The sequence below is a fragment of the Kistimonas ophiarachnellae genome (assembly GCF_057552235.1).
This window is the reverse complement of the sequence record NZ_BAAJPA010000008.1, coordinates 1-115,343: the sequence shown is the minus strand read 5'-3', so window position 1 is coordinate 115,343 and position 115,343 is coordinate 1. Positions and strand designations below refer to the sequence as shown.

Below are 115,343 nucleotides of genomic sequence, written 5' to 3'. Positions count from 1 at the left end.
CAGCTCATTGGGCATAGCGATTGTGAACACGTATTTTTCCAGGGTACAGCAAGCCGAATGGCATAGCCTCGGAGGTGCACTGTCTCCAGACAACGTCACCCTGCAACACTATGCAGCCCAGGCACACACATCCCTGGTCAACCCCGACTTCATGGCCAGCATCGCCCAAATGCTCCACCAGCAGTCATCGTTGCTGGCCTTTGTCTACACCTTTGGTTTCATCATGTTCACCTATCTGATACTGATACCACTGGTGCTGATGTTCCGGAAAAAAGCGGTAGCGCCTGCAACACAGGGCGTTTCATAATCATGGACAATGGCAATACGTTCGACCCTTCGTTTTACCTGCATTGCCTTTTTTGCCTATCTCGCCGGGTACTGCTTCACCGGGTTATGGCATGAACACACCACCATGACAGGAGGGCTCTGGGCCGTGACCTTTGGCATCGCGTCTGGCGTACTGGTTTCCCGGCTGCTGGATAAGGTGAACCACCACTTCGAACAATAAAAAGAGGAAAATCACACTGAAACAAGAAGGACTAACGCACCAAAATCATTAAATAATTCGACAAAACATCGAGAACAACATTTTTTACAACAAACAAGAAAAGAAATAACGCCTTTTTTCTGGTTTAAAACCCTTTTTCAGAGGTTTTTCCCGACAACCTTTCAAAAAAGTGACATAGATCAAAACTACAAGCATTCATCGCATTGTAGGGTGTCGGTCAGCTAACTGCCCTGTGTCCCTGTCCAGAAACACTCGCGCCTGTTATTGCTCCCTTTTCGTCACATGTCTGGAGTCTTATGTCTCAGTCGACCAATGTCTTACGACAGCCTAAACCGTTTTACATGATTTTCTTCCTGGAGCTCTGGGAACGATTTGGTTACTACGGCCTTCAGGCGCTGCTTGCCGTCTATTTCGTCAAACAGCTTGGTATGGACGACACCACCTCCTTCACGACCTTCGGCGCCTTCAGCGCGCTGGTCTTTGGTCTCGTAGCAATCGGTGGTTTCATTGGTGACCGGGTGATCGGCACCAAGCGCACCATGGTGCTCGGCGCACTGGTTCTGGCCAGCGGCTACCTGCTGATGGGACTGGCGGATCATGACCATCACCTGGTCTACCTGGCGTTAGGCTGTATTGCAGTCGGTAACGGCCTGTTCAAGGCTAACCCGTCCAGCCTGCTGTCCAAGTGCTATGAAGAAGGCGACAAGCGTCTGGATGGTGCATTTACCATGTATTACATGGCTATCAACATCGGCTCCTTCATCTCCATGGTTCTGGTGCCTGAACTGACCGATCGCTTTGGCTGGAGTGTCGGCTTCTACACCTGCACCCTGGGCATGATTCTGTCCGTTGGCAGCTACTGGTTCCTGCGCAGCTGGGTTAACGGCATTGGTTCTGCACCTGACCTTGCCCCTGTGGATATGAAGAAAATGGTTATGGTGCTGGCGGGTACCCTCGCAGCGATTTTCCTCAGCGCCTGGATGCTGCAGAACCTGACGGTCGCCCACATTCTGCTGGCTGCCGTCAGCAGCCTGGTGGTTATGATTTTCCTGAAAGAGATCATTGCCAGCAAAGGCACTGAACAGAAAAAGATGATCGCGGCATTGATCATGATGCTCCAGGCGGTGGTCTTCTTCGTGCTCTATATGCAGATGCCGACCTCGCTGAACTTCTTCGCCATCAATAACGTCGAACACAACATCCTGGGCATTGCCATCAACCCGGTCACGTTCCAGTCCCTGAACCCGTTCTGGATCATGCTGGCCAGCCCGGTACTGGCTTATCTCTACAACCGGATGGGTAACAGCGGCCGTGATCTCTCCATGCCCATGAAGTTTGCGATTGGCATGACCCTGTGCGCCACCAGCTTCCTGATTCTGCCGCTGGGCGCCCAGTTCGCCAACGCCATGGGCATCGTTTCTTCCGGCTGGATTATCGCCAGCTATTTCTTCCAGGCGATCGGTGAACTGCTGATCAGCGGCCTGGGACTGGCCATGGTGGCCCAGCTGGTTCCCCAGCGTTTGACCGGCTTCATCATGGGCGCCTGGTTCCTGACCTCTGCGGCAGCCTCTGTCATCGGCGGCTTTATCGCCTCAATGACCACGGTACCGAGCAGCAATGGGGCGGTGGATGCCCTGCAGACACTGCCGGTTTACTCCAAGGTCTTTATGGAGATCGGTCTGGCTGCCGCCGTTATGGCCGGTCTGATGCTGCTGACTGCACCGCTGCTGGCCCGCATGATCAACGGCGATGAAACCGTGACAGAACAAGCGGCGACTGCCCACTGATACGCATTCAGATAGACGAAAAAAAGCCCCGATGGATCGGGGCTTTTTTTACAGGCTTAACCTGCCATCAAGCGGCCTCTTCTTCCAGCCAGAACACCGGGTTAGGCAAAACAGACAACACTGCATCCAGGTCTTTGACCGCAATCGCCACCGTCATTTCAGGCAGTCCCGGTGTAAACATGATCTCTTTACAGGCCTTCAGGCGGGGATCCACCACCATGACAATGTCAGCATCCTGCCCAAAAGGGCACACGGCGCCGGGCAGACAGCCGGTCACTTCCTGCATGGTTTCCGGACTGCAGACAGACGGACGACTATCCAACAGCTGTCGAACAGCTTTGCTATCCAGACGTGCATCCCGGTGGGTCAGGTAAATGCAGTAGCGGCCGTCTTTCAAATGCAGAAACAGGCTTTTGGTCGGTTCGGCCGTCCAGCCCAACTCTGCAGCAATCCTGGCATCGGTTTCGAAATCCAGAATGGGTTCATGCTCCCAACGCTGCCAGTTGATACCCGCTTCATTCAACTGGGATACCGTTCTCTGGTAAACCTGTTCCAACCGTTCACGCATTACATCACTACCCGTTTCAACAATGAAAAAGCGATAACCCACATCATCAGCCAGATGACACCGTCAATCCAGCGCCGGACTTCTGGCCGGCCGAGTATCGGCGACAATTTTGCCGCCCCGATGGAAAGGGCGAAAAACCAGGTAAACGACGCCATCATGGTTCCTGCCGCGAAGGTGACACGATCACCGCCCTCAAACTGTCCGCCAATACCGCCCAATATCATTACGGTATCAAGGTAGACGTGGGGATTGAGCAAAGTCACCGCCAGCGTACCGGCAATCACTGCCCGACGGCTCGTACCGGTCACCTGTGCTTCTGCCACCTCATCCGCCGCACGGAACGCACTTTTCAGGGACAGAAAACCGTACCAGAACAGGAAAGCAGCGCCACCACAGGAAACAACCAGCAACAGGGTTGGATGGCTGGCAAACAGGGCACCGCCACCAAACACGCCCAGCGCAATCAGGAGAATATCGCAGATAGCGCAGACCGATGCCGTCAGCAGGTGGTGCTGTCGTCGAATCCCCTGGTTCAGCACATAAGCATTCTGCGCCCCAATGGGGATAATCATGGTGGCTCCCAGGCCAAAGCCCTGGAGTAGTGGCCAGACAGATAACATGGTCGGAGCTCTTTCCCCCGGAAGGTTCAGTCAAACAATCTGTGCATCATGCCAGCAAACTGAAAAAGTCCGCATAACATAAAGTGATAGTAAACCTAACCAGGATATTAGAATATTTAATCATTTTTATGTTTGATTAAATATTCTAATGAAACATCTGGACTATAAACTGGTTGCCGCCCTGGATGCCGTGATCAGCACGGGCAACTTTGAAACGGCTGCACAATCCTTACACATTACCCAGTCAGCGGTATCCCAACGAATCCGGGAACTGGAAAAACGCCTGGCCAAGCCCCTGCTTATTCGCAGCCAGCCCCCTGTACCGACAGAAACTGGCCATAAGCTGTTAGGGCTCTACCGGCGGGTTCAGTTGCTGGAACAGGATGTCCTGCCGGAGCTTTGCGATGATGCAGAAAATCCACCGCATCAGAAGCTAAGTCTTGCCGCCAACGCTGACAGCGTTGCCAGCTGGTTAATTCCTGCCCTGGCGCCGACACTCAACGCACACCAGACGACCCTTGACCTGGTCATCACTGATGAATCCCGCACACTGGATCTGCTGCGCAAGGGCGAAGTGATCGGCGCCATCAGCCTGGACAGCCAAAGCCTGCCGGGCTGCACCTGTGATTTACTCGGAAGAATGGACTACCGCTGCGTCGCAACACCGGCGTTCATTGCGCGCCATTTTCCCCGGGGGATCACCCAGGATGGACTGAAAAATGCCCCCGCCGCCATTTATGATCACCACGACACCCTGCATCAGGACTTCTTCCGGCAACACTTTGCGTTTGATGACCACCAAATGCCAAGCCATACGGCACGTTCATCGGAAGCTTTTATCAAGCTGGCCTGTGAGGGTTTGGCGTACTGCCTGATACCCGACCTTATGATTCGCCCCGAACTTGAAGCCGGCATCCTGACGGATGTGACACCGGGATTAACTGTCAACCGCCACCTCTACTGGCATCGCTGGGCACTGGAAACGGAATTACTGAAAGCCGTCAGTCGCGACCTCGTTCGATACGCCAACGAGGCGCTGGCTTGAACTTATTTTTTCATCGGGGCAGGGCTGAATACCGGGTCATTGAAGGCTTCAAAGTGGGGATCAGCCCAGATGTCGTCTTCGTGCACGGCATCAATAATTTCTTCGGGCTGCTCAATGGACAGTTCCTGACTGGCCAGTTCTACGGCAGGTTGCTGTTCTGGTTTATCGGTAGGTTTGTCGTCATCCATGACGGTTCGCTCTCCCTGTGATTCGGCCTGTCAGCAACAGGCACGTTACGCAAGACGTCAAGAAGAACTATCGGAATTATCGATCGCAGCTTGAAGGCCTATCTTTGATCAATAAACGCAAGGCACCCAATTTAATCCATAAATACCGATAAAATGGCAACCATTCCACAAACGGTACAAAGTCCAAGCACACAGTGCCGCAACAGCGTCTGGCTGAAACGGTGAGAAACATAGCTGGCAGTAACCACACCCAGGATAGCGGCAGGCACCATCATCAGGGATAACTGCAACTGTTCCCTACTGAAATACCCGTTCGCAAACAGAATCACCAGCGACACAATACTGCTGATGACAAAGTAACCGGACAGGTTGGCCCGCATGCTGTCGGCACTTTCATGCTGCATGACCAGCGCCATGGGCGGCCCACCAATAGCGGTGGCCGTTCCCATCACACCAGAGAGAAAACCCGCCGTGCAGAGGGTGACCGGTGTGGCCGAAATATGAATGCGACTCAGGCTGGCGAGCACCGCCAGCAATACCATGCTGCCTAAAAACAGGGTCAATACGTCACCGGATACCACAGTCAGCAGGTATCCGCCCAGCAGGGAACCGGGGATACGCCCAGCAATTGCACTGCCCAAACCTTTCAGAGAAATCGTGCGACGGTAACGAAACAGATTAATGGCAGCGACGGCAAGCGCCATCATGATCACAGGCCCCGGCACCAGCGCAGGATTCAACCAATAGAGCACGGGGGCTGACACAATCGCCAACCCGAAACCCAGGGCGCCCTGGATAAAAGCACCACAAAAAATCACCATGGCGTACAGCACCATGGAGAGCGAGAGCACGGCCACTGCAAGACTCCAAACACAACCAGGAATCCGCGCAGTTGACTCTTATGACTAAAAATAATCAATAAATAATTTTACGGAATATATACCCTGTTTCTGCGCTATTGCTGTACGTCAACGATGCCGGTCTGCAACCTGAATCAAGGGCATGGCACAACAGAAATTTACCGCGCCCTACGCCATTTCAACCGACAGGCTGGCCATTAGAATCTCTCCTGTTTGTCAGCCCGCACAAGGCGCAAACGACGAACATCACCGGCCTGACACTTGATGATTCAGGACACTATTCAATCCACCAGTTATCCAGCCAAAGAGGTGCGCGCGTGCTTTTTGCTGAAGACGGGAATGTTACCAGGGCGTTTGAGGAGAGCATTCTCCGCTCCATCGCCGAACGGGAAGCCAAGATCTGCGAAACCTGAGACTATGACCATGTCATGTCGCTCCCGTGGGGAGTCAAGGAAACCGTAGATTCTGATCACGCTGATGATGTCAGCGCCTTTATTGCCACTGCTGAAGAGTCCGACATCACCGTCGGCGAGCGCAAAGCGAAACTGCTGAAGTTTGGCTTGAAACAGGTCAAGGACAAGCACCTGCTGATTTATCGTTACCAGTTACACTGAGCACGATGAACACAAAGGCAGGCTATTACCAGCCTGCCATACGCTTAAATCCTGACTTATCCACGCGGATTACCGTGACAGTAACAGTTCACCTCAGCCCCTGAGCGAGTATAATCGCGCACCACACTGTTCATACCACCGGTCGCGAGGATCCATGTCAGATTTTATCCGGGAAGTCGGCAAACGCCGTACCTTCGCCATCATCTCCCACCCTGATGCGGGTAAGACCACCATTACCGAAAAGCTGCTGCTGTTCGGGAACGCCATCCAGATGGCGGGGACGGTCAAGGGTCGCAAAAGTGGTCGGATGGCGACGTCTGACTGGATGAAAATGGAGCAGGAACGGGGCATCTCCATCACCACCTCCGTGATGCAGTTCCCCTACCGCGAACAGATGGTCAACCTGCTGGATACGCCCGGACACGAAGACTTCTCCGAGGATACCTACCGGACCCTGACGGCCGTGGACTCCGTATTGATGGTGATCGACGGCGCCAAGGGTGTCGAGGACCGGACTATCAAGCTGATGGATGTCTGCCGTCTGCGTGACACGCCCATCTTCAGCTTTATCAACAAGATGGACCGGGAAGTCCGTGACCATATCGAGGTCATGGATGAAATCGAATCCATCCTGAAAATTCAGTGTGCGCCCATCACCTGGCCCATCGGCATGGGTAAACGCTTTAAAGGTGTTTATAACCTTTATACCGATACCATCCATGTGTTCACACCCGGCCAGGGCCACCGCATTCCGGATGATATCCGCATCCAGGGGCTGGACTCTGCCGAAGCGCGCGATTTCCTCGGTGAAATGCACGAGGAACTGGTCGATGAAATCGAACTGGTGCGCGGCGCCAGCCACGAGTTTGATCTGGAAGAATACCAGGCAGGCCGAATGACGCCTGTTTTCTTCGGAACCGCTTTGGCTAACTTTGGCGTGCGTGAAATGCTGGACGATTTTGTGCGCTGGGCACCGGCACCGATCGCCCGCCAGACTGACAGCCGTACCGTAGAACCGACCGAAGACACGTTCACCGGCTTCGTGTTCAAGATCCAGGCGAATATGGATCCGCGCCACCGCGACCGGATTGCCTTCCTGCGTATCTGTTCCGGCAAGTACACCCGTAACATGAAGATGCGTCACGCACGGATCGGTAAGGATGTGAAGATTGCTGACGCCGTAACCTTCCTGGCTGGCGACCGTTCTCACGTGGAAGAGGCACTGTCCGGTGACATCATCGGTCTGCACAACCACGGCACCATCCAGATCGGCGACACCTTCACCGAAGGCGAAATGATGCGCTTCACCGGCATCCCACACTTCGCCCCGGAACTGTTCAAGCGGGTTCGCCTGAAAGACCCGCTGAAACTGAAGCAGCTGCAAAAAGGTCTGCAGCAGTTGTCAGAAGAAGGTGCCACCCAGCTGTTCATGCCGCTGAACAACAACGACCTGATCCTCGGCGCCGTTGGTGTACTGCAGTTTGATGTGGTGCGTCAGCGCCTGAAAGACGAATACAAGGTCGACTGCATCTACGAACCGGTGAACGTGTTCACCGCCCGCTGGGTACACTGTGATGACGCCCGTAAGCTGGAAGAATTCCGCCGCAAGTGCAGCGAGAACCTGGCAGAAGACGGCGGTGGTTACCTGACCTACCTGGCCACCACCCGCGTTAACCTCAGCCTGACCGAGGAGCGCTGGCCAGAAATCGAATTCCGCGCGACCCGCGAGCACTGAGTTCATACCCTGTCCGCCGGAATAACCGACCCTCGTTATTCCGGCACACCCCAAGAGCCATGACACACCGATGACTGTGCAGCAAACTGAAACCCTGGCCGGCCTCGAGATTGCCTGCCGTTTTCTCTACACCGCCTTCCACCGTGCACCGGAACCGGGTTTTCTCCATCCACTGGTTGCCGACCGCCTGCTGGCCCACTGGCCGGTGGAGGATGACAATCCGCGCGTTCAATCCGGCCTTGAAGCGATGCAGCAGTTTCTGGATGAGCATGCTGACAATCCCATGTCATTGCTGAAGCAGGATTACAATGCCTTGTTCATCGGCCCGAACGCCTTGCTGGCCGCGCCCTGGTCATCGGTTTACCTGACCGAAGAGCAGCTCACCCTGACAGAGCCCGCCATGGCGGTTAGAGAGTTCTACCGTCAGTACGGCATTGCCATTGATACCGGTGAAAACGAGCCGGACGATCATATCGGTCTGCAGTTTGCGTTTATCGCCCACCTGCTCGGTGAAGCGCTGCAAGCTGTGGACAACGAACAACCGGAACAACCCTGGCTCTGCGCCACGGCAGAATTCCTGACCAACCATGTATTGATCTGGACCGGTCGTCTTTTTGAACTGATCCGTGAAAATGCGACCACCGACTTCTATCGCGGGCTGGCTGATCTCGCGGAAGGTTCACTGCAGCAGCTGGCGAACCTGACGGGTGCTGAATACCTGATCGTCAGGCTGTACCGATGAGCCAGGAAGAGCTCGCTTCACCGTCGCGGCGGGCGTTTTTCCGCCGCTTCGCGCTGAAGGAAGAACCACCGGTAGAGATTCCTGAAAGCGATTACCCACGCCCGCCCTGGGCGCGGGGTAACCGGGAATTCCTTGCACTTTGTGATAACTGCCATAAGTGTATTGATGCCTGCCCTGAACGCATTATTCAGGCATCAGACGAACCGCATGCCGCACTACACGGCAAGCCTGTACTGAATATTGACCACGGCTACTGTACATTCTGCAACCAATGTGTCGATGCCTGCCCGTCCGGCGCCCTTGACCAGGCACATGGCACAGCCAGTGTTCCCATGAAACCGACATTCTCTGGCCGCTGCCAGGTGCTTGTGGGTATGGCTTGCGATCTCTGTGTAGAAGCCTGTACTCAGCAGGCAATAAAGACAGACAGCGCGAATACGCCCGTTATTGATACCGGCCAATGCACTGGTTGTGGTGCCTGTGCGTTCAGTTGTTATTCAAAGGCATTGACCATGGTCATTCAGTAAGCTGGAAATATCGATAAATATGACAACACCGTAACCGGTTTATTCTCAAAGCTTTTTCCTGCGAGACAAGACCAGAGACAGTACTCACCCCATCCAGAAAAACCTGAAGGATAATAGTCAGCTTTGCTGTTTCAAACCCACACAGGACAACAAGAAACGGCAGTATCAGTATGTCAGGGCGAGGCTGCCGACATCATTCGACGGGGTAAAGGAATACCATGACGTTCGAGTTGGCAAAAACAGCGCAGGTGGATGCCAACTTTTACGGCTTGAGATCATGCTCCTTTGGTTCAGGGAGGTTTTCATCCAAGAGTTTTTGCATATACCAACAACCCTTATGATTTAACCACCAGCAAATTGCACCATCCTGCGTTTTTTGAGAATGTATTACGCCTGCAGGTGAACGATGCAAGGGCTTTGGCGAAGAAAACTCCCTGAGACTAATATTAAAATCCAATCTATCACTTCTGGAATCGGTGGCCCAGTGATACCGTTTAGAAACAGAATTATAAGCCTTAGGGTATTGACCAGGTACTGTATCACTTGTCAACCAAGCACCCTCTTCATTTTTAAATAAGAAAACCTTGGAATTGCAACCTTTTTTTGCTGTCTTTACGGCAACAGTAAAAGCATTTGACCCTACCTGTTTTATAGCTTTATTACGCTTGCTGGATTTTTCGTCCAGATCCATACCCTCTAACAATCTTACCCATTCATCCTTATCTTCATCATAAAACATGACATTTACATTGTTTTCTGTGTCTTTCCCTATATAAACCCGCTCATCCAAGAATAACTCAACGTATGTTAAATGTACTGGCAGATTTACTTTCCTCCATCCTTTACTTAGTGCATCTTCGTGATTTGATTTCCTGCTGTAAACAACAAAACCATCCGGTTCAAACTCATCCGTTTCCTCATTATACTTTAATGGCTCAAGACTATAACCATCCAATGAAAATTGCCGAGCACCATCACAAAAGATAGAACTTTCTTTTTCCCATGCTCTCCATGTTCCTTTATCAGAATCAGAGACAAACACTTGAGAACTTCCCCGGTTCCCCTGTAGTGGACCAACGAGAAGCATGCCATTGCCTTGCGGTGAAAAAAGCCATTGAGTTTTTTTTCCTAAACGTCCAGGAGGGTATAACATTGGCTTTTCCATTAGTGACTTGCAAATATTCTGGCCCAAGGAATAAACCTGTATCATCCCTTTAGAGGTTTCTTCTTCCGGTCTGGATCTGTCCCCGTCTTTGGTAACAAGCAGCAATTGTTTATCAGGAGAAATTCTAACGGAAGAGCCCTCCCCAAAATCCAGACAAACATTTTGAAAGATCTGTTCTTTGTCATTCTGACCCAGACTCTCAATGATGACACATCCTCCACCGTCATTACTTTTAACATATACCCTTATATTCATTGTTTCCCATTCATCAATACGCCTATCACTACAATCTTTCAGAAGATTTAGTAAAAACGCCCTGTCAATGCTGACGGGAAGATCTCTTGTTCTTAATTCTGCAGAACTCATAGGACACCAACCCTTATCCCCCCTGATGTATTCAGAATGAGTCTGGCGAATTTCACCAGGCTGACCATCCCCTCTATCATCCGCAACATCTAAAAATATGACTCTGGAATCGCTGGAAAAATAGCAATTCTTTATCTTAGTGTGATCAACATCCACAAGTTCAAATGACGTCCATTTATCTCCTTCCCTGCTATAGAAACGTGTTTTTTGTTGGCTTCTTTCGTCTTGTCCCATACGGGGACAGGCAATGCAGAGCAGTTTTTTGTCGGGGGATAATCGAATAAAGGATATTCCGTCAAAGCTAAGACGAATATGATCAACCGTATCATCCTGAAATCTTTCACCCATAATTATTTCGAAACCATCATTCGTTTCTATATAAATTTTTTGTTTTACTTCAGTAGCATCACTGGACAGAATCTTGTTAATCAAAGCAAAATCCAGTCCAACAGGGAGCTCGGATAAACTGCGTACATCGAGTTTTTTCACAGGAATCCATTCATCATTTTTTGAACGTGCCAAAAACACCTTATCCATATGTTGAGCATCCATTCCTGCAGGATATTGAATCATCATGGCCTGAGAGTCATGAGTAAAATGACATGCATCGACAGTATCTATATCTCCCCCATCAGCATTTTTCAGAAAAACTGCTTTCGGATCACCTTCCGTCAGCGTATCAACCCATGCAGCTGGGTGAGAAAAAACCACGTAGCGACCATCAGGGCTTGACCAGCTTCTTATTGCTGCTTTCAACAATTCTTCTTTTTCTATTCCTGTAGCACACAGCAAATAGATTTGTTTATATAGCAATGTATTATCACGTAACATTTTCTGGAATTTTAAAGCTATATTTTTACTGTGCTCATCTTTGGCTAAGTGACGACTTGCAAATACATCATAATGTACCGATTTTCCTTTAAGGGAGTCTCTGATTTCTTTTGACTCAACTCTCCTGAACGTATCAAGAAAGCAGTGACTGACCATACTTAGCTGCCTGCGCTGTCTTATTGGCAAACAGCGCATAACGTTTTCTAAAAAATTTCCGGGAAGACTCTCAATTGCAACTTCTCGACCAAAAACACTTTGCTCTTTCTCAGCCCCCTCTACCGGACTGTCTGTTGCCAGATCGACTCCTTGTTTATTTATATTTTTCGCGCTTCCTGAAACTGACTGCGCCATCCCCCCCTCCTTACTACAACAATTGATTCATATCATTAATTAAGCGCGAGTAGCTATTGAACAACATCTCAAACAATAACTACCAGGGCACTTTAAAGTAAACTATCACCATCTATGTCACATTACTTCGCAATTAGTTCCTTAAAAAGTATTCAACACACTTAAATTTGTTATTATATATAACAATCAACCCTTTATTATAAAAACTAGAATCATGAACCATGATCTGTTGATCGATTAGCACCCCTGCGTTTTGAGTGATTCATTACAATTAAACTTAGGAAGTCCGCGAATCCATCCGTATGGAAGCGATGCAGAAGTGGCAGGATGGTGCTTTTGCCAGGCATCTCGCAGAACAATACGGGGTTAATGAATCTGCGAGGTTCCCATTGAAAATCACACTACTACATTTTCTTATCTGTAGAGATATCTATGATTTGAGTTCTTTGGCTTTCTGAATAAATTGACTAACGTCATCAGGATTACCGTATAGTACATAAAGCAAAGCGGACACCTCATCATACCTACCCATCTCTGCAATAGCCTTTTTATAAAGAGCATACCGATAATCGTTCTCTGCATCCAACCGTCCTGAACCACTTACCTCTTTCGCTATAGCCTCCCGCAATGCCATTTGACTTGCATGGATCATTAGCCTTAATAAACTATCTTCGTGACCCTCTTCAAAAGCTCGTGTTTCTACTTCGCCCAACGCAAAATAGCCAGCTTCTTTCAATAACTCTTTCACATTTGAATAATAATAACTTCTAAAATCTTCTTTGCTCATGTTGACAAATCGATTCAGCGCCTCTCTTTTAACACCATTGGCAACACATAACATTTTCACATGAATCAACACTTGAGAAACAAGGTCGCGGTATGAATCAGTATCCTGTACCATATCCCTATCAAAACAATTTCGACTCGAAAGAAGTTCAATCAATTCATCATGATAGTGATAAAGCAAATTATTGATTTGCTCATCAGTTAATGATGTGAAAATTTGACATATATCACCACTAAAATAAGTTCGGGTTGCATTTAAGATTTTTTGAAACTCTTCTTCGCATATACGTTTATTTCTCAGCACAAGGAGCGCTAAAGCCATCGCTTTATGGTTTTTTTCGGCTGGACGATTGTAAACGTGAGATCGAGCACGGCCTAAATCTGGCAAGACAAAACAACCATCGTCATGACTTTCACTGTACCTAAGGTTTTCCGGGATAATATTTTCATGGTCTCCACGTTCATTGTTAAATGCCAGCAAATCTTGCGCCAGCCTTACAGCCTTGTTTGCAAATTCCGTATTTGACATTTCCGCGAGCGTATCCGCACTGTCGCTGGCAAGTTCTCCACTTGTACCGATAATAATTCCTGAGGCCTTAGCAGGCGTTCCTGTATCTGTCAGCTCTGAGTGAACCGGCATTCCTGTGTCTGTCTGCACTGAGTTAGCAGGTATTCCTGTGCCTGTCAGCGTGCTCTTGCGTGAAGGGGGAACTTCTGTCGTATTCCTCAACCCCAGTGACCGGCAAAAATATCTGTTCTCGTACTCAGGATGTTGCTGTAAGAGATTTCTGGCAACCTCGATATTGATACGATAACAGCAAATGCCGCCCGCAATAAAAGCACCCATGGCACGGATTACTTTGGAAACCGGATTCCTCTTTTTGTCGCTGCTTAGAGCCCAACTGTAGGATGCGGCTGTCAAGGGAATAAAACTCGACATAAAATCTAATTCCTTAATAAAAAACTCATCTTGAAAACGTACAGGCAACAGCAAAAAAGTCATCTCATCTTTTACCGCTACAACCTGCAACACCGGGGCTTCACAGATGAGTAAATTCAAACCGAAAGACTACTATTTACAGGACAATGCTTATCCCGTGAGAATCAGAGTCTTAACATTGGCTTCAGCCTGAACAGTGTTTTCACCTTATACTTAAGCAATACATCCTGATTGCTTATTCATATGACAATATATTGGTCATTAGGTTTCATCCTGACAGCATGCTAGTGCTATTCGCATGAGAAAAAACGTTCAGGCAGGTCCTCTATGGGATATTGCCATTCTTACCCTTCACGGATAATGACGCCCTCATATCCCTGGTCAATGTAATTGACGGATGCCTCTGCAAGACCCCTTCTCTTTAGAACAGCCCTTTTATGCTTGCCGGAGAGACTCACCCGTTTCATCAACGACCTGAAATTGGTGGTATTAATAACGAAAGATAATAACCAGCTACAGGCTCCAACCGTAGTGAAACAAACGAAAGTGCCCCGAGGTATCACAGGATCATACCCCCCTTCCATCAAGTTTCGTCAACGGCATCCACACAGAACAAATACAAAACCTTACCGTGCGTTTTTGCTGCAGATCAAAATTCCCTGACTTTCTTACGGGTATGATGTGCAGTGGAATGAACTGATATCCGCCCCTTTGCTACAACAAATCACTGCGGACATTCCTGATTGACCTGAAACCTTCTGAAAAGCCCGTTCTTCCCTGAGAGCAATCCATAGACTGCATGAAGAATTTACTGGACAAGGTGCTTCTGTCCCCCTTGAAGCGCCGTAATTTTATGAAATGGGGCGCCGCTGCCGGCAGCGCTGCCATTGTCGCGGGCAACAGCCTGCCGCTGCGTGCGCTGGCCAACACACCAGAGACCACTCCCGCGGAAAAACGCGAAGCGGTGCGTTCCGTCTGGTCTGCCTGCACGGTGAACTGCGGTTCCCGTTGCGCCCTGCGCCACCAGGTCAAGGACGGTGTCATTGTCGCGACCCATACCGACAACACCGGTGACGACGAATACGGCAACCACCAGGTACGTGCCTGCCTGCGCGGCCGCTCCTTCCGCCGCCGGGTATACAACCCGGATCGCCTGAAGTACCCCATGAAGCGGGTCGGCAACCGCGGCGAAGGCAAGTTCGAGCGCATCAGCTGGGATGAAGCGTTTGACACCATCGCTGACAACCTCAAGCGCATCAAGCAGCAGTATGGCAACGAAGCCATCTACCTGAACTACTGCACCGGTACGCTGGGTGGCACCGTCTCCAAATCCTGGCCCCCGGCGGCGACACCTATCGCTCGCCTGATGAACTGCTGGGGCGGTTACCTGAACCACTTTGGCGATTACAGTACCGCACAGATTACCGTTGGCCTGCCCTACCTGTTCGGTGGCAGCTGGGTCGGCAGCAACTGCTCGTCTGACATTGTTAATACCAAACTGATCGTCAATTTCGGCAACAACCCGGCGGAAACCCGCATGAGCGGCGGCGGTGTTGTTTACCAGATGACCGAAGCCCGCGCCCGCAGCAATGCCCGGATGATCACTTTCGATCCGCGCATGACTGACTCAGTGCTGAGCGGCAATGATGAGTGGGTACCCCTGCGCCCCGGTACTGACGCCGCCCTGGTAGCCGGTATGGCCTGGGTCATGATCACCGAAAACCTGGTGGACAAGGCGTTCATCGACCGTTACACCATCGGTTATGACGAAGACAGTCTGCCAGCATCTGCACCGAAGGGTTCCTCTTGGGTATCCTACATCCTCGGCAATGGCCCGGATGGCACGGCCAAGACCCCGGCATGGGCTGCGCGCATCACTGCAGTGCCCGAGAAAACCATCATTCGCCTGGCCCGCGAAATCGCCAGCACCAAACCCTGTAACGTGATGCAGGGCTGGGGTGTTCAGCGCACCACCAACGGCGAACAGGCGAGCCGCGCCATCTGCATGCTGGCAATCATGACCGGCAACGTCGGCATTCCCGGCGGTGGTACCGGTGCCCGTGAAGGCAGCTGGGGCATTCCGTTCGCCAGCTTCCCGACCCTGAGCAACCCGGTTACCACGTCCATCCCCATGTTCCTGTGGACCGACGCCATCCATCGTCACGACGAGATGACCGCCCTGACCGACGGCATCCGTGGCGCCGACCGTCTGAAGGCGCCGATCAAGTTCATCTGGAACTACGCCGGCAACTGCATCATCAACCAGCACGCCGACACCAACCGCACCCACGAAATCCTGCAGGATGACACGAAGTGCGAAATGATCGTGGTCATCGAAAACCATATGACCGCCAGCGCCCGTTATGCAGATATCCTGCTGCCCGACCTAACTGCAGCGGAACAGCCGGACTTCTCCACCAACGGCAGCTGCGGCAACATGGGTTACGCCATTTTCTGTGACACCGCCGTCGAGCCACTGCACGAGTGCCGCTCGGTCTACGACATGTGTACCGGTGTCGCCAAACGTCTGGGCGTGGAAGCGCAGTACACTGAAGGTCGTGACCAGGAAGCCTGGCTGCGCTTTATCTATGCCGAGTCCCGGAAGATCAACCCGGAACTGCCGGACTTCGACACCTTCCGTCAAATGGGTATCGTCAAGCAGACCAACCCGGGCGAACCGCACGTCGAGTACCGTGCGTTCCGCGAGAACCCGGAAGCCAATCCGCTGGCGACTCCGTCCGGAAAGATCGAGATCTACTCCGAACAGCTGGCCCAGATTGCGGCAACCTGGACTCTGAAAGAGGGCGACACCATCCGACCACTGCCGGAATACGTCTCGTCCTGGGAAGGCCACGAAGCGCCTCACAGCAAGCAGTACCCGCTGCAGATGTTCGGCTACCACTACAAGGCACGCACCCACTCCACCTACGGCAACGTAGACGTATTGCGTGACGCCAACCGTCAGGAAGTCTGGATCAACCCCATCGACGCCCAGGCACGCGGCATTAACGACGGTGACATGCTGAAAGTCTGGAACGACCGCGGTGAAATCCGTGTGGCCGCCAAGGTCACCGAGCGGATCATGCCCGGCGTTGTCGCCATGGGCCAGGGCAGCTGGTACGCCCCGGACCGCAACGGCATCGACCGTGGCGCCTGTATGAACACCCTGACGACCCAACGTCCTTCACCGCTGGCCAAGGGCAACCCCCAGCATTCCAATCTGGTGGAAATTGCCAAGGCCTGACGGAGAACTGAACCATGACCCAATACGGATTCTATATCGATACCACCCGGTGTACCGGGTGCAAAACCTGTGAGCTGTCGTGCAAGGACGACAACGACCTGGATATCGGGGTGAACTGGCGTCGTATTTATGAATACGGCGGCGGCAGCTGGGTACAGAACGAAGACGGCACCTGGAACCAGGACGTGTTCGCCTACCACGTATCCATCAGCTGTAACCACTGCGACCAGCCCGCCTGCACCAAGGCCTGCCCCACCGGCGCCATGCACAAGCGGGAACAGGATGGCCTGGTGGCCGTGAATGCCGAGGTATGTGTCGGCTGTCGTTACTGTGAAATGGCCTGCCCGTACGGTGCACCCCAGTTCGATCCCGAGAAGAAGCTGATGACCAAGTGCGATGGCTGCTTCGACCGTGTGGAACAGGGTCTGCAGCCGATCTGTGTCGGTTCCTGCCCGCTGCGTGCGCTGGAGTTTGGCCCCATTGACGAGCTGCGTGCCAAGTACGGCGACCGTGCCGACATCGCGCCGCTGCCGGATTCCGGCATGACCAGACCGAACCTGGTCATCAAGGCCAACCGCCACGCACGCCCGACCGGTGACACCACCGGCCGCATCCTGAATGTCCGGGAGGTGTAACCATGCACGAATTATCCCTGGTTTTCTTCACCGTCCTGGCACAGTGCGCGGTCGGTATCTTCCTGGTGCTGGGCTGTCTGCAGTTCGCCAGCTTTGGTCAGCGTGACCGCCTGCAACTGCTGAGCCGGCTGCAGATCGCCTCGCTGGTAATCCTCGGTGTCGCCGGCCTGGCCGCGGGTACTCACCTGGGTCAGCCGCTGCGTGCATTCAATGTCATCTTCGGCCTGGAACACCTGTCGCCGCTGAGCGCTGAGATCCTGACTACCAGCCTGTTTGGCGGTGCCGCGTTCACCTTTATCGCCGCCACCCTGCTGAACATCCTGCCTGCTCTTCACCGTTTGGTGTTGCTGGGCGCCATGGCGCTGGGTATTGCCCTGCTGCTGGCGATTGCCAACGTCTACACCCTGGCCACCGTGCCCACCTGGAACACCGACTGGACCGTCTTCCAGTTTGTGATGCCTGCAGTGGTACTGGGTGTGATGGGTGCAGCGGTACTGGTCCGCAGCCAGTCTGACCGGATGGGCCTGTTTGCACGTCATGCTGACAAGGCACTGTCCACCATCGGACTGATTGCCCTGGCGGTGATTGCCACTGGCTTTGTGCTTTACCTGTTCTGGCTGGGTCAGCTGTCCACAGCGATCGACCCGTTCATGGTGAAGGACTACCATCACAGCCTGCTGGCCGCCCGCTTTGGTCTGCTGTTCCTGGGCGTCAGCCTGTGGATCGTGCCGGCCATGCGTGGTTCCAACACCTGCGTTCGCCTGCCTGCTGTTGGCTTCGTGCTGGTATTGGCCAGTGAACTGATGGGTCGTATCTTCTTCTACGACCTGCATATGTTCAGCACAGGACTGTAATTGCTCGACAACCTCCGGCTTCGCCGGAGGTTTATATCACACACTAAAAACTGTGATAGAAAGACACGCGTTTATGCATACAGCCGCCCGAGAATCACGACTCTTTTGATCAAACAAAAAGAACTATCACTAACAAAAATTGTCTTAATTAAACACAATCCTTAAAACATCCAATACAAACTATCGCAATTTGGAACAAGGGAAGGTAAAAAACATGCCTGCCAGAAATATAAGCAATAGAACCCAGCATTCCGCCGCAGGAAAACATCAGCACAGCTGTCACAACGAGGCAGTAAAATCCCGAACAAGAAAAATAAAAACTGGCAAAAAGAGTCTGACCCCCTATAAAAAACGGAAAATAGCCACAGCAAACATATCAAAAGCAACAGATCTAGATGCATTGATTGTCCTTATATTATTTAGCATCCTTGAACACATAGGCTTTTTTTATCTATTCCCGGGAAGTAAAGAATACTTAATTTCAGAGCCGCTGATCTGGGGAGGCAAGGAAAGAAAAACAAAAGACATCCAAAAAGGCATGATGGCGTTATGGAACTCCTTCAACACACCTGATTCCGTTTATATTCTCATATATCCAAACCCCGGACACGGCCATGGGCAGCATGCTGCCCTTGTGCTTGGTTCAACCCGGAACGAATCTGTAGAGAACGCTAAAAACTATGTCAGCTGGACCTATGAAAAGGGTTATCCAATCTATTGCAAGCGTGCAAAATCCTCATTCAAACAAGAATATAACAATCACGGCGAACCGGAAGTTATTGAAATTAAAGGGCTCAACATCAAAAAAGCAAAAAGAAAATGGAAACAACTTAAAAGAGAATCAAAGCACTACAAGCTATTCACTCGCAACTGTACACATGCCGCACTCTCAGTCCTTGGAGAAGGCATTAAAAATCCGAAACTATCCAAGGCTGTCAGAAAAAAACAAAAATGCTGGCTACTCACGCCAAGGGACATGCGAAAACAAGCGTACTATTTAAAAAAACACAGAAAAAAAATAAATACCTCCCTATCCATAAAAAACCATTATGGGCGATCACAAACCATAGAAATAAGTAAACCTTTAGCTATGCGAAAGCTGGCGATGGCTTTATAACCAGCAGACTACCATACAATCCACACACTTATCTCTATGACATTCTGGAAACATTATGAATTAAGCAAAAAAAAACAAAGTTTGAATGCTACGAAATAAACCCTGCCAGCCCGAATTCATTTAAACGATATACATAAAAGTTCAAGCAATGGATACAGTGAGAAAGCGTCAGCCATATCACTCTGAACGCTGAAAATAAACAAGAAAGAGCTGCTAATGAACATTATTGCCTGAGTGACCAGCTTTGCCAGCAGACCGGGGAAGGCATAAAAACACCTCATCGATTACTATATCCTGTTGGCCGCTGATTTTTTACACTTAGCTGTACGCACCACTGCATACCATGAATGACATGCCAGACACACCCTCCGTAATCCCCCAGCGCAACACCACGGCTATTTTGCTTGCCGGTGGCCAGTCACAGCGCATGGGAAGCAACAAGGTCCACCTGACGATTCACCACCAGCCACTTTGGCAATACATGGTGACCATGCTCAATGAAGCCAATTTCAAGAAGGTTATCGTCAGCGGACCTCAAGGTATTCCTGACACGATCCCGGGCAAGGGGCCACTCAGCGGCTTGCACGCTTGCCTGCAACATACCCGGGAGGAGGCAGTGATGTTACTGCCTGTGGATATGCCACTGCTGACGCCGGCACTCCTGACCAATCTCTCGATGGAGGGCCATGATCGAAAAACGCCACTCCATTACGAAGATTACCAGCTACCTCTGTACCTGCCTGTCACCCAGGCACTACGGAATTATACCGAAGCAGTTGTCCACGAGGACGACAAACGGCATTATTCACTCCGACGACTGATCGCCCACCTGCACGGATCCACCATCCCCGTTCCGGACGACCAGGACTGGCGGTTCCGTAACGCCAACACCCCTGACGAGTGGCAGCGCTGCCTGGCAGATGTCTGAGCCATGACATGGGTAACCATCCTCCACCATTGCGTGTCATGTACTGGATAAAAGACAGCATGAATTGTTATCAATAACAGGAATGTCTGGCATTACGGGTAACCCGTTTGAACATTACGGATTACAGCCAATCCAAGCAACCAAATAGTAGTCATTAGACGTGAAACAGGCAGTAAATCTTTAGGAGATTAACAGGCATGGATAAAATGACATTGCACCCAACGCCCATGCAAAAGTTGCAACCTACCACTGCAAAAGAAAATACAAAAATGCACAATCAAATTCGTGCATTTTTCCGGGTGATGATAGGCAAACACGATAGTGGTGTAAGATACCTGCAAAAAATATTGACACATTACCCGCCCGAAAAAAAACTGAAAAACATGAGCATCTTCATTGTCGACGATGAGGCAATAAATCATCTAAAGAAAACCGTGACTGATGGCATTAAAAAACATAACCTCTACGATGAACTTTTGGCTTGTGGCGCAAGATTTATTCATACTGAAGATATTCACCAATTTCTGGCAGAAAAGTATCCCATTGATTATTTAGACAAGGCTATAAAACTCATCCAGCAAATCCATTTTGCGTCATCAGAGGCATTTGATTTCTCTATAACCAGAGCGCATCTCTATAAATTATTCTGTCATTACTTTGCCTTCTCCAGATATCCCGAGCTGCAGTCTGTGGCGGCAATTGATATTGATACATTTGCCCCTCTATTCCCTCCAGCCTGCAATAAACCTACTCAAAAAATACCAGCTCCGACAAGCCTCAATGGTTTCATCACCAATCGCGAAGACATAAGGTTAAATTCAGCAATCTTTGATTTCGAATTTATCTCAGAACTTTTTTCCTTTAATAAAAAACAGACAAATACAAAAAACTGGAAACCTATCTCTATGTATTCCGGCTTTACAATTAATTATTGCCATATAGAGACAAACTCCAAAGAAGCGGCTAAAACACTTGCAGACAACCTAATAAAAAAACTAAAAAACACAATCACTCTACAATGTTGGACTACTAACAATCTCATTATTTTTGACAGGTTTGATTTTTACCCACTAAATACCTTATTAAAGATGTTGAATGATGAGACACGAGAAATATGTTATGCATTCACTGAGGAAAACAGCCCAGATAATGGCTATGTAACCCAATGTGCAAACAGTTTAGCTGAAGTTCAGAATCGCATCCTGATTCCATATGTAGCGAACACTGCACTGGCCAATCATTTGCTTTCACATTTTTTGCCAGTCCTCAAGAAACTTCCTGTTCAGTTGTGTATTGCTGATAAATCATACAGGCGAATTTACCCCGAGCTTTATAAGCATGAAACGCTCTCCATAACCGACTGCAAATACCAGGCATTCGTTGATAAAACACGTCTGTACTTCGAATGGTGTCATCACTTGTTCGGGTTCCTCTTATTTCGCAAGGACATAAAAAAACTCGCCCCTTTATTCAGTGATCCGATGAAAGACTGGGGTGTGAAGGCAACCGATGCCCAATTCGACGCGAGGGATAAACCGTATCCTGGTTCCAAGGTTTGGCCAACGCTCACAAAGGAACATGCCCCTTTAATACTGAAGTCTAACTTTACTGTCATTACTTCATTGTTTGATCCTGCAAAAAACCCTTGGGGGGATGCACAAAAACCAAAACCTGCGCCGAAAAAAAACATACCAAAAACCAAATCGGCACATAAAGGCAAGCCTGATCATCTCGCTGTACCATCAAAGGAAAACAAGCAGACTCCGTTGGCATCGGAAGAAACCGCACTGGCAGTATACACTACTCCGGACCTATCAGGCTTTCAGCTGGCACTATACGATTGTTGTATCGGCGCGTGCTATGGCTTCCTGGATGACATATGGTATCGAACGCCATTTACTGAGTTTTTTTTACCTTCATTGGGGTACAGCAGCATCACGGGTTACACCTTCGGAAATGAAATTGGCTTAGCACTGGGCGCAGGATCACAGGTTATCGCACACGCTGTATTGCCCAGATTATCTGAGGGAAAGATAAAAACGACTGTCAAAAGCTGTCTGCCGTTTTCTTTCTTTGCTAAATCGATATATGATCGTGAAATCCAAAGATTTATCCTCAATGCTGGCTGTTATCAATTAAGCCGATTGGCCTTCAGGAAACTCATACCTGCCGGAATCGAAAAGTCTGCGCTTGGAGAGATCGTCGATTTATGCCGCTTTATCTTTTCCCCCTATGACCAGCGAAGCAGGAACCTGGCGAAGGTTAAGCTGCAACAAGACAAAATGAATTAGCATTGGATTAGGTACAAGCCATGATGACATCATCACCATAAACCGGTTACATACTGGCATGTATCGTTGATCTGACGGATACGCCTGTCAGACAGACGGGGAAAGGCGGCCGGTTCATGAATTGCCCGGATTCGTGTCACGCCGGTTGTCCGAAAGGGCGACAAACGGCATTATTCACTCCGACGACTGATCGCCCATCTGCACGGATCCAACATCCCCGTTCCGGACGACCAGGACTGGCGGTTCCGTAACGCCAACACCCCTGACGAGTGGCAGCGCTGCCTGGCAGATGTCTGACCGCATTGACACTACAGACAAGATCACACCATGGCACACAAACAGACTACTGACTTTGTTCCCCTGAATATTGCCGTCCTGACCGTTTCCGATACCCGTACCGAAGCAGACGACACTTCCGGTCAGCTGCTGGTCGACAAACTAACCGGCGCTGGTCACCTGCTGGCAGATAAAGTTATCGTCAAGGACGATCGCTACCAGATTCGTGAAGTGGTGTCCCGCTGGATTGCATCTAACAACATTCAGGTGGCCCTGATCACTGGCGGTACCGGTTTTGCCGGTCGTGATGGCACACCGGAAGCCGTACTGCCCCTGTTTGATAAAATCGTCGATGGTTATGGCGAGCTGTTCCGCCAGATTTCCTATGAGCAGATCAAAACCTCAACCATCCAGTCCCGTGCGGTAGCCGGTCTGGCCAACGGCACCGTGATCTTCACCATGCCCGGCTCCCCCAATGGCTGCAAAACCGCCTGGGAAGGTGTGATTGCCGACCAGCTCGACAGCCGCCATCGTCCCTGCAATTTTGTTGAGCAGCTCAAGAAGCCTGCCGAGGTCAAAGCATGAGCACTCTGACGCATTTGAATGCCCAGGGTGAAGCTCACATGGTCGATGTCGGCGAAAAAGCCGATACCCGCCGTGAAGCCCGTGCCGAAGGCTATATTCACCTGCAGCCCGAAACTCTGCGCTTGGTCAATGAGCAGGGGTTGAAGAAAGGTGACGTCCTCTCAGTTGCCCGTATTGCCGGCATCCAGGGTGCCAAGCAGTGTGGAAACCTTATTCCTCTTTGCCACCCGTTGATGCTGACCCATATCTCGGTGGACTTCGAGCTGCAGCCTGAAGCCAACCGTATCCGGGTAGAATCCTGCTGTCGCCTGTCTGGCAAGACCGGTGTTGAAATGGAAGCACTGACTGCGGTTTCCGTCGCAACCCTCACCTTGTTCGACATGTGCAAGGCCGTCGACAAGACCATGCGCATTGAGGGCATCCGGGTACTGGAAAAATCCGGCGGCCGTAGCGGACACTTTGTGGCAGACGACAGTGAACAGCAGGCAGACCAACCATGATCAAGGTGCTTTTCTTTGCCGGTTACCGTGAGCGTCTCGGTTGTGATGCACTGGAACTCAACACCGACGCCACCACCATTGCCGCCCTCAAGGCGCAACTGGCGGAACGGGGGGAACTCTGGCGAGCGCTCCTGCAAGACCGCAAGACCCATACCGCCATTAACCAGTCTATCGTGACCGACCCGGCCGCCGAGATTCACCCCGGCGATGAAGTGGCTTTCTTCCCGCCCGTGACCGGCGGCTGAGTCACGTAACACAACGGAATCACACCATGCCCGACTACCAGCGCCATATCGCCGTACAGACAGACGACTTCGACCTGGCCCATGAATACCAGTGCCTGCGCGCTTACAGCGGCACCGGGGCCATCGTCACCTTCTGCGGGCTGGTGCGCGATATGAACGACGGGAAAGATGTCACCGGCTTGTTCCTGGAACACTATCCCGGCATGACCGAGAAAACCCTCGAGACGATTGCCGATGAAGCAGCGGAGCGCTGGCCGTTACAGGCTGTACGGGTGATCCACCGGGTTGGCCAGATGGCATTGTGTGACCAGATTGTCTTTGTCGGCGTCGCCAGTGCCCACCGGGGAGCCGCCTTTGACGCCTGCGAATTCATCATGGATTTCCTGAAATCCCGTGCGCCCTTCTGGAAACGGGAGCAAACGACGCAAGGCGAACACTGGGTGGAAGCCCGCACCTCAGACCAGGACGCCCTGGAGCGCTGGACATGAAGATAAGCCGACTCGGCGTTGTCCTGTGTTTTCTGCTTCTGACACCGTTCGCCAGCTTCGCAGGTGAACTCAATGTGGCGGTTGCCGCCAACTTCCGGCCGGTGCTGGGCGCACTGGCTGACCGGTTTCAGGCTGAAACAGGCAACACAATAAAGCTGTCGTCTGCCTCCACCGGTGTCCTGTATAACCAGATCACCTACGGCGCCCCCTTCGATGTGTTTCTGTCTGCCGACGCACGCCGTCCGATAATGCTTGAAGAACAGGCTCTGACAGAACCGGGCTCACGCATACCTTACGCCTATGGCCGACTGGTGCTGTGGCACCGTGACAAGGCGCCGGTGAATCTGCCCGCGCTCAGAACATGGCAGGATCATATCGCCGTTGCCAACCCCGTGACTGCCCCCTATGGCAAAGCGGCTGATGACGTATTGAGACACCTGCAGCTACTGGACCAAAAGCGACCGCAGCTAATTACCGGCGCCAATATCCTGCAAGCCTATCAGTACGTTACCAGTGGCAATGTGGCGCTGGGCTTTGTGGCCTATGCCCAGCTGGTAACGGACGGCATCGATAAAGGCATCTATTTTGTGCCGGAAGAGTTGTACGAGCCACTCAGGCAGGAAGCCGTCATCCTGAAGGCCAGCCGACAGAAAACGCTGGCCAACGCATTCCTCGCCTGGTTGCAATCACCGGATGTTCAGCACTTCATTCATGAACAGGGTTACTACCCGGCTCGCCCGGTAGAAACACGACAACAAGACAATAGCGCGTAACAGGGATAAGCCTTTCAATGGAACCACTGGTGACAGCCGTACTGCTGACCCTGAAGCTGGCATTAGTGACGACAGTGCTGTTGTTGCTGATTGGCATCCCGCTGGCCTGGTGGCTGTCACGCCTGACCAGTGGCTGGAAACCCCTGGTTGAGGCCGTGGTCGCCCTTCCGCTGGTTCTGCCTCCTACCGTATTGGGCTTCTACCTGCTTCTGGCTTTTGCGCCACACAGCGGACTTGGCCAGGCCTGGCAACAACTGACCGGCAACCGGCTGGCCTTCAGTTTTTCTGCACTGGTCATCGGCTCGGTGATTTATTCCCTGCCCTTTGTCGTACAACCATTGCAGCGGGCCTTTGAGCGTATTCCCGTTAATCTGTTGGAAGCCGCCACTATCATGGGCGCCAGTCCTGCAGACCGGTTTCTTTCTGTCGTCCTGCCACTGAGTCGTAGCAGTATTGTGACTGCCGCCTGTATGGGGTTTGCCCATACCATCGGTGAATTTGGCGTGGTGCTGATGATAGGTGGCAATATTCCCGGCGAAACCCGGGTCATTTCCATTGCGCTGTATGACCTGGTGGAAAGCCAGCAATATGTCCAGGCGCATTGGCTGGCCGGTGGGCTGCTGATCATGTCGCTGTTGTTACTGACACTGGTTCAGTTTTCCCACAGGATTTCTTCCCGAGGGGAGGTTGCCAAGGCATGACGCTGACCGTCGACATCCAGTTACACCGCCCGGCGTTCGAGCTGGCAGTCACCCATACCTTTCCGCTGAACGGCATTACTGCCATTATGGGACCTTCCGGCTGTGGCAAGACCACACTACTGCGAACCATTGCTGGCCTGGAGAAGCCGGATAACGGTTCAATCCGGATGGGTGACTCGGTCTGGTATGAAGACGCAAAGCACTGCATGCCACCTCAACACCGCCGACTCGGTTATGTGTTTCAGGAAACCAGCCTGTTTCCTCACCTGAGCGTGGCTGCCAATCTCAACTATGCCCGGAAGCGCGCGCACCGAAAAAACGACACAATCAGCCTTGACCATGTCATTGACTGGTGTGGCATTGCCTCCCTGTTAACCCGAAAACCCGATCAGTTGTCCGGCGGCCAACGACAGCGGGTCGCTATTGCCCGGGCGATTTTGTCATCACCGGACCTGCTGCTGATGGATGAACCCCTGGCATCTCTGGACAGGTCCGCCAAGCGGGAGCTGCTACCCTACATCCGCACCATCTATCATCATTTTTCGATTCCGATCATCGTGGTCAGTCACTCACAGGAAGAAGTTGCCCGGCTGGCTGATGACACCGTGCTGATGGACAATGGCAGGATTATCGCCAAAGGCCAGACAACTGAACTTTTCACTCGACTGGATAATGCGCTTGCCGACGAAGATGCACTGGCGGTCCTGGAAGCCACAGTCGCAGGACTGGAGCCCGATTACCCGGTCACTCACCTGCAGGCAGATGGCCAGCAGATCACCGTTTCTCACCTGACTGCCGTGCGAGGTACCACAACCCGTTTACTGGTACCGGCATCGGAAGTGAGTATCATGCGGGAATCCGTGGCTGACTGCAGTATCCAGAACCGGCTGCTGACCCGCATTGACGGCATCAAGCCGGCGGGCGACAGCCACATACTGCTGCGCCTGACCCTTGAACAGCAGGCGCTGCTGGCCCTGATTACCCGGCAATCCTTTAGCCGGATGGCGCTGAAACAGGGAGAGTCGGTGTACGCCTGTTTCAAAGCAGCCGGCCTGCAGGTACTGAATCCGTGAATATGCTTTGCTTAACCTCTTTTTCCGGTAAGGAGCCCCTTGATGTCTGACTGTTGCAGTGCACCCGGCCTGATGGCTGTGGAGGAAGGTCTGGATCGCATGCGCCAGGTGATTCGCCCTGTTAACACGCAGGAAACGGTTTCACTGCCAGAGGCGCTGGACAGGGTGCTGGCGATTGATATCGTCTCCCCGCTCAATGTGCCACCCTGTGACAATTCCGCCATGGACGGTTATGCCCTTCGGGCGGCAGACCTTTCAGCCGGAACACCATTACAGGTTGCCGGTAAATCCTTTGCGGGCCATCCCTTTGCCGGTGAATGCCCTGATGGTCACTGCATCCGGATCATGACCGGGGCGAGTATTCCCGCCGGTACCGATACCGTCATCATGCAGGAACAAACCGAGCAAACTGATACCGGCATTCGTTTCCTGACTGATAGCCTGCCCGGTAACAATATCCGGAGAGCCGGTGAAGATATCCGTGAAGGACATACCGTATTATCTGCTGGTCGTCGCCTGCGCCCCCAGGATATCGGCCTGCTGGCGTCGCTGGGCATTGCCCGGGTCAAGGTTCTGCGTAAACTGAAAGTCGCTATCTTTTCTACCGGCGATGAATTGCGTCAGCCCGGCGAAACCCTGAATCCCGGCGACATTTACGACAGCAATCGTCATACCGTTCACGCCCTGCTGCAGCGACTGGGCGTGGAAGTGCTGGACCTGGGTTGTATCCCGGACGACTGTGACCTGCTGCGCGAAGCCTTTCTGACGACCGACCGGGAAGCCGATGCGGTGATCACGTCCGGTGGCGTCTCCGTCGGCGAAGCGGATTACACCAAAACCATTCTGGATGAACTGGGCAAAACCGAATTCTGGAAACTGGCCATTAAGCCGGGCAAACCCTTTGCCTTCGGCACCCTGCCCAACAGCCTGTTCTTTGGCCTGCCTGGCAATCCCGTTTCAGCCACTGTCACCTTCGACCTGCTCGTCGCCCCTATGCTGCAAGTCATGATGGGCGCAGACGTTTCAGTCACCCGACAGCTCCGGGCCCGCAGCAGGGAAACGCTGAAAAAGCGTGCAGGGCGCCGGGAATACCTGCGGGGTATTCTGCATACTGGCAATGATGGTGTTGCGGAAGTCTCAACAACAGGACGTCAGGGGTCAGGCATACTGACGTCCATGAGCCAGGCTGACTGTTACATTATTTTCCCGGAAGATCAGACCCTGGTTGAAAAGCATGCATGGGTTAGCGTGCAATTGTTTGACGCCCCCCTGTGTTAGACACATTGGCACATTTCAGTTATTGATATCGCTGTCTGCCGATAACACCACAATAGCGCCGTTATAGATACCGACGATCCACGGACAAAAACCCGTCAGGTTGTCTATAACGGCTATTTGATACACTTGGCCCGCCTCCCACTCGCATGCACTCACAATGAACCTTGATATACCCCGAAATTGTTCCCAGATGGGTATTAGACCGCATAACGGATTGGCTAAAAATTCTTAGATATCAGAGGCCATAGACAAGGTGGGGGTGAGACTAAGAATTAAAATACACCTTGCCAACGATAACGACGAATTTAAACTTAAGCCAGTTTATTTAAAGCCTCGAAAAGCCTAACCATGTTGTTATTATTTCCGGACCTTTTACACTCAGACGTACTGCACACCTGAACTAACGAGTAGCAAAGTAGAACTAAAAAACAGTGAGTTAATAACTACCGCAAGAAACACTAACACGGCTGTTATAAAACCAAACGCGCCAAAACAAGGGTCAACAAGAAAGAAACTTCACAACCCAACAAGTGTCTAAATCCAAACATAAACGATTCATTTGACAATCAGGAAATCAATAACAGAAGACAATCTATGAATAAAATTAATTTCTCCATTCCGGCCGCCTGCTGCTACAGCTTGCACAAAAACACTGAATCCTGCTTTCTCATAAAAGCATGCAAGGTCGTGGGGGCTTTTTTCTGTGCCTTATTCTGTTGCTACACGGTCAAAATTGCTGACGCGAAGGCAGTAATAAACCGTGAAAATTGTACCCAGGCATACTTTGCGCGAGAACTTAAAGCGTTTGAAGATCGAAAAATAGAATCAACGACACCAGTGGAAAACTTACTCCCATCACCCAATACTCTCAACGGCGAAACCTCTACCTATGATACAGAATGTCCATCTGAATATGAACCTGCAGTTGAACCAGAACCAGAACCAGAACCAGAGCCAGAGCCAGAACCAGAACCAGAACCAGAACCAGAACTTACCCCCAAATCTAAATCTAAAAACAAAGATTATAAGCCCGATGTTTGCTCCATTTGTTTAGAGGATGGCACAGAAGGTATAAAAATAAAGACTTCTTGCGGGCATATTTTTGATCGCACTTGCATACTAACTGCTATGAATATAAATAGAAGATGCCCCAATTGCAGAAGCGAAATAAAAAAATATGAAGAATTTACTTATGATAAAGATTTGGCGCCGACTAATATAACTGAAATAAGTCTAGATCAGAATAGAACTGATTCAATTTCTTTTCTTTTAAACAATATTTTATTGAATCCAATTCATAGTCTTTTCAACATAAGGAATCATATTAACGTTGAAGAGCCAGAAGAGCCAGAAGTGTCGGAAGTGTCGGAAGTGTCGGAAGTGTCGGAAGTGTCGGAAGTGCCGGAAGTGCCGGAAGTGCCGGAAGTGCCGGAAGAGTCAGAAGAGCTAGGGAATTACATGAGCGATGAGGCATTTGAGAGATTTATGGCAAGGCCTTCAAATAGAAATAGATTTACATGATTCAATAACCTTGATGATTAAGCAGATCCCCAAGATGCATTTTATTGATCAACATGCAATTGTCATCAACATCCGTACACTGTGCGTACCATAGACAGCCTGATTCCAACGCGTTTAGATAATCATCCATCACTGATGTTGCCGACTGGCATTCCACCATCCTTCCACTCTCATTAAGTACAAGCACAAAGCGACAGAACAGCGGATACCATTCGGGCCAATGCATCGCGTATGCTGTTGCTTTTATCCATAAGGAAGTTCAGCATAATCCGTCAGCGACACACGTCATTATCGTGTCCATATCTCTCATCTACGAGGTCATCTGATACTGTTATGACACCAGGGCTCATCAACTGCTTACGCCAACTGATCGCCCTTCCCTCGATCAGCTCCACCCGTCCGGAACTGGACCAGGGCAACCGTGCAGTTATAGATACACTGGCACAATGGTTCAGCGCACTGGGCTTCGCCTGTGATATCCAGCCTCTTCCCGGTCAACCCGGCAAGGCCAACCTGATTGCCACGCTGGGCAGCGGTCCCGGCGGTCTGGTACTCGCCGGGCATACCGATACAGTGCCCTGTGATGAGTCACTCTGGCGCAGCAATCCCTTCACGCTGACTGAAGCGGATAACCGTCTTTACGGCCTCGGCGTGTGCGATATGAAAGGTTTTTTCCCGCTGATCCTTGAAGCCATTCAGGACCTGGAAGCCAGTCAGCTCCAGCAACCACTGATCGTCCTGGCCACCGCCGATGAAGAATCCTCCATGAACGGTGCCCGGGCGCTGGCGGCCGAAGGGAAACCCAGGGCTCGTTATGCGGTCATCGGTGAACCAACAGGCCTGCAGCCGCTGCACATGCACAAGGGCATCATGATGGAACGGCTGACCATTACCGGACAATCCGGCCATTCCAGCGATCCCTCCCTGGGCCGCAATGCCATGGAAGCGATGAACCAGGTCATTAACCGTATCCTTGTGCTTCGGTCAGAGTTTGAGCAGCGGTACAACAACCCGGCCTTTACCGTTCCGATACCGACACTGAACCTTGGCTGTATCCACGGCGGCGATAATCCCAACCGGATCTGCGGCCACTGCGAACTGGAGTTTGATGTCCGCATGCTGCCGGGCATGAACCCGGAGGACATCCGCCGGGAAATTCTCAACTGTGCGTCACTGGTCGCCAAAGACCGTGGTGTCACTGTGACGCTGGAGCCCCTGGCGGAGAGCATTGATGCGTTCATGACACCGGTGACCTCAGACCTGGTCAAGACCTGTGAACAACTCACCGGTTACAGCGCAACTACGGCTGCGTTCGCCACGGAAGCACCGTTCCTCTCCGGTTTGGGGATGGAAACCGTCGTCCTCGGCCCCGGCGATATCGCCCAGGCGCACCAGCCGGATGAGTACCTGGCACTTGACAGAATTACACCGACGATTGATCTTCTCAAAAAGCTAATTACACGTTATTGCCTGTAACCGGCACAGCAGACTATATCCGGACAACGGAACCCGGGCAGAACAAACGATAGAAAACAGGGCGCACCCGTGGACACCTCAACCAGCGACTACGTGAAGATCTTCCGGCAATCGTCACCGTACATCCACGCCCACCGGGGCAAGACGTTCGTGATCATGCTCAGTGGCGAGACGCTTGCGGATACGCACTTTGCCAATATCGTCAATGATATTGCCCTGCTCAGCAGCCTGGGGGTGCGACTGGTGCTGGTCCACGGGGCCCGTCCGCAGATCAACCAGCGTGTGATGGAACGCGGACTCAACTGCCGTTTCCAGGGCAACCAGCGTATCACCAGCAAGTCGGTGCTGGAGTGCGTCAAGGAAGCGGTAGGCAGCCTGCGGGTAAAGATTGAATCCCAGTTTTCCATGGGGCTGATCAATTCACCCATGCACGGCTCACGCATCCGGGTTGTCAGCGGCAACTTTGTTACGGCCCGCCCCCTGGGTGTCGTCGACGGCATTGATTTCCAGCATACCGGTGAAGTGCGCCGTATCGACCAGAAAGCCATTGTGCAGCAACTGGACCAGGGTAACGTTGTGCTCCTCTCCTGTCTGGGTTACTCCGCGACCGGTGAGGTGTTCAACCTGCCCGTGGAAAACGTAGCCACCAGCACTGCCGCCCGTTTGAGTGCAGAAAAACTGATCATGTTCAGCAACCAGCCCGGCATCCTCGACCATGACGGCCGGATACTCCGGACCATGCGCCCGTCCATGGCCCGTGAATGGCTGGACGTCATGACGGACCAGGAAGGCATACGGTTATTGTCCGCTGCCGTGGATGCCTGTAACGCTGGTGTCAACCGCAGCCATATTGTCAGCCATGCCGTTGACGGCTCACTGCTGCAGGAACTGTTTACCCGTGAGGGGGACGGCACCCTGGTTACCCGCGACATGGATGCCTATGAGCACCTGCGACCGGCCACCATCAATGATATCGGCGGCATCATCGAACTGATCCGCCCACTGGAGGAAAAAGGCGTACTGGTGCGCCGTTCCCGCAAGGCGCTGGAGCGGGAGATTGGTTGTTTCACCGTCGCGGTACGGGACGGGATGATTATCGGTTGCGCCTCCCTGCTACCCTTTGCCACGTCCACTGCGGCCGAGCTGGCCTGTGTCGTGGTTCATCCGGACTACCGCAATGGCAACCGCGGGGATATCCTGCTGGAACAAATTGAACAACAGGCTGTCCAACAAGGTATTACGCATCTTTATGTGTTGACCACACGGACGGCTCACTGGTTTATCGAACGCGGTTTCACCCCGGCGCCTCTCAGCGAACTGCCAGAAGAAAAACGCGCCCTGTACAACAAGGATCGGAAATCCAAGGTTTTTGTTAAACCCGTCGCCATCACCAGTGAGGTTGCCATCGCCCAAGCGGAGTAACAGGTTGTTATGGTTGTGATCCGGCGTCTCGCCACCCGTTTTTTGATGTGCCTGCTGCTGGCCGTGGCAGGACAGGGCTATGCCACTGAACAAACCGACAGCGCCCTGCCGATTTTCCGCCTCAACGACAACCAGTGGTTTGAACTCTCCATTACCACGCAGTCACGCCCCGAAACCGCCTTTGACATTGAAGATGAACAAAACCGCGAACGAATGAAGGATCGTCAGGAAAACGAGAAAGGCCACGACAATGTCTTTCCGGATGAGCTGGAGTTCATGAACGAATTACGCCTGCGCTACCAGTTCCGATTCAAGTAATACCACTCGTTTTTTCCAAATCCTCTTCTGCCTGAACCTGTTTAGTCTCTGTCGACTGATCTGAGGCTTCATCGTCAGCGACGTATGTTCTACCAACCCCTTGTGTGACAAGGGGGGAGAGGAAATTGTGAATGGGTCAATATGAGGCGGTCGCCCTTTTTTTAAGCTTACGCCGACGTTCCACACCATTTAAAAAATCTGTATCAGACAACTGTTCTTCAAGTGCAGAAATACACTCATCCCAGTTTAATAGTTTCGCTTCATTGTAACGCCCATAGGGTATAATTTTCGCACTGACTTTAGGGAAGCAATAAAGCAACAGGTTGAATTCAAACAAATCAAAATTAACATCACCACTCTCATCTTTAACCTGATCGAAGTAATTGCTCAGGCCTTTACCAATTGTCATTTCTTTTAGAAAAGGATCTTCCAAGGCCCTGTCACCGAAGGCTATCCCTGTCACAATTGACCAGGCTTTCTGCGCATTCCTCAATGGAACGCCTTTGCAATCCCCCTGAAACGGATTGGCTGCTGTTTCACTCAACCCTGTATCTATCAGAGACAGCTCATTTTCGGCAGTAACAATCAAATTCCTGCTTAAATCATTATGCACAAAGCCCAGCTCATCAGACGCCACTTTCATTTTTTTAGCGAAGTTCAATAACATGCGCGCATACATGCTATCTGAGTTAATTTTCCCATCTTCCACCATATCATCAAGGCTACTATGGTTAACATAATCGGATAGAATATAGGAGTATGTTTTCGTCTCATCGAGTTTAAAACCGCACCCGCAAAGGGGTTTAAGACTCTTTCCTTTCATTGTGCCATGTTGATAAACAGCAGGTAATAAATCTTGCATTTGTGAGGATACTTCTTCTTGAATCCGCCCTTCGTTACCACAAAAATTTTCCACTATATCTTCATTATGCTCAATTAATTTAAGGACTACCTCATTCCCGTTATGATCCCTCAGTAAGTGGACAGTAGCACCAGATGCTCCTGGCGATAATGCCTTAATATACGTAAAATCCCGAAAAACATTATGCTTAGACTCGCAGTCATCCTCAGTTGACCGGTTATATTCCGCTGATGTTCGCTGTGTATTTTGGCCAACGTAATTCACAGGTTGATGCACTTTCCTGACCCGTCGATCGTAAATGCATTTACCCACATAGCAGGCGAGTCCAATTCCACTAACACTTACAAAAGCACCACCTAAAACAGGGATAGCAATACAAATAATCGCACCGGCAACGATTCCAACAACCGATAATAAGGGAACAACAACCCGACACGCTCGACGCCATGAGGATGGCTTGCCAGAGAGTGCACCTGTTGCATTATTCGCTATGGCATTTGACTGAACATTCAACAATCCCGTTTCTCTCACAGCTCCTCCCTGACTGACTGACTTGAATCCGAATTCATCAAAACAGGCTAACTCATTTTAATACCAAAAACCTTTATGCAAAGGTCTATTAAACAAATGGATAGTTTAGATTTAATACCTCTAAGAGTTTTCGATATTGATATCAACTTTTTAAAGCGATAAACATATTATTCTGCAATCAGGGTCATAAGCAAAAAAAATCACTAACAATATGGTACAACTTTTGTCTAACCTGATAAATTTCGACTGACATTTCATAAAAACAATACACGCACAAAAATACGCATTTTAACAAAACGCTCCACCGAAATAATTAAATAGAATAGCCTGAAGCATTTCCAGCAGTGATTTGTTTGGCCAGATCGATTTAACAGATGATTTTCAGATTAACAGGACATAGTTAATCAATGACAGGGACCATGGAACTGGCTATTCGGCAATTTGGATGGACCGGAGCCGCCGGTCAAACCGTGATTTTTGCTGAATACCCACATGATGCATGAGCCCTACCGAGCCATATAGCTGGATCTCCAGCTCATGCATCAACATCTTATAGCGCAACAGGCCGGTTGCCGTTTTTACCAGGTAATCGTGGTACGCCGGCGAGTCACGATCCGTCGGTGGCATGAGCGTCGCGTGTTCTGACAACGTATCCAGTACCCTGTTCAGGCGTTTCACCGTTTTCACATATTTGGGTCCCAGGTGTTTTGCCTGTCGCCGGATGGCCTGCCAGTCTTCAATGGACAGGGTGTTATCCCTGGTTTCCTCATCGTCCCAGCGCCCTGCGTTGATCCGACCCTGAACCGCACTGCTGCGTTTTTCATTTCGCTTGTTATTGATGTAGTGAGTGACGTTTTCCACCACATAAAGCAATACAAACACCCCTGTCCATAGCGGCGTAATAACCGGTTTAATCAGATCAATGCCGGGGCGGGTTCCCTGCACCAGGTGATTTCCAAGGACTTCAAGCACCTGGGCAATCATTCGGTAAGGCTTAACTCGCCCCCAGGCGTAACTGAATACCAGCTTACAGCCCAATACGGTCACCTTGACCACCTTGCGACGGGTTTTATTGGACGACACGTTCACGCCATCACGGGATGGCTGACGCCCAATGATCGCCTTACCGATACCTTCGCGAATCATACGGGAACTGGGGTTGCCCGGCTCCTCCGGCACGATGGTCTGGATCCATCTGAGGCAGTCTTCCCCGGGCAGATACCAGCGCCCTTTTACCGAGGAATGATTGGCCGCTTCATTGAAAACGGCATCCATCTTGTCATCTGACAATCCCCGGAAAGGCTCCCACAGGGGTTTGAACAGCCGTTCAAATTCAGTGTTGAGTGCGGAGACTTTCTGCACGCCGGCGACCACCATTTTGTCGTAATCCCGGGCGGCCTGGCCAAAGTGAGCGCCATGCTGGCTCGCCAGGGTATGCAGTTTCTGAAAACGAATACTGTCTTTCACACTGTCACCAGCACTGCTTTCTAACCGGGACAGGTTTTCAGAGAGACTTTTCATATCCAGTAACAGGTTGGTCATACGAGTAAGGCCCCGCTCTCGTGACAGGTATTCCGTCCCTTCCAGCAGGCGCTCAATATTGCGATGCGTTTCCTGGTCTCCAGGGTTATCCAGTGTGGCAATATCCTTGACCTCACGGGTATCCACAGACGATGTGCCATCCGCAGGCATACGGTGAGCGATGTCAGTTTCAACCTGTCGCACCTTGTTTCTGCTGAACCGCATCCTGGCCGCGACAATCGATGCCTGAATACCGAGCTGAATCAGTTTGAAGATCGTCCGGCTCCCCAGGTAAATAGCGATGCCAATCCCTCCAGTCGTAATACCGGTAATGACCGCAACCGTGAAGACTCCAGCCGCTTCAAGCCCGATCACCCGCTTATTGCGTTGGGCCCACAAATGAATGCGATGGGCAAAATCGCGGGTAAATTTCAGGAATCTGTGATGCTCTACCTGGTAACGGATTAGCCAGAGATCTTCGCTGTCACACTGGTACCGTGGCTGAGGTGCCGGCAGACGCGGTCGGGCGACCGACGCTCCAACCCCGGCAGCAGACGCCACCTCCCCTGCCATCTCACGCTGCCACAAACCCATTTGCAGCAGCCGGTTTTTCAACGCCATGACATGTTCCAGCGTGATATCCGCGTCGCGGGTAATGTTCACTGCCGGGCTGGCAAGGATCCCCTCCAGCACGCTACGTGCTTCGTCTTCCGGCATACCGGTCCGTTTGACCATGCCATCCAGAAAGTGGGGAATGAAGACCCGTTGCAGGAACCCTTTCGGAAAGGGTTTATCCAGAGCAATAAATTCGTACGCCAGGCGGGTGCAGGAGCCGTTCACCAGCGCATCAATACGATCCACCATGGCTTTGTCGATCACCTGCCCGGTGGACTCCAGCTCCCCCTTCCCGCTCCACTGGCAGGCACCGGCTGCAACGAAGGCGCAGGCAAGTCTGAAATGTTCAGGTTTGTCCAGGTCTATCTCACCCGGAGATTGAATACCTTCGACACCGCCAACGGCTGGATACTCATGCGTGAGGAATGACGCATAGGCATTGAACAAATTGCGACCCACATCCTGGCGTCTGCGCCTGAATAACCGGGAAAACCAGGTCAATGTATTACCCCTGGCCACCTTCCGATCTTTCAGGCGACGGGGCTGCCGGGCTTTTTTCCGGATGGCGCGTTCAGACAGGGCAATATCAACCTGGCGGGACGGGAAATCGACATGCTTCAGGGTGGCATTTTTCTGACATAGCTGGTCCCACGCTTTCTGGTTGAAAACCTGCGAAAACCGGACTGGACGGATACCATTGATGGACCGCATAACCGCTGACTGTCCCTGATGCCCCTGCTCCCGCCATCGCGCCATTCATCCTGAATGACCAGAACGGCAAGAACCTGAAGAAAAACCGTGTTATCCAGAAAAGTATAAGCGTTGGGCTGCCCGACTCTGCCTGAACCGGACGTTCAGCCAGAGTCGATTAAGGAAGGAAGTAATCGCGTGAACAGTTATCGCAAAAAGGATTAAGCGGAGCGGTCCAGCACCAGGTAGCTGTAGGACAGCGCATCCTCGTCATCGACAACACGGTCTTCCCGCAGGGTTTCCTGCCATTCGGCGGAATCCAGCTCCGGGAAAAAAGCGTCGCCGTCAAAGCTGCGGTGGACGCGGGTCAGGTAGAGGCGTTCTGCTCTTGGCAGCGCTTCACGGTAGATCTGCTCACCGCCGATGATCATCAGTTCCTCACAACCGTTGATCAGCGCCACATCTTCCGCCAGCGAGATGGCTTCATCCAGGCTGTACACCACGGAAATGCCTTCCCGCTGATACTCGCGGTCACGGGTGATCACGATGTTGGTGCGCCCCGGCAATGGCTTGCGCAGGGAATCAAACGTCTTGCGCCCCATGATGACCGGTTTGCCCATGGTGACCGCCTTGAAATAACGGAGGTCACCCGGCAGGTACCAGGGCAGCTTGTTGTTAATGCCGATGGCGTTGTTCTCCGCCACCGCGGCAATCATGGCCAGTTTCATTGGATGGTTTCCCCCAGGAAAATCACTGCCACATCAGGGCTGGTATACGCCTACATTATCATGTCCGGCGTCGCGCAGGTGCATGGCATGCAACTGGCTCATAACGCCTTTTTCGCAATAGAGCAGGTAATGGTTGTTGCGATCCAGTTCCGGGAAACGGGTCGCCAGCTGGTAGAACGGAAGGGTCAATACTTCATGGCCGGGCAGCGTGAAGGGTTTGATCTCTTCTTCGGTCGGGTGGCGGATATCAATGATGACTTCGTTCTTGCCGACTTCGTTGACCACTTCCACCTGCTCACGGGTCAGGTCATCGGCGATGATGTCGTGCACTGACACACTGCGACGGTTCTGCACCGCGGCATCAATCACCGAGAAATCAAATTTGGTTTCTTCGTGGACAATACGTTCCGGCTTGGCGCAGGTGGTCGGATTTTTGGAAATCACCGCGCAGTATTCAGGAATATTCTTGGCAAATTCCTCGGTACCGATACGCGCGGCAATATTAATAATGTCCTGCTTGTCCATGGCGATCAGCGGACGCAGTACCAGCATGTCGGTAACGGAATCAATCACTGCCAGGTTATGCAATGTCTGGCTGGACACCTGGGCAATCGCTTCACCGGTCACCAGCGCCTGGATATCCATTTCCTTGGCGACAGCGGACGCGGCACGCAGCATCATCCGCTTGAGCACCACCCCCATCTGGGAGTTATCAACATTGGTCAGAATCTCTTCCACCACGCCTTCAAAGGGAATGGTAATAAACCGTACCCGGTGCGACGCGCTGTACTTGCTCCAGAGGTAGAAAGCCACCTCTTTCACCGCCAGCTCATGGGCATGGCCGCCAAGATTAAAAAAGCAGAAATGGGTGTTCATGCCGCGGCGCGCAGTCAGGAAGCTGGAAACGGTGGAATCAAACCCGCCGGAGATCAGCGACAACACCGGCTCCTGGGTGCCCATCGGGTAACCACCCAGACCATCCAGACGACGCTGCACCATAAAGTAGCGATCATTCTTGATTTCCAGCTCAACGCGCACGTCCGGATGCTTCAGCTTGACGCCCGCCGATTCGACACGCTCCAGCAACCCGGCGCCGAGAAACCGTTCCACATCAATCGAGGTAAAGTCATGCTTGCCGGAACGGTGCACCCGCACGGCAAAGGTTTTGCCCGCCAGCGCGCCGGACCAGGCCGCCACGGTTTTCTCAAGGATGTCGTCAAAATCCGTCAGCGGGTATTCAGCCACTTCCAGCACCTGGTGAATACCGGAGATGCAGCAGAGGCGTTCCGCCAGCAGGTCGATATCCTGCCGGTCAGTCAGCTGGGTTTCCACATGAATGACATCCCAGGTGCCCGTCGCCGTCACCTGTTCATCCAGTGGTTTACAGACCGTACGGATATTACGGCGCAACTGTTTTACAAACCGTTTGCGGACCGGTGAACTTTTAATGGTGATTTCGGGGAACAGTTTGACAATAAACTTCATCAGGGAGTCTTCAGTATTGAGTGCGCGTTTTCGGTGCCTGTGAAAACAGCATCGGCAAGGGAACAGGGAATGGAAAAAGACGATGCATGGTAACTAACCCCCGCATAGTAAATACCCCCGCTGAAATTTTCCAGCTTTCAGACATTTCGGGGTTCGATTAAAGGGTGTAGACTGACTTCCGCTTGCCAGCGTAACGGTTTTCCCTTATGCCCATGCCCCGCTTCGGGTCACGCAGGGGGCGGAAAAACAGATCGCGCACCGGTTCAGGTCGCAACAATAAAAAGATGCACCGTTTTGGATCACGCAGCACTAACAAAACGCCCGGGAACCACTGGTGCACCCTTTGAAGACACGGACTGAACGGCAAACACCAAACTGGCACACGCCTTGCTAAAGCCAGTGCGAGACTGGTTCGCACCCGTGTACCAACAGGAACGAACAGACGCATACCGCTCGAGACCCGATCCGGACACTAGCGGTCGAGATAACCCCGGAGGAATAAGAATGTCTGCCAAGACCACTGCCCTGATCAAGGAAAATGACGTCAAGTGGGTTGACCTGCGCTTTACCGACAGCCGTGGTAAAGAACAGCACGTCTCCATGCCCACCAGCGAGATTGACAGCGAGTTTTTCGAAGTCGGCAAGATGTTTGACGGTTCATCCATCGCCGGCTGGAAAGGTATCAACGAGTCCGACATGATCCTGATGCCGGACGACGACAGCGCCGTGATCGACCCCTTCACCGAGGAACCGACCCTGAACCTGCGCTGCGACATCGTTGAGCCCGCCACCATGCAGGGTTATGAGCGTGATCCACGTTCTGTCGCCCGTCGTGCGGAAGAGTACCTGAAGTCCACCGGCGTGGCCGACACCGCCTTCTTCGGTCCCGAGCCCGAGTTCTTCGTATTCGACGACGTGAAGTGGAACATCGACATTTCCGGCGCTTCCTACGAAGTGAACTCTGAAGAAGCGGCCTGGTCCTCCAACAAGCAGTTTGAAAGCGGCAACATCGGCCACCGTCCGAAGATCAAGGGCGGTTACTTCCCGGTTCCTCCGGTTGATTCCCTGCACGACCTCCGTGCCGCCATGTGCCAGGCCATGGAAGCCATGGGCGTAGGCGTTGAAGTGCACCACCACGAAGTCGGCACCGCCGGCCAGTGCGAGATCGGCACCCGCTTCAACACCCTGGTGCGCAAGGCAGACGAAGTGCAGATCCTCAAGTACTGTGTCCACAACGTGGCCCACGCCTACGGCAAGACCGCAACCTTCATGCCCAAGCCCCTGGTTGGCGACAACGGCAGCGGCATGCACGTGCACATGTCCCTGAGCAAGGACGGCAACAACCTGTTCGCCGGTGACGGCTATGCCGGCCTGAGCGAGACTGCCCTGTACTACATCGGCGGTGTCATCAAGCACGCCAGGGCCCTGAACGCCTTCACCAACGCCTCCACCAACGCGTACAAGCGTCTGGTACCCGGCTTCGAAGCCCCGGTTATGCTGGCCTACTCTGCCCGTAACCGTTCTGCGTCCATCCGGATTCCTTACGTGAACAGCCCGAAGGCGCGTCGTATCGAGGTGCGTTTCCCTGACCCGACTGCCAACCCTTACCTGGCCTTCGCCGCCCTGATGATGGCCGGCCTGGACGGGATCAAGAACAAGCTGCACCCCGGCGATGCCGCAGACAAGGACCTGTACGACCTGCCGCCGGAAGAAGCCGCCGAGATCCCGACCGTTGCCGCCAGCTTCGAAGAAGCCCTGGACGCGCTGGATGCGGATCGCGCCTTCCTGACCGAAGGTGGCGTCTTCACTGACGACATGATCGATGGTTACATCGATCTGAAGCGTGAAGAGTGCATCACTGTGGCGCAGACCACGCACCCGGCTGAGTTTGACCTGTACTACAGCGTGTAAGCGCACCGTAGACAGAGAAAGCTAACGAAAGAAAGGGCCCTGAACGGGGCCCTTTTTATTGGTTTGGGTTCATTCGTTGCAAGCTAGCAGAAAACCGATATTGAATTCATACGCTGTCTGAATGAGCACCTGGCGCTTGAGGCAAACAAAGAAAAGCGGGGGTTGGCTGCCTTTCTGGAAATGGGAGCACAGCAGGAACTAACTCTCCCTAAAATCATTAAACTGAAATGCCGCCAGTTAATTACCCGTATTCGTTAAGAGAAATATCACAGTGCTCGTATATAATCTGAACCTATCCATTCACTAGAAATAATTCAGAATAATAAAATGTAAGAATGAATAATAACTATTATTCACAATACTAAAGAATGATTATTTTGATGGCTGCCCCTCTCTTTCAGGGGCATATTATGATGCGTTCACTAGAACCAAAATGCTCCAATAGTGCATGCAAGAATAATCAAATATACATAGGTAGAGATTGGGTCTTCTGTGAAGAAGGTCATTTTATCATCTTTGGCTTTCATGTTTCCTCCTGTTAACTGCCCCCATCATATCGACTTACAAAACAATGACGCCTTACGTGAATACACGTAAATCCCCATAAAGATACGTAGATACCCGCGACCAGCCCTGATAGACATGCTCGCACTTTTCGGAAAAAGAAAAATCCGGCGCTTGACCGAGTTTCTTTAAGAGATAGAGAAAAGGCCCCCCACATCGCAGGTCTACCTTTCTCCAGCCTCTGACTATTCAGAGTTGGAGAAAGCAAGACCTGTCCCCACAAATGCCTGACGGATCCCCCCTGCTATTGCTGCATAGCACGCTGTTTGCCTCTTGCTTTCCTCTGTGACAAGGATCACGGAATCAACAGGTCTCCCACATCACTCGCCCCTCTGTTCATGTACACCTGCGATGGCATCAAGTCTGGGTTACCTGGATACGCAAACTTCTCCCATGCCAGCTAGACTCCTCTAACTGACTGAGCAACAGTGATAATCAGGTAAAGTAAAATGATCAGGAGCAAATAATGTTCATTGCAAAGCAAGTCATTCAGCATGCTTTATTCTCAATGATCACAGGATTCTTATGTCTGACTCTTTACTCTTATATTCAACGCTCGTTTTTACAAGACGAGACAATATGAAAGTGACTTTGATGGGGCGTAAGAAAAATGAATGGCATCGTGAAGTTGGAATATATACTGGGCAGGTCACTCAAGGCGCCATCAATAGCGGCACAGTAGCGCTTGATTTAACAAAAGGCAGTAATGATTCTTTACGGGTTAACTATATTGGTGATGCAACCTATAAGCATACAAACATCGGAATTGGGAGTCTTCTAATGTATACGGTGGTATTAACTGCCAGATTAAATGGCGCCGGATATATTTTGATTCAACTACCTGTCAAGAGTGCTTTGGGTTGGTATTTTAAGTTTGGATTTTATCCTGACCCTGTTATGGCGCATAAAAATGATTCAGATAGTAATAATGAGCGTGCAATGCATGATTGCGACTTATTTGGGGATACAAACCTGATTCCAAGTGAGCAGACCAAGGATTCTTATTTCAATAAAAGATTCGCATCTACGATATGCCCTGTTTTTTTAAAAGGTAATATTGATTTAATAGAAATAAAAAGCCAGGAGTCTATGTATAAGAAAGGCTGGAGTTTGTCCGCCAGACCCGAGACAGGATGCTGGTGCACTCTTTTATAAGATGTCCCCACAGACTTGCCCCGCTACACCATTGATCTAGCTTTCTCCGCCGAAACCATGACCTGCCCCCTCAAAAGCCTGATTGATATCTCCAGCATACCTGCTATCACTGCATGGCATGTGCGAAAGGCATTGAAACCCTGCTCAACAGGCGACATCTCTGCACACTGCAGCACGGTAACTTACGTATAAATTACCGCATTTCATGACTTACCCGTTTCAAAAACAATCGTGAATCTACGCTTCAGTTCTTTTTCACTGTATTGACTGGCTAACAACCAGTCAGTAAAAAACGATGGATAACTTTGTTTCATTTCATCAACAAACTCCAACAATTCATGACTCTGCATGTCTGAAAAAAGAATGCGCCAGCCTGGTGCTTTTTTCACCAACCCTGAGACTTTCATTTCGACCTGGTAACCTCTACCAATCCCCCTCATCTCTCGTCCCGAGTAATGTTCATCAAGCTCATAAAATTCTCCGGAGATATGACATTTACTTTTATCTTCCAACTCACACAGCATTCCAGTTTCGTTCTTAATGCTTCCATCTTTACCTTCAAATGTTGTAATACAAAGCGCATAGACCTCCGAAATGTTTAAACATTCAGGATCATCACGTTCACTACAACTTCCATCCTCAGCAATATTAATTTCGTACCAGTCTCCCTTTCTGCTGCTGTACTCAGCATAGACAACTTGGCCAGACAGAACTTCATGAGCTATTACCTTCAAACCTCGTCTTCGCACAATTTCTTTACACCTGCGTTCTTCAGCGCGGCTTACGACGTCCAAAACACGTTTGCAAGTAAGCTTTAAATTTATAAAATATTGACGATCATCAATTTTAAAAGCCACCGCTTCAATCACCTCATCAGGAAGCTGCGAAAAATCAAACTGATCCTTGGCCAGCTCGTCAGGGGGTGTTGATTTAAAAACGTTATCAGAGACTGAAGGTTCAGGCTCTGAGGTTGGCAAGAGATATTTAAATTTTGAAATAAGCACATTGTAAAATGGCTCTGGGATTTGTGAGAAAATTCTATTATAAAATGGTGCAAAACTGCCACTAATCGTTCCATAACCATTCAGATATAAGTTCAAACTCGGTCTATCAACTGAACTAACACGCCTGTTGGTATAAAAAACGCTTTCAGATTTTCCATCAGCAGCCTGAATCCCAGTAATCAAGCATTTTCTTTTCAGGAACTCTGTATCAACATTATACACCTTAGTATTCAAAAAATTATTCATTGCATTTCTATAAGTTATGAATCAAAGCATATCCTCAATAACTACCAGACCAGTCAATCGACAAGTAGTTCCTTGATAATATTGTTGGAATGGAAAATCCCAACAATGTCGATGTTTTCCCTTCTCAATCTCTTTTTGTTCCGTTATTCGTTGGCTTCCACAGGTACACAACAGATTTCGGTCACCTTATGCATTGTCGATACGTTGACCGTCGTCCAGATTTTTTGACCCACTTCAAACGACATCGGCTAAAAAGACTTTTTTCGGCTGCAATGGCAATCCCATTCATCCTGAATATCATCTTGAGTATGAGGCGTGTTAATCAATGGATTATTATCCTTCGTCCACTGTCTGTTCTGAACCTTGTAGATCTCACCACGGGTAGCGATCATGGCCTCGGCAAAACGATCCAGCTCGGCCGGACATCTCAAACTGTTGAAAAACGGTCATTTAGAAGTGGTGGTAACATGTGTCTGGTGGGAAACTCATGATGGGTGCATGGAAGCCGTAATCCATCAGGCTCTTGGCAATATCTTCCGCTGAGATACCAGATGCTACTTTAACAGGCCGAATGTCGATAATGCCTTCATGGGCAACACGACCGTTACGGCCCAAATTGCGAATATATGTCCATGCGATGGACAAAATAGAGACAGAACCCCAAGGCACAGTCTAATGGCACTCTGCTGATTTCATTCGCACCTGTTTTTCATTTCACATTAAAATGAGATTGTTTAATAACTTCTCAAAAGTTCACCTGGAAACTATGGGTATCTTTTATTCCTCCCTTAGCCCTATTTTTTCTAACATTGGAGCCAGACCGTCTACTCTTTCTCATGTTGTTAAGAAAACAAGGTATAACAGCATGCTAGAAAAGTATATGATGCCAGCCTTTGATTGGTCAGTCCTGATTGAAACCATTGATGCAAGCCCACCTCAAGGTACTCAGGTCATTAACTTTTTCTCAACAGACAAGCCATTTACTTATAATCAGGAGTCCATCGAGTTCGTCAAGGAACATCTTGAAAATGCGATTGCGTTTGATATAGATGCCCAGGTTCTCAAGTTTGCATGTGAACAAATAACGATTGATGGAGTGATCGCTGAAATGGGAGTCTGCACTGGCAGAACAATTAATTTTATTGCAGCACTCAACCCTCATTCGATCGTTTATGGTTTCGACTCATTTGAAGGTTTGCCAGAAACCTGGAACAGAAATGATTTTCCATTACCAAAAGGGGTTTTTTCTTATCATAATCCTGAAAAACCTCCAGCCGTCTTGAACAATGTAAGGCTGGTTAAAGGATTATTTGAGGATACACTACCTGTTTTTGCAGATGAAATATTGAAAAACAAAGCGATAGCATTTTTGCATATTGACTGTGACTTATATAGTTCAACGAAAGATATCTTCGAAATTCTTGGTTCACATTTAAAAAAGGGTTCTATTGTCCTATTTGATGAATTATATAATTATCCTAAATGGGAGGAACACGAGTTCAAAGCTTTCACTGAGTTTTTAGCCTCCTCAGGTAAAAAGGTAGAATATATTGCATTTAATAAGAACTGGGAGCAAGTTGCAGTCAGGTTTTTGTCTTGAATAGCTAAGGGGTACATAGGACTCCCACATACTTGAACCGCTACACCGCAGCTCTAGCTTTCTCCGGCCCCTGACTATTCAGAGCCGGAGAGACAAGACAAACTATGACCTGTCTCTGAAAAAGCCTGGTTGATAGCACCTGCCCCCCTTACCATCCCACAGAGCAGCTTCACTCTGGTATTCTCAAAGGGGTAGCTTGTATCCTGTTGCGTCGCGTGCTTTTTAAAGGCGGGATAGGGTGTTGGGTTGAGCTGATATCGAGTACCTGTCCTGTACCCCTGTCTCACGAGCCATTCATCAGCATGTCGCTAACGAGCTCCCGCGTCTCTGGCTGGTTTGCATTGTAGACGAACGCAATCTGAAAACTGCGCCAGCAATTACAGCAGAGGTAATGCTTAAACCCTGAAGGAGCTTTACTGTTTTCCACTACAACTTAGCACCATCACTATAGGTAAAAAAACAATATCACTCTTTTTTGCGAAAGAAACTGCAGATAGAAGCACAGCAACCTGCCTGTTCTATCTCCACATCTGCATCCATCACACAAGGACCTGTATCCGGGATCAACGAATCTGCACCTGTAGCCGTCACATAAGAACCTGAAGCCGTCTCAAAAGAACCTGTTTCCGACATTGAAGAATCTGTATCCGTTAGCAACGAATCAGCGGCATCATCCATGTATAATGGTTGCGTCCTGATAACAATGACATCTCGTATAGAATCGCTGCTATCATCAGGCGTTTCATTAGCATTACTAGTGGGTTTCTTAATCTCTGAGGCACTATGGACCATTTTATAGGTTTCGTTACCTCCTCCGCCCGACGCATTATAACGCCGCCCCTGATCAATAACATAAGCGGTATAAGGCTCTTCCGGTATAGATTCCAACAAATAGATGATAGGTTTATCTGGGCGATTTTCTAAATCGTAAAAATCCTCTTCGGTATCGTAGATGACATTACCATAAGCAGACAACGAGCTAATATCCCTCCTACCCATAATCACGAACCCTTTGGCGCTCTGTGCGAAATGTTGTTGTTTGGGATCATAAAATGGAGACGCATTTTTGTCAGCACGCATAATACCGATCTCTACTTTAACTTTATCACTCTCGTTGATGTGTTTGGTATTAGGCGTTCTCGTTATAAAGGTCTGCAAAAGTCTCACGTATGTACACTCTGATTCCGCAATACTATCCTGATGCCATACCAACCGGCTATATGGACTGTATTGACAGTGCATATTTTTAATCAGCAGTTGTTCACCACACATTATGCCGAGCCGACGGGCTGTCTGAGGTAAGTTCAGCATGAACGCAAACTCAGGGTCAGAAGGTTTAGAGCGCTGCTGATCTTCCGCATCACGGCAATAAAATACTATCAGGCACTGCTTACTCTTACTGCACCACGCGATAGAAATCACACTCTGTCGCTTAAAAAGGACGGGAATGTTTTTGATTGGAAATGACATTTGAGTCAGCAAGTTCGAAAGTATGTCAATATCCTTGTATTCAAGCCCATGAACATCATTTTGTCCTTTTGACCATTGTGTATCAAAGCCTCTGTCTTTCAATGTCTTAATGCTATGTTCATAGAGGCTCAATGGACTACTTTCACTAACGCCCTTTCCAGATGATAAAGGCGGAAGATCTCCAATATAAAACATCGGATCAGACTTTTTTACTCTTGAAATAGATCCGGAAAGAATTCTTTTATTGTATTCAGTGAATAATTTCCCACTGAAGCGATCGTTATCATCGAAAGGTATGCAACAACCAGGGGGATGTACACTAAAATCGCGTATTTCATTCATTACTCTTCTCCTTGAATAACATTATTAAACTCTCTAAACATCCGGCAAAATGATTAAAAACAAGCAGCAAGCCGGATCCACTCAATTTATAAATGGCTTAATTTCCATATTTGTCAGGTTAAGGCATCCCCCTACGCACCAAAGTTTCCTCCGCTCTTAAAATTGTTATGAAAAAAAACAAATTGGTGATCAAAAACGGAAATCAAACAGCCTGGATTTCCGTCTTCATAGAAAAGAACAATGAGGAAGCAGTCAAAGTAGATACGCCAATGCTCTATTCCAGCGTTGTGAAATAAATATAAATAGGACATCCATATACTTGACCTGCCATAACACAGTTCCAGCTTTCCCTGACCTCTGCCGGAGAAACCTTACCTGTCCCCGCAAAAGCCTGATAAATAACATCAATTCACTGCATGGCATGCTGTGTTTGCCGCGCTTTGCTCTGCGGCAGGGATCATTTGACCGGTAAGGATCAGGCACTCCACAAGCAGTGGATCGTTTGGACGGTTTCAGTCTTTTCCATTGACAATGTTCTTGATTCAGCCAAGCAGAACAGGCGTTTTCCACTACACTCTTCACAACCGCATCTCATGGCTGGATCTTTACTGCAGGAATATTCAGGAGTATGCACTATGTCTCATGTTTTCCCCGAGCTTCCCTACCCTTACGATGCGCTTGAGCCATACATTGATGCCAGAACCATGGATGTTCACTACAACAAGCACCATCGCACCTACTACGATAAATTCATGGCGGCCATTAAGGGGACTGAACTGGAAGATACGTCCCTGGAAGCGATTTTTTCCGGCGTTTCCAAACAGCCACCGGCGGTACGAAACCATGGCGGAGGTTATTACAACCACATTGTTTACTGGAACTGTATGTCACCCAATGGTGGGAAACAGCCATCCGGTGACTTCGCCAGTAAACTGGACGAAACCTTTGGTGACCTGGAAACCTTTAAGCAACAGTTTTCCGATGCGGCGATCAACCTCTTCGGGTCCGGCTTTGCCTGGCTCGTGGTCAAGGACGGGGAATTGACGATCACCGCCACCAGCAACCAGGACAATCCTCTTATGGATGTTGTCCCGGTGCGGGGTGAGCCCGTTCTTGCCCTGGATGTCTGGGAACATGCCTATTACCTGACCTATCAGAATCGTCGGCCGGATTATATTGATGCATGGTGGCATGTGGTGGACTGGGATGCGGTCGGCTCATCCTATACCGCAGCAGTTGCCAAGGCTGCCTGACAGATTTTCCCATAACTGACGACTTAACTACCTGTAACCATGGGCGTACGGGGCAGCCATAGAAATACTATTCCCGTCATAGGGTGATAGTGATGGGTATCTTATTTGTTTGATACCCATTGCTCCTGTTCATCTTGCGTGAGAAAACTCCATGCAAGAAAACGGCTGATTTTCTGCCCCTGTGCCATTTTGATCACCTGGATTTGTCTGGCACCTTGCTTTTTTAGCTGTCGCTTCAGTGGCTGAATGTTATCGCCCTTGGATATCAGGCTAGTGAACCAGCAGACCTGTGTGGCGAATTCGGCACTTTCGGCAATCATCTGCTTCAAAAATCGAATCTCTCCCCCCTCGCACCATAGCTCGGCCTTTTGTCCTCCGAAGTTCAGCCTGGGTAACGCCGTCGCACGCTGTTTATCGCGGTTAAGGTTTTTCCATTTCCGCTCACTGCCTTCATTCGCTTCCGCCATGGAGGCGTGAAATGGCGGGTTGCAGAGGGTCGCATCGAAACGATCCTGTGGGTTTATGATGCCCCTGAAAATACGACGACTATCCGGTTGTTGCAGGACGTTGATCCTGTTTTTCAGGCAGCTATTCGTACTGACAATCACCCGCGCTGTTTTCACCGAGACAGGGTCGATATCGCTGGCGGTAAATTGCCAGCCATAACTCTGCGTACCAATAATCGGATAGATGCAGTTCGCCCCCGTGCCTATATCCAGTACCTTAATGTCGCTGCCCGTTGGTGGCTTAGGGGTGTGACTGTGGTGGGTGGTTGCCAGTAAGTCGGCCAGGTAATGAATGTAGTCGGCCCGCCCGGGGATCGGCGGGCATAGATACCCGGCCGGAATTCGCCAGTGTGTCACCTGATAAAAATGCATCAGCAATGATTTGTTCAGACAGAGAACGGCCTGCTCATTGCTGAAATCAATAGTGTCTTCACCCCGGGGGTTAGTTTTCAGGTAACGCTTCAATTCGGGCGTGGTTTTTATCAGTTCAGCCAGGTTGTACCTGCCCTGATGCAGGTTGCGGGGGTGAAGACCCGCAGGCGTTACCGGGGAAGATGCAGGTTTCCCCGTCAATCTTTGCGTTTTTTTCACAATCGCTACAGCACTTCTTGCGTGGGTTCAGGTCAGTCTGGTGGGTATCTTACAGGGTTGGGTAAGCAATGTTCAGCGGAAACCGGCATGGGATCTTTATCATTGAATGCATTAAAAATGCATGGCTTTCCCCTCAAATCACAGATTTCGAATAAACAGAACACCCACAAACATAACGAAATATAGGGTTGCCCATAAAAATATGGGCACTCTTCATAGGGTTATAGTTATGACTGTCCTGTTTTTATGCCGGCGTCAGCCATCGCACCAACTGCTGACTGACTTCCGCACTATGCAGCAACGCCATATGGTTCGTATTGTAAACAATCAACTGCGACGCTTCGTCAAAGTGCAGATATTTATCTGCCATATCACTTATTCCCAAAGCACTGTGTAACGGGACCAGGCCATCACCTATCAAACGGTCCGCCACTGTACTGCGCCTGGCTGCTGTCGTTGCCGCCACGGAATAACAAGCCACGCCTTCCGGTAAGGGCACATCCTGACGCAGATCGTGACTACAGTGAAACCGATCACGCCCTTCCCAGTCCTCATCGCGCACATGGCCGTGGCGCAGGTCGGTGATGCCGGCACTGCGTAAACGGACAAGCCTGGCAAACGGCGCCGTGTAGGGCGTTACCCCCAGGATTGCATCCAACCCGTTGCCCGCCTTCTCCAGCGGCGCACCATGATGCGGCGTGCCAAGGAATACCAGGTGCTTCAGATGATCGGGCCACTGCATGGCAGCCTGCCGTCCATAGTAGCAGGCACTGCGAGCAACCAGCCCGCCCATGCTGTATCCCACGATCGTCACTGCTTCAACCGGCCTGGGCCAGTGGGCAACCAGCTGCTCCAGCCTCTCGGACAATTCCCGGCCATTGACCGAGGTATGCAAACCGGAGTTGTATCGCAGGTAGACCGGTGTATAGCCCAGGGCCGCTGCCAGCGCCCCCCCCTGGTCGACGCCATCAGTGCCCGGTGGTATGCGCCACTGCTGATCGTTCATACACAGACCGTGTACCAGCAGCAGTATCTTACCAGTGACGTCTGCATCACCCGGCATCGCCGCTTTCTCCAGCGTTTCACCCCGATACCGCAGGCACATGGGACTGGCAAACGGATGGTTGCTGGCGACCAACCGATCGCCCATCACGCCATTGAGTGCAGCCAGCACCGCATCCCGTTGAAACGTACCTTCCCTGCGGTCATCCGGCACGTCCAGGTAAGGGTCGAGCCTTGCCAGCGCGGCATCCACACTGCCGCCAACCAGGCGGGTAATACCGTAAACACCCCGGTAAACACCACCGGTCAGGCCACGGGTCTTGCCCGGCTCGCTGCCTCCGGGTGCACCCAGTGTTCGCCACACCGATTGATGTACACCTTCCACTATCCGGGTCACACCGGTTGTCGCCTCCGTGGCCAGCCGGGCAAGCCCGCGCAGGTCGGACGCATAGAGGTGCTTGCGTGATTTTCCGGTAACCGATGTGGGCATGATATGAATTCCATTGGCAAGGTGTGGCGACAGGCCTGTTGTCGCAATGTCTGCCATTAAATCACCCTGTCGGCAACATTGCATTGCCTTGAAATCGAGAAAACAGAAAAAGACACAGTCAATTGATTCCTACACGACACCCTGGTGTCACTGTATGGCATGGTGTGTTCGTCAGGGTTACCGCCTTCCCGCCTGTATGACTAACGGAACATATGTGGATATATGATTATCATGCTTGGGGTATTTTTTTGTGAAAGCCGACTTAACAGTGTTTATCGCTGATAGATATCCCCGAACATTTCCAGCTGCGTCATATAGAGACGTGTATCGAGCTCCAGCTGATGGTAGTCGGGTTCCATATGGCAGCATAGCTGGTAAAACGATCGGTTATGGTCAGCTTCCTTCAGGTGGGCCAGCTCGTGGACCACAATCATTCTCAGCAGCGCTTCCGGCGCATGTTGAAACAGCGCACCAATGCGGATTTCTTTCCGGGCTTTCAGCTTTCCACCATGCACCATGGTTCGGGAAATATTCAAACCCAGGGCCTGATGCGTCTGACTGATTTTGCCATCAAACAGCACTTTGTTGAGCGGGGCAGACTTGCGAAGGTACTGGTTCTTCAACGCCATCGTATAGTCATACAGTGCTTTATTATTTCTTACTTCATGGGGTTCCGGGTATTTTTTCAATAACCATGTCCCTAAGCGCTTTTCTGTTATCAGACGATGCGCCTGTTCAATGACAGGTTGTGGATAATGAAGTAAGTATTTCAACATTCCGTAGCGGTATCAGTGATGGATAATGATTGACGGAAACTATCATAGAAACCAGGACACACCAATCAGGAAAAGATGACAAGCAGAAAAAACATCCAACAGAAATCATTATTGAATAAATCATGGACAGGACACCCATACAATGGTTCCTCTCCCTTACGGGGCCATCGTTCACCACACTCTAAATATTCAACCTCAAATGAAATCCTGAGAATTCGTAACCTTTTTCATCCATCCGAAAAGCATAACCAGTGTTATTTTCAACTGCGTATGCGGCAGTGAGCCTTTAAAATATAACAGGTCGCCAAGACTAACGACCTAAAACCCTATGTATAGTTGCGCAATGTGCTGACCGAGCTTCAGAAACCGGGCAGAGATGTCTGCATTGACCACCTTTTACCAAATAAAGCCCGGAATGATTGTCAGTGTCTCTGACAGCCTGCACACTGATTCCTGCTCAATTACGCCATGCGGTATGACAGATAACCTGCGTTATTACGAAAGCTCTACAGTGCTTGTCTTCTAGACAGTATTTGCAATAGCAAAATCTCTATGGTTGCGGCATGCCTCACCTCTCAAACACAGAGTGGATTAGACGCACTGAGCATGATTATCAGAGATGATAAAAATTACTGTGAACTGATCCGCACAGAATTGGTCTTGATTTATGAAAGCTTCCACTTGAAGTATTTTAATCATTTCGAGAATGCGCCATCCCCTTAAAGCTAAACAATGTAAGAAGGATATAAATAACATGCCGATTTCAAACGAAACCGCCAGACACTTTTTGGACCAAATTAACCACTTCATTGAACGAGGAACAAGGTACACAGAAGAATTGGGCGTAACCAAAGACAAACGTATTGTGTACCGAGACGACGATGAATGTGTGAGTCTTGACGATGAATTGGAGACATTTATCCCACTGGAACACGAATCAGAATCGTTAGCAGTGTTGGCTACAGCCCTTGATAAAAGGCTGAAATCACCTGAAGATTATGCTAAACAGCATATTGAAAAACTGCCTATACCCTGCAAGGGCATCGAGCAAAGACGCATATTTGCCAAATCCGCCCTGAATTTATTCCCCCTGGATAAGCATAAATTATTAACACTTGGTAGACAAAACCTGTTGATTAACGCATGCCTTAAAAATATTCTTGAACCTTCAAAATTTCAAGAAAGTGTTATCCCAAGGCCGGTCCAATGGCTAACAAAATCTGTTAAGGAATGCCTGAAAAAGGATAATGAACGTGACAGAGACATTTCATTAAATGCAGTTTTTAATAAAATAATACCTGAAAAGGTCGCTTTAAAAGGGAAAAAGGTTGTTATCATAAGAGATATTTACACATATCATACAATGCATATCGTTATCCCACATCTAGAAAAATATCTAGAGTCTAAAGGAATTGACTACTGCTTTTTTATGTTGCTACCTGGTAATGCTGATGTGGTCTCAGCGATTAAAAGAGATGATCCTGACCATTTCGAGAGTGAACATAAAGATAATGAACCAGATCTGTTGACAATAGCGGGAAAAAATATATTCGATACAGAAGAGGCAAGCGGATTCATTTCGGATTCTATGATGCCCGAACCAACGGAGAAAACACATCACCAAAACAAATTCTATCATACATTACCAACGCCAGACTGTGATTTTAATGAAGATCCCGCATCCTATACGTATATGGATGTTGTAGTTCCTCCCTGCGATGATTATTTATGTAATGATGAAGTGGGTATCTGGAGCTTTCCAGAAAACCCAATAAATAATGTTGTTACTAACCATATTGTACTGAACATACTGACCAAATTGCAGTTAAAGCTTGAAACTGAATAACTTCCAACATCATGTTAGTCACCACCTATTAAAGAGTTAATTATGGTCGACTAAAACACACGTTAATTTTAGCTTGCATTCTAATGACTACTGTCATTGCCGATAGTCAGTTGAGCCATTTATTCCACACCATCTAAAGGTGGATGGAAAAGGCAGGCATGAATAGGATCAGTGACGTATTGAACGGCATATTTTGTGTTTTCAATACAGGTTCGCACTCGATACGAAATGCCTAAGCGCCGCCCCCCACACTTCGTCTCACAAACACTTTCTCAGGCCGGTTACCTTCCACCGACTGCAGAATGAATTGCCATCCTTCCCACGCAACCGACTCACCTACCTTCGGCATGTCGCCCAGGCACCACATCATCATACCGCTCAGTGTGTGGTATCCACGCTTATGTTCATCGGGTAAGGTATCCAGCTCCAGCAGGTCCCTGAGCACGAAAACCGGTATCAGTCCATCCATGGTCCAGCTGCCATCCAAATGCTGCTCAGACCAGTTATCCTCGGGGAGATGGGATTTAAACTCCCCCGTCAACGCCTCCAGTAAGTCACCATGGGTCACCATTCCCTGCAGGTCGCCATACTCGTCCACAACGAAGACCAGGTGATCATCGCACTGCCGGTAAAACTCCAGGAGTCGTGTCCCCCTCCAACTCTCGGGAATAAAAACCGGATGCTGTGCAGCCGTCAGAATCGCCTCGTTATCCCTTATACCCGTAAACTTGATATTCAACAGTTGCCTGGCTGACAGCACCCCGAGCGGATTATCCATATCCCCGTCAATAACCGGGAAACGCTCATGCCCACACGCCAGAAGACACTGTATGTTTTCATCCAGGGATTTCCGAAGATCAAAGGCCTTCATCTCGCTGCGCGGTGTCATTAATGAGGAGACTTTCCTGTCATCCAGATGGAAAACGTTACGCACCATGTCACGCTCCTGCGCTTCTATGGCGCCGCTGCGTGACCCTTCGGCCATCAGGGCAATGATATCTTCTTCGATAATATTCTCTTCAGACTCATCACCGCGCTTGCCCAGCAACCGCAGAATAAGATCCGTTGACCAGGCCAGCAGGGAGACAAATGGCTTGGACAGCAGAGCCAGAAGACTTAACGGACGTGCCATCATGCGGGCAAACAGTTCAGGGTTGAGCTGCGCCAGTCGTTTAGGCACCAGTTCGCCAACGACAATGGATAAATAGGTGATAGCGATAACAACAATTACCGTTGAGGCAGCGGAAGCCGTTTTGCTTGAAATATCGTAGGTAACCATATACTCGGCAAGAGGCGCCGCCAATGCCGCTTCACCATAGATACCGTTCAACAGGCCGATGACCGTTATCCCGATCTGTACCGTCGAGAGAAATCGCGTCGGCTCTTCACCCAGCCTGATCGCACTGGCAGCCCCTGCATCGCCTTTGTCAGCCAGCTTTTGAAGGCGGCTTTTGCGGGAGGAGACCAGGGCAATTTCAGACATGGCGAACACGCCATTGAGCAGGATAAGCGCAATGAGTATCAGCACATCCATGAACACACCTCTTGAATCATGCTGACCCGCACCCAGGCTGTCATAATCGGTTTGATAGGCATTATCAGACGCTGCAGAGTTTACAGCGTGTTGTTTCAGCAAAACTATAGAACCGGTTAATGCGTTAATAAATGACTGTCTTCTCTTATGTTCCCGAAGGGATTTTCTGTGTATTGTTGGTCGTTTTTTCCCACCAAATATCATCTACTGCTGATTACAACAGACTAAAAGGTCATATCGCTACTGAAACCACGGCCTGTAGACATGATTAAAACCAATATCCAGGGCAACGTAGACCAGCAATATTGCCATCGTGATATTAAGCACCCGGAAATATACCGGTTTTTCAATTCGTCTACCCAGCAGGCTTCCTATCATAGAGTATGATGCCGGTGCACCCGCTGCAGCTATAGCCAACAAGACGATCCACACAAGGCTTTTGTAACCACTAATGCCCGCGGCAGGAAACTGGATTGTCACAATAGGTAGCGTTGCGATCATCGCTTTGGGATTGACTATCTGTAAAAGCACGCCGTTACGAAGGGATAATACGTCCGTTTTTTTGTTCTGGTTGGCCAGGGAGACCCTTGCCACCATCAATTTTCCGGCAAGATAGAGAATATACCCGCAACCCAGAATACTGACGAAAGGCAAAGAGTTTTTATCAACCAGTGACCCGCCCATCAGACTCATCATCGAAAACAGAAACAACATGGCCACACCGACACCGGCAAAGTAACCCACATTCTGCCTTGTCTTTCCATGTAACCCGCCGTACAGCCCCAGTAAATTGACAGGACCCGGTGAATACATCACTGCAAATGCATACGCCCATACTTCTAGCATCGCCAATTTACCCCTTAGCACTGTGGCATCTTCAATCACGCCAATCTAAGACATATTCCCGGGTCGTTAGTTCCAAATCATTCACAACAAGCCATAATCCTTCGAAATACGTCAGCGTCTGAAACTTCCTCCCAGACTGGCTTTGATGAATAGCCCCCACCAGTATTAAATATATGAATGGGGGTTCTATTCTCTTTTTATCCCAGGTTTCGTGTGATTCCCTCAAGGTTAATCCGGGCCGGGATTATTCAAACCAGTTCTACCCGGTAATCAAACACCTTAACGTGGTTCTGCTCATCAATGGCGACCCGCCATACCTCCTTGACCATGAGTTTCATGGCTTCATTGTTAAAGGTCTCGGCTTCCAACCGCACCAGCATATCCACCTGGTAGTGATCCTTTTCCAGGTGACCAACATCGACCCGTTCCAGGTGATGAGTAGCGCCGGGCTTAACGCTCTGGCGCAATATCTGGTACCACTGGTGAAAGCCATCAATACCACGGAAAGTGCCCTCCGGGGCCTGCAGATGAAGCGAGTCGTCGATATGCTCGATAAACCCTACGGGATCTTCTGGCAGTTGATCGAATGCCTGGAACCAGCCCTGGGTAAAGTCCCGGATAGCCGCCTGTTTAACCCGGGCATCAGTGAGTGCCTGCAAGGTCTGAATCAATCTGTCAGCCTGCTCCCTGGCCCGGGCTTCTACGGCTTCCCGGGTGTTGTAAACCTCCGGGATATAGATCATTCCATGGCTGTAAATGGGCGGATGATAATTGAGTCCGGCCAGGTAGGCGGTTTGCTCAATGGGGGTCAACAGCTGTTCGATGGAAAAATGGTTATACCCCAGTGGATGATAGGATTGCTTCGGGCCGCCGATGGTAAACGACAGAACCAGATTTTTTCCCTTCAGTTTGTCGCCTTCAGGACCATAGGCAAAATTAAAGGTGAATACCTCGTCCACCCACAGCTTCATAATGCCGGGCATCGAATACCAGTAGAAGGGAAACTGGAAAACGATGGTATCTGCAGCCACCAGAGCCGCCTGCTCGGCCTCAATATCAACTCGAAAGTCCGGGTAAAGGCTGGACAGTTGATGGATTTTGACACCTTCAACCCGGCGCTGAAGTTCATCAAGAATCACCGCGTTGGTGTAAGACTCTTCCAGGTTGGGATGACCAGAGATTACAAGGACTTTATTCATAACAGCTTAAGCCTTGATTGTGAAAATGTTCGCAAGAGGAAAGGCAGGCTACCTGCCTTCTGATGCGAAACGAATAGCAGTGCAGCTTTCCGGTTTTATTAAGCCTGATGATGTAAACCGGAGAGACACACCTGAGGCTTGGGTAAAGCTAGTCGGAAACGATGACTTGGACCAGCCTCCAAGCATCACTACAATACCCTCAAATCCCCCCTCAAAAAAATCTCAGGTCTTTATTACTCCCACCTTTGAATGCTCAGACTCGGAAAACCGTGCTCTGCCCCCACGAAAGGCTGATTGATCCCCTCATTATTCCCTACTATCGCAGCATACCGTCGCACTGCCCTCTATTTGATGGCCGCAGCAGTGGGTTATGTGAATGCCTTGATTTAACGACCTAACTGGAAGGGATACCAGATCCTGAATCTTCGCATGGGGGATAGCATGTTCCAGACAAGTCTGTTTTCGTCAGGTGTCGTTTTCATAAAATCGAAGCATTTATCTGAATTAAATAGCATTGCCAGGCAAGAGGCATTCCCAAACTCATTGATCGCTGCATCCGGCGTGTAACAATTTTCAGTGATGACGATAATATAAGGTGAATGGCTAATTCGTTCACCTCTTGCAGAAAACGTCAGGTTGGGTATTTCATACCACTTCGGCGAAATAGGTTTCTTATACTTCACCTTTTCCAGTGCGATAACAGGGTTTTTCATGCTACAGGCTAACCAACCGGCATATCGTGGATGACGACCTTCTTCTATAACAATGAGTGGAATGTTGTTTTTTTGCTCCCTATCTAATTCCCTGAATTTATCGAGCGTTTCTTTACAGAATTGCTCAAGACATGATGCTCTTGAGATTCCCTGAGCCATACGTTTCTTGTTAAACAACCAGGTTTTTGGGTAGAACGACTTAACCTTAAGCATGCTTTTTGATTGTTGAAAGAAATGCCTTTCCCAGTCTGAAATAAAACTGTCGATATGTGCTAACACCGTGTTGTATTCAGTATATGTGTTGGCTGTTTGGGAATAGTGGTTTGTTGCTTTTCTTTTTTCATTAGGCATTACTTCGGTGCAAAGTAAGCTGGTTTTTTTAGGCTGCGAACCTTTAGATGAAGATTCTGTTGTTTTAGAGTCAAGGTCATGTTGTGGTTTCCAGACACGCAATATGTTATGTCTCGATAAAATATTTCGGTCTTTGTATTCGATATTGCAGGGCGAGCCATTAAAGTGTATTTGCTGATTCAGGTAGTTACAACATGGAATAGTAACAATGGAGACTTTCTGACAACCGCGCAGGGCTAATGAAACTTTATCAAGCGATACATGCGCATGTATCATCATCACTATTACATGCCACCTTGAGATATCATAGTATTTTGAGAGGTCGCAGTCTTCGATACGGCATGGAAGCGTGCTTAGATTAGCAGGAAGCTGTGAGATTGACGGTTTCAACTCCGGGTCGATAGCAAGTACTTGCCATGGTGTGTTGAGTGCTACCCACGCGCCCAGCCGTGGACTGAATCCCGCACCAACATCAAGGGCTAATATCCGCTCATCAGAATCAGTGGGAATCAGACTTTTGATGGCATACCATATCCCAAGTATTTCACTGATTTCTTTCAGAGTGTTATGTCTTGGCAATAAGCTAAGCGATATAAAAGCATCTGTGCATTTTGAGGTAATGAACCGGGTAAAAACATCTCTCGCAGCGCTTTTTATATAATCGTATTGAGTATTTTTGGATTTAATATCGGGCGTTTTTATTTTTTCTTTCCGGGAAAGGCTCGCTCCTGATTCTGTATGAATACTTGATTGACGGGATGTAGCTCTACTGGAAAGGTTAAAAACATTCATTCTTGATGGGCTCGTATATCTGGAGCATATGCAGATTTTCTATAACACTAAACATTCTATTTTTTATTACTTAAATAATTTATAACATTTCGGTTTATTTTGATGACAATCAGTTTTCACTCGTCAGCTTTAGCCGCTATATCAGGATATATAGATAAGCTTTACTCTTGATTAATAAGCATCTCTGATACCCGAAAGCACCTTCTATCGCTAATGTCCAAGGAATAAATTTCACGAGTTTGATGCCCAATCACTACCATTTAACGAAAACACATTTGATGCCGTCACTTGTGGCTTCGGCATTATTCACATTCCAGAGCCTGGTAAGGCATTGTCCGAGATGCATCGGGTGCTCAAACCGGGTGGACGTGTGGCTATCAGCCTATGGGAGCCTCCCGATTCAAACAATGGATTTGGGTTACTTTTCGGATCGATATTGGCAAATGCAGATATGGGTCTTGGTCTTCCCCCCGGGCCTGATTTCTTCCAGTTTAGTGATCCTGAAAAGCTCACCTGCGCCCTGATTGAAGCAGGTTTTTTTGAACCATCCACAGACAGCGTTGGTCAGATATGGGAACTGGCAGGCTCGCAAGCGTTGTTTGCGGCCATACTGGAAGGAACGGTCCGAACCCGGGCACTGATAACGGCACAGTCGCATGACGTTCAACAAGCCATATCAAGTGATGTTGCAAAAGGAATGGAGAAATATGTTTCTACTGATGGACACTATCGTGTCCCGATGCCTGCACTCATTGGCTCAGCAAAAAAGTAACCCTGGCTGAATGAAGGGTTGATCATCCATAAACTTGAATCGTTACGCACATGCGCAACAGACGCGGTATGTGCTTCGTGGATTGCCTAAAAGATCAAACATTTTCTTCTATCTTCAAGTTGTTTAAACATAAACAAGTTTTCTGCTTTTAGGTCACTGGCATCATAATTTATTACCTCTTGCTGGGAATAAACGCTGTATCCATACTCAACGGCTCCATATTCTTCGCCATGTTCTTGAAAATAATCCGTTCCCTCTTTTATTCCATACATTGATGCTCTTATGCAGCAGTTAGCGGCTTCTCCCGCGATAATCAAAGCGTCTGGTTTAAGCTCACCCAATTGAGAATGAGTCTCCGGCGTAGAAAATATTGAATAGGTTTGCTTTATTATTGTCGGTATTTTCGGATCAAACATATGATCCAACAGTTTTTCTTCACCCTTCCTGTGTTTTCTGGCCGCCACAGATTCAAGTTTAAAAATCAAAACAGGTATACCTCTTGCAGCACAAAAATCAACAAGGATTTTAATATTTTCAATATATGCATTATACGAAAGATCAACTAAACAGGCGGTAAATTTTATGCCTTTCCCTATAGCCCTATCAACTTCACCAAAAAGTGATTTATTGGTATCAGGCGTATATTCTTTACAATCAGGCCTTATTGCAGAAGGCCCTCCCGGAACTAAATCTTCATTAAAATGAATACAGACTTTGCGTTGAGAAACAGGTGTATCCACCCTGCCTGATGGTATGCTGTCACAAGGCATTCCGCCACGTACAATCCCTGTTCGTTTCGAGATTGAAGCGCCTGTCGCTTTAGTGGCTTCCTCCTGTTTTTGTTGCTTATTGAGTGATGAACTGCGAATTTCCGGTATCATAGTAGCTCCTTTACCACATCACCAGGTTATAAGTAATCTGGCCATAAACAATCTGCATTTTGCACGTATAATATGCACCAAAGAACGTCTATTTTTTACATTTGCTGTGACCTGATAATTATCAGTAAGTTCAAGCTGGAATGGCATTCAGCTAACATCTGATAGAGAAAGAGTTAAATATGGCACCTGAAACGTAATACTTATTGTCATCCTAAATTTGATCAGGCTGCCATCTCACAGCGATGGGGTTTTAATTAGACAGTTTCGATAACCGGTCGGTTAATAGGCTGCTATAAAGATACCGGCTTCCTGCCGGCATATCACAAAATATGAACTTCCTTTTTCTTTTTAAAAAATATGGATATCATTTTCTGCCTTCTAAATAGGCTTTCAATATTTCTGACTATTCTTTAACACTGTGAACTGGCCCTAATGTGACAAGTGAACACCTGGTGAATTTGAATGCTGGATTCATGAAAATGTTCTCCATAAATTTACCAAATCGTGCAAGAGGCAATACTTGTTCACCGTGACATGGTTCAAAGAAGGTCACAATATTTTTATCTTTATTCACTTTAAAACCGAAAGTGAATGCATCATTATCATTCTTAAATCGAGAAAACATAAGAGCTCTATCTGTTTCTTTCATTTCACTGACAATAGCATCGAAAGTTTCACTTCTAATGATTTTTTTATCAAGATCGTCATTTCCGTCTTCTTTCTTAGGACGACGAATACCAATATACTGATAAATCACTTGTGATCTTTCATCATCGCCGCCTTGAATAAAATGCTGTTCGCCGATCGGCGTTATTGTTAATCCTTCCTGAGGATCAGGCTTTATCTCACATTTATGAGCAAATTCTGTCAAACGCTCAAGTTCAGTGATTATAGTGTATGTATAGGGTCTTTCTACCTGTGTAATTTCGTCATAGTACTCTTTCGACCTATCGTAAAAACCTTGTGTAAAAGGTATTGCTACACCTTCCATCCATGCACCGGTTATGGACACCCTAATCTTAGGATTTAACGTTTTATTCAAAGCAATATCCTTATTGCCAAAAGCTTTCTGCAGCTTATCTTCAGAGCCTGCAGCCTTGCAAGCTTGCGATCCTTCGAGCTTAAAGCATTCGTCATCCAGTCTCTGTCCCCAATCCAATAAAGAATTAGTGTCCTGCTTGTTTTCCAAAGCTAATGAAGCATCATCTTTCTTGATATCTTCCAAAACCGGTAAAGCATCACTTTCTTTTAACATATACTCACGGAGCTTGTGAGTTAAAAAACTGACGGGGATTAAGACACCTACGCTCCTTAAAAAGTTATTGAAACCAAACATTTTACAAACCATTGCAGAAGCAATAACCCCACCGAGTAGACACATAGCTTGTTTTGGTGATACGTTAAATCTCCCCCACAACCTGGACACACCTGCTGCTTGCGTATTATCATTATCAGCACTTTGTGCTTTCGATACATTTTGACCTGAACTAACAGCTTCCATAACAACCTCCAAATTAAAGAAAAATGGATTTAAATCATTACTTCCAGAAAGAAAAACATCACTAACAATTTATACAACCCTGTTAACGTTTTAGGTTACTGAACAAGACATGATAATGTTCGCAGTGAAAAACAAGGCAAATAAAAAACCCATTAAAGAGCAAAACATAAGATGAATAAGTGATCTGTTGATCACCTTTCAAAAGAATGTTAGTGATTTCCTGCCGGAATGATGAAATTTATGAAATTTTTATTGTTTTACAGCGCAACATTTGGGTTGAGCAGATCGTCTGAATCATTACGAATCCTGAAATAATTAAAGCCCTTTTCCTTCCAGAAACGGGTTGCTCGAAAATCCCGGGTATCCAGCTCGGTATAGCGGATCTCCCTGATTCGCTTGATCAGGCGCCAGGACCTGACCTCTTCCCAGAGTATCCCTAACCTGTTTTGCCCCAGGTAAAGCATATCGATATTGGAACATCCGGAAAGGGTCAGTGGCTGCACACGGGTCACCGGGGAGTCGCCGGGATCACTACCTCGCATGTTTTCAGGCTCAATACAATGCACCCAGGCCCCACGACGCCTGATGATATCCTTGCTGTTGCAGTGATAGACAGTGGTTGCATAGAAAATGTCGTTGCCATCGGTAGTCAGCCCGGACTGCGTTGGCGTGAGGAAGCGACCGGTAACGGCAACGGGATTCCCGTTTTCGTCTTTTGGCCCATGCTCATTGAATCCTGGCAACCAGGTTTTTCCACCGTCATCACTGTACGCCAGGCCGGTTCCGCGATATTCATGACTGCCGCCCAGTCGGGAAAACATGTGCAGCCGGCCTTTGACAGGAACAATCTGCTTCTCGGTGAAGCACACGCCCGGGATGCCTGTTTCCAGGCTATCCGACAGCTGCCAGCGACTACCGTCGTTCCTGTCGAGATAAGCCACCCGGAACTGGCCGTTGCTGACAGCAGGCTTTCCGTCGCCCCCATCGACAGGAGAAGCGTTGCCGTTTAACACTCGGGTGTGCAGGGGAACCAGTATGCGTCCGGCATTGGGTTGCCCCCCAGGTATCTGGAGCGCCCGCCCGGGACCAACAATAAAGGATTGATCGTCACCCTTGTCTGACGAATAGAGTTCCTCGGGGTTGCTCCAGTGTTTACCGCCATCCTTGCTGGTTGCATGCATGACGGCGATCCTGCGCAGTGTGCGCCCTGGCCGGACACTGACGATGTGATTGTAGAAGAGGTGCAGCACGCCGTCCTGTTCGTCATAGACCGGCACCGGATTCATCAGGCAGTGCTTATGTAACCACGAGTCCTCACTGGCGCCCGGTGCATCCTTGCTGAAAAAGATCGTACGTTCCTCACTCAGCTCTCCCGTTCTTCGATCCAGGGTTCGCATCACAATGTTCTGGGATTTGAAATCGTTGAAGGCGATCGGGTTATAGCGGCGCTCAGCAAAAAATACGAGCCGGTCTTCATCCAGCTTTGCCATCGAGGGAATGCGGTATCGGTCATCAACCGCCGAACCGAAAATGACAGGGTTGTGTTCAGAACGATAACCGCCTGACTTCAGTTCACTCGCCAGAATGTCAGAGTCTGACGAAACGCTCTGGTTGAGACCAGGCGTATTCTGCGGCGTTTCGATCGTAACCTTTCTGGCCTTCAGCCTCGTATTACAGCAGAGACAAAGCCATAGATGCTCAAAGAACCGGGCCAGACGACGCCAGGCAGCGACAAACCTCTGCCCAAAAGAAACCTTTCCGGGAGCGGATGTCCTGCCCTCTACGGTCCCGCTCTCCAGCTTCGCGGTTACATTCTTGGGGGAGCTGTTCTGCACACTTGCCATAAACTCATTCCTTGAATCAACAGCCTTGTATGACAAGCTATTACTTGTTCGTTCCTACTTAATCAGACCGTCAAAATACAGTGAAGTTCGACGGTTCGTTTTAGCCAATAGTCGTATTGCAGATCATTTGTCAGCCGATTTTCCGGACCAGTCTCACTGAATACAGCATTTCATATTTTTTGTTGTTAATTTACTCTGGGGCTAACCATGCCAAGTTTGTATTTTAACGGCTGCCATTCCGAGACTTTCTTTAGTCGACGAGCGTCCAGCCTGTCAGCCAATTGCCTAAGTGCACGGGCTTTACCATAGAGGTTTTTGGATGCCGGATGGTAAGCATATGCACTCAGAAAAGAAGCTATATCCCTGGCAGTAAAATCATCTGCAATGAACTCTCCCTGATCTTCTAGACGCTTTACGAATTCTATGATTTTGTTTATCAATATCGCCTCGTTATGCAAAGCATCCTCCAACGCATATGTAAACGTACTGGGTAATACTGAATTCAAACCTTTAAGCAGACACCCCTTGGACCTTTTTTCAAGGCCAATTTCATAAAACCACCATCCTGCAGTATGTAAAATCCACTTATTTCCTGGAAATTGACGAAGAGCTTCTTCTATTTCCATGGTTATTTCATCATCATCAATCTCCCCTACCCCAAACTTTAACATATCTATTTTTTCGTTGATTCGATAAAAACAGTCATCTGCACGCTGTTCTTTAGACTTCTTTTTCCCTTTTCCTTTACGTTTTTTCTTGGCCCCTTTTATTGACGTTCCTGTTTCGGACAACGACAGTTGATCCATCTTCTCTGCCGCTTCCTCAGAAACCGACTCTGGAACTTTTTCTGTCACTTTCTCAGGGCCTGCTTCTTGACGTTTCCTTTCCTCCATTTCCTTTTGCTGAATTCTTTTTTCTCGCTCTTCCTCCCTTACCCTCTGTTCTTCCTTTTTCCTTTGTTCCTCCTTTAAGTGCTTTTCATATCTATGATTTTCAAAGTAAGCACACTTTCTATAATATGCTGCTTCACTATGATATCCGTTACTTTCAAAGTATGCTTCAGCGGCAAAGTATATTTCAATAACCTTTTCATAATTTCCCATTTCAATACACAGCTCAGCAAAATCTTTAAAGATGGGTTTATCCTTTTTATAGATACTTTGATAAGCATCAAAGGCTTCCTGAAACTTTTGTTTTTCCTTTGCGCATAGCGCTGATAAATACTGTTTAATATGATTGAATATTTCAAACTGCATGCTACTTAAGGTTTTTTCGGCCAGTGCCACATGACCAGTCTCAATACATTTCAGGCATGCAATACAACGCAGCATATCACCATTAATAGAGTTTGGCTCCAGCCTTTGAAGCGAAGCAATATCTTCTGTTATATCTGGCGCTTTTTCTTTATCAATTTTTTGTATTACCTTAAAGAGAGGATCAAATGGTGCGCCTGCTTTTATCAATCTAGTCCATCTTTCACAATCATTTTCATTTCTTACTGACAGGAGCAGATTTCTTTTGGCTTTCCTCGGGTTGAAATCGGGAAAAGTGATGGGTGCAGCCTTAGGAATACCACCAATGCCAAAATTATCTATTCCAAGATAAAGTAATGTAAACAAAATCATAGTTGCTGGACTAAACCCCATCACATGCTTTTTATATATTTCAAAGTACTGTAACGCCCCGAAATAATCACCACTAGATGCCAAACTCAAGGACATTATATTGGCTGTTAAGCCTAACAGAATACGATTAGGATCTTTAATTAAAAATTCCAATACATCACTACACTTATTTATTGCTTCCGCATAGTTACCGGCTAACATTGCTTTCTCTGCAGCCTCATATGCCATGTAACTCGGCATACGTTTTTCTATACGTTTCTCTCGAACCCTGCGAATCTCCTCTATACGTTGTATTTTTTTCAATTGGTTAAATTGACGACGCTCCTGGTACTGGCTGAAAAATCGTACTGGTTTTTCACGTCGGCTTTTTGTATGAGTCGATGTCGCTTCCGTTTTTTCTTGCTTCCTTACATCTTTAGCTTTTTTATGAACGGTTTCTGATGCAACCTTTTTCCTTACCGATCGAGCCGATAATGGCGAGGCCGTACTGGTTAATGGAGACTCGGCACTTACCTGTGAAACCGGAGTTTCCAACGACTCCTTACTATCGGATTTTTTTCGGGTTTCCCCTGACGGCGGCGATGTCTCCTTAGCGGCGACAGGTAAAGTCAACCTGCTTTCCATGAGAATATTCCTTGAACAACGATTATTAGAAACCGGCCTGTCTGAACACAGGCGAGCAAGTACTTCTTGCATTGACTGCAATACGCGAATTTTGTTTCAACCTTTGTTAAAGAATCCTATTAATTGAGCAATATTGTAAATTTAAATAACCTATTGATTAGCGCATTTGTACCCCCAACAAAATTGAATCACTATGCAACGGCATCCCGAACATGATCCAGAATCCATCACATAGCGATTGGGTGTTGATTAGGTAAGTCTGTTTTGATCCGTTAATTCCGCAAGCACTGCAAGCCGGCCCATACTTTTCATTTTATCCCTTTTGACAGGCAACAATCATTTCAGAACGGAGACTTCCTACACAGGAAATAGGCCATATTAATGCTATTACTCACCGCTTCTTCTTTCGCGGGCAGATCTGCAACTCAATGAACTATTTCACAAATGGACAGGAACCAGTACTAAAACATACTCAACGTATGACGAAAAGATCAGATATCCGGTGGGATGTAGTCGGGGCATTTACATGCGTAATGCAAATTGGATGGAAAATGAGAGAACAGGACATCCATGAACGTAAACGTCCATGATCACGATTAGCCACAACTCAACATGAATCCAGCCTGATCGCGCTATACGGTTCTGATTTTTTTGATGCTCTCGATAAGGGTGGAATCACTTTGATCAACAACAGCTTATTTTACAGTCAGAGGCACCGGTAACGCTTCGTACCAGCGCCTCTTGCAGGACATATCAGATCACAGTGTATTAACAGCCCAAAGCTGATTCATACCCTGCTTAGTTAACATAAACCTTGTCGTTGGTTTGTCCCCACTGGGTATAGATTTCCGGAAGGATCACATCCGCATGCTTCTCCCACTCTGATCCCAGAATAGCGTCTTTCTTTTGTACGCCAAACAAGACGACTTCATCACCGGCTTTAACCCCTTCGATATCCGTCACGTCAATCATGGTGGTGTTCATGGAGATCACGCCCTTGACCTTGGCGCGCTTGCCGTTGATCAGTACGTCAGCGTTATTACCCATCTTGCGAGGATAGGAATCACTGTAACCAACGGGCAGGTTCGCCAATACAGAATCTCGCGTCAGCTTGACCGTTGAATCGTAGCCAACCGTGGCATCCCTGGGGAAATCCATCAGCGATGCAATCTTGGTCTTGAACGAGAAGATGGGCAGGAATTCAGGATTCGTCGGCTGATCACCATACAACACACCGCCAGGGCGCACCATATCAAAGTGGGCTTCAGGTACATTCAATGTCACAAACGAGTTGCCTGCATGAATGGTTACATCTTCACGCTTCAATCCCGCCTGCCTGATAATCGCCAATGCATCCTTTTCAAAGGCTTTGGCCTTGGTCAGTACATCCTGTCGGTCGTAGCTGGGGAAGTGAGTCATAATGCCCACCACTTCAATGCCTGGCACTTGCGCAATTTGAACAGCTTCTTCGATACTGTCGGTACCATTACGGCTCATACCACCATGGTTAAGCGCCAGGTGCACTTTAATGGTTTTATCGTATTTTTTGGCAAGCTCGCCCAATTGGCGGGCATGATCAATATCACCCACCAGTTCTTCTACATTCAAACCAATGGTTTTTTCAATTTCAGCAATCGGTGCAGAACGCACCCGGGCCAATGCCCCGGTAAAGCCTTTTTCCCGCACGACAAACAATTCAGAATTGCTGGTCACACCAATGCACGGAATATCATTTTCTAAAATAGTAGGCATCAAACCCGCTATACCATTGCCGTAGGCATCGGCCTTCATGATGGCGCAGATTTTGGTGTCTGGCTGGACTTTTGCTTTAACGTCATCAATGTTCTTCTGGAATTGAGTCAGATTGATCTCAAGCCAGCTGTTTGATGAGACAGCGGTTGCGTAATCAATTTTCTGGGCTGAAATTTCAGGCGCGGCCTGGGCTTGCATTGAAAACAAGGCAGTAGCAATCGCTGCACATAAGACGCTGTGTTTGAACATTAATCAACATCCATTATTAAAAATAAAGCACAACAAAAAGCAGCCAGATGATTATTCCGGGGCCACTTCTCAGAATCACCGATGCATAGCGTTTAATGGATTACCTCGCAGTGATCTGCGGGTATCAGAACAGGCCCAACCATGACTCACCCCTGGTGTCGTACGGTCAGGAAATTAACGCAGCAAGATGCGGGTTTTACGACCTGCGCTGATTCAACCACAACACGTTATTGGCAGGTTTGATTTACATCATAAAAGGGACGTAAGTACCATAAACACACACCTTGGCAGTACGCATTGCTGGAGAAACAGGTTCACCGGCCGGCGGGTTTGGAATGGGGCTGATCATGATTTGCCTGTTAATACAGGCAAGCGAAAAAGGCGAAACCTTGAGAAAATAATCAACGGACTATTGAGCAATAGACAACGTTTAATCAGAAATAAATGAAGTTTCGATTACTGATCGGAGTTTCAGAAGAAAAAGTATTACCAGACGGAACCACGTATCTTAAAACAGAGGCAATTTCTTTTCTGGTCATTAAAGTCTTTGCAAGCTGCATTCAGCCTGCAAAGACTAGAGAACGACATAGCGGGAATCAACTACCCATTATGCGTTAGGCGGGGTACCTTCACCGTTAGAAATAACGGCATCGATTTGTACCAGTGCATCCATAGGAATCGCTGCAACGCCAATGGTGGTTCTTGCAGGCAGGTCACGCTTAAAGAAGGTTGTGTAAATTTCGTTTACAGCTTCAACATCCGCGATATTTTTAACCTGGACATTGATTTTAACAACATCATCCATCACGTGGCCGATGCTTTCTACAATGGCCTTGATGTTGTTCAGACACTGTCCAGCCTGCTCTTTGGCGCCGCCATCAACCAGCTTGCTGGTTTTGGGATCTACCGGCAATTGAGCGGCAATGTGGTTGTAATGGGAGAATGCGACAGTCTGAGTATAGAAAGGACTCTTGGGCGCATTGTCAGTGTTGTTGGCTTTGATAACGATGCCATGACGGTCTTCCACTTCCTGCGGAGGGGTACCGTCGCCGTGGGACACAACAGCATCAATCTGTACCAGCGCATCCATAGGCAATCCTGAAGTGGCTACGGTTGAACGCGCAGGTACATAGCCTACGGTTCTGGCGATGGCGGAATCCGGGAAGAACGTGGTGTAGACTTCGTTGACGGCGTCAATATCAGCAGCGTCTTTCAGGAAGACATTGATTTTGACGATATCGTCAAACGGTACGTCGATGCTTTCCAGGATGTTCTTGATATTTCTCAGGCACTGAGCGGTCTGCTCTTTAACACCACCGGCAACCATTTTACCGGTCTTGGGATCGATCGGTAATTGAGCGGAAATATTGTTGTAATGAGAAAAAGCGACAGTCTGTGTAGACACAGGGCTCATCGGCGCATTTTCTGTGTTTTTGGCTACTTTTACGAGATCGCAAGGCGCCTGGGAAGGCGTACCTTCACCGTTTGAAATAATGGCGTCAATTTGAACCAGTGCACCTTCCAGAGGTAAAGCGGCAACGGCGAGAGTCGTACGAGTCGGGAAATAATTTTGGAAGAAGGTTGAATACACTTCATCAACAGCGTCAATATCAGCGATATTCTTGAGGAATACGTTGATCTTAACAACATCATCCATCACGTGGTCGATACTTTCGACAATGGCTTTAATATTGGCCAGACACTGCGCAGCCTGCTCTTTAATACCGCCCGCTACAATGTCACCCGTTCCTGGATCAACCGGCAATTGCGCGGAAATATTATTATAATGGGAGAACGCCACTGTTTGTGTAGAAACAGGGCTGATAGGTGCATTTTCTGTATTTCTTGAAACCTTGATAATATCGCCACTCATTCGATATTTCTCCTATTCGAAATGGTATAAAGTACAGATTCAACGCTTTGGCATTGTCTGGTTATTAAAGCGTCACAGGACATACCCCAGGGCTTCTACGCCTGGCGTCACAAAAAGCCTTGCCACAGAATCCACAGGAATGCATTCCTTATGCAGCGTATTACTGCAACAGGAATCATCGTGAAATACACAGGAACCCACGCAATCGACAGGCGCTACGCAAGAAAGGTATATTCAAAAAACAAATATAGGGAGGCACCCATTCTATCGGGAGGAAATCATACGCATACCTTGTTACGTGAATTCACATGTGAACGAGCCTGAAACGATTTAGATATAAAAACCGCGAGACATAGATATAGAATACAAATGTCGTCCTTTCAAGTAATTGATCTGAAGCAGTAAAAATGGACATCTGCCAGAGCAGCATTTTCCAACTCAACATTCAAGAAATCATAGATTCACCGCCCTGACTACTGACGGATACGGGGGTTATCGGCCAGCATCCGGGCTTTGGCACTGACTGAATGCCAGGCGTGATACCTGCGACGTCATGGTCGCATAGAACAGTGCGTCTTCCATCTCAGGAGGTTGTCCAAACGCTGTCTAACACCTGTCAGCCTGCATTGCCCTGTCACAAACAACGGGATACTCACCAACTGAACAGCCACAACCAGGAACGATATGACTTTGGTCGCTTAATGCTCAATGGGTAATCATCCCCAAAACCTGGGGCATTCTGCATTGGCGTTCTCCGACTGACACTGAGTCAAACGGAGAACGAAATAAAAAAATGCCACTAAAAAAGGGATGTTTACAGCCTTAACTCGATGCAAGTGGGTGAGTTCTGATTCAGGCGCAGACTGGGTGCCTGTATGCCATCCAGCGAATGTCAGGCTTGGATGCTCTGCAAACAATCCAGAAAACCCGTTCCGAACGCACGTCACTGTCTCTGCCTGATCAACAGATAGTGTATAACGACAGAGAAGTGTATCCGGTGACAAGCGAATAACCCTGCAGAACTTACCGTGACCTTACTTTTTTACGCAAATAAAGATGGCATTGCCTGAGCACCCGTCCCAGGGCAGGATTTTGTCATAATCATGCTCAAACATATAAACATCAAAGCAGGGAGCCAGCAACGCTTGCAGTTCATTGAAGCTGACCGCCACCATCGGGTGTTCATCGTGCCATAACTCAGTGACCTGCTGTGTCGTTTTTTGAATACTGAGTTTCAGCGATTGTTTTTCACCATTCCCACAGTAATTCCAGCCTGAGCTGAAAGTAAAGTGGCTATTGTCATACTCAGCGGTATGCCTGACAACAGAGTGGTTGTTTATCTGATTTTTTTCCACCGCATTGAAACAAAATACCCCTCCTTCTTTTAATGCGGCATAGACACTGGCAATACAGGTTTTCAGCTTTTCAACACCCTCACTGTAGTGAATCGAATAAAGAAAGCAGGTAATAATATCTACAGGCTGTGCGACCGTGAAATCACACATATTGTGCAAAATAAAATGGGCTTCAGGACAGCGCATCCGGGCCAGATCAAGCATGGGCTGATTAATATCCAGACCACTACATTGGTAGCCGTTATCGATAAAATATCGAATATGGGGCCCGGTACCACAGGCAAGATCCAGATGGTGGTTGCCTTTATTACCGAATAGTTGATGCAACCTGTTTACATAGTCACTTTGTGCCTTGTAATTAATATCTGCACACATTAAGTCATAGTAACAAGACAGGTCAGTATATAAAGCATTGGATGGCGGAGTAACCAAACGGATTTACCTGGAAAATTGAGGGTGGCGCATACTATAACAATTACCCATTTTTGCGAAGCCCAATATCACAGCACGGTGTCATGTAGCGGGTTGCTCTCTGTGGCAGTGATGAACTCATTGGTCAGAAATGAGCGCATTTTTCTTCGGTTTATACAACGACTGACGTAATTTCGGATATAGCCCTACCCCGTTACCATTGGCTCGCCTTTGGATAATTTGGGTTAACGATCCCGTCATACCGGCGAAACCGGTATGACGGGAAATGCTGGTATCATCCAGCAGGCCATAAGGCTTACATTCGCTTCCTGATAAGAAAACCTCAATCTTCATCTATTTCTTCAGGACATTGCCCGCAAAACCTGCGGGGCTCAGGTATTTATTGAACAACGTCTGCAAGCGGCTTGAAGTAAAGCGTTTGATGCAGGGTATGATCTTGATAACCTCTAGCATCCAACGATGCGCTTTCACAATTATCTGAGCCGCCGCTGTCCTCTTTCCGAAGACAAACTTTGTATAGGCTGTAGTGGAATCCAGTACTCGTTTCCGGTCCAGTTTTTACAAGGTAATACTCCTTCTTTTTTTCATCATAAACAAATGAATCCACATCCACCTGATCATTGGTAAAATAGTGACTAATCGTTTGATAATGATAGACAGCTTTTTTAGGCATACCTAACGCTGTATACGACGATTTATCTATATGGATACTTATTTGTGGACAACGATTCTCTAAAATGATGCCACATCGGTTCATTCTCCATGTAACCTCTACCGGTTCATGAGTATCCTCATCCATGGGGTTATTGGCTAAGTCAGCGTGCACTGATGGCAAACAGGCCAGTCCAAGCAGCAGTACAAAACGTGAAGGTTTCATGTTTTATTACCATACCAATTTAAAATAATCCTCATCAGTTTTTTTAATATAAAGATCAAGAACAGCAGTTCATAATTAGTAATAACTTTAGACGTTGTCAATTCTTAAAATATAAAAAATGAAAATCAGGTCATTTAAAGCCCATATACTTACCACGCGTGAATACTGGAATATTGCCTAATCCATCAATTCTCAGGTACGGAAAGCATTACCTGTTCCGGGTACTAACTGACTAATGCTACCGATACAACCTATTACCATTACATTGTACGCTGTTATTGATCCCGTTTTTTCCAATGACAGGGATCATTTAATCGGTAAGGATATTAAAAAAGATAAAGGAGACTCTCACTTTCCTTACCGAAAACACATTGACAAGGCCACTCACCGTTTTGTTATTCATAGCTCTCAGCTGACGACATAGACTGCTGAAAACTCAATCAGAGTGCAGGAATGATTACGTGGAACCTCTTTCACCTTCTTCAAGTCACACGACCCACTCACAGGAGCCACGCTCTGAAAGCGCAACATCATCAGGACGTGTGGTCAATATAGTTAATCCTGATAACAATAGCCCAAATCGCGAAACACTACAGCTAGCCCCTATGCAGGGAACCTTTGCCAGCTCCTCTTCAAGTAACGACTCACCTGGCAGGATATGGCCTGCCGCAATAGCCCTCATGCCCCAACGATCTCACCTTCTATTTCCCATGGAGGTTCAACAATCGAAAGATGAAACAGGCTTTCCACCATTACCATCAGCAACAACCAGGCCAGAAGCCACAGAACCCGTACCATCAGACAATGATTCACGTAAACAAGTGAAGAATACCGCAGATACAAAAATTAAGGTAACTGCAACACAAACCACTAAACCAAAGACTCAACGCCGCAGTAAAAAAGGAATTCCCCGGATATCCAGGATTAGTAGTGCCCCTGACGATCAGCATCCATACTATACATGCGACTGGGTTAAAAGCGATAGAAGTCATTGTGGCTTTCCGTTCAATACACTATTAAAGTTGAGAAACCACCTGTCAAAGGCACATAGAATCACTCAATCACCACCCTTTATTTGCCAATGGAATGATTGCAACCGTTATAAAACAAATGACCAGAAGAAATTCGAACAACATATAAGAACACATATTTTCACATGCAAGAAATGTAAAAAAACCATGAGCAGATCAACTCACTTTAATGATCACATGAATCGTCATTACGGAATAAAAAGATTTGAATGCCCGCTTTGCCACAAGCGTTTTTATGACTCACATGCTTTATCAAAACATAAAAAAGCACATGCTTATCCAGTCAAGGGTGAAGCTTTACAACAGCGACAGACACAACCACCCACACCCTCGACAAGCAGTAGAGATGTGTCAGCATCAGATCAAAAGACATCCAAAAAGGTCGCAGCCACTAGTGAAAATGAAAATATCGAAAGTGGGGCAATAATGACATCTCACGATGCCCCAACACCACAAGAAGCACATGCTGCAGGAGAAGGTGAAGAAGTATTCCTGAATAGACCAGCCCTGCCTCCTCATTTGGCAACTCAGCAGCAATCGCCATTCAGCCAGTACGACGATGACAACGACGAGGAATTACAGATATCGCTGGAGCAATTGCTGGGATTTGGCAAGAAACCGCCGACCGTCGACATGGAAGCACTGCTGCGTAGCACACCATCAGGCACTGCCGGGATTCAGGACTCGTCGTCGCCATCAAGCAATCTGCCATCCTCACCACAAGCCAGCTGTTCCCACTGGGAGATGGAGCCAGTAGGTTCAACGCCATCCTCTCCAGCACCAACACAACAGCCGGTTTCTTTATCCAGCCCGACCAGTGACTCCAGCTCATCAGGAGCATGCAGTGATGGTGAATCACTCAAACCGCAGCTGACAGCGTTAGCCCAGATGCTCGAAATCCCAAAAGGCCCGGCTTGGAAGAAAAGTGTGCTCAAGCAGTGTATGGAAAAGATTCTGGACTTTAAAGGTCAAAACCAGTCTTTGATAGATAGAATAAACAGCAACAAGACAATGCAGGCAAACGAGCGCGCACTACACGAATACCTGACAGCAATCATCAATGAAAGTGTAATAATGCTGGAAAAAACAGGCTCACTCAAACAATCCTATGAAAGCCAAAATAGATTAACCCTGGATTTACTATCCCATCTTCACTTACTCAATTCATCCATTCATATGTTGAGATCTGTTTTAACACATGAACAAAATACACGTTCTGAAGATAAAATAACAACAGCTATAGTCAAGCATTATCTTCATGCGCACTCATTAATATTAAAATCCATCAGAACAATTTTAAACACCGTAAAAGAAGATACACTGGCAACGTTTATTATTGATAAAGAGATAACTGAAACGATGACAAGATTAAAATCCCACACTGAGAAATACAATAATTTTTCAAAAGAAAAACCAGAAGACATCGAAGAAACAGCATCGAAAAATGGGTAAAAGCCATTACAAAAAATGACCGATTGCATAACACCTGGCTCCAGCACTATTTATTGAGGCAATACAGTTGATTGCGCTCTACTTTCAAGTAATTCATCTGTCAGCCCTCCCAAATAGTCCTTCCATTTTTGATTTAGATCTAAACAATCAATCACGTTGTATTTACTTATTAAGGCACCCCTGATTTTCATTCGGCACTGACTCTTTAAACTATAACAACGTGGAAACTTTAGTGCTGGCGGTTTTTCAGAAATATCTTTAATGAGATCATTATAATCTTTCTCGCTGAAACCAACATCTTCCTGATTGATCAGTTCTTGGAGTATCTCTCTTACCGTAAGATTATCATCATTAGACTGATCAATATTACTACCAGCTTTTAATAAGGATGACATATTCATTTTACGAGGAATACGAGCCGCGTTATGTAACGGGGTTTCTCCTGATCGATAATTCAAATGGATTCTACAGGAGGCACCTATCAAACCTTCCACCCTATTTACGGAGGCATTACATGCAGCATGATATAACGGGGTCTCCTGGTTCATATCACGACATTCAGTATTGGCGCCAGCAGCTATAAGGCAATCTAATGCAATCTTTCCCTCGGGGACATTCATTCCACAGGCTTCATCTAATGGTGTATTAGCATTCCCATGTAAACATGGCAGGTTAATATCCGTATAACTTTGTTTAATCAATGATTGAATAAGGTCGCTATTTCCACAATGCCTTATAACAGCTAAATGAACGGGTGTCACCAGCCTTGGCGCCGTATCTCGATCACACGCTCTTATATTCGTGTCAGCACCAGCCTTTAAAAGGAGGTTCACTGACGATACATCTCCATTAGACACAGCATAATGCAAAGGGGTAAACCGGTCTCTCAATGCACGATTGACTGCAATATTGCTCTCTGAGAGCAGGCAGGAGACAACGCTTGAATGCACTTCATCACTGATGGCTCCTGCTAATGGTGTTTGACCTGAATGGTTCAGCAGGTTTACATCAGCGTTGAATTTGCATAATAGTTTTACTATGTCTAAACGGGCAGCCCTGGCGGCAATATGGAGAGCCGTATTTCCTTCACTATCTGCAAGGTTTGTTTTGGCTCCAGCGTTTATAAGCATTTTGCACAACGTTAATCTTCCATGCTCCGAGGCAAGCATGAGTGCTGTCCTGTTGTTTTTGGGAAGTCTCTGGTTAACGTCGAACTTTTCTTTATGTTCCGCCAAAAGGTACTCCAATACCTCGCCTTTATCTTCAATGACAGCTATATGCAGGAGTGTATTTCCATTTTGATCTCTTAGATTAAAATCCTTGCACGTAGCGTGATCAAAAATGCACCTCACCATCTCGATTAAGCCTGTTTTGTTTGCATACACCAAGGGAGATTCAAAATTAGTATCACAAAGATCAATCCTGGCGCCCGATAAACATAATTTTTTTACAACATGAATATGTCGATTTCTTACTGCAATTAATAGCGGTGTTGTGAGCAAATAATCTTCGATATCAACATCAATGTCAGGCTCTTCCATTAGCCGATCCAATATTTCAATACGATTATCTGCTGCTGCAAGAAACAATGGGGTTCTTTTCGTTGCGCTGACGACATTAACATCGATAATGGAACGCTTTTCGGTCAGCAAATAATCAACCATCTTGAGCTTGTCTTCCATAACGGCCGTGTGTAATGGACAATACCCCTTATCATCAAACTTATTAATGGCAGCACCAGCACGACATAAGAACTCAAATGCGACAATATTACTTTCCTTGATGGCTTCTCCAAGTAGTATGTTGGCGGCTAGCACCCTATCGTCTTTACTCAAGGTTCTACACTGTTGAGGTGGTGGTGTCGCCATGACATCCAGATCATTCGTTTTAGCACCAGCCTTACATAGAAGATCGCGCATCGCATCACTTCTACATAATGATAGCGGCGTATTTCTGTTAAAGCTGAGTCTGTTGATATCAAGTTTATCTATTTGCTCAGTTAACAAATAGTTAAATACACTCCAGTTTTCTATCGAGACGGCCAAGTGCAGTATGGTTTCTCCACGGCTATTAACCATATTAAAATTATGACAGACAGCATGATCAAAAATACACTTTATTACTTCGATGTCCCCCAACCTGACGGCATAATGCAATGGGGTAAAGTCGCCATTCGAATTAACAATATCAGTCCTTGCACCAGCTACACACAGCATTTTGATAACGGCAACATCCTTGATGCCAATGGCATTGTATAGTGGTGTTCGTTGCTGTTCATCTACGATATCAAGTTCAATGCCAGGGGTTTTCAGAAGACAGTGAATGATATTGCGATCAATACCAGAGCCTTGCGTTGCAAGATGTAATGCTGTCTTGTGCTGGGCATTGACCATATTGACATCAGTACCGTATGCTGACGCCAGCAAAAAATGAACCATATCTTCATTTTTTTGCATAACTGCAATATGCAGTGCGCAATTACCCTCAGAATTTTGTTCATTAACATCAGCACCGGCCTCGCACAGGCAACTCACAACACGGAGATGATTCCCCTTAACAGCTTCATGAAGAGCCGCAGAACCGCAATGATTTTCCCAGCGAAAATCCACCCGCAGCTCCAGTAATCTTTTGACGGTTGGGAGATCACCCATCCTTGCAGCTATGTTCAACCTGAAAACCTGACGGTGTTCAGCACCTGCTTCAATTAAAAGTAAAGGCATTTCAGGGTAACTGCCCTGCTCCAGGGCCAGGGAAAGCGGTGTCTTACCTGTGCGTGTTAATTGATTGACTTGAGCATGATCACTGTGTTTCAGGAGAGCTTGCAGATTTTCTTCATTATTTTTTATTTGGGCCGCGATATGAAGCGGCGTTTCTCCATCAGGGCTTTCCAGATGAACGGCTGCACCTGCCAAAATTAGCATTTCTATTACTTTTCCCTTACCTGGAAATTTAGCAATATCCTGAAGCACGGTTTTGCCATTGAGCGTAAAATTAATATCAGGAAGCAAGAATTTACTTAAAAAACGTCGAAGGGAATCCAGATCTGCTGATGCAGCAGCCCACCATATGACACGCTGTCTGGCTTCAACGGTCATATTTTCTGGTAAATTTGCACCTGCTTGCAGTAGTAAATAGAGCCCATACATATTAGCTTTTTGGCTTGCTATACCTGCTGGCGTAATACCGCTTTTATTTGGAAAATTGATATGAGTCAAAGCACCATGATCAAGTAGAAACTGAATATAAGCGTTTGCATTATCGGCTGAAGCCACCAAAAACAAAGGAGTCTGACCTAATAAGTCTAATTGATTTACATTCGCGCCCTGTTTAACCAGAACATCTATCGTTTTTTGATTGTCAAACACTTGAGTGGCATAGTGAAGTGGCGTTTGGCCGAGAGCATCAGAGGCATTAACCTCAACCCCATTGCTGACCAGGAAGCTGGTGATATCGATATATCTACTATTGCTCGCAGACACCATTAACGCATTTCGGTTGCGAATGTCCCTGGCATTAATATCAGCCCCTTGGTTAACCAAACGTTTTATTTCTCTTAGTCGTATTTCCGCAGAAAACTCTTTTTGTGGATCAAGAAGATTTATTATTCTACAACCTAATTGATAAGATTCTTCGGAAGCGCCCTGCCCAGAAGATTGAGAATAACTTCCCAAGCTTTCTTCTGCACTCTTGTTTGAATTGAGTTTATCCATAACTCACTCCAGCAATACAACAACTGACATTAAGAGTACTCTATGCACTCTTTTATAATTATCTATAACAATGCAGTCATTTCTTCTGTTGTATTTTTATTTAATATACAACAGAAACAAAAAAATTATTATTGCCTGACGTCAGCTCTCCTGTTTTATTTTTACTCGTTTTCATCAGCCATGATATAACGCCTGACCTTTTCGGGTATGCCAGGTAATACTTCCTGATGTTTACGTATGGGGGCCATGATCTCACTATCAGTTGGCAATATGCTTAACCAGTAACTAAATGATATTAACTCGAATCATCAAGACTGCCCGTTGCAATGCCGTATTACCTATATTATTTCTTACATCAAGGCCTATCTTTTGGGTAGTGGACAGCGTGCTGTACAAAAATTACACGACCTATATCGCTGAAATTGAGCTCAACTGGCAATCGACACCCTCGACACATACATACCACTACCCATATACGTACTTACCACTGTCTCAGGTCAATATTTCTTCGCTTTTGATGTCAGATAATACTGGAAGGGATGGTCATCTTCAGGGGCTGAGAAAAACAAAAACGCCAACAACAAGAATCGCCCCGAACTGGCCTGACGCCCTGTGTAAGCAGGGTTTTCTTTATGTGTAAGGATGAACGATCATGGGTAAACCGACACTTTGTCATATGGTTGCCTATTTAAAGCGTATCGGTGTGACCTTGAGCCCTCTGACCAAAGAGACCATTGAATCGGCCTACTACCGCAGCATCTACCAGGTGCTGCCGCGGGAGCAGACACTGCAGGCCATTGCCTTGCAACCCCATAAACACTACCACCGTCGTTAATGTCATCCGGGAGTGTTATCACGCACAATATAACGATTATTTACAGGTAAAAATGGGTGAAACAGAGCACCCGAACACCTGACCGGCCTTACCGAGCCTCTCTTTCTCCGGCTTATTCATTGTCAGATCCGGAGAAAGAGTTGCCGTCTTCCCCGGGGTGATCCCCCCGCTCTACGCGAAGTGCTGCATAACAATACGGATTCACATCTCCTTCAGCCAATATAAGATGCATTGGTTTTGTAACGTTATTGAGCAGTTATGGATATCATCAATCTATTAGAACGGCCGGACATGATTGACACCCTGGCAAAGTGGCATTTCTCGGAGTGGGGAAACCTGTATCCCAATGAAACTCAGGTAGATTTCAAATCAGCGCTACAGGGCTGCCTTGAGCCGGTTCCCGTCCCTTCAACGTTTATTGCCATAGACAATGGCCTATTGCTCGGCTCGATCAGCATCCTTCACAAGGACATGGACATTGATGCGCCCTGGACACCTTGGCTGGCGAGTTTGTACGTGAATCCTGACTACAGAAACCAGGGAATTGGTAAACGGCTGATTCAACACCTGGTAGATGATTGCACAACCCACTCCATCAGCGAGTTATATTTATTCACACCTGCCAGCCGTACCTATTATGAAAACCTTGGGTGGAAAGTGATCAAAAGCCTCTGTTACAACGGCCAGGAGGTTGACATCATGCATCGCACGCTTTGACGTCCGATCCGATCATTTGTAACAAACAAGGTATACCACACAAAGTGCCATGCTTGTGCAGGTAGGCAGCCAATACGTATACAGGCCGGAAACGCTGCAGGCATTTGAGTGATTACCAACTGCTGGCTTTGAAACAAACACTTCAGCCAGCAATAACCCTTCACGAGGTGCCTGCGATCTTCTTGCAATAATTGTCTGTATTACATGTTTATTTGTTAGTAAGCCAACATGGCCTGAATCAACCCATAGGCAAACATTGTTGCGTGCGGTTGAATTGAGCAGATCACATTACTCTTGATATAAACCACTAGCACTATTAATCGAGAACCCGCCATTCATTAATTCTTCAACATCCTATCAGCTTAACGAAAGTCCCCTTTCATCAAAAAGTCTCTGGATGGCCATTCTGTATGCACAGGTTCCATAAGCCATATCAATTCCTTGTAATATCTTCCAGTTGGCTGTTCCTATATTGAGGAAAAGTTTACAACCACCATCGGGGTCATCGGGCTTATCCTCTATCCTTTCACAGGATGTTCTGGTTTCATGGAATAATTGATAGAGCTCTTTCACTCTGACATCAGACATTTCTATTTTGGAAAACACCAAATACAAAATTTCTGAAAATATCCTGTTTCTTACACCCGTTGAAACTTCATCGGATATTTCTTGATTTTTATCCCGCAGATCATCTTCCCGGTTAAAACGTACATTTTCTACAATAAGAATCAGGTTATTACCCGCAGCTTCAAGATTTTGTCGAACTGCATTTCGATTCCAGACAATCCCCCAGGTTCCACCATCAACAAAATATTTAAAAGCACACATCCAGTGTGCCACAACATTTTCTAATATCTTATTCTCTCTTTCATATGCATCCCAGGCATCTTTGGTTGGATATATCTTTACCTCTCTCTCCTTCGATCCCCACTTCAAAATCTCCGGTCGTGTGTATCGACGTTGACGGGCAACAACAGGAGATTCGGGTTCAGCGGAACCACTGCCTAAACTAATCCCAGTCACCTTTGACTGTACCTCTTTCAAATCAGCATCATCATCCTTCTTACAACAACAGCAAAACCAGCGGTACAGGCAGGAACATATCATCTGGAAAACTAAACTGAGAATGGTATAACAGTTCTGAAAAAAGGCTTTGAATCGTTCACAACAGGTCAGTTGAATCTCTTCATCCTCCAAGGGAGCTGGTACATCTGCAGGGGCATCAGGTACATCAGGCATGTCTCCATTCTGATCAGAATCTGAATTAGCATGATCTGTATCTACACTGGGAATGACAGGCTGAAGCGTCCTCTCTTCATCGGAACCAAGCCAGGCGCTCATATAGCCGAATGTGACTGCATTGACAAAACGTCGGGTATAACCTGATGCTATCGACCACCACCCCGGCCTGACAGAAGCGGATGGATTGACCACTTCACACGCCCTCTGTTCAACTGACGTTTCGGCAGTTTGAGATGACGCCGGTACTTGATACGTATGACCAGTCCCTTCACACACAACCCTTGCAATACTGCTTTGCTCTTCTGCGGCCACGGCTTGCGTCTCTTCACCGCCCTGTTGTTGCGCAGCCATTGCGGAACCTGAGGGCAAAGAGGCCCCACTGAACATAAAAATCTCCTGAATTAAATTCCCCTCATTATCATGCTTGTAAAACGTATTACACTCTCCCTCAAGGTAAGAATCGATAACATCTTGATCAATCAATGTGATATGGCAAGGGTTTTCCGGATGGGTGACTCAAAATGACGCTGTAACTGAAAATAGGGCAATGCCTTCACTTCTGAAACGCTTCGTCGAAGCCTGTTCGCAGCTGTAGCCTGGTGATCGACCTGTCGTCAAAGGTGGTCGGGCCAACTTTGGGAAAGTGATATACTTTGCACGATATATGCGTTCTCTTAATTATTTGATTCCTTGAGCCAATATTTTATCTGTTCGGTCATAGAACACCTTTTCAAAATGATTAGCCGGATTCGACTTAAAGTGTTCAATAAAGGCTTTCTCAAAATTATCCATATCCTCTGAGAATACTCTTTTCAGAGTATCAAGAAGATCTGGAGCGATGTCCGTCGTCAAGTGTTTCGTTGATTTTGCATGCAATAGATTGGTCACTGATTTATACACAGCCAAGGTCTCCTGGTACTGTTGGTGATGTTCTACAAAGGCGCGCATCTCGCCAAACAGTCCCAAAAAATTCTGACGTTTTTCATTAGGATGCTGAATGGTTAGCCTGTTCAATACAATCGCATCGCTCATGCTTAAGTCACCACCGGTAACAACGAGCCTGTTGCATTTCACCAGGAGCGCCGTATCGCTCTTATCGATTGAAGAAGGATCGAGTATCAATATTGTTCTTCCCTTTATCTGCCCAGTTCCTTCATACAACGGCTCTTCCATATCTGCTGATTTAAATCTTATTGCTTTTACCGAAAAATGTTCTAATTTTTGCATCCTCTGTTTTATTATATCTCTGGCATCTTCGCTGGTCTTTGCGACAATAATAATATCATCCGGCTCATTTAAGGTGATTCTAATAATCAATGATACAACACTGGCAAGTGAATGAACGTGACTGACATATACATAATATGTGTGCCTGTTTCTCTTGACGCTGCCATCTTCATTGACAGTTAGCGGTATATTCTCTTTCAACAAATCATTTTCGAAACCATCCCTAATAGCGTAAGGATATGATAAGAAAATACCAAAACAACGACATATCTTCATATTTCCCCTAAAGCCTGTAGGACAAGGAATAATATGACTTTCCTCATAACCAGCCTCCAGGAAATCTGTTTCGAAGTGATATTCATTGAAACAAAACGTTTTATTAACATATCGCCCTGTGTTTTTTCTTAAAGCACTAATCAAACCACTGGGAGCACTTACGATGAGAGATGCCTCGTTGAGAATACCTTCCAGATGCTCCTCTATTACTGGATCACTGTCTTCGTCTTTCGCGGTATTGACGAGATAACACTCTATACTGGCAGCACTGGAAATATTTTTTAATACCCCTAATATTTGGTCTCTATCCTCTTGGGGCATATACACTTCTGCTATAAACAACATGTTCTTACCCTTATGCTTTTGCAGAAGCAGGCACACACTTCTATCACCAAACGCATAATCGCCAAACCCTGCTGTATATGACTCGTGTCCACGCCTGTACTGTCTTGCACAGACGACTATCTCAAACAATTTATGAGGCCGACATTTGAATTCAGGCCACTCACGAAGCACAAAACGGGAATGTTTTTCAGTGTGATGCCTCTCTCGAGAAGCCTGCATTTTTTCCCGTATTTGGGTTTCTGTTGTCAAGCGCATACGACGGGCGTCTGTATCCGTCGCAACCATCAAACCGGTATCAAGCTGCGCTCCCGATTGTGCAACAGCGCCTGTTAGCGCCTCGCCAGTCTGTACTTGCCGACCTTTCATTGAACCTGATGAACTCGTAGCTTTTTCATCCTTGGACGATTTATGAGGTTGCCCTCCGCCTTTGGCTGAAGTCACTTTGCTTGCTTGTTCCATATCATGACATCCAGAGTTTAACAACGATGATCAAGATTTTTGGACAGAATATTCCCCCATTAGTTCTTGCCCGTATTGATTCAAAGATAATGTTTGAAATTTTCTGAGCTTCTATAGATTCAGTTATGATAAATAACACAACTTAGCTTGTTAAAGCCGTTTACCACGAAAAAACATGATTGACAGATATTGTTAATCAATGCACCACAAAGCAGCCCCAAAACAAAAATGAAACTTTATATATCTGAGCCAGCTATTACAGGGCTATTTTTTTATTTTGCATCTCAGTCTCTGTTAAATAGATGAGCAAACTGAATAAATAGTAAAAGAGCCCTTCTCCTTTCTTAATATTCTTACATTACCTTGTTTCGTTACCTGGATCGAACTCAGAGGATATCGTGAAAAATACCGCTTCTTTTTACCTGCTCATAGCCAACACAGACCAAAGACTTCAGCTGACGTTCATTGATACCGGTAACAGTTTCCAGGGAATGACATACTAGCGTTAACTGACGCAATCATATAAAAAGATACGCAGAGTAAAGAATAGTGTCAGACACACATTTCCTGCTTGATGTCGCTGCCAATGCAGCTTAATCTCTCCGCCATGTGACCGGTGCCCTCAGCGTCTCTGTTACGTTTCCGGTCGCTGTACGTCGGTTTACAACTATATAGATTAGTGCCTACGGGAGTTAGCCTATCTCCTCAAGCTCCCTTGCTGACTGTGACATTGCGTGTTTTGCCCCGGATACCTGGCCAGGGAACAGTCCCTTCACCCGTTAGAAAACGCTGTCACTGAACCACCTTTACGACAAGGTACCTATAGATGCTTGATTCCTTTGTGTCTATTTTCCTGGCGCTGTGGCACCAGGATTTCGTAGCGCTGCAGAACCCTGAAAGCATGGTCATGATCTATGTTTGCCTGACATTCGTGATCTGGCTGGAGAGTGCGTTCCTGCCCGCGGCACCGCTTCCCTGCGACAGCGTGGTGATTTTAGCCGGCACCCTCGGGGCAATGGGCGTCATTGATTTTAAGCTGGTCGTCCTTCTGTTGATTCTGGCCTCTGCCATTGGCAGCTGGTTTGCCTATATCCAGGGGCGATGGCTGGACCACTTGCCGACCGTCAAGGGCTGGGTGCACAGGGTTCCGCCACACAGAATGCAAACAGTAGACAACCTGTTGAATCGCCATGGTGTCATTGCACTTTTTGTGGCGCGATTCATTCCAGTCGTCCGTTCATTGTTACCGTTGATGATGGGATTGAGAGTTAAAAACCAGACCCGTTTTTTCCGTTTCGCAGGACTCAGTGCAACAGCCTGGGTATTGCTCCTGACAGGTCTGGGTTACATGCTGACACTCTTACCCGAAAACATGGCCCGCATCACCACCATGGTCTTGATGATTGCGCCTTTTGCGACCCTGGCCATTGCCATTGCCAGCGTGACAACCAGCTGGTTCGTGCGGCGCTATAAGAAAGTACCGCCGATGGCTGCCATTGAGTAAATCGGTTATCAGGCTTCTGTATCATACGTCGGCAGAAGCCTGCTTCGCCTGTTTATCTGGCAGGATTTGTTTCCATTCTCCCCATCAGACAATGCCTGCCAGTAGCCCGGACTTTGCTTCTGCACCTTGGGCTTTATCCAGCTCTGTATGCGTAAGAGAACTACAGCCCATCTTTCGGTAGACACGATCCGGATTGATTTTATTGGCAACCCGAAAAAAATCATCTGCCTCAGAGGGACCTCTATACCGGTCTATCCGCTCTCCTTCTGCAATAAGGTGACCAATAGCCGCTATGACACCCGCCAATCGAGTACGCAGTGCTTTACTTTTACTAAGAAAAGCCGAAAGTATCGGATCTTTTAATGTACTGAGGGTCTGATCGGTAAAGAGACCGGTAATATTCTTCATAAAATCATCAGGTAATTTAATGCCAAGTGATTTAAATACAAGAATCAATTCATCCTTTGCATTTTGTAACCAATTAGTTGCAAGATTAAGCTTTTTGGCTCGAATAGCTTCTCGATTTTTTTCAATCTTATATTTTTTACAAATGTAGTTAAGATTACTACCAGCAATCACTCTTGATCGTTGATAAGTTCTCTCCTGCAGCATCAATAGATTCAATAGCGTTAAGGTCTGATCATACCCCTTCCCCATGCTTGTGATAATTTCGAACACATCATAAAAATCTTCCCAGAATGAGGCGTAATCAAGGTCGGCAGAAACATCACATATCTGTTTTTCTACAACCCTTACCTGCTGCTTGTAGGTATCGCTTGCAACCCATTGTTCGGCTTGATCCATATAGCTTATTTCTTGTTTTTCAGCAGCAGGTATATCAAGTTCTCTTCTGTGCGTGTCTGTTTTCCTTATTTCCTGAGATTGAACTTCCTCCTGCTTTGTATCCAACGGTTGCTGTCTCTTCTTGCTCGACTCAACTTTGGGTGCGCTTTTTTTTCCTTTCTTTTTCTTTTGAGTGGCACTTGCCTGCCTAGCTATCCCCTCTTCAGCCAAGCGCTCAAACTTTAGATAGTCCCTTGGAGTTAAAATACTTTTCTGTTGCAGAATGGCGTCCTGTATCTTTGGCCACAACGGCACAGCGCTATCAGCAGCCAAGCCTTCATCAAGTTCAGCAGTCCTTAGCACACTTTTGGCTTCTGCTTTCAATGCTTTAAAGCCTGTGGATTCATCTGAGGATGAATCACGTGCCGTTAACGCAAGCGCCTCCCAGAGGGTAATGTTGCCACCGGGAGGCTCAGGGTACTTTTTCAATAATTGATTAATCGCTTGCTTGTCTTTAAATGCTAAATATATGCGTGCCAAAGCTATAACTTTATCAGCACAATCCAATGTTTTTTTCGTCGCAAGGAATTCCAGTGCTTTTTCATAGTTTTCACGTTTTATCTTTGCTCTTACCTTAGCCTTTCCTTTTGCTTTAGCCCCCTGCCGCTCGTAGCATAATCCGATTAACAACCGACATAATTTCAGTGATGGATCAAAACAGGGATAGTTTTCTCTTATCCCTTGCTTTTCCTCATTCTCAATTTTCTCCAATAGTTTTGTAAAATGGATGACAGCCTCACTTTCTCGTTTCTGAAAAAGTTGGTAAACACCTTCACCAAACAAATGCAATGTCGTTTCATGGCCGAGCATTTCCACCGCTTTTTCGGCGACATTGACTATCCGTCGTTCATCACCTTTCAGGGTTGTGCCCGGTAATGACTCCGCACCAGCGGGAGGTGAAACCCGCTGCAAAGAAGAAGGGCTGCCTGTCTGCGGATCATCGTCATATACAAAGATTGGTACTACTGACGTATAAAATTTCATCACTAAATACTGAGAGAGTCTTTCTGCCACATAGTTCATCCGACGGCCAGGACGAAGAATATCTCTGACTCCTGTATGAGGCTGCCTTTTTAGACTTTTATCTAAATTCTTTATGTCTAACGCCGCCAGCTCTGCTTTATCCAACCTCTCTTGCCTTTGTCTTTCCGACAAATGGCTACTTTTGATCATCATTTTTTGTTTATCTAGATATTGCTTGGCTTCACTATCACGCAATACTCTTTCATTATTAATTGCTTCAAGTGCTAATTCGACTTCACTTACATCAACAATGACAGATTCTTTTTGTATTTCCATGATTATTTTTATCACACTTTTATCCATGATGATGTCATAATCAACCGAGGTCATTATAACCAGTATACGGCTATACCAGGTAACTATATCATTTGCAGAATTGACATTTACATGTCTCATGATAAATGAGAAAGCCTCATTATAATTTTCCGTCCAAAAAGAATACCTAGCCATAACTTTCTTGAAAAACATTTCTACTCCATGCCCAGGCTCATCGACCACACATTCCGATATTTTTTTCAAAACCCCATAAAATCTACTCTCATTATGTTTAGATGATTTAGTATCACAATGATCATATTCAACTAAAAACATGGAAAATAGATAGCCCAAGCTTCGTATATAGTCATCAAACGCAATACTTTTGACCATTTCATCATTAAGTAAATAATCATAAGCATTCAATATAATTTTCTTAATCGTTTCCTGCAGGTCAGCAACAATCTCTGTTAAAATTTCCATACTCAAAAGATAGAGTATCAGCATTCCATAGCGGGTAAAATCAAGGGTATCACTCTTATCTCTGACAGATAGTAGTGTTTTTAAATCTTTCAAGCAGTTACACATATATTGTTCAACAATATATTTATTTTCATCTGACGAAAGCGTTTTCGACCCCCGCTTAACACTTGACATAAGAGTATACAGCATTGTGAACTTTATAATATTAACACGTAGAAGGTTAAAATTATCATCCACTACAGCTAGTTCATCTCCAAAACGCTTTATCACTTGATCATTATCCTGTTCACAAACCAGTGCTTTAATAGACATGACTAATACAGGTTCACTTGGATACATCTTACAGAAGCCATTGAATGCATTCCTCGCACAAGCAATAAATGCCACATCACTTTCACTTTCTTGCGTACGTCCCAAGAAACCCTTTATGAGAAATGACTCTAGCTCCACCAATAATTTAGCGTATATGCCACCTTTCATTTGAGGTAATATTTTCTTATTTGAGGCAAGAACACCATCCAGCATTTTATGCATAACAGGTGTCACAACCCTTGCCTGCAAGCCCACAGGTTCCGCTGGTGTAGTATGACCACCCGACGCCATAGCGGCTTTACCTGCTTCCAGTGACATGGCTTCCATCGACTCTGCCACTGCTTTTTCCTTTGATGCTGACGTGTCCTCCCTGGTTTTCGGTAGAACTGGTGAATCTTTCCTGATCATTTTTCCCCACAAAAAATTAAATTGTGAGATATATTTTTTCAAACAACTTAAAACATCACTAACAAAATCATCTGAATCACTGACCTTATTTTCATTAAACGGAATTAAAAGACTCTCCAGCCATATCACCACACTTTCTTTTCAACAACGTTCAACACAACGATATTAACCAACATCAATAATAATACGTTCAAAAAGCAACCTCACCCCTACCATTACTCCCGAATATTGAGCTTCTCTTTATTCACCATAAACATGCAGAAAAAACTATTATCCTTTCAGGAGCATCCAGTGAGATATGGAAATTATGAGCTACCGTCTAATTCATTAAGTGACAGCACAATTTTTGACAGTGCCTTGGCCTTACCTTACAAAACTATGCCACAAGAGTTCCCGAAGATAGCTTTTCTTAGCATTTTCAATCAAAGAACGTTACACCATGTCCCATTGTTTTATGTATGCCTGTATTCATGCCCCATGATCGGCCCCTGACACAGGATCAAATCAATCACTGGCAGCGATCTGCCCGATATCGCCAAAGACATGCTGCTGCCTGATCAGGTCAATCCAAAAGCCAACCAGCCCTGGCAAGGTTTGTTTATTTCCCTGCGTGCGATCAATCTTAAAGACATCCCCCCGCGAAGAGGATATGACACCGGTTCGCGGCTACTTCACCCGGCACCGGATCGTAACCGTGTCAAACCGCTACATTAATGCCATCAACAGTATCGCCAACCATATTCAGGATGGCTTTTACCCTGGAAATACCGGCAGCTTTATCGTCTTCCTCTGCGACCACCTGGCCAATCACAAAATTATCCTGATTGACCTTCTGGATGACCGGCCTTGAAGAACGGCTACTGACCGAACATGATCCGGCACTGCGAAATGATTTCGCGGTGATTCGACGCCAGACGATGTACATCCGACGTTATGTGGCCCCGCAACGGGATGTTTTGGTCAAACTGATGATCCTGCTGTCTGATGCACTGAACCAGCGTGTTTATTTACTCTCCCTGATCACGACTATTTTCCTGCCAATGACTTTCCTGACAGGCCTTCTCGGTATCAATCTGAGCGGCATTCCCGGTGCTGATGACAAGAGTGGCTTCTTGATTTTCTACGGTTTGCCCTGCCTGCTATTTATTATTCAGTTGTTGTTTTTCTATCGCCGTAAGTGGATATGATGAGCTGGCGATCCTGATCATGCTATGCCACCAATGTTAATCCACTGAAATTGAAGAAGAAGCATAAAATGTCGGCATCATATTCAAAACATATGCCCATGATGTTTATCGCCAAAAATGACCATCCAAATACGATTAAACCTATCCCCATCCACTACAATTACAAAAATGGTCTAAGGATAGAAATATTATGGGTGTTCGTTTCAATCGTGGCACAGCCTATTTAACCCGTTGGGATGCGGCCGAGTATGCCGCAAAATCTGAAAAAGGGCTTAGAAAACTAAGTTCCATCGGATACTTTTTTAAAGGGATTACTGTGAAGCCTGCTGACGTTAGTAAATTCATAAAAACACAGGAACCCTGTAGCTTAGTGACGAAACTCATCCTTCGTGACATTAATTACCACGATAATGATGACTAAAATCATTCCACGGATAGACCTGTCTGTTTTTTATTGCAACAGGCCCAGTCCAGAATGGAGTTGTCTTCTGCGAGCCGCTATGATGTTGGCAGATAACAATCAAAACAAGGGCTACTTCATGCACGTATCCAGACAGGCAGTGATGGCCGTCACTTTTTTTTCACTGCTTATTGCGCCGTATACATTGGCTGACTCTGAGATATACCGTGTCATTGAAAAAGATGGGTCTGTCGTTTACACCGATGATCCGGCACCTGATGCAAACGCTGAAGCCGTTGAGCTGAAGCCAACTCAGATTGTGCCTACCCAACCCCTGATCAAATCGAAGTCCACGCCTCCAGAACCTGTAACATCTCGCTACAATTACAATGAAGTGCTGATTACCACGCCAGGAGAAAAAGAAAATCTGCGTAACCCCACAGAAATCACAGTGAAAACAACCATCTCGCCGAAACTACTCAATGGGCATCTCATCCGTCTCATGCAAAACGGTAAAGAGGTAGGCCTCAGTAAAGATGGCAGCTTCACGATAAAAGAACCCTACCGTGGAGAGCACACCCTGACGGCACAGGTGCTGGACCAGCGCAAAAAAGTGCTGCTCTCCAGTTCTCCACGCACCATTTATGTTTATCGTCACTCGGCCCTGTTTAACCCGCAACCTGCACCACCCATTGCACCGACCCCGTAACCTCCTGATTACAGCGTAAAGAAACGCCAAAAAACTCAATGCACCTTGTTGGTGCATTTTGCTGTCTATGTCAAAATATCCCGCCCCAATCAGGAACACGTCTGCACACAACACAAACACCAGGCGGGTCATGCACGATAGTTTCCCGGTACTGGTTTGCTTTTTGCATTAACCGGAGGAGTGCAACATGCAACCGGATTATCCACAAGAATTATTACTGCCCATGTACCAGACATTACTGGAAAACCTGACCACTGCCGTACTGGCCTTTGATGCCCGATTGCAGCTCCAGTATATGAATACGGCTGCAGAAACCCTGATCGAAGCCAGCGACAGACAACTGCATGGTTTGCATATCGACGAACTGTTCCGTGAAGAGCCGCCGTCCACCGAGCACCTTCAGCAGGCCTTGAGCAATGCCACCAGTTATACCAAGCGTGAAGCCAAACTACAGTTGCCCAATGGCAGCACCCTGACTGCTGATTACACCGTCACGCCAGTGACCGAGAATGGTCAAACGACACTGTTAATGGAACTCCAGCCCCGGGACCGGCTATTGCGGATCACCCGCGAGGAAACCATCAAGACCCGCCAGGAAACGGCCAAGATCCTTGTCCGCGGTCTGGCCCATGAAATCAAGAATCCGCTTGGCGGCATTCGCGGCGCCGCCCAATTGCTGGCGCGGGAACTGCCGGATGAATCCCTGAAAGACTATACCAACGTCATCATTGAAGAAGCGGATCGCCTGCGTAACCTGGTGGACCGCATGCTGGGGCCGATAAAACCACCCCGGCTGGCCGAGGTGAATATCCATGAAGTGCTGGAACGGGTTTGCAGTCTTATCGATGCGGAAACCGGCGGTAACATGACCCTCACCCGAAACTATGACCCCAGCATTCCCCCTATTTCCGCCGATGCCGAACAGCTGATTCAAGCCACCCTCAATATCGTGCGTAACGCCATGCAGGCCATCAGCCAGCATATGCCACTCAGCGACGGCAATATTACGCTCAAGACACGAATCATGCGCCAGTTCACCATTGGCAATATCCGCCACCGACTGATCTGTCGCCTGGACATTATTGACAATGGTCCCGGCATCCCCGCCGACATGGTGGAAAACATGTTCTATCCCATGATCAGCGGACGGGCAGACGGCACCGGCCTGGGGCTGAGTATTGCCCAATCCATTGTCACCCGGCACAGCGGCGCCATTACCTGTGAAAGTGAGCCCGGCAAAACCGTATTCTCCCTGTTCATCCCCTTTGAACAGCCAGACAGACAAGCAGATGCAGGAGCAGCACCATGAGCACAACCGGTAACGTCTGGATCATAGACGACGATCGTTCCATTCGGTGGGTGCTTGAGCGCGCCATGGCCCAGGAGGGGATCCAGACCAGCAGATTCGAAACCGCGGATGCCGCACTGGCCGCCATCGCGAGCAAGCAGCCTGACGTCATTATCAGCGATGTCCGCATGCCCGGTACGGGTGGCCTGGATTTGCTAAAGCTGATCAAGGACGACTATCCCGCCTTGCCCGTTATCATCATGACCGCACACTCAGATCTTGACAGTGCCGTCGCCTCCTACCAGGGAGGTGCATTCGAATATCTGCCCAAGCCGTTTGATGTGGATGAAGCCGTCACCCTGATCAAACGGGCACTGTCTCATGTTCGTGAACAGGCAATTCAGCACCCGGGGATGGAGAGAGCCGCTACGCCGGAAATCATCGGTGAAGCGCCTGCCATGCAGGAAGTGTTTCGCGCCATTGGTCGTCTGTCACAATCCAATATCACGGTGCTGATCAACGGCGAATCAGGAACCGGTAAGGAACTGGTGGCCCATGCCCTGCATCGCCACAGCCCGCGTGCAGCCAACCCGTTTATTCCCCTGAACATGGCAGCCATTCCCAAGGACTTGATTGAATCTGAACTTTTCGGCCATGAAAAAGGCGCCTTTACCGGCGCCAACCAGATGCGCCGCGGCCGATTTGAACAGGCCAATGGCGGCACCCTGTTTCTGGATGAAATCGGCGACATGCCTGCTGAAACCCAGACCCGGCTCTTACGGGTTCTGGCCGACGGTGAATTCTACCGGGTAGGCGGTCATACGCCTGTACAGGTCGATGTGCGAATTATCGCTGCCACCCACCAGAACCTGGAAAAACTGGTCTCTGCAGGTTCCTTTCGGGAAGACCTCTTCCATCGGTTGAATGTCATCAGGGTTCACCTGCCGCGTCTTGGCGACCGTCGTGAAGACATTCCGTTGCTTACCCGTCACTTCCTGGATCGAGCAGCGCGCGAACTGAATGTAGAACCCAAGCTGCTCCGCCCGGAAACGGAAGCCTACATGAGCAGCCTGGACTGGCCCGGCAACGTCCGACAACTGGAAAACACCTGTCGCTGGATTACGGTGATGGCCTCCAGCCGGGAAGTACACGTATCTGACCTGCCACCGGAACTGCTGGATCAACAGCGGTCATCAACCACCGGCAATAACTGGGAACAAGCGCTGCGCAACTGGGCGGACCAACAGCTCACCCGCGGTGAAAGCGGCCTGCTGGACCGGGCAGTTCCCACGTTTGAGCGGATCATGATTGAAACAGCGCTGAAGCATACCTGTGGCAGACGACGGGATGCCGCTCTTCTGTTGGGCTGGGGACGTAATACCCTGACCCGGAAAATCAAGGAACTCGGCATGAACGACGAGGAAACCATCGATCAGGAAGAAGCGCTGGACGAGGCCGTGTAACGCAGTACAAACAAAAACATGGGGACATAAAAAAACCGCTATTGAATCAATCAATAGCGGTTTTTTTTTCAGGCCTTATTCAGTTCTGGCTGGCTGACGACGCTGGTAGCCACCTTCACGTCCGCCGTCACGACCACCTTCACGACGACGGTTGCCGCCCTGGCCTCCGCGACGCGGTGGACGCTGCTCGCCACCACCGGGAACCTGCTCCATCTTCAGGGGACGGCCGCAGACCCGTACTTTCTGCAGATGCTGCAGAACTTCACCAGGAATGCCTTCAGGCAGATCTACCGTGCTGTAGGTATCAAACAGCTTGATGTGACCGATGTAGCGGTTGTCGATCTCCGCTTCGTTGGCAATGGCGCCAACGATATTACCCGGCATCACGCCGTGCTCACGGCCAACATCCAGGCGATAACGCTGCATGTTTACATTGGCAAATTCACGGGAGCGGCGCTCACCACGATCGCCTCGATCGCCGCGGTCACGACGCTCACGACCACCGTCACGGTCATCACGCTGACGGGGTTCACGGGTACGTACCGGCTCTTCCTTCAGCTGCAGGGGACGGTCTTTCTGCGCCAGGAACAGCAGGGCGGCAGCCAGGTCGATGGTGTCGACTTCGGTCTGGTGACGCATATCGGTCACCACACCCTTGAAGAAATCCAGCTGTTCGTTGTCGAGGGCTTCCTGAACCTGCTGCAGCATCTTGGACACACGACGCTCGGCCACCAGTTCACGGGTCGGCAGGGTCAGCTGCTGAATGGTCTGGCGGGTCGCGCGCTCAATGGAACGCAGCATACGACGCTCGCGGTTCGCCACGAACAGGATCGCCTTACCCTTACGACCAGCACGACCGGTACGGCCGATACGGTGAACGTAAGCTTCAGTATCGTAAGGAATATCGTAGTTAATAACGTGGCTGATCCGTTCAACGTCCAGACCACGGGCGGCCACATCGGTGGCTACCACGATATCCAGTTTGCCTTCACGCAGTTTTTCAACAGTACGCTCACGCAGGGCCTGGGTCATGTCACCGTGCAGCGGGGCACTGGCGTAACCACGGGCTTCCAGCTTTTCCGCCAGCTCGACACTGGAGGTCTTGGTGCGCACGAAAATGATCAGACCGTCGCTTTCTTCGGTTTCCAGGATACGGGTCAACGCATCCAGCTTGTGCAGGCCGCTGACCAGCCAGTAAGACTGCTCGATGGTGTCGACAGTTGTCGTCTTGGCCTTGATACGGACTTCACGGGGATTCTTCAGGTGACGGTGTGCAACCTTGCGGATTGCTTCCGGCATGGTGGCGGAAAACAGCGCGATCTGACGCTCTTCCGGCGTATGCTCCAGAATCCACTCGATATCGTCGATGAAGCCCATCTTCAGCATTTCGTCGGCTTCATCCAGCACCAGCGCCTTCAGGGTGTCCAGGTTCAGGGTGCCACGGCGAATATGGTCCATGACCCGGCCTGGCGTACCGACAATAATCTGGGCGCCACGCTGCAACTGGCGCAGCTGCTGTCCCATGCTCTGGCCGCCGTAGATCGGCAGCACGTGGAACCCTTTCAGGTAACGGGCATAGGACTGGAATGCTTCGGAAACCTGGATCGCCAGCTCGCGGGTCGGCGCCAGAACCAGCAACTGGGTATCCTTGCTGGACAGGTCGATGTTGTTAAGCAGCGGCAGCGCGAAGGCAGCGGTCTTGCCGGTACCGGTCTGGGCCTGGCCCAGCAGGTCACAGCCATCCAGCAGCAGAGGAATACTTTCCGCCTGGATCGGTGAAGGAGTTTCATAACCCAGTTCCTGCAAAGATTGCAGGATGGGCTCGGCAAGTCCGAGTTCCCGGAACTGAGGAATGTTTTCTGACATGATAAATGCGCCTTTCTGGTCAATATAAGGTTTCCCTCACCAAAGGTGACGCAAACCTTAGCTGCACATGATAGTTAAGAATTCATGGCAAATGTGTTGGCGAGGCCGAAAGCCTGACCCCGTCTGGATATACCCTGCTGCAGAGGCAACCTATATCCAGACAGACTCCGGATTCGTCACTCGAAAAGACCGGGGTGTTGCTACCGCAGTACGATAAAGCGGCGAATTGTAACGGATTCCCGGTCACGTTGATACTGGGATTCCCGCAGGTGACGCGGGATGAATACCTGTTTTCGCCAGAATTCCGGCGCTGACTACGGCGTTATTTCATAAGCAATGATAAACACCCCGCCCTTATCAGATATGGGTGTTTAAATACGGCTAGACACAGGATTTAGAGCCACTCCTCCGGCCTATACTGAAATCAGAAATCAGTGAAGGCCAGTCGTAACATGGATGTTCGAGTAGTCGGGCTTCACCACTCGCACCGGAGTATGCCGGTAGCAGCGTGTGCGCCCAGTCAACAGCAGTTCCGCCCTGGTGGTGTCGTCAGTCGCTTTTTATTGGCGCTGTTTCTGGCATCAGTCGCAAGTAATGTCTCCCTGTCCAAGGCGGCCAGCCAAGGGACAGTGGGCAAAACCTCCAGTGGTAGTTTCACTATTACCCTTGTTATACCGCCCCGGTTATCGGTACAAACCCTTTCCGTTGAGCCTGACGTGGTATCAGAAGCAAATGGAGAAACCACTGCAACAGAGACAGCCACCACCAGTGATACAACAACGGTGACAGTCGTGACCGCCAAACAGGTGTTATCGAAAGTGCAGGCCTTACAGGCTGCAGAAGCGACGGCAGAGACTGCGGAAACCACGACAACCAGGCAATCCAGCAGCAATGCTGCGGGCGACCCTCTGCCCGAAGCACCAGCCGAGATCATTCCTACCAACACCCTGCAGCGTAAACTGTGTATACAGGGTAGTGGCATGTCCCACTACTCTCTGCAGGGTAGTGGCATGTCCCACTACTCTCTGCAGGCCAGTGGCAGCCGGAATGATCAGCGCATGGTGTTAAGTTCGGAGTCCGGCAACGAAGTCCCGTACCAGGTGGTTATGACAGATCAGTCAACCCAAGCCCCTATCAATCTCCAAACAGCCAGGACGCTTCCCTTGGACAGGCAAAGCGATTGCAGTACATCTCCTGTCGTCTCGATTGACCTCAGCAATTCCGCACGGAACAACTTGCAGGATAATCGTTATTACGGCGCCGCACAGGTTACAGTAGCCGCTGAGTAATCCAGAAGTAGATTCACTCTGGATTCCTTTACGGCGGCTACTTACAATCGCAGTATTATTGCGCCTGTTTTTCTGGACGAAGCCACTATGATGCGAAGGATTATTACCCCTCTGCTGGTCACACTGCTGTCTGTGGCAGCATCGGGGCTGCACGCCAGCATGTCGCTGGACAAAATGATCGTTTACTTTGAGCCTGGCCAGCCGCCAAGGCAGGACATCATGGTGTCCAACCCGGATCCGGAAAACCTCTACCTGCAGACGGAAGTCTACAAGGTCATCAACCCGGGAAGAGAGAATGAAGAACGCATCAGAATTACAGATCCGGACAAACTGAAACTGCTGGCGACACCTCAGAAAGCCATTATTCCTCCCAATGGCCGCAAGACAGTACGTCTGGTGAGTCTGGAAACCCCGAACACAACAGAGGAAGTCTATCGGGTCACATTTCGCCCCGTCGTCGGGGATATTCAGGCGACACAGACCGCCATCAAGCTGTTGATTGCCTACCAGACGCTGGTCTTTATTCGTCCCACAAACCCAAAATATGACGTCGTGGCGGAGTGGAAGGGGAATACCATCGTCTTCACCAACAGGGGCAACATGAACGCCGTTCTGAGAAACGGAAAATTCTGCACAAGTAAAAAGGATGACAGCTGCAAACCTTTGTCAGAGGGTACCCGCCTGTATGCCGGGCAGAGCTGGACACTGGAACTGCCCGACACCAAAGGCTATGTGCGCTACGGTTTGTTTGACGGCCAGTTTGAAAAAACTAAAACCTTCTCACCCGGCAAAAGCTGATACCTGACGCTATTTGCCTTCTGTCCTGTTGCTTCAGACACCCCTGAAGCAGCAGGACTACGACATCAGCGCCTGCCTTGCCATTGAGACAGCAACAATCACGAGAATCAGTGCCGTCACTCGATTCAGCCAAAGCCATGCTGTCCGTGAAGACAACAGGTGCGACAGACGCCTTGCACCATAGCCAAAACCAAAAAACCAGATCCACGATGACAGAATACAGCCCACCGTAAACGCCAGACGCTGGTCATCCGGATACTGGGCGGCCATGGATCCAATTAATACCACCACTTCAACAAGCGTCTGGGGATTAATGAAATACAGCCCCATCAACACTAAAAGTGTTTTACGAAGATTTCTGTTGCCTTGGCTGCTGAGTATCAACTGCTCAGGCTCGGGGTCACTGCGCAATGTCAACCAGGCGTACCAGAGCAAAAAAACGACACCAGCCCAAAGGGCGCTTTTGAGCAGCCAGTCCACCTGGGAGATCAGCAGTCCCAGACCGGCCGCCCCGACAAGAATAAGCAGCGTATCCGCCAGCGCGCAGAATAAAACAGTCGCCAGCAAATGCTGTCGTAATACACCCTGGCGGAGCACAAACGCATTAATCGCACCAATAGCAGCAATCATTCCGGCATTGACAACAAAGCCGCGGGCAAATGGCATCAGCAGTTCCATGACCTCTCCCTATGGCGCCATTAAACGTATAGTGTGTATTTTCAGGGCTGAGACATTATGACCCGCGCATTATGAATAGCAATGGAGCGACGTTACACCGCGCCATTGCGCAAACGAAAACATTGAATCGTGAATGTGGTAATTACAAACCACCCAACAGGGTGTATTTGATTTCCAGGTATTCATCAAGGCCGTATTTCGAACCTTCCCGACCTATGCCGGATTCCTTATAGCCACCAAAAGGGGCCACCTCCGTAGACAGAATGCCTTCATTGACAGCGACCATGCCATATTCCAGCGCTTCAGCCACCCTGAATACCCTGCCCAGGTCACGGGCATAGAAATAGGCTGCCAAGCCGTATTCGGTGTTATTTGCCATAGCAATAACATCTTCTTCATTACTGAATCGGAACACCGGTGCGACCGGCCCGAAAATTTCTTCCCGGAAACACATCATTTTCGTATTGGCGTCAGCAATAACGGTGGGCTCATAAAAGGTTCCCCCCAAACTGTGGCGCTGACCGCCCACCAGCAACCGTCCCCCTTTTTCCACCGCATCGGCAACATGCTGCTCCACTTTTTCTACGGCGGCCTCATTAATCAGTGGTCCCTGCTGGCTTCCATCAGTCACACCGGGTGCGACTTTGAGCTGTTCGACCTGTCCCGCCAGCTTTTCGACAAATACGTCATAAATACAGTCATGGACAAAGACACGATTGGTACACACACAGGTTTGTCCGGAATTACGGAATTTGGACGCCATCAGCCCTTCTACCGCACGATCAATATCGGCATCCTCGAACACAATAAATGGCGCATTGCCTCCCAGTTCCATGGATACTTTTTTCACGGTGTCCACACACTGCTTCATCAATAGCTTGCCGATAGCTGTCGACCCTGTGAACGACAGCTTTCTTACAATAGGGCTGGCACACATGGCTTGCCCGACTTCAGCCGGTCGTGCCGTTGTCACAACATTCAAAACACCGGCGGGTATACCGGCACGATCTCCCAGCTCTGCCAGCGCCAGGGCACACAGGGGTGTTGCTTCAGCGGGTTTGATCACGATTGAACAACCTGCCGCCAAGGCCGGCGCGGCTTTTCGGGTAATCATGGCAATCGGGAAATTCCAGGGAGTGATAGCTGCCACTACACCTACGGGCTCGCGAGTAACCAGCACTTTACGTCCCGGCAGGTGCTCGGGTACCACATCGCCATAGGCTCGCTTGCCCTCCTCCGCAAACCACTCAACAAATGAGGCCCCATAAAGCACTTCCCCCCGCGATTCAGTCAGCGGTTTGCCCTGCTCACTGGTCATCAGCAGGGCCAGGTCTTCCTGGTGTTCAATGATCAACTCATACCAGCGACGAAGAATGGTTCCACGGGCTTTGGCGGTCTGTTGCTTCCATAATGTCTGTGCACTCGCTGCAGCCTGAATAGCGGCATCGGTCTCTGTCTCGCCGAGATCAGGAACATGAACCAGTAGCTCACCATTGGCAGGATTGGTCACAGGCAGAGTCTTCTGGCTGCTGACCCAGACGCCATCAATATAAGCCTGTGAACGTAAAAGATTCTGATCATTCAGTTGCATGAAACACCCGCATAATTCTTATATCACCTGAAAATCTGGCAGTACGATATCCAAGCCACCCAATCTGTAAAATATTTCAAACGAACTCCATTTAACCGCAAGGCTGCACCTGACTGCAATGGCAACGCCAGATCGGTCGGATGGATTCCGGGCAGTAGAACACAGCGTCGTAGGAAAAGGCTTACAACAGGGAGGGGAACTTTCCGGTTTTTCCCATCACCGGTTATCAGTAACCTGAAATCACAAGGATGTACCCCGGCGCAAGGATGCGCCACCAAGGATGGTCCGGAACACGCTCGCAGAATACCCCGTTACAAGCCCAGACTCACCATTGAAAAGCACACCTTCTGATGTTTGTCGTATATCAGCGCACGATACTTACGGACATCCCGAGGCACCTGGCAACGTCAGCGATGGGTCAGCCATTACCTGCAAGAGTGAATGACCGGATCGTACCCAGGGCTTGTTGACGCCCTGCTGCTCCAGCAACGTGGCCAGGGATCCGGCCGCTTCACGGGTACTGAACCCTTTACTGACCAGCACCTGCCAGAGCTCACCTTTCACCAGGGTCTGAATGATCTCCGTCTCCACCGGTTGCAAACGGGCGGCAAGCACTTTTAAACCATCAGTCCGACGTGAAGCCGAGAACTGCAGGTAAAACTTGTCCGCGCTGTAGTTTGGAGAACAATCAGGAGAGGTCGGCTGATTATTTGCCGCTGGCGCCACCATGGTTTCCGGAGCGGATAATACGATGGCTTCAGCGGGTATCGTTTGTCCCTGTGAGGCAGGAGTAACAGAGGATTGATCAATGTCCGGAGTCGCTACCGATTCAGCAGGAATCGTTTGCACCCACTCAGGCTCCGGAGGGATCGGCTCAACCTCTGCCACCACTTCCGGCTCTTCTCTGGATGTTTGGCTCTCACCAGGTAACTGATCATCAATTGGCGTATGTTCAGCAACGTCTACCGGTTCATCAACAGCAGCACCTTCCGCCGCTACAATTGACTCTTCCGTAGAAGCCTGTGCTTCGTCAGGCACCACTGCTTCGTCCGGAGGAATATCCGCTGACACCGTTACCTGTGCAGGCACCGGGTCATCAATCACGACAAACGTCTGCTCCAGGTCATCCCGCTCCATTTTGGCGGTGCCGGTACAATTCCAGACATTTGAATTAATTTCCCCTGAACAGCTGAACCCGGATTCCACTACCTCAAGCTTCTCTTTCGCACAACCGGACAACCCGACAAGAGTCACGACGCCAACAACAGGTAATAATCCATTCCATGTCTTATTGTGACGCATTATTGGCCTTTGCCTTCCATGTCACCCTGTTTATATTCAGTCTAATCCGATAGTTGACACATGTTAAGTTATTCGCCTTTCAGAGTTCCTGCAAAGAGCCATCAAACCCGTTACAACGCATGATAACTCCCTGTTTTGACTATATTTACTCTAGTACTGTCCACAAAATGCAGGAGTAAAAAAAAGGCCTTTGTTTTTCATTTTTTGAGACTGCAAAGTCCTGAAACCATCCTGAGTTGACAGTTCGTTCAAACAGAAGAAGTACCCGTAATAGCGTTTCACTGACAGGGAAGTTGTCGTCATGTTGAACTGTAAGCAGTATACGGTTTCTGTAGTTATTCTATGGCGCTGTGTTTTTTCAATCTCGTCGTCTTTTGCGCTGGATACCGAACCTGAATTTTATTGTGCACAGGATAAACCCTGCGGTGACGACGTTGCTGCGTATCAATCGTTAGCAAACCATCCATCAGTGCAATATCTTGATCTTGAACAACAGGAATTCACGGAGGATATCTTCCTCAGTTTTCCTCCCGAGATCCCTTCCATTCAGCAAGATCTTTTTATCTATAGCCCACGTATCAATGTCTGGGCAGCCTATGACAATACCGGTCAGCTGGTCGGCATGGGGCGAGCTTCGGGCGGTAAAGACTGGTGCACCGACACCAACAGCAATTGTCGTACACCAGACGGTGCATTTCAGGTTTATCGCAAGGGAACCTCAAAATGTTATTCCAACACCTACCCGATCGGTGAAGGCGGCGCCCCAATGCCGTATTGCATGTTTTTCAACCAGGGTTACGCCATCCACGGTTCCGATCATGTGCCCAACCGGCCGGCCAGTCATGGCTGTATCAGGGTGAGGGTGGACGCGGCAAAATGGTTACATCAGGAGTTTATTGATTTTGGCAGCACAGTAGTTGTACTGCCCTACTGAGAATGAATACCTGCCTGCATATACCTTTTACTGCGGGCAGTCTGCTTACGCTAAATGATCAGATTACTGCGATAACCAGTTTATTTCCCGCGCAGTTTCCCGCCCGATCCTGACCTTATCGAGGCTCTCCGGAATAGCGCTTTCATCCGCACTCCTGGGAATACGCCCTCCCATCAACTCGGCGTAACGCTGGGGATATAATGGCGTACGATCCGGCTCGGCATAGCCATGGGGATGAATGGGTTGAGCGTTCGAGAAATCGTATTTATCCGTTGCGCCAACGGTATGCAGCATTTCATGGGCAATGACGACCTGGTTACTCCCCCTATAACGCCAGTCTCCATAAGCATTGATCAAACCAATCAATCCTTTCTGCATACCGGCGGAATGTGCCAGTCGAGGCATGGTGTCGGGATCATGATAAAGCACAAATAGTCGTATATTGGCGATGTCATCGGACTTGGTCTGCTTCATCCGCCATGCCCAGTATCGAAACTTCAGGGACCAGGTGACAGCATCCACCATGCTGCCGGTCGTCGGAGGATCTTCTGGCCTTTCATTCAGTTGCCTGCCCAGACTCACCTCAACAGGCTGATCAAGCGGCAGGCCATAACCTGCCCCCTGCTCGGCCATAAACGTTTCCAGCCCTTCAAAATCATCGACCGACAAGCGATCAATATACGCTTGAACCTTGTCATTGCCTGCAGCATTAACGGGATAGATAGTGACCCATAATGGGTCATTCCAGTCTGTCGTCCGGATCATGGTCTGCCAGGTGTTGAGCCCGATAAAAAAGAGAACGATCAGTAAGAGAAAAACGCGGATGGCTTTAAACATTATGGGTTCACATTCCTGTGTTTATCCTGCGTCGCATACCGATAATGGAAGCACAACAGTGATCGTTACGCACGTCCTGACAGGTCTTAATTCACGCCATCACACCACTGAGCAGCCACTGTTGAGGCTCAATCGTAACATGCTGCCGGTCGTTGCTGATCGAGATAACACCATCCTGAATCATACACTGCAGCTGCATGGTTCTTTCAGCCATTTCTGCCAGCTGGTCAGTCGCAGACTCTGGCAGGTTAACAACGGTCAGGTTCTCAAACCGGGTCAACTTGTTACGTATCTGTTGCCACCAGATATCCGCTGTACGCCCACCATAGCTGTAGATCCAGGCAGATATCGCCCGCCCACACGCCTTGCGAATACGTTTTTCATCCGGCTGGCCAAGATCAATCCACAATTCAACGTCATCACTGAGCGACTTCTGCCATAGATCCGGCTCTGAATCCGTACTCAACCCTTTGGTAAAGCTCAGTGATTCACTGGCATGGCACGCATAGGCCAGCAACCTGATCATCATCCGTTCATCCGTTTCCGAAGGATGCCGGGCAATGGTCAGGTTATGATTCTGGTAATAATTGCGATCAAGATCCGCAATGCTGAGTGTTGCTTTGAAAATAGTGGCTTTCAGTGCCATAAAAAATCCATAGTTGAAATCAACGTCATCGCGATATTGTACGCTCTTTGGTTCCGGTACGTTGATAAAAACCCTGCTATCTCAAAACATTCACCAGGGATGCGGGCATTATCAAGATCGACATAGCCAACGCTGCCCCGTCACGAATATACTCTGCAGTAAGAATACCAATAACGGATAAGCAGTAATGGCCTCAATCATCGCCATTGCAGGGCCGCCGGGCTGTGGCAAAAGTACACTGACCCGTGCACTCGCCATGCATCTGGATGCCAGCATTATTGACTATGACCATTATCAGACCATCACGGAACAGTCCGTTGAAACCATCATTCAATGGTTGGACAACGATATAGATTACAACGTGCTTGATATTCCGGGTTTAAGTGAAGACCTGTCCCGTCTGAAACGCAAATGTGCCGTTACACCACCTGATCAAACCTTCTCCATAAAGCCCCGAAATTTCATCCTGTTTGAAACGCCGTTCGGTTATTGCCATGCAGATTCCGCCCGGCATATTGATCTTATGCTGTGGATCGATATTCCCCTGGATATTGCCCTGGCCAGAAATATCCGGGCATTCACCGAACATTTCCAACGTTCAGACAGTTCGTCCGCCGCATCTGACAATATCCATTGGCTGCAGGAGTACCTGGACAACTACACCGCCAGTGTTCATGACCTGCTGACAAAACAAATCGCAAAAGTTCGGCCCCATGCGGATTACACCCTTGAAGGAAACAACAATGTGGTGACCCTTTGCCAGCAGGCGCTCACTGTTATTCAGGACTGGGCAAAAAAACAGACATTGAAGGAAGCCACCCAGCCATGACAAACCTTGCTGACAAACCCACCAAGCCAAAAGGTGATCATTACACCGACTACCTGCTAATTGACCGCTACCTGACCACCTTCATGGATCATCAGGCGCTGAACAGTGCACTGGAAACCGGCTTGATCGACTTACTCAGCAGCCATCAGCAAATAGACCTTGCGCAAGCCTGCGACTGCCTCCGCAGCGACAGGCTGGGCACAGAAACCCTGCTGGCGTTACTCACCGCCAACCAGGTGATCAAGCGACAGAGTGACTGCATTCAACTGACAACACAATTTCGCAATGCCTTGCGCTTTCGCGATCTGCTGGAAACCAAAATTGCATTCAGCAATCTTGTTGCACCGGATGTCATGAGCGGGTTCACGACACTGTTGCAAAACCCGCAACAGTTCATGGAGCAGTCGAAGTTATTTGAATTATTTGGTTACCACCGCTGTTTTGTAGTGACTGATGAGAATATGGCGCTCACGCGTCGCTGGATGCACTTCACCTCCACATATACCCGCTATGAAGCAGGAGCCTGTCTGGCACATCACGATTTCAGTCAATACCGACAGTTAATGGATATTGGGGGGAACAGCGGTGAGTTTTCCCGGCAACTCTGCAGGCGGCATGCACGACTACTGGCGACAGTTGTTGATCTTCCCGTGGTCTGCGAGGTAGGCATCCAACATGTGGCGGATACCCCTGAAGCACGCCGTATCCGTTTTTTTAAAGCCAACGCGCTGTCTGATCAATTACCGGGCAATATGGATATCGTTACCTTCAAATCCATCCTGCACGACTGGCCTGCTGATGCGACACAACGATTTCTGGAACAGGCTTATACTGCACTCAAGCCCGGCGGAACGGTATTGATTTTTGAACGAAGCCCTGTCCAGATAAACAACCAGCGTCTGTCTTATTCCATGCTGCCCATGTTTTTGTTTTTTCGTTCTTTCAGAACCTCAGACGACTATGTGGCTCAACTGCAAAACAACGGGTTCACCGATATCACCATTCAACACATTGAACTGGAAACCCCGTTTTATCTGGTTACCGCCACAAAACAGTAAGTACACACTCACTCCGCTTTTGCCACATTAAACGCAGCGCGACATTTTAGTCCTGCAGGTAAACGAGCCCCCGGATTAGGCACCTCAACCCGGACACCATAGGTGCCACTGGCGGCATCAATAACCTTATCCACAATCTTGACAGTCCCCTGGTAGGGTTTGCCCTCTGGTCCTACAAGCACCTCAACCGGCATGCCCGGCTCAAGGGTGCCATAGTGATCCGAGCGCAGGACAATCTCGGCATGGAGCGGGTCCAGCGCGACCAGTTCGAGTACCGGTTCAGATCCCACGTATTCGCCAATAGACACATGACGTTCAACCACAATGGCGTCAATCGGGCTGTAAATCTTGCGTTGTTTGAGTCGTTCTTCTGCCTCGCGGGTGGCGAGATCCGCCAGCTCCCGATCCGTCAGCAGCTCATCACGCTCGTACTCCGACAGCAGGCCTTTGCGTAACAGGTCCTGGTTGCGCTCCAGCTTACGTATGGAGAATTCTGCCCGCGCCTTGACACTGTTCAGCGCGGCTTTTTCAAGACCGCTTTCCAGGGCAATCAGCAACTGCCCTTTTTTGACGTTCCCCCCCCGCTCGGCATTCACCTGACTGACAATACCGGACACCTGGCTGCTGATTTGAATTTCACTACTCGGCTCAAGCAGACAGCTCAGCTGGGTATCATCCAACTCTGTCGCCACCAGGGGCATGGGCAGAATTAACAATAACGCTTTGATTATTCTTCTTGTCAGCACGGTAACACCTCTTATCCCGAACCTGTGAACGACAAGCGTTCATCCTGTTTTTCATCTGACTGGAACAGGTGTCGGCGTATCGACGCATGCCGACGCTCAACCTGTTTCTGGGTCCATTTCAGTCTGGCCAGCCCCAGTCGTTCAGATAGAGGAGAGAACGTCACAGATGACACTAACTTTCTCATCCCCATGAACGTTTTTCCTTCCAGCAAGCCGTCTTCGCCAGAAACCAGTACCTCAAAGCTGCCGGGATCACCCTGGCGGGCACAGCGGCCTGCCAGCTGCCGATCAATCCGGGATGCATCATGATATTCAGTAAGGATCACATGCAGTCCACCCGCCTCTTCGACGACAGGCGCCAACTTGATATCTGTCCCACGACCGGCCATTTGTGTGGCAACCGTTACCTGCCCCGGCAATCCTGCCTGAGCAACGATATCCGCTTCTTGACGGTCATTTACCGCACTCAGCACCTGGTGATCAAGGCCTTCCTGCCGCAATAATTCACTTAACTGTTCTGCCACCGCCACACTGGCAACACCCACCAGAACAGGACGACCAAGGTCATGCATACGGCGAATACTGTCGAGCACTGCCCGCCATTTTTCATGCTGGGTAGAAAAATAGCGCGGCGCAGAATAGCGACGGCGACTGGGTCGATGGGTAGGTATGGGAATCACGGTCAGGCCGTACACCGACCAGAGTTCACCAGCCACTTCATGGGCCGTACCCGTCATACCGGCAAGATGATGGTATTGTCGAAAAAAACGTTGATACGTCATGCGGGCCAGCGTATCCCTGACGGCCGTCAATTCACAACCTTCCTTGATTTCCACCAGCTGGTGCAGGCCCTGCTCCCAGCTGCGGTCCGCCATGATACGCCCCGTGTGCTCATCAATGATCTGAATTTTGCCGTCACGCACCAGGTAATGGTGATCCTTTTCCAGCAAACAGCGAGCCGTCAGCGCCTTGTGAATAATATCTTCCCGTCGTACTTTGCCTGACCAGTAGCTGCCGGCATGCCGTGTCTGTTCCTTCAGCCAGGTTTCACCTTCTGGCGTCAACTGAACCGAACGTTGCTTCTGATCCAGCTTAAAATCCTGGTCAACCACCATATCGCAAGCCAGCTCCATGGCCCTGGACAGTACCTTCTGCTGTTCAGGGCTGGCGCCCTTTCCTCCCGATATCACCAGTGGGCTTCTGGCTTCATCCAGCAGAACACTGTCGGCTTCATCAACGATGGCAAAATGCAGACCTCTCAGCAGCAGTGATTCATCAATGCCCGCTTTTCCTGTCAGCCTTTCACCGTGCAGATGTAAAGGGCTTTGGTTATCTTTCAGAACCAACTGATCCCGAAGATAATCAAATACGACATCCTTATTGGTGCAATAAACGACGTCGCATGCGTAAGCCTGTTTTTTCTCTTCCTGTGACAGCCCCTGAACCACGCATCCGACACTCAACCCCAGCGCCTGATAAACCGGCAGCATCAACTCAGCATCCCGACGGGCCAGGTAGTCATTTACCGTAATGACATGCACGGGAATACCCGCGAGAGCGGCTGCGGCAGCGGGAAGTGTTGCGGTGAGGGTTTTACCTTCACCGGTCTGCATCTCCGCCACACAACCTTCGATTAACGCCAACCCGGCCAGCAGTTGAGCATCAAAGTGATACATGCCCAGGGTTCTGCCTGCAGTTTCACGAATCAGTGCAAACGTTTCGGATAACAGGGCATCCGTCAGCCCCTCTCGATGCAGTGCTGTTTGCAGAACCTTGCGCGCATCCTGCCGCTCTGAATCACTCATGCCATTGAAAAACTCACAATGGCGATGGATCGCGCCAAGCAAACGACGATGAATGAAAGCTCTGCCGGGCAGTAACCGGTTACCCTGCCTTTTGGCCCCGTGATAGAAGCGCTCCAGCATGCCAGCCGGTTTGACCTTTTGCTCCGGTCGCAGCAAGGTACTGGCCGGTCGTCGCGTTGGGCGCCTAGACATCCAGCTGCCTCAGGAAGACACGCCGAATATCACGGAACCAGCGATAGGCCAGTGGTTCCGGATCATGCCGGAATAACACATAGACCCGCTCGTTCAGGCGCGCCTGAACATCCTCTGCGAGCGCCAGCTCCAACTCAAAATAGCGACCGAAAGATTGTATGCCACGCTCTTTGTCCGGATTGGCTGCAATACGGCCACCGCCCTCCAATGTCAGGATATTACTGGGTAACTGACGGGTAGCCGCCGGTTCAATGCGCAGCACACTGGCCGTCCAGGAGTGGCTTCGATCCGAGACAAACCGGACTTCCACCTCACGAGTCTGATTTCGTACCAGTTCTATCGCATCTTCCGACACCATCACCGTCACCGGCAAATCACCGTAATTGATGACATATCCCAGCAGGTCCCCCCTGGCCAGGTAGCGCCCTTCCAGTGTGCCGGTATCCGGTGGATAGAATTGTCCCGCCTGTGGACTATTGATGGCCATCATTGCCATCTGTTGACGTTTATTGGCCAGTTCTTCCTGCCTGAACCTGGCGACTTCGCGGTTGATGTCAGCGACCGTCCGGTCAGCGACACTGGCCTGGTATTGCGCCCGGGCTTCACGGAAATTGGCCTCCAGCACCTGTTCCTGTGCCGCGAGTTCAGGGTCAGACAGATGCATCAACAGCTGTCCGGCCTCAACCCGGCTGGCTGGCTGTACCGCCAGCGTTTCCACAAACCCGCTGACGCGGGCACGCACCCGTGACTGTTCCGAAGGGGTCATGACGCCTTCAGCCAGCGTCGCATGGGGAAAGGGGATAAAACCCAGCAGGACAACAATGCCTGCCAGTACGCAGGATGTTATCCCCCAGAGCCGTACAGAGCGTGTTTCCAGGGCGCGGTCCGTGACCGCTTTTTTCAGCAGTTTTCCCAATGGCATCACCACTGTCATAAACAACAACCAGATAGCCAGTATTGTACCGATCACAAAATATTCGCTGGCAATGAACAGTGCGATCATCACCATGATAAACAGTCGGTAGATGTACGACACCGTGACATAACCCGCCAGCCACGCCCCTTCCCTGCGACTGGTGACAGGCGACTCCAGCCGATCAACACCGAGCACATACCGCTTCACCAGGTAGCCGACATACTGATTGCCACGTGTCGCCAGGTTAGGAATTTCCAGCCAGTCCGACAGGACATAGTACGCATCAAAGCGCAGCAGCGGGTTGCCGTTGAACAGCAGGGTCGATACACCGGCAATCAGCATGGTATTAAACGCAACGGCGCGGACAGCGCCCGGCTCCACCAGCGTCCAGACGATCATGGCGACGGCCGCTATAAACGCTTCCACCAGGATGCCGGCCGCTCCGGTCAGCATACGCTGGTATTTGCTGTGGAACGCCGAGGCTGCTGTCGCATCCACGTAAGGCACCGGAAAGAACACCAGCAGCATGATGCCGATTTCATGCACCTCACCCCCCCAGCGCTTGACCGTATAGGCATGCCCCAGTTCATGGATGGTTTTAACAAAGGGATAAATCAGGGCAATCAGCAGAACATTTTCCAGTGACAATATACGGTCACTGACGTTGTTGGTCAGGGCGTCCCAGTGCAGGCCTGCCAGCACCAAACCCGTCACAACCACCGCACACCAGAGAAGCATTCCCCAGATACTGATCAGCGGTCGCACCCAACCCTGGGTTTTCTCCAGAAACTGTTCAGGGTCTACCAGTGGAATCCGGATAGCCAATGGTGATTTGACTTTTTGCAGCAGCCGTTTGCGTTCAATGCTGCGATAACGTTCATGGAGCAGGTCAATATCCGGCACACTGTCCGAGTTGAGCAGGTTGGCCCGGAACAACCGTGACACCAGGTCGATGACCTCATCCTGCGATGGCATCGCGTCACCAAGCTGTCGGCACGCCTGTTCCCAGATAGCCTGCAATGAACGACTACCGTCCATTAAACCGATGATATGCCAGGCTTCCGGGGTAAAACGGTGGAACTGTCCGGTGGCATGATCCTGCAGGACAAACCAGACCTGGCCGCGGTAAATATGCCGGTGCACATCCGCATGACGGCGCAACCGCACCACCATGTCCGCCACGCGGTACCAGGACTGGCTGAACAGCGAGACAGACATCAGGCCCACCACATCCAGAGTTTAAGCCGCAGCCATGCCAGCAAATCACGGGTCCAGATGGTGACCAGCTTGTCTTCACCCAGGTAAACCTTGCCAATGCCTTCCATACCGGGGCGCAGCTGTGCCGCTTCGTCCTGCAACCTGGCTTCAACGATAAACCAGGTGGCGCCGTCTTCAGACAGTGTTTTGGGAGTAATTTTGTCTACGACAAACGCATAGGGTTCGCCAGGCAAAGCCGAAAGGTGCAATGTTCCCGTCTGCCCCAGGGCAATATCAGCAATGCGGCTTTCCGGGACTTTCAGATCAACACGGTAAGCATCCAGCGGTGAAACTTCAAAAAGCACTTCCCCCTTGTTGACCGGTCCACCGAGGCGCTGGCTCAGATCCCCGCTAATCACCAGCCCATCGAAAGGGGCCTCCTGACGGGAACGCGCAATCTGGCTCTCTACCAGGTTGAGCTGGGCACGGGCCTGGTCCAGCTGGGCGGCAATGATGTTGACCCGGGCACGATCATGCTCTGCCGTCGCCTCCCGGTATTGCCGGGAGAGTTTGTTCTGATGGCTGCTCCAGCGGAGTTTTTCCAGCTGCAGATCCCGGTCATCCAGGACAACCAGCAGTTCGCCTTCCTCTACCTCGTCACCGGCGCGCACAGTGGCGTCACGGACATACCCGTCATAAGGCGCGACCACAACACGCTGCATGACCGTCGCCAGTGCCGCTTCGGTTGAAAGGCGATTGTCGCCGGTGGCAAACGTCAAAAACAGGATACAGGAAAGCGAAACAAGGGCTGTCACCTTGCGCCCCAGATAACCGGGGCCCAATAAACGACGTAATTGCGTTTTCCCTGATTCGAGCGCCTTTCGCCATAATGGCCGATCGTTCAGACGTTTCTCTTCCAGCGCCGTCGCAGCCAACGCCGTGGCGCTTTCGCAATACTGCGCCTCATTGATTGAAAACGGCCTGTCACCGTCGCGCTGAAACGTAATTGCCCCGACACACTGGCCATCATGGTAGAGCGGCACCGTTAAAATCGATTCTCCCTGGTGCTGCTTCGCCAGGGCCTCATGGGCAATCGTAATGAGGCCTTCGGCGCTCTCCATAGGCAGTGAAATCATACGCCCCTGGTCTACAGCCTCGTCCATGGCCGATTCAATACTGCGAACCAGGTTCATACGCTTGGTAAACTGGGCACTGTGGGATAAATGACAGACCTTCACTGAACCATCACGCACAAAACCAAGGCTGACCAGGTCACATTGCATGACCACCGACAACTCAGACACCAGTCGCATGGCTGCAGCATCAAAGTGGGGTTCTGCCAGTACCTTGGTCAACAAATCAACCGCTGTTGTCAGGCGCTGCTGTTCATCCTGATTCGTATCCAGTGAGTGCCTGACCAGTGACAGCTCAACCCAGCTGATACCCCATTGCAACTGCTGCATGGCGGTCTGAATCACACTGTCATGCCCACCATCGAGCACCAGGACGGCCACGCCTTCCAACGCCGTCCCCACCATTACCGGGTGAGCCATTGCTAATAATGGTATTTCTGAATCACTGTCGTTTAAGCGGGTAACCAGCGGCGCCGGGTCTTCAATGACCTGCTCAATCAGTTCAGAGACCGCCTCAATTTCCGGCATGACACCGGGCCAGATAGCGACGGGCTGAAAAATGCCATGTTCTGGGGATTTGATAGCAAGGAGTCCGGCCTGAATACCGGCAATCTGTTCACACTGGCGGGTCAGCCACTGCAAATAGAAGGCTTCACCCTGTAAACCGGAGAGGTTTTGTCCTGATCTCGACCCGGATGTCTGCCCGGCCTGTTTATTATTTATTGTTTCCATTATCGGACACCATCAGGCGACTGCTGCCTGTAAAGCACCGGGAAGACACAGGGCTGACGTCGTCAGCCCTGTCGCCAATGCCTACAACATACCTTAAAGCGACATGTTATCCCAGTGCTGAAAGCGTTTCGACCGTTGCCGTTTTTCCAGATCACGGACTGCGGCCATGTTAAATCGACCGGAAACCGAACCATGACGTCGTGCCATACCGGCCACTCCCAGAAGCACGGCGCCTGCTGCCGATGCTTCGATTCTGGTCAGTTCGTCGTCTGATTCTTCAACGCTTTCCTGTGATTCGGCCTCTGCATCAGTGGTTACGTCAGACTTGGCTTCGACCGGTTCACCTTCGGGTTGTATTGACTCTGCAACTGGCGCCTTCTCAGAAGCGTCCGTACAGGACGAGATATTATCACCGTCGTCCGTTACGACAGGCTCACACTGCGCCTTCTGTTCATTGGTTTCTTCTTCGACCGTTTCTTCATCGTCGTCCTCACCCGCTGCCGGAGCCTCGGTGGGTAACGCGAAATCAATGCCGGCAGGACGGAAACTGGAGCGGTTGTTGTCAGAGGTATGAGCAACCAGGCTGTCAAGGAACGTATTGGGCTGGGTCAAGCCATTGCCGGACACAAAGCCTGTCATCATCATCGGACTTAAATCCAGGAACGACTGGGTATTCACTGCCACCAGCTGGGAATAGAATGACTTGCCCGTCTGCATGACCTGGTCCAGGTCACCACGCACCAGGACAACGATTTTACTGGCCTTGCCATCGCTGGCATAAGTGATCCAGGCATATTCGCCCACCATGATGTCTTCAGACAGATCACCTTCAAACTGATCAGTGCCAAAGTGACCCATCATGGTGTCCAGACCCTCGCCGCCTTTCAGCAGGTCATCACCACCGGTAAACAGGTCAATACTGTCGAGAACGATGACTTCCCCTGTTCGCGTGATCCTTGTGCCATCACCACCGACCAGGTCACTACCACTGTTACCCGACAATTCATCATCGCCGAAACCACCAAACAGGATGTCACGGTCAGAACCACCTGTTACCTTGTCATCGCCGCCCAGTTCGGTACTACCTGTTGCCGCCTTAACATATCGACCTGCGCTATCACTGTCGATATAGCCGTCATCGCCGATGACGACTGTTTCACCACTGTCGTTTTCAATCGTGTCGGAGCCGACACCGGCTATGACCTGGTCATCGCCATCACCAACATTAATCGTATCCTCACCACCGGTAGCTTCCGTCGTATCAAGGGTTTCGATCCGGGTACGGATGCCCTCTGTGAAGGTGACTTTACCGTTATCCCCGATCACACTGTCATTACCGGCGCCTGTAGTGACGGTATCACCGGCAAAGCCTGCCAATACCACATTGTCGCCATCGCCAGCGATGATCGTATCTTCACCACCAAACGCAAAATCTGTCGTTTCCGCTTCAGTGATATTGCCCTGGCTGTCGTAGCGGACTACACCGTTATCGCCAAGGATATGGTCATCACCAGCACCGGTCTTAACTTCATCATCACCCATGCCAGCAATGACCGTATTATCACCGTCTGACAAATCGATCGTGTCACCGATTCCCTGTGATGGCAGACTGCTGGTCATTGTCCGGAGAATATCCGTGACATCCCAAGTCATCTCGCCATGGTCGCCTATGACCTGGTCTATACCGACACCACCGGTAATCTGGTCTGCGCCAGTACCACCAATGACACGGTTGAAGCCGTCACCCAGGTTCAGGATGTCATCACCGCCTGTTTCGTCATCCAGATCTGTGCTGGTCAGCTTGGTCAAGTGACCGTCGGTAAACAGGGCGGAACCGTTGTCGCCGATTACGATGTCAT

General features: G+C 48.9%; 92 protein-coding genes and 1 pseudogene (1 of these 93 running past the window's edge). 48 read left to right on the top strand and 45 right to left on the bottom strand.

Features of this window, described 5'->3' with window-relative positions; all coding sequences use genetic code 11:
* From AC27K1_RS11725 to dtpA, 3 genes are all read left to right on the top strand, one after another.
* Positions 1–307, top strand: the final stretch of a protein-coding gene (locus AC27K1_RS11725) for a DHA2 family efflux MFS transporter permease subunit (RefSeq protein ID WP_487150765.1). The gene continues 1,190 nt to the left of window position 1, outside the view; only the last 307 of its 1,497 coding nucleotides appear in the window; its start codon lies beyond the left edge, outside the window; its stop codon occupies positions 305–307.
* A gap of 9 nt (positions 308–316) precedes the next feature.
* Positions 317–508: a hypothetical protein gene (locus tag AC27K1_RS11720; protein ID WP_487150763.1), complete on the top strand. Its 192-nt coding sequence runs from the start codon at positions 317–319 to the stop codon at positions 506–508.
* Between the two features lie 296 nt (positions 509–804).
* Positions 805–2,295 (top strand): dipeptide/tripeptide permease DtpA, encoded by a 1,491-nt coding sequence (dtpA, locus tag AC27K1_RS11715; RefSeq protein WP_487150761.1) that lies wholly within the window; start codon positions 805–807, stop codon positions 2,293–2,295.
* 67 nt (positions 2,296–2,362) lie between these two features.
* Here dtpA and AC27K1_RS11710 read toward each other — a convergent pair whose 3' ends face one another.
* Positions 2,363–2,863, bottom strand: coding sequence for a YbaK/EbsC family protein (locus AC27K1_RS11710; RefSeq protein ID WP_487150760.1), 501 nt, complete (start codon positions 2,861–2,863; stop codon positions 2,363–2,365).
* Positions 2,863–3,483 (bottom strand): LysE/ArgO family amino acid transporter, encoded by a 621-nt coding sequence (locus tag AC27K1_RS11705; protein WP_487150758.1) that lies wholly within the window; start codon positions 3,481–3,483, stop codon positions 2,863–2,865. Before AC27K1_RS11705 ends, AC27K1_RS11710 begins: the two co-directional genes overlap by 1 nt.
* A gap of 148 nt (positions 3,484–3,631) precedes the next feature.
* On the opposite strand from AC27K1_RS11705, the gene AC27K1_RS11700 reads away from it, so the two are divergent.
* Positions 3,632–4,528: a LysR family transcriptional regulator ArgP gene (locus AC27K1_RS11700; RefSeq protein ID WP_487150756.1), complete on the top strand. Its 897-nt coding sequence runs from the start codon at positions 3,632–3,634 to the stop codon at positions 4,526–4,528.
* A 2-nt stretch (positions 4,529–4,530) separates the two neighbouring features.
* Here the strand turns inward: AC27K1_RS11700 and AC27K1_RS11695 are convergent, their stop codons facing one another.
* On the bottom strand, positions 4,531–4,716 hold the full coding sequence (locus tag AC27K1_RS11695) for a hypothetical protein (protein WP_487150755.1): 186 nt from the start codon (positions 4,714–4,716) through the stop codon (positions 4,531–4,533).
* 131 nt (positions 4,717–4,847) lie between these two features.
* Positions 4,848–5,573 (bottom strand): sulfite exporter TauE/SafE family protein, encoded by a 726-nt coding sequence (locus tag AC27K1_RS11690; protein WP_487150754.1) that lies wholly within the window; start codon positions 5,571–5,573, stop codon positions 4,848–4,850.
* A 101-nt stretch (positions 5,574–5,674) separates the two neighbouring features.
* Here AC27K1_RS11690 and AC27K1_RS11685 point away from each other — a divergent pair, with 101 nt between their 5' ends.
* From AC27K1_RS11685 to AC27K1_RS11665, 5 genes are all read left to right on the top strand, one after another.
* Positions 5,675–5,989, top strand: coding sequence for a hypothetical protein (locus tag AC27K1_RS11685; protein WP_487150753.1), 315 nt, complete (start codon positions 5,675–5,677; stop codon positions 5,987–5,989).
* A gap of 15 nt (positions 5,990–6,004) precedes the next feature.
* A complete protein-coding gene (locus AC27K1_RS11680) occupies positions 6,005–6,190 on the top strand; it encodes a hypothetical protein (protein ID WP_487150752.1) in 186 nt (61 codons plus the stop codon).
* Between the two features lie 154 nt (positions 6,191–6,344).
* Positions 6,345–7,925 carry a peptide chain release factor 3 gene (locus tag AC27K1_RS11675; RefSeq protein WP_487150750.1) on the top strand — a complete coding sequence of 527 codons (1,581 nt, stop codon included), beginning with the start codon at positions 6,345–6,347 and terminating at the stop codon, positions 7,923–7,925.
* 70 nt (positions 7,926–7,995) lie between these two features.
* Positions 7,996–8,667: a TorD/DmsD family molecular chaperone gene (locus tag AC27K1_RS11670; RefSeq protein ID WP_487150749.1), complete on the top strand. Its 672-nt coding sequence runs from the start codon at positions 7,996–7,998 to the stop codon at positions 8,665–8,667.
* A complete protein-coding gene (locus AC27K1_RS11665; RefSeq protein ID WP_487150748.1) occupies positions 8,664–9,194 on the top strand; it encodes a 4Fe-4S binding protein in 531 nt (176 codons plus the stop codon). The genes AC27K1_RS11670 and AC27K1_RS11665 overlap by 4 nt, the downstream gene beginning before the upstream one ends.
* Before the next feature lie 262 nt (positions 9,195–9,456).
* Here the strand turns inward: AC27K1_RS11665 and AC27K1_RS11660 are convergent, their stop codons facing one another.
* Positions 9,457–11,907 carry a hypothetical protein gene (locus tag AC27K1_RS11660; protein WP_487150746.1) on the bottom strand — a complete coding sequence of 817 codons (2,451 nt, stop codon included), beginning with the start codon at positions 11,905–11,907 and terminating at the stop codon, positions 9,457–9,459.
* A gap of 430 nt (positions 11,908–12,337) precedes the next feature.
* Positions 12,338–13,753 (bottom strand): hypothetical protein, encoded by a 1,416-nt coding sequence (locus tag AC27K1_RS11655; RefSeq protein WP_487150744.1) that lies wholly within the window; start codon positions 13,751–13,753, stop codon positions 12,338–12,340.
* A 679-nt stretch (positions 13,754–14,432) separates the two neighbouring features.
* On the opposite strand from AC27K1_RS11655, the gene AC27K1_RS11650 reads away from it, so the two are divergent.
* The 18 genes from AC27K1_RS11650 (at position 14,433) to AC27K1_RS11565 (ending at position 33,358) form a co-directional block, all read left to right on the top strand.
* On the top strand, positions 14,433–16,877 hold the full coding sequence (locus AC27K1_RS11650; protein ID WP_487150743.1) for a DMSO/selenate family reductase complex A subunit: 2,445 nt from the start codon (positions 14,433–14,435) through the stop codon (positions 16,875–16,877).
* Positions 16,878–16,891: 14 nt separating this feature from the next.
* Positions 16,892–17,512: a DMSO/selenate family reductase complex B subunit gene (locus tag AC27K1_RS11645; RefSeq protein ID WP_487150741.1), complete on the top strand. Its 621-nt coding sequence runs from the start codon at positions 16,892–16,894 to the stop codon at positions 17,510–17,512.
* A 2-nt stretch (positions 17,513–17,514) separates the two neighbouring features.
* Positions 17,515–18,366, top strand: a complete 852-nt coding sequence (locus AC27K1_RS11640) for a dimethyl sulfoxide reductase anchor subunit family protein (RefSeq protein WP_487150739.1) — start codon at positions 17,515–17,517, stop codon at positions 18,364–18,366.
* A 214-nt stretch (positions 18,367–18,580) separates the two neighbouring features.
* Complete coding sequence (locus AC27K1_RS11635; protein ID WP_487150737.1) at positions 18,581–19,483, top strand: hypothetical protein; 903 nt, start codon at positions 18,581–18,583, stop codon at positions 19,481–19,483.
* Between the two features lie 352 nt (positions 19,484–19,835).
* The gene (gene mobA, locus AC27K1_RS11630) at positions 19,836–20,411 is read left to right on the top strand and encodes a molybdenum cofactor guanylyltransferase (protein WP_487150735.1); all 576 of its coding nucleotides are present in this window, start codon (positions 19,836–19,838) and stop codon (positions 20,409–20,411) included.
* Between the two features lie 197 nt (positions 20,412–20,608).
* Entirely contained in the window at positions 20,609–22,702 is a 2,094-nt protein-coding gene (locus tag AC27K1_RS11625; protein ID WP_487150734.1) for a hypothetical protein, read from the top strand.
* Between the two features lie 327 nt (positions 22,703–23,029).
* Entirely contained in the window at positions 23,030–23,563 is a 534-nt protein-coding gene (gene moaB, locus AC27K1_RS11620) for a molybdenum cofactor biosynthesis protein B (protein ID WP_487150733.1), read from the top strand.
* Positions 23,560–24,063, top strand: coding sequence for a cyclic pyranopterin monophosphate synthase MoaC (moaC, locus tag AC27K1_RS11615; RefSeq protein WP_487150732.1), 504 nt, complete (start codon positions 23,560–23,562; stop codon positions 24,061–24,063). The genes moaB and moaC overlap by 4 nt, the downstream gene beginning before the upstream one ends.
* On the top strand, positions 24,060–24,308 hold the full coding sequence (gene moaD / locus AC27K1_RS11610) for a molybdopterin converting factor subunit 1 (RefSeq protein WP_487150731.1): 249 nt from the start codon (positions 24,060–24,062) through the stop codon (positions 24,306–24,308). The genes moaC and moaD overlap by 4 nt, the downstream gene beginning before the upstream one ends.
* A 26-nt stretch (positions 24,309–24,334) precedes the next feature.
* A complete protein-coding gene (gene moaE / locus AC27K1_RS11605) occupies positions 24,335–24,796 on the top strand; it encodes a molybdopterin synthase catalytic subunit MoaE (RefSeq protein ID WP_487150730.1) in 462 nt (153 codons plus the stop codon).
* Positions 24,793–25,569, top strand: a complete 777-nt coding sequence (modA, locus tag AC27K1_RS11600) for a molybdate ABC transporter substrate-binding protein (RefSeq protein ID WP_487150729.1) — start codon at positions 24,793–24,795, stop codon at positions 25,567–25,569. Before moaE ends, modA begins: the two co-directional genes overlap by 4 nt.
* A gap of 17 nt (positions 25,570–25,586) precedes the next feature.
* On the top strand, positions 25,587–26,270 hold the full coding sequence (gene modB, locus AC27K1_RS11595) for a molybdate ABC transporter permease subunit (protein ID WP_487150727.1): 684 nt from the start codon (positions 25,587–25,589) through the stop codon (positions 26,268–26,270).
* On the top strand, positions 26,267–27,343 hold the full coding sequence (gene modC, locus AC27K1_RS11590; protein ID WP_487150725.1) for a molybdenum ABC transporter ATP-binding protein: 1,077 nt from the start codon (positions 26,267–26,269) through the stop codon (positions 27,341–27,343). Before modB ends, modC begins: the two co-directional genes overlap by 4 nt.
* Positions 27,344–27,385: 42 nt before the next feature.
* Complete coding sequence (gene moeA / locus AC27K1_RS11585) at positions 27,386–28,621, top strand: molybdopterin molybdotransferase MoeA (protein WP_487150724.1); 1,236 nt, start codon at positions 27,386–27,388, stop codon at positions 28,619–28,621.
* Positions 28,622–29,215: 594 nt separating this feature from the next.
* A complete protein-coding gene (locus AC27K1_RS11580; protein ID WP_487150723.1) occupies positions 29,216–30,142 on the top strand; it encodes an RING finger domain-containing protein in 927 nt (308 codons plus the stop codon).
* Between the two features lie 333 nt (positions 30,143–30,475).
* Positions 30,476–31,618, top strand: a complete 1,143-nt coding sequence (gene argE, locus AC27K1_RS11575) for an acetylornithine deacetylase (RefSeq protein ID WP_487150721.1) — start codon at positions 30,476–30,478, stop codon at positions 31,616–31,618.
* Between the two features lie 69 nt (positions 31,619–31,687).
* Complete coding sequence (gene argA / locus AC27K1_RS11570) at positions 31,688–33,040, top strand: amino-acid N-acetyltransferase (RefSeq protein ID WP_487150720.1); 1,353 nt, start codon at positions 31,688–31,690, stop codon at positions 33,038–33,040.
* 9 nt (positions 33,041–33,049) lie between these two features.
* Positions 33,050–33,358: a hypothetical protein gene (locus tag AC27K1_RS11565; protein WP_487150718.1), complete on the top strand. Its 309-nt coding sequence runs from the start codon at positions 33,050–33,052 to the stop codon at positions 33,356–33,358.
* 136 nt (positions 33,359–33,494) lie between these two features.
* Here AC27K1_RS11565 and AC27K1_RS11560 read toward each other — a convergent pair whose 3' ends face one another.
* The 4 genes from AC27K1_RS11560 to thiI form a co-directional block, all read right to left on the bottom strand.
* Positions 33,495–34,751 (bottom strand): hypothetical protein, encoded by a 1,257-nt coding sequence (locus AC27K1_RS11560; protein ID WP_487150716.1) that lies wholly within the window; start codon positions 34,749–34,751, stop codon positions 33,495–33,497.
* A gap of 429 nt (positions 34,752–35,180) precedes the next feature.
* Positions 35,181–37,643, bottom strand: coding sequence for a hypothetical protein (locus tag AC27K1_RS11555; RefSeq protein ID WP_487150715.1), 2,463 nt, complete (start codon positions 37,641–37,643; stop codon positions 35,181–35,183).
* A 155-nt stretch (positions 37,644–37,798) separates the two neighbouring features.
* A complete protein-coding gene (locus AC27K1_RS11550) occupies positions 37,799–38,305 on the bottom strand; it encodes a dihydrofolate reductase (RefSeq protein ID WP_487150713.1) in 507 nt (168 codons plus the stop codon).
* A gap of 33 nt (positions 38,306–38,338) precedes the next feature.
* Entirely contained in the window at positions 38,339–39,790 is a 1,452-nt protein-coding gene (gene thiI, locus AC27K1_RS11545; RefSeq protein WP_487150711.1) for a tRNA uracil 4-sulfurtransferase ThiI, read from the bottom strand.
* 504 nt (positions 39,791–40,294) lie between these two features.
* On the opposite strand from thiI, the gene glnA reads away from it, so the two are divergent.
* The gene (gene glnA, locus AC27K1_RS11540; RefSeq protein WP_487150710.1) at positions 40,295–41,701 is read left to right on the top strand and encodes a glutamate--ammonia ligase; all 1,407 of its coding nucleotides are present in this window, start codon (positions 40,295–40,297) and stop codon (positions 41,699–41,701) included.
* Between the two features lie 1,089 nt (positions 41,702–42,790).
* Positions 42,791–43,420, top strand: coding sequence for a hypothetical protein (locus tag AC27K1_RS11535; RefSeq protein WP_487150708.1), 630 nt, complete (start codon positions 42,791–42,793; stop codon positions 43,418–43,420).
* Positions 43,421–43,623: 203 nt separating this feature from the next.
* Here the strand turns inward: AC27K1_RS11535 and AC27K1_RS11530 are convergent, their stop codons facing one another.
* The 3 genes from AC27K1_RS11530 to AC27K1_RS11520 all read right to left on the bottom strand — a co-directional run bounded on the left by AC27K1_RS11530 (position 43,624) and on the right by AC27K1_RS11520 (position 45,339).
* Complete coding sequence (locus AC27K1_RS11530) at positions 43,624–44,670, bottom strand: hypothetical protein (RefSeq protein ID WP_487150707.1); 1,047 nt, start codon at positions 44,668–44,670, stop codon at positions 43,624–43,626.
* 248 nt (positions 44,671–44,918) lie between these two features.
* A complete protein-coding gene (locus AC27K1_RS11525) occupies positions 44,919–45,101 on the bottom strand; it encodes a hypothetical protein (RefSeq protein WP_487150705.1) in 183 nt (60 codons plus the stop codon).
* 19 nt (positions 45,102–45,120) lie between these two features.
* Positions 45,121–45,339 carry a hypothetical protein gene (locus AC27K1_RS11520; RefSeq protein WP_487150704.1) on the bottom strand — a complete coding sequence of 73 codons (219 nt, stop codon included), beginning with the start codon at positions 45,337–45,339 and terminating at the stop codon, positions 45,121–45,123.
* A gap of 196 nt (positions 45,340–45,535) precedes the next feature.
* Here AC27K1_RS11520 and AC27K1_RS11515 point away from each other — a divergent pair, with 196 nt between their 5' ends.
* Entirely contained in the window at positions 45,536–46,270 is a 735-nt protein-coding gene (locus tag AC27K1_RS11515) for a TylF/MycF/NovP-related O-methyltransferase (RefSeq protein ID WP_487150702.1), read from the top strand.
* 465 nt (positions 46,271–46,735) lie between these two features.
* Here AC27K1_RS11515 and AC27K1_RS11510 read toward each other — a convergent pair whose 3' ends face one another.
* A complete protein-coding gene (locus tag AC27K1_RS11510) occupies positions 46,736–48,082 on the bottom strand; it encodes a hypothetical protein (RefSeq protein WP_487150701.1) in 1,347 nt (448 codons plus the stop codon).
* Between the two features lie 635 nt (positions 48,083–48,717).
* Between AC27K1_RS11510 and AC27K1_RS11505 the strand changes: the two genes are divergently transcribed.
* Entirely contained in the window at positions 48,718–49,335 is a 618-nt protein-coding gene (locus tag AC27K1_RS11505; RefSeq protein ID WP_487150699.1) for a superoxide dismutase, read from the top strand.
* Between the two features lie 101 nt (positions 49,336–49,436).
* Here the strand turns inward: AC27K1_RS11505 and rlmF are convergent, their stop codons facing one another.
* The 3 genes from rlmF to AC27K1_RS11490 form a co-directional block, all read right to left on the bottom strand.
* Positions 49,437–50,432, bottom strand: a complete 996-nt coding sequence (gene rlmF / locus AC27K1_RS11500) for a 23S rRNA (adenine(1618)-N(6))-methyltransferase RlmF (RefSeq protein WP_487150698.1) — start codon at positions 50,430–50,432, stop codon at positions 49,437–49,439.
* Positions 50,433–50,676: 244 nt separating this feature from the next.
* Positions 50,677–51,981 (bottom strand): esterase/lipase family protein, encoded by a 1,305-nt coding sequence (locus AC27K1_RS11495; RefSeq protein ID WP_487150697.1) that lies wholly within the window; start codon positions 51,979–51,981, stop codon positions 50,677–50,679.
* Between the two features lie 215 nt (positions 51,982–52,196).
* A complete protein-coding gene (locus AC27K1_RS11490; RefSeq protein WP_487150696.1) occupies positions 52,197–52,700 on the bottom strand; it encodes a M48 metallopeptidase family protein in 504 nt (167 codons plus the stop codon).
* A gap of 754 nt (positions 52,701–53,454) precedes the next feature.
* On the opposite strand from AC27K1_RS11490, the gene AC27K1_RS11485 reads away from it, so the two are divergent.
* On the top strand, positions 53,455–54,546 hold the full coding sequence (locus AC27K1_RS11485) for a hypothetical protein (protein WP_487150694.1): 1,092 nt from the start codon (positions 53,455–53,457) through the stop codon (positions 54,544–54,546).
* A gap of 232 nt (positions 54,547–54,778) precedes the next feature.
* Here the strand turns inward: AC27K1_RS11485 and AC27K1_RS11480 are convergent, their stop codons facing one another.
* From AC27K1_RS11480 to AC27K1_RS11465, 4 genes are all read right to left on the bottom strand, one after another.
* Positions 54,779–56,080 (bottom strand): hemolysin family protein, encoded by a 1,302-nt coding sequence (locus tag AC27K1_RS11480; protein ID WP_487150692.1) that lies wholly within the window; start codon positions 56,078–56,080, stop codon positions 54,779–54,781.
* Positions 56,081–56,320: 240 nt separating this feature from the next.
* Positions 56,321–56,926: a LysE family translocator gene (locus AC27K1_RS11475; RefSeq protein ID WP_487150691.1), complete on the bottom strand. Its 606-nt coding sequence runs from the start codon at positions 56,924–56,926 to the stop codon at positions 56,321–56,323.
* Between the two features lie 248 nt (positions 56,927–57,174).
* On the bottom strand, positions 57,175–58,125 hold the full coding sequence (locus tag AC27K1_RS11470) for an NAD(P)H-dependent oxidoreductase (protein WP_487150690.1): 951 nt from the start codon (positions 58,123–58,125) through the stop codon (positions 57,175–57,177).
* A gap of 386 nt (positions 58,126–58,511) precedes the next feature.
* Positions 58,512–59,981, bottom strand: coding sequence for a hypothetical protein (locus AC27K1_RS11465; RefSeq protein WP_487150688.1), 1,470 nt, complete (start codon positions 59,979–59,981; stop codon positions 58,512–58,514).
* Between the two features lie 235 nt (positions 59,982–60,216).
* Here AC27K1_RS11465 and AC27K1_RS11460 point away from each other — a divergent pair.
* Positions 60,217–60,753 (top strand): annotated as a pseudogene (locus AC27K1_RS11460) (methyltransferase domain-containing protein); the annotation flags it as partial.
* Between the two features lie 86 nt (positions 60,754–60,839).
* Here AC27K1_RS11460 and AC27K1_RS11455 read toward each other — a convergent pair.
* The 9 genes from AC27K1_RS11455 to AC27K1_RS11415 all read right to left on the bottom strand — a co-directional run bounded on the left by AC27K1_RS11455 (position 60,840) and on the right by AC27K1_RS11415 (position 73,766).
* Positions 60,840–61,634 carry a cysteine hydrolase family protein gene (locus tag AC27K1_RS11455; RefSeq protein ID WP_487150686.1) on the bottom strand — a complete coding sequence of 265 codons (795 nt, stop codon included), beginning with the start codon at positions 61,632–61,634 and terminating at the stop codon, positions 60,840–60,842.
* A gap of 403 nt (positions 61,635–62,037) precedes the next feature.
* Positions 62,038–63,135 (bottom strand): hypothetical protein, encoded by a 1,098-nt coding sequence (locus AC27K1_RS11450; protein WP_487150685.1) that lies wholly within the window; start codon positions 63,133–63,135, stop codon positions 62,038–62,040.
* A gap of 257 nt (positions 63,136–63,392) precedes the next feature.
* A complete protein-coding gene (locus AC27K1_RS11445; protein WP_487150683.1) occupies positions 63,393–64,979 on the bottom strand; it encodes a sialidase family protein in 1,587 nt (528 codons plus the stop codon).
* Positions 64,980–65,164: 185 nt separating this feature from the next.
* A complete protein-coding gene (locus tag AC27K1_RS11440) occupies positions 65,165–67,228 on the bottom strand; it encodes a hypothetical protein (RefSeq protein ID WP_487150681.1) in 2,064 nt (687 codons plus the stop codon).
* Positions 67,229–68,026: 798 nt separating this feature from the next.
* Positions 68,027–69,229 carry an alanine racemase gene (alr, locus tag AC27K1_RS11435; RefSeq protein WP_487150680.1) on the bottom strand — a complete coding sequence of 401 codons (1,203 nt, stop codon included), beginning with the start codon at positions 69,227–69,229 and terminating at the stop codon, positions 68,027–68,029.
* Positions 69,230–69,836: 607 nt separating this feature from the next.
* A complete protein-coding gene (locus AC27K1_RS11430; protein ID WP_487150678.1) occupies positions 69,837–71,102 on the bottom strand; it encodes a Rid family hydrolase in 1,266 nt (421 codons plus the stop codon).
* Between the two features lie 1,034 nt (positions 71,103–72,136).
* Positions 72,137–72,889: a class I SAM-dependent DNA methyltransferase gene (locus AC27K1_RS11425; RefSeq protein ID WP_487150676.1), complete on the bottom strand. Its 753-nt coding sequence runs from the start codon at positions 72,887–72,889 to the stop codon at positions 72,137–72,139.
* 117 nt (positions 72,890–73,006) lie between these two features.
* Positions 73,007–73,222, bottom strand: coding sequence for a hypothetical protein (locus AC27K1_RS11420; RefSeq protein WP_487150675.1), 216 nt, complete (start codon positions 73,220–73,222; stop codon positions 73,007–73,009).
* Between the two features lie 46 nt (positions 73,223–73,268).
* Positions 73,269–73,766, bottom strand: a complete 498-nt coding sequence (locus tag AC27K1_RS11415) for a hypothetical protein (RefSeq protein WP_487150673.1) — start codon at positions 73,764–73,766, stop codon at positions 73,269–73,271.
* A gap of 461 nt (positions 73,767–74,227) precedes the next feature.
* Here AC27K1_RS11415 and AC27K1_RS11410 point away from each other — a divergent pair, with 461 nt between their 5' ends.
* Positions 74,228–76,249, top strand: coding sequence for a C2H2-type zinc finger protein (locus AC27K1_RS11410; RefSeq protein WP_487150671.1), 2,022 nt, complete (start codon positions 74,228–74,230; stop codon positions 76,247–76,249).
* A gap of 50 nt (positions 76,250–76,299) precedes the next feature.
* Here AC27K1_RS11410 and AC27K1_RS11405 read toward each other — a convergent pair whose 3' ends face one another.
* Positions 76,300–79,959, bottom strand: a complete 3,660-nt coding sequence (locus AC27K1_RS11405; RefSeq protein WP_487150669.1) for an ankyrin repeat domain-containing protein — start codon at positions 79,957–79,959, stop codon at positions 76,300–76,302.
* 652 nt (positions 79,960–80,611) lie between these two features.
* On the opposite strand from AC27K1_RS11405, the gene AC27K1_RS11400 reads away from it, so the two are divergent.
* Both AC27K1_RS11400 and AC27K1_RS11395 read left to right on the top strand, forming a co-directional pair.
* Positions 80,612–80,794: a hypothetical protein gene (locus tag AC27K1_RS11400; protein ID WP_487150668.1), complete on the top strand. Its 183-nt coding sequence runs from the start codon at positions 80,612–80,614 to the stop codon at positions 80,792–80,794.
* Between the two features lie 258 nt (positions 80,795–81,052).
* Positions 81,053–81,511: a GNAT family N-acetyltransferase gene (locus AC27K1_RS11395; RefSeq protein WP_487150666.1), complete on the top strand. Its 459-nt coding sequence runs from the start codon at positions 81,053–81,055 to the stop codon at positions 81,509–81,511.
* A 357-nt stretch (positions 81,512–81,868) separates the two neighbouring features.
* Here AC27K1_RS11395 and AC27K1_RS11390 read toward each other — a convergent pair whose 3' ends face one another.
* Complete coding sequence (locus AC27K1_RS11390) at positions 81,869–83,104, bottom strand: hypothetical protein (protein ID WP_487150664.1); 1,236 nt, start codon at positions 83,102–83,104, stop codon at positions 81,869–81,871.
* 327 nt (positions 83,105–83,431) lie between these two features.
* A complete protein-coding gene (locus AC27K1_RS11385) occupies positions 83,432–85,060 on the bottom strand; it encodes a hypothetical protein (RefSeq protein WP_487150662.1) in 1,629 nt (542 codons plus the stop codon).
* Between the two features lie 826 nt (positions 85,061–85,886).
* Between AC27K1_RS11385 and AC27K1_RS11380 the strand changes: the two genes are divergently transcribed.
* A complete protein-coding gene (locus AC27K1_RS11380; protein WP_487150661.1) occupies positions 85,887–86,564 on the top strand; it encodes a DedA family protein in 678 nt (225 codons plus the stop codon).
* A gap of 84 nt (positions 86,565–86,648) precedes the next feature.
* On the opposite strand, the gene AC27K1_RS11375 is transcribed toward AC27K1_RS11380, so the two are convergent.
* Positions 86,649–90,017 (bottom strand): hypothetical protein, encoded by a 3,369-nt coding sequence (locus tag AC27K1_RS11375; RefSeq protein ID WP_487150660.1) that lies wholly within the window; start codon positions 90,015–90,017, stop codon positions 86,649–86,651.
* 520 nt (positions 90,018–90,537) lie between these two features.
* Between AC27K1_RS11375 and AC27K1_RS11370 the strand changes: the two genes are divergently transcribed.
* From AC27K1_RS11370 to glnG, 6 genes are all read left to right on the top strand, one after another.
* A complete protein-coding gene (locus tag AC27K1_RS11370) occupies positions 90,538–90,738 on the top strand; it encodes a hypothetical protein (protein ID WP_487150658.1) in 201 nt (66 codons plus the stop codon).
* Complete coding sequence (locus tag AC27K1_RS11365; protein ID WP_487150657.1) at positions 90,725–91,075, top strand: CorA family divalent cation transporter; 351 nt, start codon at positions 90,725–90,727, stop codon at positions 91,073–91,075. Before AC27K1_RS11370 ends, AC27K1_RS11365 begins: the two co-directional genes overlap by 14 nt.
* Positions 91,076–91,265: 190 nt before the next feature.
* A complete protein-coding gene (locus AC27K1_RS11360; protein ID WP_487150656.1) occupies positions 91,266–91,496 on the top strand; it encodes a hypothetical protein in 231 nt (76 codons plus the stop codon).
* A gap of 79 nt (positions 91,497–91,575) precedes the next feature.
* Entirely contained in the window at positions 91,576–92,184 is a 609-nt protein-coding gene (locus AC27K1_RS11355) for a DUF4124 domain-containing protein (RefSeq protein WP_487150655.1), read from the top strand.
* Between the two features lie 187 nt (positions 92,185–92,371).
* Positions 92,372–93,493: a nitrogen regulation protein NR(II) gene (gene glnL / locus AC27K1_RS11350; RefSeq protein WP_487150654.1), complete on the top strand. Its 1,122-nt coding sequence runs from the start codon at positions 92,372–92,374 to the stop codon at positions 93,491–93,493.
* Positions 93,490–94,935 carry a nitrogen regulation protein NR(I) gene (glnG, locus tag AC27K1_RS11345; protein WP_487150653.1) on the top strand — a complete coding sequence of 482 codons (1,446 nt, stop codon included), beginning with the start codon at positions 93,490–93,492 and terminating at the stop codon, positions 94,933–94,935. The genes glnL and glnG overlap by 4 nt, the downstream gene beginning before the upstream one ends.
* A gap of 75 nt (positions 94,936–95,010) precedes the next feature.
* Here glnG and AC27K1_RS11340 read toward each other — a convergent pair whose 3' ends face one another.
* A complete protein-coding gene (locus AC27K1_RS11340) occupies positions 95,011–96,801 on the bottom strand; it encodes a DEAD/DEAH box helicase (protein ID WP_487150652.1) in 1,791 nt (596 codons plus the stop codon).
* Positions 96,802–97,253: 452 nt separating this feature from the next.
* Between AC27K1_RS11340 and AC27K1_RS11335 the strand changes: the two genes are divergently transcribed.
* Both AC27K1_RS11335 and AC27K1_RS11330 read left to right on the top strand, forming a co-directional pair.
* Positions 97,254–98,090, top strand: coding sequence for a hypothetical protein (locus tag AC27K1_RS11335; protein ID WP_487150650.1), 837 nt, complete (start codon positions 97,254–97,256; stop codon positions 98,088–98,090).
* A gap of 87 nt (positions 98,091–98,177) precedes the next feature.
* Positions 98,178–98,888, top strand: a complete 711-nt coding sequence (locus tag AC27K1_RS11330; protein ID WP_487150648.1) for a fimbrial biogenesis chaperone — start codon at positions 98,178–98,180, stop codon at positions 98,886–98,888.
* A gap of 57 nt (positions 98,889–98,945) precedes the next feature.
* On the opposite strand, the gene AC27K1_RS11325 is transcribed toward AC27K1_RS11330, so the two are convergent.
* From AC27K1_RS11325 to AC27K1_RS11315, 3 genes are all read right to left on the bottom strand, one after another.
* Positions 98,946–99,566 (bottom strand): LysE/ArgO family amino acid transporter, encoded by a 621-nt coding sequence (locus tag AC27K1_RS11325; RefSeq protein WP_487150646.1) that lies wholly within the window; start codon positions 99,564–99,566, stop codon positions 98,946–98,948.
* A gap of 142 nt (positions 99,567–99,708) precedes the next feature.
* Positions 99,709–101,157, bottom strand: a complete 1,449-nt coding sequence (locus AC27K1_RS11320; protein ID WP_487150645.1) for an NAD-dependent succinate-semialdehyde dehydrogenase — start codon at positions 101,155–101,157, stop codon at positions 99,709–99,711.
* Between the two features lie 378 nt (positions 101,158–101,535).
* Positions 101,536–102,459 (bottom strand): hypothetical protein, encoded by a 924-nt coding sequence (locus AC27K1_RS11315; RefSeq protein ID WP_487150644.1) that lies wholly within the window; start codon positions 102,457–102,459, stop codon positions 101,536–101,538.
* A 301-nt stretch (positions 102,460–102,760) separates the two neighbouring features.
* On the opposite strand from AC27K1_RS11315, the gene AC27K1_RS11310 reads away from it, so the two are divergent.
* A complete protein-coding gene (locus tag AC27K1_RS11310; protein ID WP_487150643.1) occupies positions 102,761–103,393 on the top strand; it encodes a L,D-transpeptidase in 633 nt (210 codons plus the stop codon).
* A 63-nt stretch (positions 103,394–103,456) separates the two neighbouring features.
* On the opposite strand, the gene AC27K1_RS11305 is transcribed toward AC27K1_RS11310, so the two are convergent.
* Both AC27K1_RS11305 and AC27K1_RS11300 read right to left on the bottom strand, forming a co-directional pair.
* On the bottom strand, positions 103,457–104,230 hold the full coding sequence (locus AC27K1_RS11305; RefSeq protein ID WP_487150642.1) for a hypothetical protein: 774 nt from the start codon (positions 104,228–104,230) through the stop codon (positions 103,457–103,459).
* 91 nt (positions 104,231–104,321) lie between these two features.
* The gene (locus tag AC27K1_RS11300) at positions 104,322–104,876 is read right to left on the bottom strand and encodes a YaeQ family protein (protein WP_487150641.1); all 555 of its coding nucleotides are present in this window, start codon (positions 104,874–104,876) and stop codon (positions 104,322–104,324) included.
* A 187-nt stretch (positions 104,877–105,063) separates the two neighbouring features.
* Here AC27K1_RS11300 and AC27K1_RS11295 point away from each other — a divergent pair, with 187 nt between their 5' ends.
* Complete coding sequence (locus tag AC27K1_RS11295; protein WP_487150639.1) at positions 105,064–105,705, top strand: GTPase; 642 nt, start codon at positions 105,064–105,066, stop codon at positions 105,703–105,705.
* Positions 105,702–106,763 carry a methyltransferase gene (locus AC27K1_RS11290; protein WP_487150638.1) on the top strand — a complete coding sequence of 354 codons (1,062 nt, stop codon included), beginning with the start codon at positions 105,702–105,704 and terminating at the stop codon, positions 106,761–106,763. The genes AC27K1_RS11295 and AC27K1_RS11290 overlap by 4 nt, the downstream gene beginning before the upstream one ends.
* Positions 106,764–106,771: 8 nt before the next feature.
* On the opposite strand, the gene AC27K1_RS11285 is transcribed toward AC27K1_RS11290, so the two are convergent.
* The 5 genes from AC27K1_RS11285 to AC27K1_RS11265 form a co-directional block, all read right to left on the bottom strand.
* Positions 106,772–107,509, bottom strand: a complete 738-nt coding sequence (locus tag AC27K1_RS11285; protein ID WP_487150637.1) for an efflux RND transporter periplasmic adaptor subunit — start codon at positions 107,507–107,509, stop codon at positions 106,772–106,774.
* 11 nt (positions 107,510–107,520) lie between these two features.
* Positions 107,521–109,506 carry a preprotein translocase subunit SecA gene (locus tag AC27K1_RS11280; RefSeq protein WP_487150635.1) on the bottom strand — a complete coding sequence of 662 codons (1,986 nt, stop codon included), beginning with the start codon at positions 109,504–109,506 and terminating at the stop codon, positions 107,521–107,523.
* On the bottom strand, positions 109,499–111,640 hold the full coding sequence (locus AC27K1_RS11275) for an efflux RND transporter periplasmic adaptor subunit (protein WP_487150634.1): 2,142 nt from the start codon (positions 111,638–111,640) through the stop codon (positions 109,499–109,501). Before AC27K1_RS11275 ends, AC27K1_RS11280 begins: the two co-directional genes overlap by 8 nt.
* Positions 111,640–113,484: a GAF domain-containing protein gene (locus AC27K1_RS11270; protein ID WP_487150633.1), complete on the bottom strand. Its 1,845-nt coding sequence runs from the start codon at positions 113,482–113,484 to the stop codon at positions 111,640–111,642. The genes AC27K1_RS11275 and AC27K1_RS11270 overlap by 1 nt, the downstream gene beginning before the upstream one ends.
* A 93-nt stretch (positions 113,485–113,577) precedes the next feature.
* A partial coding sequence (locus AC27K1_RS11265) for a calcium-binding protein (RefSeq protein WP_487150632.1) occupies positions 113,578–115,343 on the bottom strand: 1,766 nt, incomplete at its 5' end.

Excerpts from the sequence above, each read along its gene's own strand:
- thiI (WP_487150711.1), bottom strand. The coding sequence starts at position 39,790 with ATGAAGTTTATTGTCAAACTGTTCCCCGAAATCACCATTAAAAGTTCA.
- AC27K1_RS11400 (WP_487150668.1), top strand. The coding sequence starts at position 80,612 with ATGGGTAAACCGACACTTTGTCATATGGTTGCCTATTTAAAGCGTATC.
- AC27K1_RS11665 (WP_487150748.1), top strand. The coding sequence starts at position 8,664 with ATGAGCCAGGAAGAGCTCGCTTCACCGTCGCGGCGGGCGTTTTTCCGC.
- AC27K1_RS11645 (WP_487150741.1), top strand. The coding sequence starts at position 16,892 with ATGACCCAATACGGATTCTATATCGATACCACCCGGTGTACCGGGTGC.
- AC27K1_RS11430 (WP_487150678.1), bottom strand. The coding sequence starts at position 71,102 with ATGAGTGGCGATATTATCAAGGTTTCAAGAAATACAGAAAATGCACCT.
- AC27K1_RS11295 (WP_487150639.1), top strand. The coding sequence starts at position 105,064 with ATGGCCTCAATCATCGCCATTGCAGGGCCGCCGGGCTGTGGCAAAAGT.
- AC27K1_RS11445 (WP_487150683.1), bottom strand. The coding sequence starts at position 64,979 with ATGGCAAGTGTGCAGAACAGCTCCCCCAAGAATGTAACCGCGAAGCTG.
- moeA (WP_487150724.1), top strand. The coding sequence starts at position 27,386 with ATGTCTGACTGTTGCAGTGCACCCGGCCTGATGGCTGTGGAGGAAGGT.
- AC27K1_RS11385 (WP_487150662.1), bottom strand. The coding sequence starts at position 85,060 with ATGGAACAAGCAAGCAAAGTGACTTCAGCCAAAGGCGGAGGGCAACCT.
- AC27K1_RS11320 (WP_487150645.1), bottom strand. The coding sequence starts at position 101,157 with ATGCAACTGAATGATCAGAATCTTTTACGTTCACAGGCTTATATTGAT.
- AC27K1_RS11270 (WP_487150633.1), bottom strand. The coding sequence starts at position 113,484 with ATGGAAACAATAAATAATAAACAGGCCGGGCAGACATCCGGGTCGAGA.
- dtpA (WP_487150761.1), top strand. The coding sequence starts at position 805 with ATGTCTCAGTCGACCAATGTCTTACGACAGCCTAAACCGTTTTACATG.
- AC27K1_RS11405 (WP_487150669.1), bottom strand. The coding sequence starts at position 79,959 with ATGGATAAACTCAATTCAAACAAGAGTGCAGAAGAAAGCTTGGGAAGT.
- AC27K1_RS11465 (WP_487150688.1), bottom strand. The coding sequence starts at position 59,981 with ATGAATGTTTTTAACCTTTCCAGTAGAGCTACATCCCGTCAATCAAGT.
- glnG (WP_487150653.1), top strand. The coding sequence starts at position 93,490 with ATGAGCACAACCGGTAACGTCTGGATCATAGACGACGATCGTTCCATT.
- AC27K1_RS11480 (WP_487150692.1), bottom strand. The coding sequence starts at position 56,080 with ATGGATGTGCTGATACTCATTGCGCTTATCCTGCTCAATGGCGTGTTC.
- AC27K1_RS11370 (WP_487150658.1), top strand. The coding sequence starts at position 90,538 with ATGACACCGGTTCGCGGCTACTTCACCCGGCACCGGATCGTAACCGTG.
- AC27K1_RS11495 (WP_487150697.1), bottom strand. The coding sequence starts at position 51,981 with ATGGCAGACATTGCGACAACAGGCCTGTCGCCACACCTTGCCAATGGA.
- AC27K1_RS11300 (WP_487150641.1), bottom strand. The coding sequence starts at position 104,876 with ATGGCACTGAAAGCCACTATTTTCAAAGCAACACTCAGCATTGCGGAT.
- AC27K1_RS11660 (WP_487150746.1), bottom strand. The coding sequence starts at position 11,907 with ATGGCGCAGTCAGTTTCAGGAAGCGCGAAAAATATAAATAAACAAGGA.
- AC27K1_RS11395 (WP_487150666.1), top strand. The coding sequence starts at position 81,053 with ATGGATATCATCAATCTATTAGAACGGCCGGACATGATTGACACCCTG.
- AC27K1_RS11455 (WP_487150686.1), bottom strand. The coding sequence starts at position 61,634 with ATGATACCGGAAATTCGCAGTTCATCACTCAATAAGCAACAAAAACAG.
- AC27K1_RS11505 (WP_487150699.1), top strand. The coding sequence starts at position 48,718 with ATGTCTCATGTTTTCCCCGAGCTTCCCTACCCTTACGATGCGCTTGAG.
- AC27K1_RS11440 (WP_487150681.1), bottom strand. The coding sequence starts at position 67,228 with ATGGAAAGCAGGTTGACTTTACCTGTCGCCGCTAAGGAGACATCGCCG.
- AC27K1_RS11550 (WP_487150713.1), bottom strand. The coding sequence starts at position 38,305 with ATGAAACTGGCCATGATTGCCGCGGTGGCGGAGAACAACGCCATCGGC.
- modA (WP_487150729.1), top strand. The coding sequence starts at position 24,793 with ATGAAGATAAGCCGACTCGGCGTTGTCCTGTGTTTTCTGCTTCTGACA.
- AC27K1_RS11530 (WP_487150707.1), bottom strand. The coding sequence starts at position 44,670 with ATGAATAATTTTTTGAATACTAAGGTGTATAATGTTGATACAGAGTTC.
- moaB (WP_487150733.1), top strand. The coding sequence starts at position 23,030 with ATGGCACACAAACAGACTACTGACTTTGTTCCCCTGAATATTGCCGTC.
- alr (WP_487150680.1), bottom strand. The coding sequence starts at position 69,229 with ATGTTCAAACACAGCGTCTTATGTGCAGCGATTGCTACTGCCTTGTTT.
- AC27K1_RS11390 (WP_487150664.1), bottom strand. The coding sequence starts at position 83,104 with ATGGCTGCGCAACAACAGGGCGGTGAAGAGACGCAAGCCGTGGCCGCA.
- AC27K1_RS11325 (WP_487150646.1), bottom strand. The coding sequence starts at position 99,566 with ATGGAACTGCTGATGCCATTTGCCCGCGGCTTTGTTGTCAATGCCGGA.
- AC27K1_RS11565 (WP_487150718.1), top strand. The coding sequence starts at position 33,050 with ATGGTTGTGATCCGGCGTCTCGCCACCCGTTTTTTGATGTGCCTGCTG.
- AC27K1_RS11640 (WP_487150739.1), top strand. The coding sequence starts at position 17,515 with ATGCACGAATTATCCCTGGTTTTCTTCACCGTCCTGGCACAGTGCGCG.
- moaD (WP_487150731.1), top strand. The coding sequence starts at position 24,060 with ATGATCAAGGTGCTTTTCTTTGCCGGTTACCGTGAGCGTCTCGGTTGT.
- AC27K1_RS11310 (WP_487150643.1), top strand. The coding sequence starts at position 102,761 with ATGTTGAACTGTAAGCAGTATACGGTTTCTGTAGTTATTCTATGGCGC.
- AC27K1_RS11670 (WP_487150749.1), top strand. The coding sequence starts at position 7,996 with ATGACTGTGCAGCAAACTGAAACCCTGGCCGGCCTCGAGATTGCCTGC.
- AC27K1_RS11510 (WP_487150701.1), bottom strand. The coding sequence starts at position 48,082 with ATGAATGAAATACGCGATTTTAGTGTACATCCCCCTGGTTGTTGCATA.
- AC27K1_RS11705 (WP_487150758.1), bottom strand. The coding sequence starts at position 3,483 with ATGTTATCTGTCTGGCCACTACTCCAGGGCTTTGGCCTGGGAGCCACC.
- AC27K1_RS11700 (WP_487150756.1), top strand. The coding sequence starts at position 3,632 with ATGAAACATCTGGACTATAAACTGGTTGCCGCCCTGGATGCCGTGATC.
- AC27K1_RS11450 (WP_487150685.1), bottom strand. The coding sequence starts at position 63,135 with ATGGAAGCTGTTAGTTCAGGTCAAAATGTATCGAAAGCACAAAGTGCT.
- glnA (WP_487150710.1), top strand. The coding sequence starts at position 40,295 with ATGTCTGCCAAGACCACTGCCCTGATCAAGGAAAATGACGTCAAGTGG.
- AC27K1_RS11280 (WP_487150635.1), bottom strand. The coding sequence starts at position 109,506 with ATGTCTAGGCGCCCAACGCGACGACCGGCCAGTACCTTGCTGCGACCG.
- moaC (WP_487150732.1), top strand. The coding sequence starts at position 23,560 with ATGAGCACTCTGACGCATTTGAATGCCCAGGGTGAAGCTCACATGGTC.
- AC27K1_RS11675 (WP_487150750.1), top strand. The coding sequence starts at position 6,345 with ATGTCAGATTTTATCCGGGAAGTCGGCAAACGCCGTACCTTCGCCATC.
- AC27K1_RS11650 (WP_487150743.1), top strand. The coding sequence starts at position 14,433 with ATGAAGAATTTACTGGACAAGGTGCTTCTGTCCCCCTTGAAGCGCCGT.
- AC27K1_RS11625 (WP_487150734.1), top strand. The coding sequence starts at position 20,609 with ATGGATAAAATGACATTGCACCCAACGCCCATGCAAAAGTTGCAACCT.
- AC27K1_RS11380 (WP_487150661.1), top strand. The coding sequence starts at position 85,887 with ATGCTTGATTCCTTTGTGTCTATTTTCCTGGCGCTGTGGCACCAGGAT.
- AC27K1_RS11305 (WP_487150642.1), bottom strand. The coding sequence starts at position 104,230 with ATGTTTAAAGCCATCCGCGTTTTTCTCTTACTGATCGTTCTCTTTTTT.
- glnL (WP_487150654.1), top strand. The coding sequence starts at position 92,372 with ATGCAACCGGATTATCCACAAGAATTATTACTGCCCATGTACCAGACA.
- AC27K1_RS11580 (WP_487150723.1), top strand. The coding sequence starts at position 29,216 with ATGAATAAAATTAATTTCTCCATTCCGGCCGCCTGCTGCTACAGCTTG.
- moaE (WP_487150730.1), top strand. The coding sequence starts at position 24,335 with ATGCCCGACTACCAGCGCCATATCGCCGTACAGACAGACGACTTCGAC.
- AC27K1_RS11515 (WP_487150702.1), top strand. The coding sequence starts at position 45,536 with ATGCTAGAAAAGTATATGATGCCAGCCTTTGATTGGTCAGTCCTGATT.
- AC27K1_RS11420 (WP_487150675.1), bottom strand. The coding sequence starts at position 73,222 with ATGAAGATTGAGGTTTTCTTATCAGGAAGCGAATGTAAGCCTTATGGC.
- AC27K1_RS11535 (WP_487150708.1), top strand. The coding sequence starts at position 42,791 with ATGTCTGACTCTTTACTCTTATATTCAACGCTCGTTTTTACAAGACGA.
- AC27K1_RS11720 (WP_487150763.1), top strand. The coding sequence starts at position 317 with ATGGCAATACGTTCGACCCTTCGTTTTACCTGCATTGCCTTTTTTGCC.
- AC27K1_RS11340 (WP_487150652.1), bottom strand. The coding sequence starts at position 96,801 with ATGTCAGAAAACATTCCTCAGTTCCGGGAACTCGGACTTGCCGAGCCC.
- argE (WP_487150721.1), top strand. The coding sequence starts at position 30,476 with ATGACACCAGGGCTCATCAACTGCTTACGCCAACTGATCGCCCTTCCC.
- AC27K1_RS11555 (WP_487150715.1), bottom strand. The coding sequence starts at position 37,643 with ATGGCGCGATGGCGGGAGCAGGGGCATCAGGGACAGTCAGCGGTTATG.
- AC27K1_RS11330 (WP_487150648.1), top strand. The coding sequence starts at position 98,178 with ATGATGCGAAGGATTATTACCCCTCTGCTGGTCACACTGCTGTCTGTG.
- AC27K1_RS11415 (WP_487150673.1), bottom strand. The coding sequence starts at position 73,766 with ATGAAACCTTCACGTTTTGTACTGCTGCTTGGACTGGCCTGTTTGCCA.
- AC27K1_RS11695 (WP_487150755.1), bottom strand. The coding sequence starts at position 4,716 with ATGGATGACGACAAACCTACCGATAAACCAGAACAGCAACCTGCCGTA.
- AC27K1_RS11315 (WP_487150644.1), bottom strand. The coding sequence starts at position 102,459 with ATGCGTCACAATAAGACATGGAATGGATTATTACCTGTTGTTGGCGTC.
- AC27K1_RS11355 (WP_487150655.1), top strand. The coding sequence starts at position 91,576 with ATGATGTTGGCAGATAACAATCAAAACAAGGGCTACTTCATGCACGTA.
- modC (WP_487150725.1), top strand. The coding sequence starts at position 26,267 with ATGACGCTGACCGTCGACATCCAGTTACACCGCCCGGCGTTCGAGCTG.
- modB (WP_487150727.1), top strand. The coding sequence starts at position 25,587 with ATGGAACCACTGGTGACAGCCGTACTGCTGACCCTGAAGCTGGCATTA.
- AC27K1_RS11710 (WP_487150760.1), bottom strand. The coding sequence starts at position 2,863 with ATGCGTGAACGGTTGGAACAGGTTTACCAGAGAACGGTATCCCAGTTG.
- AC27K1_RS11490 (WP_487150696.1), bottom strand. The coding sequence starts at position 52,700 with ATGTTGAAATACTTACTTCATTATCCACAACCTGTCATTGAACAGGCG.
- AC27K1_RS11680 (WP_487150752.1), top strand. The coding sequence starts at position 6,005 with ATGTCGCTCCCGTGGGGAGTCAAGGAAACCGTAGATTCTGATCACGCT.
- AC27K1_RS11275 (WP_487150634.1), bottom strand. The coding sequence starts at position 111,640 with ATGTCTGTCTCGCTGTTCAGCCAGTCCTGGTACCGCGTGGCGGACATG.
- mobA (WP_487150735.1), top strand. The coding sequence starts at position 19,836 with ATGCCAGACACACCCTCCGTAATCCCCCAGCGCAACACCACGGCTATT.
- AC27K1_RS11360 (WP_487150656.1), top strand. The coding sequence starts at position 91,266 with ATGGGTGTTCGTTTCAATCGTGGCACAGCCTATTTAACCCGTTGGGAT.
- AC27K1_RS11475 (WP_487150691.1), bottom strand. The coding sequence starts at position 56,926 with ATGCTAGAAGTATGGGCGTATGCATTTGCAGTGATGTATTCACCGGGT.
- AC27K1_RS11365 (WP_487150657.1), top strand. The coding sequence starts at position 90,725 with ATGACCGGCCTTGAAGAACGGCTACTGACCGAACATGATCCGGCACTG.
- AC27K1_RS11635 (WP_487150737.1), top strand. The coding sequence starts at position 18,581 with ATGCCTGCCAGAAATATAAGCAATAGAACCCAGCATTCCGCCGCAGGA.
- AC27K1_RS11470 (WP_487150690.1), bottom strand. The coding sequence starts at position 58,125 with ATGAATAAAGTCCTTGTAATCTCTGGTCATCCCAACCTGGAAGAGTCT.
- AC27K1_RS11335 (WP_487150650.1), top strand. The coding sequence starts at position 97,254 with ATGGATGTTCGAGTAGTCGGGCTTCACCACTCGCACCGGAGTATGCCG.
- AC27K1_RS11290 (WP_487150638.1), top strand. The coding sequence starts at position 105,702 with ATGACAAACCTTGCTGACAAACCCACCAAGCCAAAAGGTGATCATTAC.
- AC27K1_RS11485 (WP_487150694.1), top strand. The coding sequence starts at position 53,455 with ATGCCGATTTCAAACGAAACCGCCAGACACTTTTTGGACCAAATTAAC.